Annotated in this window: 99 protein-coding genes and 4 pseudogenes (2 of these 103 cut by a window edge); 55 read left to right on the top strand and 48 right to left on the bottom strand. The window is 71.8% G+C overall.

The genetic code is table 11. The features are described from left to right. On the top strand, positions 1-593 hold the 3' portion of the coding sequence (locus AC4BEG_RS07585) for a LysR family transcriptional regulator (RefSeq protein ID WP_490705134.1). Its footprint begins 325 nt before the window's first position; only the last 593 of its 918 coding nucleotides appear in the window; the start codon falls outside the window, past its left edge; it ends in the stop codon at positions 591-593. 247 nt (positions 594-840) lie between these two features. Here the strand turns inward: AC4BEG_RS07585 and treY are convergent, their stop codons facing one another. Further along, complete coding sequence (gene treY / locus AC4BEG_RS07580) at positions 841-3,420, bottom strand: malto-oligosyltrehalose synthase (RefSeq protein ID WP_490705133.1); 2,580 nt, start codon at positions 3,418-3,420, stop codon at positions 841-843. A 113-nt stretch (positions 3,421-3,533) separates the two neighbouring features. Then, on the bottom strand, positions 3,534-5,672 hold the full coding sequence (gene glgX, locus AC4BEG_RS07575; protein WP_490705132.1) for a glycogen debranching protein GlgX: 2,139 nt from the start codon (positions 5,670-5,672) through the stop codon (positions 3,534-3,536). 245 nt (positions 5,673-5,917) lie between these two features. Between glgX and AC4BEG_RS07570 the strand changes: the two genes are divergently transcribed. From AC4BEG_RS07570 to AC4BEG_RS07550, 5 genes are all read left to right on the top strand, one after another. Beyond that, a complete protein-coding gene (locus AC4BEG_RS07570) occupies positions 5,918-6,712 on the top strand; it encodes a Tat pathway signal sequence domain protein (RefSeq protein WP_490705131.1) in 795 nt (264 codons plus the stop codon). A gap of 55 nt (positions 6,713-6,767) precedes the next feature. Beyond that, positions 6,768-8,093, top strand: a complete 1,326-nt coding sequence (locus tag AC4BEG_RS07565) for a copper amine oxidase (RefSeq protein WP_490705130.1) — start codon at positions 6,768-6,770, stop codon at positions 8,091-8,093. 88 nt (positions 8,094-8,181) lie between these two features. After that, positions 8,182-9,435 (top strand): DUF5919 domain-containing protein, encoded by a 1,254-nt coding sequence (locus AC4BEG_RS07560; protein ID WP_490705129.1) that lies wholly within the window; start codon positions 8,182-8,184, stop codon positions 9,433-9,435. Between the two features lie 231 nt (positions 9,436-9,666). Next, the gene (locus tag AC4BEG_RS07555; RefSeq protein WP_490705128.1) at positions 9,667-10,386 is read left to right on the top strand and encodes a 3'-5' exonuclease; all 720 of its coding nucleotides are present in this window, start codon (positions 9,667-9,669) and stop codon (positions 10,384-10,386) included. A 134-nt stretch (positions 10,387-10,520) separates the two neighbouring features. Further along, a complete protein-coding gene (locus AC4BEG_RS07550) occupies positions 10,521-11,117 on the top strand; it encodes a TIGR03086 family metal-binding protein (RefSeq protein WP_490705127.1) in 597 nt (198 codons plus the stop codon). Positions 11,118-11,141: 24 nt separating this feature from the next. On the opposite strand, the gene AC4BEG_RS07545 is transcribed toward AC4BEG_RS07550, so the two are convergent. After that, positions 11,142-12,083, bottom strand: coding sequence for a phosphotransferase (locus tag AC4BEG_RS07545; RefSeq protein WP_490705126.1), 942 nt, complete (start codon positions 12,081-12,083; stop codon positions 11,142-11,144). A gap of 241 nt (positions 12,084-12,324) precedes the next feature. On the opposite strand from AC4BEG_RS07545, the gene AC4BEG_RS07540 reads away from it, so the two are divergent. The 4 genes and pseudogenes from AC4BEG_RS07540 to AC4BEG_RS07525 form a co-directional block, all read left to right on the top strand. Then, a complete protein-coding gene (locus AC4BEG_RS07540) occupies positions 12,325-13,260 on the top strand; it encodes a carbohydrate ABC transporter permease (protein WP_490705125.1) in 936 nt (311 codons plus the stop codon). Continuing rightward, positions 13,257-14,126, top strand: a complete 870-nt coding sequence (locus AC4BEG_RS07535; RefSeq protein WP_490705124.1) for a carbohydrate ABC transporter permease — start codon at positions 13,257-13,259, stop codon at positions 14,124-14,126. Before AC4BEG_RS07540 ends, AC4BEG_RS07535 begins: the two co-directional genes overlap by 4 nt. Further along, the gene (locus tag AC4BEG_RS07530) at positions 14,126-15,442 is read left to right on the top strand and encodes an ABC transporter substrate-binding protein (RefSeq protein WP_490705123.1); all 1,317 of its coding nucleotides are present in this window, start codon (positions 14,126-14,128) and stop codon (positions 15,440-15,442) included. Before AC4BEG_RS07535 ends, AC4BEG_RS07530 begins: the two co-directional genes overlap by 1 nt. Positions 15,443-15,689: 247 nt before the next feature. After that, a pseudogene (locus AC4BEG_RS07525) lies at positions 15,690-16,700 on the top strand (CDP-alcohol phosphatidyltransferase family protein); the annotation flags it as partial. Here the strand turns inward: AC4BEG_RS07525 and erm are convergent. The 3 genes and pseudogenes from erm to AC4BEG_RS07510 form a co-directional block, all read right to left on the bottom strand. Further along, positions 16,646-17,563, bottom strand: coding sequence for an ErmE/ErmH/ErmO/ErmR family 23S rRNA (adenine(2058)-N(6))-methyltransferase (gene erm, locus AC4BEG_RS07520; RefSeq protein ID WP_490705122.1), 918 nt, complete (start codon positions 17,561-17,563; stop codon positions 16,646-16,648). The pseudogene AC4BEG_RS07525 and the gene erm sit on opposite strands and share 55 nt — an antisense overlap. 300 nt (positions 17,564-17,863) lie before the next feature. Beyond that, positions 17,864-18,025 carry a hypothetical protein gene (locus AC4BEG_RS07515; protein WP_490705121.1) on the bottom strand — a complete coding sequence of 54 codons (162 nt, stop codon included), beginning with the start codon at positions 18,023-18,025 and terminating at the stop codon, positions 17,864-17,866. A gap of 303 nt (positions 18,026-18,328) precedes the next feature. Continuing rightward, positions 18,329-20,618 (bottom strand): annotated as a pseudogene (locus AC4BEG_RS07510) (MMPL family transporter). A gap of 350 nt (positions 20,619-20,968) precedes the next feature. On the opposite strand from AC4BEG_RS07510, the gene AC4BEG_RS07505 reads away from it, so the two are divergent. Continuing rightward, positions 20,969-22,189 (top strand): S8 family peptidase, encoded by a 1,221-nt coding sequence (locus AC4BEG_RS07505; protein WP_490705120.1) that lies wholly within the window; start codon positions 20,969-20,971, stop codon positions 22,187-22,189. 94 nt (positions 22,190-22,283) lie between these two features. On the opposite strand, the gene AC4BEG_RS07500 is transcribed toward AC4BEG_RS07505, so the two are convergent. The 13 genes from AC4BEG_RS07500 to AC4BEG_RS07440 all read right to left on the bottom strand — a co-directional run bounded on the left by AC4BEG_RS07500 (position 22,284) and on the right by AC4BEG_RS07440 (position 33,428). Next, positions 22,284-22,871 (bottom strand): Uma2 family endonuclease, encoded by a 588-nt coding sequence (locus tag AC4BEG_RS07500; RefSeq protein ID WP_490705119.1) that lies wholly within the window; start codon positions 22,869-22,871, stop codon positions 22,284-22,286. Between the two features lie 183 nt (positions 22,872-23,054). After that, on the bottom strand, positions 23,055-23,813 hold the full coding sequence (locus AC4BEG_RS07495) for a sirohydrochlorin chelatase (RefSeq protein ID WP_490705118.1): 759 nt from the start codon (positions 23,811-23,813) through the stop codon (positions 23,055-23,057). Further along, complete coding sequence (locus AC4BEG_RS07490; protein ID WP_490705117.1) at positions 23,813-24,802, bottom strand: ABC transporter permease; 990 nt, start codon at positions 24,800-24,802, stop codon at positions 23,813-23,815. Before AC4BEG_RS07490 ends, AC4BEG_RS07495 begins: the two co-directional genes overlap by 1 nt. Next, positions 24,789-25,598 carry an ABC transporter ATP-binding protein gene (locus AC4BEG_RS07485; RefSeq protein ID WP_490705116.1) on the bottom strand — a complete coding sequence of 270 codons (810 nt, stop codon included), beginning with the start codon at positions 25,596-25,598 and terminating at the stop codon, positions 24,789-24,791. Before AC4BEG_RS07485 ends, AC4BEG_RS07490 begins: the two co-directional genes overlap by 14 nt. A 73-nt stretch (positions 25,599-25,671) precedes the next feature. Beyond that, positions 25,672-26,733: an aliphatic sulfonate ABC transporter substrate-binding protein gene (locus tag AC4BEG_RS07480; protein WP_490707017.1), complete on the bottom strand. Its 1,062-nt coding sequence runs from the start codon at positions 26,731-26,733 to the stop codon at positions 25,672-25,674. A gap of 309 nt (positions 26,734-27,042) precedes the next feature. Then, a complete protein-coding gene (locus tag AC4BEG_RS07475; protein WP_490705115.1) occupies positions 27,043-28,377 on the bottom strand; it encodes a sulfate adenylyltransferase subunit 1 in 1,335 nt (444 codons plus the stop codon). Between the two features lie 2 nt (positions 28,378-28,379). Beyond that, complete coding sequence (gene cysD / locus AC4BEG_RS07470; protein WP_490705114.1) at positions 28,380-29,327, bottom strand: sulfate adenylyltransferase subunit CysD; 948 nt, start codon at positions 29,325-29,327, stop codon at positions 28,380-28,382. Continuing rightward, positions 29,324-29,896 carry an adenylyl-sulfate kinase gene (gene cysC / locus AC4BEG_RS07465; RefSeq protein ID WP_490707016.1) on the bottom strand — a complete coding sequence of 191 codons (573 nt, stop codon included), beginning with the start codon at positions 29,894-29,896 and terminating at the stop codon, positions 29,324-29,326. The genes cysD and cysC overlap by 4 nt, the downstream gene beginning before the upstream one ends. Continuing rightward, complete coding sequence (locus AC4BEG_RS07460) at positions 29,896-30,597, bottom strand: phosphoadenylyl-sulfate reductase (RefSeq protein WP_490705113.1); 702 nt, start codon at positions 30,595-30,597, stop codon at positions 29,896-29,898. Before AC4BEG_RS07460 ends, cysC begins: the two co-directional genes overlap by 1 nt. Next, positions 30,594-30,794: a hypothetical protein gene (locus AC4BEG_RS07455; RefSeq protein ID WP_490705112.1), complete on the bottom strand. Its 201-nt coding sequence runs from the start codon at positions 30,792-30,794 to the stop codon at positions 30,594-30,596. The genes AC4BEG_RS07460 and AC4BEG_RS07455 overlap by 4 nt, the downstream gene beginning before the upstream one ends. Next, a complete protein-coding gene (locus AC4BEG_RS07450; protein ID WP_490707015.1) occupies positions 30,791-32,485 on the bottom strand; it encodes a nitrite/sulfite reductase in 1,695 nt (564 codons plus the stop codon). Before AC4BEG_RS07450 ends, AC4BEG_RS07455 begins: the two co-directional genes overlap by 4 nt. Before the next feature lie 233 nt (positions 32,486-32,718). Next, positions 32,719-32,802, bottom strand: a complete 84-nt coding sequence (locus AC4BEG_RS07445) for a putative leader peptide (protein WP_309471194.1) — start codon at positions 32,800-32,802, stop codon at positions 32,719-32,721. Between the two features lie 92 nt (positions 32,803-32,894). Continuing rightward, positions 32,895-33,428, bottom strand: a complete 534-nt coding sequence (locus AC4BEG_RS07440; RefSeq protein ID WP_490705111.1) for a GNAT family N-acetyltransferase — start codon at positions 33,426-33,428, stop codon at positions 32,895-32,897. A gap of 426 nt (positions 33,429-33,854) precedes the next feature. Here AC4BEG_RS07440 and AC4BEG_RS07435 point away from each other — a divergent pair, with 426 nt between their 5' ends. Together AC4BEG_RS07435 and AC4BEG_RS07430 are read left to right on the top strand one after the other, a co-directional pair. Next, positions 33,855-35,120 (top strand): YhjD/YihY/BrkB family envelope integrity protein, encoded by a 1,266-nt coding sequence (locus AC4BEG_RS07435; RefSeq protein ID WP_490707014.1) that lies wholly within the window; start codon positions 33,855-33,857, stop codon positions 35,118-35,120. 311 nt (positions 35,121-35,431) lie between these two features. Continuing rightward, on the top strand, positions 35,432-36,316 hold the full coding sequence (locus AC4BEG_RS07430; protein WP_490705110.1) for an SDR family oxidoreductase: 885 nt from the start codon (positions 35,432-35,434) through the stop codon (positions 36,314-36,316). A 35-nt stretch (positions 36,317-36,351) separates the two neighbouring features. Here the strand turns inward: AC4BEG_RS07430 and AC4BEG_RS07425 are convergent. Beyond that, positions 36,352-36,459, bottom strand: a pseudogene (locus tag AC4BEG_RS07425) (RNA-guided endonuclease TnpB family protein); the annotation flags it as partial. An 83-nt stretch (positions 36,460-36,542) separates the two neighbouring features. Between AC4BEG_RS07425 and AC4BEG_RS07420 the strand changes: the two are divergent. The 3 genes from AC4BEG_RS07420 to AC4BEG_RS07410 all read left to right on the top strand — a co-directional run bounded on the left by AC4BEG_RS07420 (position 36,543) and on the right by AC4BEG_RS07410 (position 40,429). Then, the gene (locus AC4BEG_RS07420; RefSeq protein WP_490705109.1) at positions 36,543-37,334 is read left to right on the top strand and encodes an alpha/beta fold hydrolase; all 792 of its coding nucleotides are present in this window, start codon (positions 36,543-36,545) and stop codon (positions 37,332-37,334) included. 287 nt (positions 37,335-37,621) lie between these two features. Then, positions 37,622-38,731, top strand: coding sequence for a ribosome small subunit-dependent GTPase A (gene rsgA, locus AC4BEG_RS07415; protein WP_490705108.1), 1,110 nt, complete (start codon positions 37,622-37,624; stop codon positions 38,729-38,731). Between the two features lie 258 nt (positions 38,732-38,989). Continuing rightward, a complete protein-coding gene (locus AC4BEG_RS07410; RefSeq protein ID WP_490705107.1) occupies positions 38,990-40,429 on the top strand; it encodes a dihydrolipoyl dehydrogenase family protein in 1,440 nt (479 codons plus the stop codon). Between the two features lie 178 nt (positions 40,430-40,607). On the opposite strand, the gene AC4BEG_RS07405 is transcribed toward AC4BEG_RS07410, so the two are convergent. Further along, positions 40,608-41,090 (bottom strand): DUF456 domain-containing protein, encoded by a 483-nt coding sequence (locus AC4BEG_RS07405; RefSeq protein WP_490705106.1) that lies wholly within the window; start codon positions 41,088-41,090, stop codon positions 40,608-40,610. 86 nt (positions 41,091-41,176) lie between these two features. On the opposite strand from AC4BEG_RS07405, the gene AC4BEG_RS07400 reads away from it, so the two are divergent. Beyond that, a complete protein-coding gene (locus tag AC4BEG_RS07400; protein WP_490705105.1) occupies positions 41,177-42,721 on the top strand; it encodes a protein phosphatase 2C domain-containing protein in 1,545 nt (514 codons plus the stop codon). 74 nt (positions 42,722-42,795) lie between these two features. Then, positions 42,796-44,538 (top strand): pyruvate dehydrogenase, encoded by a 1,743-nt coding sequence (locus AC4BEG_RS07395; protein WP_490705104.1) that lies wholly within the window; start codon positions 42,796-42,798, stop codon positions 44,536-44,538. Between the two features lie 16 nt (positions 44,539-44,554). Here AC4BEG_RS07395 and AC4BEG_RS07390 read toward each other — a convergent pair whose 3' ends face one another. Beyond that, on the bottom strand, positions 44,555-47,704 hold the full coding sequence (locus tag AC4BEG_RS07390) for an alpha-mannosidase (RefSeq protein WP_490705103.1): 3,150 nt from the start codon (positions 47,702-47,704) through the stop codon (positions 44,555-44,557). 211 nt (positions 47,705-47,915) lie between these two features. Between AC4BEG_RS07390 and AC4BEG_RS07385 the strand changes: the two genes are divergently transcribed. Continuing rightward, positions 47,916-48,353, top strand: a complete 438-nt coding sequence (locus tag AC4BEG_RS07385; protein ID WP_490705102.1) for an ATP-binding protein — start codon at positions 47,916-47,918, stop codon at positions 48,351-48,353. A 117-nt stretch (positions 48,354-48,470) separates the two neighbouring features. Here AC4BEG_RS07385 and AC4BEG_RS07380 read toward each other — a convergent pair whose 3' ends face one another. Next, positions 48,471-49,664 (bottom strand): DUF2637 domain-containing protein, encoded by a 1,194-nt coding sequence (locus AC4BEG_RS07380; RefSeq protein ID WP_490705101.1) that lies wholly within the window; start codon positions 49,662-49,664, stop codon positions 48,471-48,473. Between the two features lie 230 nt (positions 49,665-49,894). After that, positions 49,895-50,309, bottom strand: a pseudogene (locus tag AC4BEG_RS07375) (hypothetical protein); the annotation flags it as partial. A 119-nt stretch (positions 50,310-50,428) separates the two neighbouring features. Between AC4BEG_RS07375 and AC4BEG_RS07370 the strand changes: the two are divergent. Beyond that, positions 50,429-51,118, top strand: a complete 690-nt coding sequence (locus tag AC4BEG_RS07370) for a GntR family transcriptional regulator (protein ID WP_490705100.1) — start codon at positions 50,429-50,431, stop codon at positions 51,116-51,118. An 84-nt stretch (positions 51,119-51,202) separates the two neighbouring features. Here AC4BEG_RS07370 and AC4BEG_RS07365 read toward each other — a convergent pair whose 3' ends face one another. Both AC4BEG_RS07365 and AC4BEG_RS07360 read right to left on the bottom strand, forming a co-directional pair. Further along, the gene (locus AC4BEG_RS07365) at positions 51,203-52,054 is read right to left on the bottom strand and encodes a hypothetical protein (RefSeq protein WP_490705099.1); all 852 of its coding nucleotides are present in this window, start codon (positions 52,052-52,054) and stop codon (positions 51,203-51,205) included. 198 nt (positions 52,055-52,252) lie between these two features. After that, positions 52,253-54,064, bottom strand: coding sequence for a PucR family transcriptional regulator (locus AC4BEG_RS07360; protein ID WP_490707013.1), 1,812 nt, complete (start codon positions 54,062-54,064; stop codon positions 52,253-52,255). A gap of 238 nt (positions 54,065-54,302) precedes the next feature. Here AC4BEG_RS07360 and AC4BEG_RS07355 point away from each other — a divergent pair, with 238 nt between their 5' ends. The 6 genes from AC4BEG_RS07355 to AC4BEG_RS07330 all read left to right on the top strand — a co-directional run bounded on the left by AC4BEG_RS07355 (position 54,303) and on the right by AC4BEG_RS07330 (position 62,834). Then, positions 54,303-55,193, top strand: a complete 891-nt coding sequence (locus tag AC4BEG_RS07355) for an FAD binding domain-containing protein (protein ID WP_490705098.1) — start codon at positions 54,303-54,305, stop codon at positions 55,191-55,193. Continuing rightward, entirely contained in the window at positions 55,184-55,756 is a 573-nt protein-coding gene (locus tag AC4BEG_RS07350) for a (2Fe-2S)-binding protein (protein ID WP_490705097.1), read from the top strand. Before AC4BEG_RS07355 ends, AC4BEG_RS07350 begins: the two co-directional genes overlap by 10 nt. Positions 55,757-55,758: 2 nt before the next feature. Next, positions 55,759-58,149, top strand: coding sequence for a xanthine dehydrogenase subunit D (pucD, locus tag AC4BEG_RS07345; RefSeq protein ID WP_490705096.1), 2,391 nt, complete (start codon positions 55,759-55,761; stop codon positions 58,147-58,149). A gap of 90 nt (positions 58,150-58,239) precedes the next feature. Next, positions 58,240-59,670, top strand: a complete 1,431-nt coding sequence (locus AC4BEG_RS07340) for an NCS2 family permease (RefSeq protein ID WP_490705095.1) — start codon at positions 58,240-58,242, stop codon at positions 59,668-59,670. 24 nt (positions 59,671-59,694) lie between these two features. After that, the gene (locus AC4BEG_RS07335; RefSeq protein WP_490705094.1) at positions 59,695-60,894 is read left to right on the top strand and encodes an XdhC family protein; all 1,200 of its coding nucleotides are present in this window, start codon (positions 59,695-59,697) and stop codon (positions 60,892-60,894) included. A 131-nt stretch (positions 60,895-61,025) separates the two neighbouring features. Further along, positions 61,026-62,834, top strand: coding sequence for a glycoside hydrolase family 6 protein (locus AC4BEG_RS07330; RefSeq protein WP_490705093.1), 1,809 nt, complete (start codon positions 61,026-61,028; stop codon positions 62,832-62,834). 30 nt (positions 62,835-62,864) lie between these two features. On the opposite strand, the gene AC4BEG_RS07325 is transcribed toward AC4BEG_RS07330, so the two are convergent. Continuing rightward, a complete protein-coding gene (locus AC4BEG_RS07325; RefSeq protein WP_490705092.1) occupies positions 62,865-63,749 on the bottom strand; it encodes a phosphatidylinositol-specific phospholipase C in 885 nt (294 codons plus the stop codon). A 157-nt stretch (positions 63,750-63,906) separates the two neighbouring features. On the opposite strand from AC4BEG_RS07325, the gene AC4BEG_RS07320 reads away from it, so the two are divergent. After that, entirely contained in the window at positions 63,907-65,043 is a 1,137-nt protein-coding gene (locus AC4BEG_RS07320; RefSeq protein ID WP_490705091.1) for a winged helix DNA-binding domain-containing protein, read from the top strand. Positions 65,044-65,073: 30 nt separating this feature from the next. Here AC4BEG_RS07320 and AC4BEG_RS07315 read toward each other — a convergent pair whose 3' ends face one another. The 3 genes from AC4BEG_RS07315 to AC4BEG_RS07305 all read right to left on the bottom strand — a co-directional run bounded on the left by AC4BEG_RS07315 (position 65,074) and on the right by AC4BEG_RS07305 (position 69,103). Then, positions 65,074-66,438, bottom strand: coding sequence for a pyridoxal phosphate-dependent decarboxylase family protein (locus AC4BEG_RS07315; RefSeq protein WP_490705090.1), 1,365 nt, complete (start codon positions 66,436-66,438; stop codon positions 65,074-65,076). Between the two features lie 108 nt (positions 66,439-66,546). After that, the gene (locus AC4BEG_RS07310) at positions 66,547-67,734 is read right to left on the bottom strand and encodes a magnesium and cobalt transport protein CorA (RefSeq protein WP_490705089.1); all 1,188 of its coding nucleotides are present in this window, start codon (positions 67,732-67,734) and stop codon (positions 66,547-66,549) included. Positions 67,735-68,299: 565 nt separating this feature from the next. After that, complete coding sequence (locus tag AC4BEG_RS07305; protein ID WP_490707012.1) at positions 68,300-69,103, bottom strand: helix-turn-helix transcriptional regulator; 804 nt, start codon at positions 69,101-69,103, stop codon at positions 68,300-68,302. A gap of 148 nt (positions 69,104-69,251) precedes the next feature. Here AC4BEG_RS07305 and AC4BEG_RS07300 point away from each other — a divergent pair, with 148 nt between their 5' ends. Beyond that, positions 69,252-70,952 carry an AMP-binding protein gene (locus tag AC4BEG_RS07300; RefSeq protein WP_490705088.1) on the top strand — a complete coding sequence of 567 codons (1,701 nt, stop codon included), beginning with the start codon at positions 69,252-69,254 and terminating at the stop codon, positions 70,950-70,952. A 48-nt stretch (positions 70,953-71,000) separates the two neighbouring features. After that, a complete protein-coding gene (locus AC4BEG_RS07295; protein ID WP_490705087.1) occupies positions 71,001-72,695 on the top strand; it encodes an AMP-binding protein in 1,695 nt (564 codons plus the stop codon). Positions 72,696-72,725: 30 nt separating this feature from the next. Here AC4BEG_RS07295 and AC4BEG_RS07290 read toward each other — a convergent pair whose 3' ends face one another. From AC4BEG_RS07290 to AC4BEG_RS07270, 5 genes are all read right to left on the bottom strand, one after another. Continuing rightward, the gene (locus AC4BEG_RS07290) at positions 72,726-73,553 is read right to left on the bottom strand and encodes a neutral zinc metallopeptidase (RefSeq protein WP_490705086.1); all 828 of its coding nucleotides are present in this window, start codon (positions 73,551-73,553) and stop codon (positions 72,726-72,728) included. An 84-nt stretch (positions 73,554-73,637) separates the two neighbouring features. Continuing rightward, entirely contained in the window at positions 73,638-74,594 is a 957-nt protein-coding gene (locus tag AC4BEG_RS07285) for an alpha/beta fold hydrolase (protein WP_490705085.1), read from the bottom strand. 160 nt (positions 74,595-74,754) lie between these two features. Beyond that, a complete protein-coding gene (locus AC4BEG_RS07280; protein ID WP_490705084.1) occupies positions 74,755-75,441 on the bottom strand; it encodes a hypothetical protein in 687 nt (228 codons plus the stop codon). Positions 75,442-75,672: 231 nt separating this feature from the next. Beyond that, complete coding sequence (locus AC4BEG_RS07275) at positions 75,673-76,536, bottom strand: 2-hydroxy-3-oxopropionate reductase (protein WP_490707011.1); 864 nt, start codon at positions 76,534-76,536, stop codon at positions 75,673-75,675. Between the two features lie 83 nt (positions 76,537-76,619). Continuing rightward, positions 76,620-77,465 (bottom strand): TIM barrel protein, encoded by an 846-nt coding sequence (locus tag AC4BEG_RS07270; protein ID WP_490705083.1) that lies wholly within the window; start codon positions 77,463-77,465, stop codon positions 76,620-76,622. Positions 77,466-77,609: 144 nt separating this feature from the next. Here AC4BEG_RS07270 and AC4BEG_RS07265 point away from each other — a divergent pair, with 144 nt between their 5' ends. Both AC4BEG_RS07265 and AC4BEG_RS07260 read left to right on the top strand, forming a co-directional pair. After that, positions 77,610-77,879: a YkoF family thiamine-binding protein gene (locus AC4BEG_RS07265; RefSeq protein WP_201877475.1), complete on the top strand. Its 270-nt coding sequence runs from the start codon at positions 77,610-77,612 to the stop codon at positions 77,877-77,879. After that, positions 77,876-78,274, top strand: a complete 399-nt coding sequence (locus AC4BEG_RS07260) for a helix-turn-helix domain-containing protein (protein ID WP_490705082.1) — start codon at positions 77,876-77,878, stop codon at positions 78,272-78,274. The genes AC4BEG_RS07265 and AC4BEG_RS07260 overlap by 4 nt, the downstream gene beginning before the upstream one ends. Before the next feature lie 37 nt (positions 78,275-78,311). Here AC4BEG_RS07260 and AC4BEG_RS07255 read toward each other — a convergent pair whose 3' ends face one another. Beyond that, complete coding sequence (locus tag AC4BEG_RS07255) at positions 78,312-78,788, bottom strand: NlpC/P60 family protein (protein ID WP_490707010.1); 477 nt, start codon at positions 78,786-78,788, stop codon at positions 78,312-78,314. A 110-nt stretch (positions 78,789-78,898) separates the two neighbouring features. Here AC4BEG_RS07255 and uraD point away from each other — a divergent pair, with 110 nt between their 5' ends. From uraD to AC4BEG_RS07230, 5 genes are all read left to right on the top strand, one after another. Beyond that, a complete protein-coding gene (gene uraD, locus AC4BEG_RS07250) occupies positions 78,899-79,411 on the top strand; it encodes a 2-oxo-4-hydroxy-4-carboxy-5-ureidoimidazoline decarboxylase (RefSeq protein ID WP_490705081.1) in 513 nt (170 codons plus the stop codon). Beyond that, complete coding sequence (uraH, locus tag AC4BEG_RS07245; protein ID WP_490705080.1) at positions 79,411-79,746, top strand: hydroxyisourate hydrolase; 336 nt, start codon at positions 79,411-79,413, stop codon at positions 79,744-79,746. Before uraD ends, uraH begins: the two co-directional genes overlap by 1 nt. Before the next feature lie 5 nt (positions 79,747-79,751). After that, positions 79,752-80,633: a factor-independent urate hydroxylase gene (gene pucL / locus AC4BEG_RS07240; RefSeq protein ID WP_490705079.1), complete on the top strand. Its 882-nt coding sequence runs from the start codon at positions 79,752-79,754 to the stop codon at positions 80,631-80,633. 12 nt (positions 80,634-80,645) lie between these two features. Continuing rightward, positions 80,646-82,016 carry an 8-oxoguanine deaminase gene (locus AC4BEG_RS07235; protein ID WP_490705078.1) on the top strand — a complete coding sequence of 457 codons (1,371 nt, stop codon included), beginning with the start codon at positions 80,646-80,648 and terminating at the stop codon, positions 82,014-82,016. A 441-nt stretch (positions 82,017-82,457) separates the two neighbouring features. Further along, positions 82,458-84,242 (top strand): alpha-L-fucosidase, encoded by a 1,785-nt coding sequence (locus AC4BEG_RS07230; RefSeq protein WP_490707009.1) that lies wholly within the window; start codon positions 82,458-82,460, stop codon positions 84,240-84,242. Between the two features lie 75 nt (positions 84,243-84,317). Here the strand turns inward: AC4BEG_RS07230 and aceB are convergent, their stop codons facing one another. Together aceB and AC4BEG_RS07220 are read right to left on the bottom strand one after the other, a co-directional pair. Continuing rightward, complete coding sequence (gene aceB, locus AC4BEG_RS07225; protein WP_490705077.1) at positions 84,318-85,937, bottom strand: malate synthase A; 1,620 nt, start codon at positions 85,935-85,937, stop codon at positions 84,318-84,320. 205 nt (positions 85,938-86,142) lie between these two features. Beyond that, entirely contained in the window at positions 86,143-86,751 is a 609-nt protein-coding gene (locus tag AC4BEG_RS07220; protein ID WP_490705076.1) for a nucleotidyltransferase family protein, read from the bottom strand. Positions 86,752-87,048: 297 nt separating this feature from the next. Here AC4BEG_RS07220 and AC4BEG_RS07215 point away from each other — a divergent pair, with 297 nt between their 5' ends. Next, the gene (locus AC4BEG_RS07215) at positions 87,049-87,363 is read left to right on the top strand and encodes a DUF5955 family protein (RefSeq protein WP_490705075.1); all 315 of its coding nucleotides are present in this window, start codon (positions 87,049-87,051) and stop codon (positions 87,361-87,363) included. 87 nt (positions 87,364-87,450) lie between these two features. On the opposite strand, the gene AC4BEG_RS07210 is transcribed toward AC4BEG_RS07215, so the two are convergent. Next, positions 87,451-88,236 carry an IclR family transcriptional regulator gene (locus AC4BEG_RS07210; RefSeq protein WP_490705074.1) on the bottom strand — a complete coding sequence of 262 codons (786 nt, stop codon included), beginning with the start codon at positions 88,234-88,236 and terminating at the stop codon, positions 87,451-87,453. A gap of 271 nt (positions 88,237-88,507) precedes the next feature. On the opposite strand from AC4BEG_RS07210, the gene allB reads away from it, so the two are divergent. Together allB and alc are read left to right on the top strand one after the other, a co-directional pair. Next, on the top strand, positions 88,508-89,866 hold the full coding sequence (gene allB, locus AC4BEG_RS07205) for an allantoinase AllB (RefSeq protein ID WP_490705073.1): 1,359 nt from the start codon (positions 88,508-88,510) through the stop codon (positions 89,864-89,866). Continuing rightward, entirely contained in the window at positions 89,863-91,008 is a 1,146-nt protein-coding gene (gene alc, locus AC4BEG_RS07200) for an allantoicase (protein ID WP_490705072.1), read from the top strand. The genes allB and alc overlap by 4 nt, the downstream gene beginning before the upstream one ends. Positions 91,009-91,144: 136 nt before the next feature. Here the strand turns inward: alc and AC4BEG_RS07195 are convergent, their stop codons facing one another. The 7 genes from AC4BEG_RS07195 to AC4BEG_RS07165 all read right to left on the bottom strand — a co-directional run bounded on the left by AC4BEG_RS07195 (position 91,145) and on the right by AC4BEG_RS07165 (position 94,656). Continuing rightward, complete coding sequence (locus AC4BEG_RS07195) at positions 91,145-92,002, bottom strand: SCO6745 family protein (RefSeq protein ID WP_490705071.1); 858 nt, start codon at positions 92,000-92,002, stop codon at positions 91,145-91,147. Positions 92,003-92,031: 29 nt separating this feature from the next. Further along, positions 92,032-92,178 carry a hypothetical protein gene (locus AC4BEG_RS07190; protein WP_490705070.1) on the bottom strand — a complete coding sequence of 49 codons (147 nt, stop codon included), beginning with the start codon at positions 92,176-92,178 and terminating at the stop codon, positions 92,032-92,034. A gap of 223 nt (positions 92,179-92,401) precedes the next feature. Continuing rightward, a complete protein-coding gene (locus AC4BEG_RS07185) occupies positions 92,402-92,869 on the bottom strand; it encodes a hypothetical protein (RefSeq protein ID WP_490705069.1) in 468 nt (155 codons plus the stop codon). Next, complete coding sequence (locus tag AC4BEG_RS07180) at positions 92,856-93,401, bottom strand: RNA polymerase sigma factor (protein ID WP_490705068.1); 546 nt, start codon at positions 93,399-93,401, stop codon at positions 92,856-92,858. Before AC4BEG_RS07180 ends, AC4BEG_RS07185 begins: the two co-directional genes overlap by 14 nt. Then, positions 93,398-93,628 (bottom strand): hypothetical protein, encoded by a 231-nt coding sequence (locus AC4BEG_RS07175; RefSeq protein ID WP_432038029.1) that lies wholly within the window; start codon positions 93,626-93,628, stop codon positions 93,398-93,400. Before AC4BEG_RS07175 ends, AC4BEG_RS07180 begins: the two co-directional genes overlap by 4 nt. 186 nt (positions 93,629-93,814) lie before the next feature. Continuing rightward, the gene (locus AC4BEG_RS07170) at positions 93,815-93,994 is read right to left on the bottom strand and encodes a DUF6126 family protein (RefSeq protein ID WP_490705067.1); all 180 of its coding nucleotides are present in this window, start codon (positions 93,992-93,994) and stop codon (positions 93,815-93,817) included. Further along, positions 93,991-94,656 (bottom strand): helix-turn-helix domain-containing protein, encoded by a 666-nt coding sequence (locus tag AC4BEG_RS07165; protein ID WP_490705066.1) that lies wholly within the window; start codon positions 94,654-94,656, stop codon positions 93,991-93,993. The genes AC4BEG_RS07170 and AC4BEG_RS07165 overlap by 4 nt, the downstream gene beginning before the upstream one ends. A 168-nt stretch (positions 94,657-94,824) precedes the next feature. On the opposite strand from AC4BEG_RS07165, the gene AC4BEG_RS07160 reads away from it, so the two are divergent. The 5 genes from AC4BEG_RS07160 to AC4BEG_RS07140 all read left to right on the top strand — a co-directional run bounded on the left by AC4BEG_RS07160 (position 94,825) and on the right by AC4BEG_RS07140 (position 99,769). After that, positions 94,825-95,247 carry a guanyl-specific ribonuclease gene (locus AC4BEG_RS07160; protein ID WP_490705065.1) on the top strand — a complete coding sequence of 141 codons (423 nt, stop codon included), beginning with the start codon at positions 94,825-94,827 and terminating at the stop codon, positions 95,245-95,247. Between the two features lie 239 nt (positions 95,248-95,486). Next, the gene (locus tag AC4BEG_RS07155; protein WP_490705064.1) at positions 95,487-96,452 is read left to right on the top strand and encodes a sugar kinase; all 966 of its coding nucleotides are present in this window, start codon (positions 95,487-95,489) and stop codon (positions 96,450-96,452) included. Between the two features lie 234 nt (positions 96,453-96,686). After that, the gene (locus tag AC4BEG_RS07150; protein ID WP_490705063.1) at positions 96,687-97,340 is read left to right on the top strand and encodes a bifunctional 4-hydroxy-2-oxoglutarate aldolase/2-dehydro-3-deoxy-phosphogluconate aldolase; all 654 of its coding nucleotides are present in this window, start codon (positions 96,687-96,689) and stop codon (positions 97,338-97,340) included. Positions 97,341-97,540: 200 nt separating this feature from the next. Beyond that, a complete protein-coding gene (locus AC4BEG_RS07145) occupies positions 97,541-98,362 on the top strand; it encodes a transporter substrate-binding domain-containing protein (protein WP_490707008.1) in 822 nt (273 codons plus the stop codon). A gap of 117 nt (positions 98,363-98,479) precedes the next feature. Beyond that, positions 98,480-99,769, top strand: a complete 1,290-nt coding sequence (locus tag AC4BEG_RS07140) for a cytochrome P450 (RefSeq protein ID WP_490705062.1) — start codon at positions 98,480-98,482, stop codon at positions 99,767-99,769. Positions 99,770-99,824: 55 nt separating this feature from the next. On the opposite strand, the gene AC4BEG_RS07135 is transcribed toward AC4BEG_RS07140, so the two are convergent. Continuing rightward, positions 99,825-100,325 carry an FG-GAP repeat domain-containing protein gene (locus AC4BEG_RS07135; protein ID WP_490705061.1) on the bottom strand — a complete coding sequence of 167 codons (501 nt, stop codon included), beginning with the start codon at positions 100,323-100,325 and terminating at the stop codon, positions 99,825-99,827. A gap of 237 nt (positions 100,326-100,562) precedes the next feature. Between AC4BEG_RS07135 and AC4BEG_RS07130 the strand changes: the two genes are divergently transcribed. The 9 genes from AC4BEG_RS07130 to AC4BEG_RS07090 all read left to right on the top strand — a co-directional run bounded on the left by AC4BEG_RS07130 (position 100,563) and on the right by AC4BEG_RS07090 (position 109,424). Continuing rightward, complete coding sequence (locus AC4BEG_RS07130) at positions 100,563-101,327, top strand: GntR family transcriptional regulator (protein ID WP_490707007.1); 765 nt, start codon at positions 100,563-100,565, stop codon at positions 101,325-101,327. 423 nt (positions 101,328-101,750) lie between these two features. Further along, the gene (locus tag AC4BEG_RS07125) at positions 101,751-102,737 is read left to right on the top strand and encodes a sugar ABC transporter substrate-binding protein (protein ID WP_490705060.1); all 987 of its coding nucleotides are present in this window, start codon (positions 101,751-101,753) and stop codon (positions 102,735-102,737) included. Next, the gene (locus tag AC4BEG_RS07120) at positions 102,734-103,810 is read left to right on the top strand and encodes an ABC transporter permease (protein ID WP_490705059.1); all 1,077 of its coding nucleotides are present in this window, start codon (positions 102,734-102,736) and stop codon (positions 103,808-103,810) included. Before AC4BEG_RS07125 ends, AC4BEG_RS07120 begins: the two co-directional genes overlap by 4 nt. Further along, the gene (locus AC4BEG_RS07115; protein ID WP_490705058.1) at positions 103,777-104,607 is read left to right on the top strand and encodes an ATP-binding cassette domain-containing protein; all 831 of its coding nucleotides are present in this window, start codon (positions 103,777-103,779) and stop codon (positions 104,605-104,607) included. The genes AC4BEG_RS07120 and AC4BEG_RS07115 overlap by 34 nt, the downstream gene beginning before the upstream one ends. A 205-nt stretch (positions 104,608-104,812) precedes the next feature. After that, positions 104,813-105,964: an ROK family glucokinase gene (locus AC4BEG_RS07110; RefSeq protein ID WP_490705057.1), complete on the top strand. Its 1,152-nt coding sequence runs from the start codon at positions 104,813-104,815 to the stop codon at positions 105,962-105,964. Then, positions 105,961-106,578, top strand: a complete 618-nt coding sequence (locus tag AC4BEG_RS07105; protein WP_490705056.1) for a hypothetical protein — start codon at positions 105,961-105,963, stop codon at positions 106,576-106,578. The genes AC4BEG_RS07110 and AC4BEG_RS07105 overlap by 4 nt, the downstream gene beginning before the upstream one ends. Before the next feature lie 33 nt (positions 106,579-106,611). Further along, positions 106,612-107,925, top strand: coding sequence for a bifunctional 3-oxoadipate enol-lactonase/4-carboxymuconolactone decarboxylase PcaDC (pcaDC, locus tag AC4BEG_RS07100; protein WP_490705055.1), 1,314 nt, complete (start codon positions 106,612-106,614; stop codon positions 107,923-107,925). A 38-nt stretch (positions 107,926-107,963) separates the two neighbouring features. Next, positions 107,964-108,611, top strand: coding sequence for an MBL fold metallo-hydrolase (locus AC4BEG_RS07095; protein ID WP_490705054.1), 648 nt, complete (start codon positions 107,964-107,966; stop codon positions 108,609-108,611). A gap of 33 nt (positions 108,612-108,644) precedes the next feature. Beyond that, positions 108,645-109,424 carry an exodeoxyribonuclease III gene (locus tag AC4BEG_RS07090; RefSeq protein WP_490705053.1) on the top strand — a complete coding sequence of 260 codons (780 nt, stop codon included), beginning with the start codon at positions 108,645-108,647 and terminating at the stop codon, positions 109,422-109,424. A 37-nt stretch (positions 109,425-109,461) separates the two neighbouring features. Here AC4BEG_RS07090 and AC4BEG_RS07085 read toward each other — a convergent pair whose 3' ends face one another. After that, positions 109,462-111,282 (bottom strand): SGNH/GDSL hydrolase family protein, encoded by a 1,821-nt coding sequence (locus tag AC4BEG_RS07085; protein ID WP_490705052.1) that lies wholly within the window; start codon positions 111,280-111,282, stop codon positions 109,462-109,464. A 154-nt stretch (positions 111,283-111,436) separates the two neighbouring features. On the opposite strand from AC4BEG_RS07085, the gene AC4BEG_RS07080 reads away from it, so the two are divergent. Both AC4BEG_RS07080 and AC4BEG_RS07075 read left to right on the top strand, forming a co-directional pair. Next, positions 111,437-111,877, top strand: coding sequence for a DUF6278 family protein (locus AC4BEG_RS07080; protein WP_490705051.1), 441 nt, complete (start codon positions 111,437-111,439; stop codon positions 111,875-111,877). 109 nt (positions 111,878-111,986) lie between these two features. Beyond that, positions 111,987-113,374, top strand: the 5' portion of a protein-coding gene (locus tag AC4BEG_RS07075; protein WP_490705050.1) for a protein kinase domain-containing protein. The gene runs 979 nt beyond the window's last position; only the first 1,388 of its 2,367 coding nucleotides appear in the window; its start codon is at positions 111,987-111,989; the stop codon falls past the right edge of the window.

The following is a 113,374-nucleotide window of genomic DNA, read 5'->3' as shown; positions in this document are numbered from 1 at the left end:
TCCTCGCCCATTGGCGGCGTGAACACCCGGGTGTGCGCCTGGTGGTGCGCGAGTACGCCACCGGTGATGAGCTGTGCGAGCGGATGGAGCGCGGGGTGGCCGACCTCGCCATCGGCCACCGCCCGAAGGAGTGGCCGGGCCCCGTGGTCCCTCTGGGCCGGGAGGAGATCGTGGTGGTCGTCCCCGACGGAGACCCGCTGGCTGAGCGGGAGTCCATACGTCTGGCGGAGCTGGCGGACCGCGACTGGGTGCGCTGTGCGCTGGAGCCGGTGGTCGAGGGGCGCCGCTTTCTGGATCTGGCCTGTGAGCGGGCGGGGTTCGTGCCGCGCGACGGGGTGCACACCGAGCACTCCTCCACGGCCGTGCGGATGGCGTCCACCGGTGCGGGCATCGTCATCACCCCCGCGCATGTCGCCGCCGGGCACGGCTGCACGGTGGTGCCCCTCGATCCGCCCTGGCACCGCGAACTGACCGCGTTCTCACGGGTGTCCCTGACGGGCGCGTCCGCCGCCTTCGTCGATGTCCTCGGCCGTACGGCACGCCTGGGCCGGGTGGAGGCGGCACAGGGGCAAGGCCGGGACACCGTGGCGTGAGACAGTCCGTCCGCGACGGCTGTTGGACGTCCGACCGGTTGGCCGTGGCCGGTGGTCGGCACGGTCGGTCGTCGGCACGGTTCGGGCGGCCAGCAATGGCACGGTCGGTCGTCGGGGGGCCGGTGGTCGGTGGCCGGGTAGGGGACGGGCGCCACCGGCCGGGCCTGCCGTGTCTGCGGCGGTAGCCGGAACGCGGCCCGATGGTCGCCGCGCGCCGCACCGCGCCCCGGCCTGGCTCACGGCCGTGTCACGCGCGCACTAGGAGGGCTACCGGGAGACGGGCCAGGAGTTCGCCCAGTGGACAGGGCCCCTCGGCCGTGCGGCCGGTCAGCAGGTCTCGCCAGCGGCCCGGCGGCAGCGGCAGCCGGGTGGTGGACCAGCCGCCTCCCGCCGACAGGCGCCGGGACAGCCGGGTGACCACCGTGACCGCCCCACCGGCCTCGGCCCCACCGGTCCCGGCCCCACCGGTTCCAGCCTGGCCGCCCGTGGCCTCGCCGGGTGTCCGGGCGAAGGCCACGCAGTGGGCGGCGGCCGGGCCTTCGGCCCGCAGCGGCAGATAGCCGCTTCCCGCGCCGAACCACTCCGGGTGCGCACGCCGCAGCCGTAGCGCCGCCGAGGTCAGCAGCAGCTTCTCGGCGGACACCCCGTCCGCCTCCTGCCCCGCGTCCAGGGCGACCAGCGCCTCGGGGCGCAGCTCGGGCGGGCGCCGGTTGTCCGGGTCGACCAGGGCGCGGTAGAGGTGCTCGGTGCCCATGTAGAGATCGGGGACACCCGGCATGGTCAGCTGCACCAGCGTGGCGCCGAGCGCGATGACCCGGGCCGGGGCGTCGAGTTGGTCGGCGATCTCCGCCCACACCGGTGCCCCGGGGTCGCCCGGACCCTCGGCCGACTCCACGTAGCCGGCCACCGCCTCCTCGTACGCCGTGTCCCGCTCCGTCCACGTGGTGCGCAGTCCCGCCTCCCGGACGCCCTTGAGCACCGCCGGGACCAGCCGCGCGGGGTCCGCGTGGCCCAGACCGAGCGCGGTCTGCCACACCGTCCACACCGCATGGGCGTCGGGGGCGTCCGCCCCGTCCCGCTCGCCCGCCCGCGCCTCCGTCAGCCGGCCCGCCATCAGCCCGCCCCACCACTCCGGAGCCTCGGTCAGCGCCGCGATCCGCGCCCGGACATCCGCGCTGCGCTTGGTGTCGTGCGTGGACAGCACCGTTCCCGCCGCGGGCCAGTCGCGCAGACGCCGTGCGGCGAAGGTGTGGAACTCCTCGGCCGGGACGGCCGGGCGCCCGGGATCGCCGCCCACCTCCGTCGCCGAGAGCAGCGGGGTGTAGCGGTAGAAGGCGGTGTCCTCGACCGACTTGGCGCGTAGCGCGGCGGCAGTCTGCGCGAAACGCACACAGAAGTCCCGGTGGTGCGGTCCGTCGCCGAGCCTGCCGAGCGCCGCGTCCCGCACGGTGTCCACGGCCCGCGCCTCCTCCGCCACCGCGAAGGCCGTCCTGGCGCCCCGCGCTGCCTCCTCCAGCAGCGCGGCGTCCCCGTCCGGCGCGGGCGCCCCGACGGTCGCGTACGGGCGGTAGACGGGCATCCGCACCAGCAGTTCGCGGACGGCCGTGCGCAGCGCCCAGGGCGCCTGGTCGCGCAGCCGGGGCGAGGCGTCACAGATCCGGGAGGCGGTCCGCACCAGCCGCGCCACCTCGGCCGCCAGCTCGTGCCGCACCACCTCGTGGGCCGCGCGGCGCACGGTGGCGGCCCAGTCGCCGCCCTCGTCCGCCCCGGCCGCCGTGAGGTCCTGGTAGATCATGGCCAGCGCGGCCACCCCGTCCGGGTCGAGAAAGAGCCCGTCGATGTGGTGCAGCGCGTCGTAGCCGGTGGTCCCGGCCACCGGCCAGTCCATGGGCAGCCGTTCGTCCCGGGCGAGGATCTTCTCGACGACGATCCAGCGGCCACCACCCGCCCCGTCACTGCCCGCCCCCTCAGCACCCGCCCCCTCAGCACCCGCCCCCTCAGCACCCGCCCCGTCACCGCCCGCCGCGGCCCGCACCTCCCGGTCCAGCCGCCGCAGATAGCCGCCCGGGTCGGCGAGCCCGTCCGGGTGGTCCACCCGGAGCCCTTCGATCACCCCGTCACGCATCAGCCCCAGCAGCGTGGCATGGGTTGCCGCGAACACCTCCGGGTCCTCCGCCCGCACCGCGATCAGATCCGAGATGGTGAAGAAGCGCCGGTAGTTCAGCTCGGTCCGGGCCAGCCGCCACCAGCCCAGCCGGTACCACTGGGCGTCCAGCAGCTCGGGCAGCGGCAGCCCCGCGGTGCCGGGCCGCAGCGGGACGGTGTGGTCGTGGTAGCGCAGCACGGCGTGGTCCCCCTCGCCCTCCACCGCCAGCCTCTTGAGCTCCTCGCCGAGCGGGCCGCCGAGCACCGGCAGCAGCACCTTCCCGCCGTGCTCCGCCCAGTCGATGTCGAACCAGCGCGCGTACGGCGAGGCGGGCCCCTCCCGCAGCACCTCCCACAGCGGCCGGTTGAGCCGCTCGGGCACGGGCGCGGCCATATGGTTCGGCACGATGTCGACGATCAGCCCGAGGCCGTGGGCCCGCGCCGTACGGGCGAGCGACCGCAAGCCCGGCTCACCGCCCAGCTCGGCCCGGACCGCCGAGTGGTCCACCACGTCATAGCCGTGGGTGGAGCCCGGCTGGGCCTCCAGTACGGGCGACAGATGCAGATGGGAGACGCCGAGCGAGGCCAGATACGGTACGGCCCGCCGCGCCGCCTCGAAGGGGAAACCGGGCTGGAGCTGTAACCGGTAGGTGCTGGTGGGTGCCTTCGGGTCAGCCGTCATAGGAACGTATGTACCCACCTCGCGGGCCTCATGAGATGCCCGCGCACCCATCCGGGTGCCCCGCCCGCCCCTCCAGCCCGGCCCCGGACCCTACGCGGTACCCATAAGGGACCCTACGCGGGGCGCTGGAGCACCATCAGACTGCGATCCACCAGCGTCAGCCGGTCGCCCGCCGCCACCTTCGCGCCACTGCCCGGCTCCACCCCCTCCGGTTCCGCGGTGTCCACGATGACCTGCCACGACTTGCCGTGGTCGACCGGCACCGTGAACTCCAGCGGCTCGTGGTGCGGGTTGAACAGCAGCAGGAAGGAGTCGTCGGTGATGCGCTCACCGCGCACCCCCGGCTCGGAGATCGCGTTCCCGTTGAGGAAGACCGTCAGCGACTTGGCGTGGGCCGCCTGCCAGTCCCGCTGCCGCATCTCCTCGCCCTCATGGGTGAACCAGGCGATGTCCGACAGCTCGTCGTGGGTGCCCTCCACCGGCCGCCCGTGGAAGAAGCGGCGGCGCCGGAAGACCGGGTGGTCGCGGCGCAGCCACACCAGCGACCGGGTGAAGCGCAGCAGCTCCAGCGCCCGGCGGTCCTCCTCGCCGCCGTCCTTGCCGGGGTTCGGCCAGATCACCCAGGACACCTCGTTGTCCTGGCAGTACGCGTTGTTGTTGCCGCCCTGGGTGCGGGCGAACTCATCGCCGTGGCTGAGCATCGGCACGCCCTGGGAGAGCATCAGCGTGGCGATGAAGTTGCGCATCTGGCGCTCGCGCAGCTGCCGTACCTCCGGATCGTCGGTCTCGCCCTCGACCCCGCAGTTCCAGGAGCGGTTGTAGCTCTCGCCGTCCTGGTTGGACTCCCCGTTGGCCTCGTTGTGCTTCTTGTCGTAACTCACCAGGTCGCGCAGGGTGAAGCCGTCGTGGCAGGTGACGAAGTTGACCGAGGCCAGGGGGCGGCGGCCGTCGCCCTGGTAGAGGTCGGAGGAGCCGGTCAGCCGGGAGGCGAACTCCGCCAGGGTCCGCGACTCCCCGCGCCACAGATCGCGCACGGTGTCCCGGAACTTGCCGTTCCATTCGGTCCACAGGGGCGGGAAGTTGCCCACCTGGTAGCCGCCCTCACCGACGTCCCAGGGCTCCGCGATCAGCTTCACCTGGCTGACCACCGGGTCCTGCTGCACCAGGTCGAAGAACGACGACAGCCGGTCCACCTCGTGGAACTGACGGGCCAGGGTGGCCGCCAGATCGAAGCGGAAGCCGTCGACGTGCATCTCGGTCACCCAGTAGCGCAGTGAGTCCATGATCAGCTGAAGGACGTGCGGACTGCGCATCAGGAGGGAGTTCCCGGTGCCGGTGGTGTCCATGTAGTACCGCCGGTCGTCGGTCAGCCGGTAGTACGAGGCGTTGTCCAGCCCCCGGAAGGAGAGCGTCGGACCCAGATGGTTGCCCTCGGCCGTGTGGTTGTAGACCACGTCGAGGATGACCTCGATGCCCGCCTGGTGCAGCGCCCGCACCGCCGACTTGAACTCCAGGACCTGCTGGCCGCGGTCGCCCCAGGAGGCGTAGGCGTTGTGCGGGGCGAAGAAGCCGATGGTGTTGTAGCCCCAGTAGTTGGCGAGCCCCTCGTCGACCAGCCGGTGGTCGTTGACGAACTGGTGCACGGGCATCAGTTCGAGGGTGGTGACACCCAGTTCCGTGAGGTGCTCGATGATCGCCGGGTGGGCCAGCGCCGCGTAGGTGCCCCGCAACTCGTCCGGAAGCCGCGGATGGCGCATGGTCAGCCCCTTGACATGGGCCTCGTAGATGACGGTGCGGTGGTAGTCGGTGCGCGGCGGCCGGTCGTCGCCCCAGTCGAAGTACGGGTTGACCACCACCGAGGCCATGGTGTGCGGGGCGGAGTCGAGGTCATTGCGCTTGTCCGGCCGGTAGAAGTGGTAGCCGTAGACCTCCTCGCCCCAGTCGATCCGCCCGCTGATCGCCTTGGCGTAGGGGTCCAGCAGCAGCTTGGCCGAATTGCAGCGGTGGCCGAGCTCCGGTTCGTACGGGCCGTGGGCCCGGAAGCCGTAGCGCTGCCCCGGCATGATCCCCGGCAGATAGGCATGGCGCACAAACGCGTCGGTCTCGCGCAGTTCGACCGCCGTCTCCGAGCCGTCGTCGTGCAGAAGGCACAGTTCGATCCGAACCGCTGCCTCGGAGTACACCGCGAAGTTGGTTCCGGCGCCGTCGTACGTGGCGCCCAGGGGGTAAGCCTGTCCCGGCCAGACCTGCATGTGTCGACTCTTCCACTTCTCCTCCGGGGGCCGCGAGCACCCGTGGCACCGGACGGAACCGGATCGGAGGGGAATCCTTTCCCAACTGACCGGGCCCGACGGCTCTTTCGGCGGAACTTTCTGAAATTGCAGGCAACCTACGGCCACCGTGGTTCGTCCTACCGGGTGACCTTCGTATACGCGATTTACCGCTATGCAGAGGGATATGTCGACATAGGGAGGGGTTGGGGGAGAATGTGCGCACGATGATCCACCGTCACCTGGGCAAGGTGGTGGCCGGTGCCGCCATGGCGGTCACCGCCGCCGCCGCGCTGATCGCGGTGACACTGCCGGATACCGCGTCCGGTGATGAGGGACCGGGTGGGGGAGGGCCGCAGGGTTCCGCGGCCGAGCAGGGCCAGGCGTCGCCGCGGCCCGGAGTGGTGGAGTCCGCGCCCGAGCAGGGGAAGAAGGGCACCGGCCGGGATCCGCTCACCGACGACGAGATGAAGCGCGCCCAGTCGCTCGCGGTCGGCCGCACCCTGCGCGCCGAGGGCGAGAACGTCAAGGGCAAGACGGGCCCCGAGCACATCTCCACCGATCTCGCCGAGCTGGGGCCGGACGAGGTCGGCGCGGCCGATCCGCCCCGCCGCGCCGAGGTCACGTACTACGACTACAAGGACGACACGTATCTGACCAAGACGGTCGACCTCGACTCGGGCAAGGTCGAGCACACCGACACCCAGCGGGGGGTCCAGCCGCCGCCTGTCCATGACGAGGTCGTGGAGGCCGCCCGGCTGCTGATCAACGACAAGCTGGGCGCGGGTCTGAAGAAGGACTTCAAGGACGCCACCGGCAAGACGCTGATCGGCCCCGGTCAGCTGACCGTGACCGGCTTCGTCTACCGCGGGGGCGAGGACAACACCGGACCGGCCGCCGTTCAGGACTGCGGCAAGCACCGCTGTGTGCGGCTGTTCACCCGGGTCGTCAACGGCCCCTGGATCGACGTCCGCCCGCTGGTGATCGACCTGAGCGACCGCTCCGTCGCCCGGCTGGGCTGACCCGTCCGGACGCTCGTCCACGCCCCTCCACACGTTGAACCAACAGGAGTCCTCCATGCCCGAAAGAAGGCTCCGCCGCGCCCGCCTCAGGGTAGCGGCGGCTGTCGGCGCCACGACGCTGCTCGGTACCGTGGCGGTCGCCGCGGGCCCCGCCCAGGCGGCCCCGAAGGCCCCCGCCAAGGCCCCCGCACCCGCCGCGAACTGTAGCTCCGCCTACCAGGTCGAGCAGAAGCTGGACGGTGGCACCACCTGGCGGATGTGCTGGCACTACGAGAGCAACGCCGGGCTGGTGCTCGACAACGTCTCGTACCAGCCCAAGGGCGAGTCCGCCCCCATCAAGGTGCTGAGCTCGGCCAAACTGGGCCAGATCCATGTGCCGTACGACGATGGCAAGAACGAGTACGACGACCTCACCGGACAGGGCTTCGCCCAGGGCCTGATGCAGCTCGACCCGGCCGAATGCCCCGGCGGCACCATCAAGACCGTCCGGGTGCCGGACGCCTGGAGCCCCGACCGGCAGAAGGTGAAGGGTCTGTGCGCCACCACCCGCGCCCGCGGCCACGCCTACCGCATGGGCGACGCGAGCAACCCGAACAAGGTCTACCAGCGGCAGGGCAAGGACCTGCTGCTCTACACCGTCAACCAGGTCGGCTGGTACGAGTACATCACCGAGTGGCGGTTCTCCGGCGACGGCACCATGTCCATGCAGGTCGGCGCCACCGGCACGCTCTCTCCGATGGACTACGACGCCGGTGACGGCCGCGGCTGGCCGCTCGGCAAGGGCGCCAAGGACTACGCCACCAGCCATGCCCACAACGTCTTCTGGCGGCTGAACTTCGGCCTCGACGGCTCGCCCAAGAGCAAGATCGAGCAGTACGACTCCAAGACCACGGCCACCGGCCGGGGGATCCCCAAGACCAAGACCACTCGCACCCAGATCACCAAGGAGCTCGCCGGGGACGCCGCCGAGGCGCGCTGGTGGCGCGTGGTGAGCACCGCGGGCAAGAACAAGGACGGCCACCCTCGCAGCTACGAGATCGTGCCCGGTCACACCACCAAGTACCAGGGCCGCAGCTACACCAAGCACGACGTGTACTTCACCGACTACAACAAGTGCGAGCAGTTCGCCAGCAACAATCTGCGCAACTGCGGCCGGGGCGCGGGCAAGTCCGTCGACAAATGGGTCAACGGCCAGAGCCTCAAACACCCGGTCGTATGGGTCAACATCGGTTTCCACCACATCGCCCGTGACGAGGACCAGGAGCCGATGCCGGTGCACTGGCAGGGCTTCCAGCTCGCCCCGCGCGATGTCACCGCTATGAATCCGCTCACGCCGCCCGCACTCGCCGGTCACAACGGCCATACAGAAGAGGATCGTTGACCGATAGGTCGATCGAGGATGCTGCACCGCCTCCGCCCGCGCAGTAGTCTGCGTTGATCGTTGGACGGGGGCGGAAGGCGGTGCACAGGTGAGCTCGGGCGGGCTGGAGCTGCCCCCTGGCGACGGAGGTCCCGGGGGTGACGGCTCCACCGAAGCACCTCCCGGCGCGGTGTCCCTGGTGCGGCCGATGGAGATCGGAGCGGAACTGGACTGGGGCGCCGATGCCTGGGCCGAGGTGCGGACACGTGCGCGCCGGGCCGGGCGTGCCTACATCTGGCTGAATCTGGTGGAACAGCGGCTCCGCGCGGTTGTCGGAGCCGTTCTCCGTCCCATCTACGAACCTGTCCACGGCGACGACTGGGTCATCGCCGCGGCCGGACCCGCCGGACAGGAGTGGGTGCAGCGCGCGGTGGCGGTCCGGGAGGTGAGCCGCCGCAAGGGCTATCTGCTCGATCCGGCCGACGACAATGTGCTCAGCTTTCTCACCCTCCCGCAGCTGCGGGAGCTGCTGGTCCAGCACTGGCCGTGCTTCGAGCCCTACCTCGACGACCGGCGCGAGGTGGAACTCGCCCTGGACGAGCTGGAGGTCGCGCGTAACGTCGTCTCCCGCAACCGGGCGCTGTCCGAGACCGTCCTCGCCCAGGCCGAGCGCGCTTCGGCCCGGCTGCTGGAGATACTCGGCAGCGGCACCGGCACCCCCTCGGCCGACCGGCTGCCCATCGACGCCGTCGAGGACCTCGTCGGCGACCGCTACGCCGATGTGGTCGGGGTCCACTCCGACCGGGTGCGGCTCCAGCGGCAGCTGCCCGCCGAGGATCTCTTCGAGGGTGCCCGCCGCCTCGACGCGGTCGGCATCGGGCTGAACCTCCTGGTCCAGAACTACTCCGGCCGCCGCCTGGTGCGGCTGGCCGAATCCGGCTGCCGGGCACGGCTGCTCTTCCTCAACCCCGCGAGCAGCGCGGTACGCCGACGCGAACGCGAACTCGGCCTGAAGAAGGGCGAGTTGAGCCGATCGGTGGAGATGAACATCCTCCATATGCGACGGGTCCGGGCCCGGCTGCGCGACCCGGATGCCTTCGAGATCCATGTCTTCGACGAGACCCCCCGCTTCACCGCATACCTGGTGAACGGCGACGGCACCGACGGCCTCGCGGTCATCCAGAGCTATCTGCGCAAGGCCCGCGGTATGGAGGCCCCGGTCCTGGTACTGCGCGGCGGCGGCCGTGGCCGCGATGTGGTGCGCGCCGGCCAGGACGCCGGTCCCGCGGCCGACGGCGGGCTCTTCGGCACCTACCGGGAGGAATTCGAGAGCGTCTGGGGAGACTCCCGCCCGGTCTCCTGAGCCGTCCTGCCGTCCCCGGTGTTGTCGTACCCCGTCCGTACGCTCCTGACATGCCGAACACGTATACGACCCTGTGGGGCGGCGACGTCTGCCGCCACCTCACCGGGCGTTGTCAGTGGTGCATGCGAAGGTGGTGCACACCAGGAGATAGCCATGGATAACCGGCGATAACCGGGTTGACCGGTGATAACCGGGTGAAACCGGGGGAGTTATGACAAAGGGAGGGCAGCCATGGGCTGGCACCGTGAGCTTCTGATCGGATTCGATCTGGAGACGACGGGCACCGATCCGCACACGGCGCGGATCGTGACGGCGGCCGTGATCGAGGTGAAGGGCGGGGAGCCGATCGCGCGGCGGGAGTGGCTGGCCGATCCGGGGGTTCCCATTCCGGAGGGTGCCGTGGCGGTGCACGGGATCACCGATGAGCGGGCGAAGGCCGAGGGGCGGCCGGCCGCGGAGGTGGTCGACGAGGTGGCGGACGCGCTGGTGGCCCACTGGCGCCGGGGCGCCCCCGTGGTGGCGTACAACGCGGCGTTCGATCTCAGCCTGCTGGCCGCCGAGTTGGGGCGGTACGGGCTGCGGTCGCTGAGCGAGCGGCTGGACGGGGCGGAGACCGGCCCGGTCGTCGATCCGTACACGATAGACCGGGCCGTCGACCGCTACCGCAAGGGCAAGCGGACGCTGGCGGCGGTCTGCGGGGAGTACGGGGTGGTGCACGAGCGGGCCCATGAGGCCGGGGCGGACGCGCTCGCGGCGGTGCGGGTGGCCTGCGCGGTCGCCGAGCGCCATGGCGAAGTGGCCGGGCTGGAGCTGTGGGATCTGCACCGCAAGCAGGTGGGCTGGTACGCCCACTGGGCTGCCGACTTCCAGTCCTGGCTGCGCCGCAAGGGCACCCCGGACGCGGTGGTGGACGGCAGCTGGCCGCTGCGCGAGGTGGGGGCGGCAGCGTAGGACGCGGGGCGGGAGCGCCGTACGGCGGTCGGCCGGACGGGGGCTCCGCGCGCCGATGAGTTTCCCGGCTCCGGCCGGTCCGTACAGGTAGAGGCAGGTAGAGGGATGAACGGACCGGAACGAGGAGGACCGCCGTGACGCACCAGAGCCCGATCGTCGATCTCGGCCCCGCGGCCCAGCGGGTGTCCGCACTGCTCAGCGGAGTCTCGGACGATCAGCTGACGGCGCGCACCCCGTGCGCCGAGTATGCGGTGGGGGATCTGCTGGACCACATGATGGGGCTGGCGCTCGCCTTCCAGGACGCGGCGCACAAGAAGCCGCCGGTGGACACAGAGCGGTCCGCGCCCGGCCGGGGCTCCGCGGCCCGGCTGGAGCCGGGCTGGCGGGAGGAGCTGCCGCGGCGGCTGGACGGCATGGTGGCCGCCTGGCGGGATCCGGCGGCCTGGCAGGGGAACGCGGAGGCCGGGGGCGTCACCCTGCCCGCCGAGGTCATGGGGCTGGTGGCGCTGGACGAGTTGGTGATCCACGGCTGGGATCTGGCCCGCGCCACCGGCCAGCCCTTCGACGTCGACAGCCGCAGCGCCGAGGCCGTCATCGGGCTGCTGTCGCAGTCCGCGCTCGAGGACCGTCCGAAGGAGCTGTTCGGGCCGGTCGTCCCAGTTCCGGAGAGCGCCCCGCCGCTGGACCGCGCGGTCGCCCTCAGCGGACGTGACCCCGCCTGGTCGGCCTGAGCGACGACGACGGCGGCGCGGTCGTCAGAACGCGTACCAGCGCACCGCCGGGTCACCCTCCCGCAGGGAGGCCACCCGGCGGGCGAACTCGGCCCGCGCCGCCGGATTGCCCGGTGCGTGCTGGGCCACCCACGCACAGCTCGCGGTCTCCCGGGCGCCCCGCAGCACCGCGCAGCCGGGCCACTCCCGCACATCCCAGCCGTAGGCCGCCGTGAAGTCGTCGTAGGCGGCCGGGCCGAGGCCGTAGCGGTCCCGGCTCAGGGCCATGACCACGAGGTCGTGCTCGCGCAGATCGTGGGAGAAGGTCTCCAGGTCCACCAGGACCGGGCCGTCGGGGCCGATGTGCACATTGCGCGGCAGGGCGTCCCCGTGGATCGGTCCGGGCGTCAGCCGCGGTGCCAGCTCGGCGGCCGCCGCGGCGAAGTCGTCCCGGCGGGCGCGCAGATACGCCGCGTCCGCCGGGTCGATCGCGTCCCCGGCCAGCCGCAGCCACCGTTCCACCCCACCCAGCAGCTCCCGCCGCGGCAGCTCCAGCGACAGCTGAGCGGGCGGCTCCGGCAGGGCGTGCACCAGATGCAGCAGCGCGGCCAGATCACGTGGTCCGGCGGGCCGGACGGGCTCGGGGAGCTGCTGCCAGTAGGTCACCAGATGACCGGAGAACGGAAGCGGTTGCTCCGAGCCGTACCGCCGATCCGGCCGCACCGCGGGCAGCCCCTCCCGCGCCAGCCAGTCGGCCACCTTCAGCTCCCGGGCCGCCCGGTCCCACATCTCCAGATCCCGGCTGACCCGCACCACCAGGGACAGACTGTCGACCGCGAAGACGGCGTTCTCCCCGAAGGCCAGCAGCCGGGCCTCGGCGTCCCCGGCCCGATAGGGCGGCAACGCCGCGCCGAGCACCGCCCGCGCCCGCTCCTCCGTGAACGCCACGTCCGCCACGCCGTGCGCCTTCCCTCTGCCATGGGCCATAGCTTCATCATGCACCCTCCGCCCGTCCGTTGATCATCACCGGATTCCGCGCATCGCGGGTCGGCCCAACTCCCCTGCGGCGCGCCGCGGATCGTATGCCTTGACTGTGCCCGGCCCCATCCGCACGATGACGTGGGCTTCCCCATCGGGCAGCCGCGTACCGCCGCGTACCGCACCGCACCGCTGCGCTCCGTCCCACCGCACCGCACCGCCCCGCCGCGCCCCGAAGGAGCCCCTGCCCGTGACACCCACGACCGCGACGGCGCGGCCGGAACGGAGACCGGACGCCGGGGCGTCCGGTGGTGGCGCGCCGGGGGTCCGGCGCGGCACGGGCCATGGCGCCTGGTTCCTGGTGCTGCCCGCGCTCATTCCGATCCTGCTGCTGAGCGTCGGCCCGCTGCTGTACGGGGTCGCGCTCGCGTTCACCGACGCGCAGTCGGGCCGTACCGAGCCCACCGAGTGGATCGGGCTGCTCAACTTCCAGGACCTGGCGCGCGACACGCTGTTCTGGGAGTCATTCCGGATCGGGCTGGTCTGGGCCGTCGCCGTGTCGGTGCCGCAGTTCGTGCTGGCGCTCGGGCTGGCGCTGTTACTCAACCAGAACCTCCGCTTCCGCTGGCTGGCACGGGCGTTGGCGATCGTTCCCTGGGCGATGCCGGAGGTGGTGGTCGGCGTCATGTGGCGGCTGGTCTACCACCCGGAGGCGGGCATCCTCGGGGAGACGCTGGGCACCCAGCGGGACTGGCTGGGCAGTCTGGGCACCGCGCTGCCCGCGGTGGTCGTGGTCGGCATCTGGGCGCGGCTGCCGCAGGTGACGGTGGTGCTGCTGGCCGGTCTCGCCAACGTTCCGAAGGAGCTGCACGAGGCCGCGGCGATGGACGGCGCGGGTGCCTGGCGGCGCTTTCGCACCGTCACCTGGCCGGCCATCCGGCCGGTCGCCCTCGCCATCGGCGCGCTCAGCTTCATCTGGAACATCAACTCCTTCGCGCTGGTGTACGTCCTGACCGGCGGCGGCCCCGGCGGACGCACCCGGCTGCCGATGCTCTTCGCGTACGAGGAGGCGTTCCGCTACGGGCAGTTCGGCTATGCGGCGGCGATGGGGTGTGTGCTGGTCGCGGTGGTCTCGGTGCTGCTCGCGGTCCAGCTCGTCGGGCGGCTGAAGGGGGAGGGTCGATGAGCGCCGCCTCGCGTCCCCCTCGCGCCCTCGTCGTCCGGCGCCGTGCGGCCCGCACCGGGCAGTACCTCGCCCTGCTGGGCTATCTGGTCTTCCTCGGCTTCCCGCTGCTGTGGCTGGTGTCCACCGCGTTCAAACCGCCGCGCGAACTGGCCACCCTGCACCCGGGGTGGATTCCGGACCACCCCACGCTCGACAACTTCCGCCAGGCGTTCGACGAGCAGCCGCTGCTGCGGGCCGGGGCCAACAGCCTGCTCGCCGCGGTGGCCGCCGCCGTCATCGCGGTGGTGATCGCGACCCCGATGGCGTATGTCATGGCCCGCCACCACCGCTCCCCGCTGTCCCGGGCGGCCACCGGCTGGGTGGTGGTCAGCCAGGCGTTCCCGTTTGTGCTGGTGATCATCCCGCTGTTCCTGGTCCTCAAGAACCTCCGCCTGGTCAATTCGCTCGGCGGGCTGATCCTGGTGTACGTGGTGTGGTCGCTGCCGTTCGCGCTGTGGATGCTCGCGGGCTACGTCCGGGCCGTGCCGCGCGAACTGGAGGAGGCCGCGGCGGTGGACGGCGCGGGGCGGCTGCGCGCGCTGGTCTCGGTCACCATGCCGCTGCTGGCCCCCGGGATCGTGGCCACCGCCCTGTTCGCCTTCATCAACGCCTGGAACGAGTTCTTCTTCGCCCTCGTCCTGCTCAAGTCCCCCGAGAAACAGACGATGCCGGTCATCCTCACCCACTTCATCGGCGCGGAGGGCGTGGCCGACCTCGGGCCGCTCGCCGCGGCCTCGCTGCTGGCGACGCTTCCCTCGCTCGTCCTCTTCGCCGTCATCCAGCGGCGGATCACCAGCGGCACCCTGGCCGGGGCGGTGAAGCACTGATGCGCCGCCGGGGCTTCCTGGCCGGGGCGCTGGCCGCGCCCGCCGCCACCGCGCTGCTGCCCGGCTGCGCACCCGGGCGGCGCCGTGCCACGGGCGGGAAGGCCAGGCTCCGCTTCCAGTCGCTGGCCTGGCAGAAGGAGTCGGTGGACGCCACCAAGCGGCTGGTGAGGGAGTGGAACGCGGCCCATCCGGACATCGAGGTGGAGTATGTCCAAGGCAGCTGGGACAGCGTCCACGACCAGCTGCTCACCTCCTTCGAGGCCGGTGAGGCACCCGACATCATCCATGACGCGGCAGACGACCTCGCCGACTTCGCGTACGGGGGGTATCTCGCCGACCTCGACGGGCTGCTCACACGGCGGCTGAAGGACGACATCCCGGAGCCCAGTTGGGCGACCGTCAGCTTCGGCGGCGGTCGCTACGGGGTGCCCTTCCTCCAGGAGCCGCGGGTCCTCATCGCCAACCGTACGCTGCTGAAACAGGCGCGGGTACGCGTTCCCACCGTCCAACGGCCCTGGAGCTGGGAGGAGTTCGAGGACGCTGCGAAGGAGCTGACCCGGGGCGGGACGCACGGGGTGGCCTGGCCGCTCAAGGAGCCCGTCTCCGCCACCCTCAACCTCTCGCTGTCCACCGGCGGCAGGGTCTTCCACCGGGGCGCGGACGGAAAGGACGGAAAGGGCGGCAAGGTCACCATCCGCTTCGACGCCGCCGACCAGCGGGTGCCGCGCACCATCCGCGACCAGGTGGTCCGGGACCGCACGGCTTCCAGGACCACTCTCGGCATGGGCGGTTCGGACACCCTGCCGGGCTTCTTCGGCGGGAAGTACGCGATGGTCCCGCTCGGCTTCTCCTACCGCCAGCAGATCGTGCAGCAGGCACCGAAGGGGTTCGAGTGGACCGTTCTGCCGTCCCCGGCCGGACCCGGCGGTGACCGGCGGCAGGGGGTCAGCCCGCAGACGCTGTCCATCGCCGAGGACAGCCCGTACCGGGAGGAGGCCGCGCGCTTCATCGACTTCCTGCTGCGGCCGCCCCATATGGTGCGGCTCGCGCTCGGCGACTGGATGCTGCCGACGGGAAGCCGCGCACTGCGCGATCCGGCGCTGCACACCCGCGGACACGGCTGGGCCACCGGCACCGCGCTGGCCGGGGCGCTGCACCCGGCGCCCGCCCTGTCGGTGCGCGGCTATCCGGAGTGGAAGGACAAGGTCGCCACTCCGGCGCTCCAGGAGTACTACAGCGGGGCGATCGGAATGGACAGCCTGAAGGAGCGGCTGGTGAGCGACGGGAATCTGGTGCTCGCCCGCTATCAGCGGTAGGCGGCGCCCGCCCCCGGGGTGGCCGACCGGTGGGCGGCCGTCCGGGCGCGGATGGCGGGGGGAGGGAGGGACCCGGCAGGCGGCCGATCTGATCGAGGCCCGGCTGTCCACCTGAACCTGCCATCGACCCCGTCCATACAAGAGACCGATACCCCCGGGGAAAGGTTGCGTCTCACCGCTCTTGTCTCTTCTCCCAACGGCTTCTTAGCTTCAAGTAAACGCTTGTCAAACACCAGGAAGCTGAAGAATGACCCGAGACATACCGCCGCTCGCCGAGGTCCGCAGGATCACTGAGAAGAAGCGGGACGCGTGGTGGACCGTCATGCTGGTGGACCCGGTGGCCACACCGCTGGTGCGCTGGACCGCGAAACACACCCGCGCCACCCCCAACCAGCTCACCTGGGCCGCGTTCCTCGTGGGTCTCGGCTCCGCCGCCTGCTTCGCCCAGGGCGACTGGAGATGGCTGCTGCTCGGCGCGCTGCTGTACCACGTGAGCTTCATCTTCGACTGTATGGACGGCAAGTTGGCCCGGCTGACCGGGACCGGATCGGTCTTCGGCGCCTGGCTGGACTTCGTCTTCGACCGGATCCGGGTACTGGTCTGCGCGGTGGCGCTGATGGGCGGCCAGTACGCGCGGACCGGTGAGGTGCTCTACCTCTGGCTCGCGCTGGCCGTGGCCTCGCTGGACGCGCTGCGCTACATCGACTCGCTGGAGATCTTCAAGATCCGGCACGGGATGCGCAAGCAGATCAAGGCGCGGATGCGGGCGGCGCGCAAGGCCGAGAACGCGGCCGAACTCGCCTTCATGGAGGACCTGCTCCGGGAGAACCCCGAGGCCGACATCGAGCAGGACCGGGTCACGGTGGCCGCCCTGGAGGCGGACGGGACGGCGGCCACCGAGCCGGTCGCCCGGGAGGGCCAGGCCGAACCCGCCGCTCCGGACACCGACCCGGTGGACGCTCCGGTGGGCGCCCCGGCGGCGCGCCGCCCCGCCGTCGTCGATCTGCACCAGGAGTTCCGGCGCCGGTTCCCGTGGTGGACCCGGTGCCGGAACGTCCTGCTGCGCCACCGCATCCGCGCTCATCTCATCAGCGGGATCGAGTTCCAGATGGGGGTGTTCATCATCGGCCCCGCCGTCGACGCGGTGGTGGCGACGACCGTCGTCTCGGGTGTGCTGCTGCTCGTCTTCGAGCTGGCCATCATCTACAAACTGCTGCTGTCCACCCGGGACTTCACCCGCACCCTGGACTCCTTCGACGCGGCGGTTCCGCCCGCCCCGGCGCCGATGGCGGCGTCCGCCGCCCCGGCCACTCCGGTCAGCTCCTGAGCCAGGGTGAGCCACTGCGGCGGTGTCACATAGCCGACCACCACCTCCCGCTCCAGCCCCGCCCGCCGGAAGGCGTCGGTCAGCCGCCGGGCGGGACACACCCGGCGCAGTGACGCGTACAGCGATCCCCCGACGCCGGAGAAGCCCAGCTCCACCAGGCCCGTGTAGGCGGTGCGTTGCTCCGCCTCCGGCAGCAGCGGCAGCGGACGGCGGGTGAGTCGCATGATCCCGCCGTCCACCGCGGGCACCGGCCGGAAGGCGGTCCGCGCCACCCGGCCGCACAGCCGCCACTCCACCTCGGGCCAGGTCCGTACGGTCAGCAGGCTCCAGCGGCCGAAGTCACCGGTCCGCTTGCGGGCGTACTCCAGCTGGGTCAGCAGGGTTGCCGAGGTCAGCTGGGGCGCCCGCAGCACCCAGTCGACGATGTCCGAGGTACGGGCGTAGGGCACATTGCCCACCAAGGCGAAGGGCTCGCGCGGCGGATGCGCGGTCAGGAAGTCCCGGTGGACGATGCGCGCCGCCGGGTAGGGGGCGAGCCGCTCGCGCAGCCCCGCGATCAGATGGTTGTCGATCTCATAGCTGATCAGCTCGCGGCAGAGCGGTGCCAGCGCCTCGGTGAGCACCCCCTTGCCCGCGCCGACCTCCACCAGGAGATCGCCGGGGCCGGGGCGGGCGGCGCGGACCACCCGGGCCACGGCGCTCGGATCGGCCAGGAAGTTCTGCGAGAGGGTACGCCGCGCCCGGTCGCGTGCGGTGCGACGGGGCGCGGGGGAATGGTGTCGGTTGCGGGCCACGGCCACGGTCCTTCCGTAAGCCGGACGGGCAGCGGTGGCCGAGGTGACGGCAGCGCCGGACGGGCCCTGCCGCCCGTCCGGAACGAGTGATTCCTGAACTGGCGGGGGCCCTGGCCGAGGGCATACGGAAGCGGCGGATCGGGCGCTCGGAACAACGAGCGCCACACCTGGGGAGACGATCAGAGACGATCAGCGGTGAGAGGGAGAGGGCCGGTCGCTCATGACGAACGACGGGTCGCCTCAGACCATCACTCGCTCACGACAACAGGTCGCTCACGACAACAGGTCGCAACGGGCGGATCACAGACTCGCGGGGAGGCTGGGCGCGTCCGGGCCGGCCAGGGCACCGGGGCCGCGCCGCGGACGGCGGGTGAACAGGGCATAGGCGCACACACACGCCACCCCGGCACAGCCGCGGGTGATGAGGCGGGTGGACACGCCGATGCCGGGACTGCCGCCCATCGGTGTCCTCCTCCCAGTGCGCCCGTGCGGGCCGTGTGCGACGACACGGAACTCCGCCGTGACTCTCGCACCGTACGGACCGGGCGGCGGACGGCGCAACGGGTTTTTCCGGGGCCCGTCCGCCGGGCTCGCCGCGGTCCCGTCCGCCGGGCTCGCCGTCGTCCCTCCGCCGGATTCACCGCGGGTCCGTCGACTCTCCCCGCCCCGGCTTCCGCGGCGTCAGGAACAAGCCAGCACACGAAACCGGCCGCGCGGCCGAAAGGCCACGCGACCGGTTGACGTCGCGGCGGGAAGTCGGGGGCGTCAGACCCTGGCGTGCCGTGGGCGGTCGCTCAGGTCGGGGTCGTATCCGGGCGCCACGCCCGCCGGGGCCGGGGCGGGCGGCTGTGTCAGGCCCGCCTCGTCATGGGTCATATCGGGCAGCCACTCCAGCCACTTGGGCAGATACCAGTTGCGCTCGCCGAGCAGTGTCATCACGGCCGGGAGCAGCACCCCGCGGATCACCGTGGCGTCGATGAGCACCGCGGCCGCGAGCCCGACACCCATCTGCTTCATGCTCTGCATCGACAGCGTTCCGAAGATCGCGAAGACGGCGACCATGATGACGGCGGCGCTGGTGACCACACCCGCGGTGGTGACGACCCCGTGCACCACCGCGTCCTTGGTGGTACGTCCGGCCAGCCGCGCCTCGCGGATCCGGGAGACCACGAAGACGTGGTAGTCCATGCTCAGCCCGAAGAGGATCACGAAGAGGAACAGCGGCAGCCAGGACACGATCGCGCCCACGCCCTCCGCGCCCACCAGGCCGGCGCCCCAGCCGTGCTGGAAGACCGCGGTGAGGATGCCGTACGCGGCGCCCACCGACAGCAGGTTGAGCACGATCGAGGTCACCGCGATGGTCAGCGACCGGAACGACATCAGCATCAGCAGGAAGGCGAAGACCACGACGAAGGCGAAGACCGGGGTCACGGCCGAACCCAGCTTGTCGTTGAAGTCCTTGGAGGAGGCGGTGGAGCCGCCGATCGGGGCCTCCACACCGTCCACCGCGCCGAGGGTCGCCGGGCGCACCTCGTCCCGCAGGACGGTCAGACTCTGCTCGCTCTTCTTCTCGTCCGAGCCGCCGATCAGCGGCACGTTGAGGACGGCCAGGTTCTCCTTGGCGTGGAAGGTCACCTCGACCGGGCCCTTGGAGGCGCCCTTGGCCACCGCGTCGGCACGGAAGCGGCCGATGGCCTCGCGCACCGGAGCGGCGTTGATGTCCTTGGCCTTGACGACCACCTGAGCCGGGTCGGGACCGCCGGGGAACGCCTTGTCGATGTGCTGGTAGGCGGCGACGACCGGCAGCCGGTCGCCGAACTCCTGGTCCATGGTGAGGTTCGCGGTGTTCATGCTCACGGCGGGGACGGCGATGGCGATCAGGGCGCCGCCCGCGACCGCCAGGGACAGCTTGGGCCTGCGCAGCACCGGCCCCAGCACCGCGCGCCAGACGCGGCTCTCACTGTTGCCCTTGCGCTTGGCGCGGGCCAGGAACGGCACCCGCCCCTTCTCGACCCGCTCACCGAGCAGTGAGAGCAGCGCGGGCAGCACCGTCACCGAGCCGACCATCGCCACCGCCACCACCATCAGCGTGGCCAGGCCCATTGCCTTGAACTCGGCGATACCGGTGAAGAGCATGCCCGCCATCGCCACGATGACCGTGACACCCGAGACCAGGATGGCCCGGCCGGAGGTGGCCGCGGCGATACGCAGCGCGGTCTGGGCGTCCCGTCCGGCGGCGCGCTCCTCGCGTTCCCGCCGCAGATAGAACAGGCAGTAGTCGACGCCGACGGCCAGACCCACCAGCAGCATCACGGAGTTGGCGGTGTCGCTCATATGCACCCAGTGGCTGACCACCGCCACCAGACCGGTGGTGGCCAGGAACGCCGTCATCGCCAGCGCCACCGGCAGCAGGGCGGCCACCAGGGCGCCGAAGGCGATCAGCAGAATGCCGAGGGCCACCGGCAGGGCCGAGTACTCGGCCTGCTGGAAGTCGTCACCGAAGGCGTTGTCGAACGCCTTCTGGCCGCTCGCGTCGCCGAACTCCTCGATCCGCAGGTCCGGGTGGGCGTCCTTGGCCTTGTCCACCGCGTCCAGCACCGGCTGGATATGGTCCGACGCCTTCTCCGCGTCACCGCGCATATCGAACTGCACCAGCGCCGAACGCCGGTCGGCGGAAATGGTTTTGGTCTGATACGGGGACTTTACGTCGGTGGCCTCGCCGGTGCCGCGGACCGCACCGATCACCGCGTCGACCGCACGTGCGGAATTCGGGGTCGTTCGCCGTGATCCCCTTGCTCTTGGCCTGGATCAGGATGGTTTCACCAGCGGCTTCGTCAATGCCCGCCTCGTCGAGAATCGCCGAGACCCGTCCGGCTTCGCCGGGAACCTGCTCCTTGTCCGCCACATCGACCCGTCCGGCCATCGACCCGACGGCCAGGGCGAGGATGACCAGCAGCACCCAGCCCCCGACCGCGGTCCACCGGTGCCGGGCGCTCCAACTGCCTGCGCGGGCCGCTATTCCGCGCGGTCTCTCCAAGCGGTCCGTATCCGCCACGACGTCCCCCTTTTCCTGTGGCGGCGACCCCGTGCCGCCACCGCGGAAAACGCTAGGCCGCGGGGGCGCGGCCCCCCATCCTGCTGTCCGGTGAACCCACGGGCAGCTCCCTCCACCCTGCGGAGGGGGGACAGCCCTACCCTTTCGATTCAAGCCCCTTACAGGTAAAGGGATTTGGCTTGATCGCCATGATGGCCGGAGTTGTCTGCGTCACAACTTCCGGGAGATCTTGAATTGACCGTGTCAATCGGTCAGGGTTTCGAGTCAGCCCGGGGCGACCCCACTTCGCTTCCCGGTGCGCGCACTCAGTGCGATTCCCCCCACCACCGCACGAGGAGGATTCCCTCGTAATGGCAGCACACAAGCAGCGCAACGCGCGTCGCATAGGTCTCGCCGTGGCCGCCGCGGCCGCCGTCACGGCCGGTGCCTTCGTGGCCATCCCGGCCGGCGCCGCCACCGACACGCCCGAAGAGGGCAAGGTCTACGGCACGCAGTCCAAGAACGCCGTGGACGGCAGCTACATCGTCATGCTCAAGGGCGGCAAGACCATCAAGGCCGCCTCCGAGGGCAAGGACCTCGCCAAGGAGTACGGCGGCAAGCTGCGCCGCAGCTTCGACTCCGCCATCAACGGCTTCTCCGCCAACCACCTGAGCGAGACCGAGGCCAAGCGCCTCGCCGCCGACCCGTCGGTCGCCAAGGTGATCCAGAACCACCGGTTCACCATCAAGGGCACCCAGGAGAACCCCCCGTCCTGGGGCCTGGACCGGATCGACCAGGAAGACACCCAGGGCGACAAGAAGTACACCTACCCGGACACCGCGGGTGAGGGTGTCACCGCGTATGTCATCGACACCGGTGTGCGCACCTCGCACAAGGACTTCGGCGGCCGCGCCAAGTCCGGCTTCGACGCCATCGACAACGACGACAACGCCGACGACGGCAACGGCCACGGCACCCACGTGGCGGGCACCATCGCCGGTGCCGACCACGGTGTCGCCAAGAAGGCCAAGATCGTCGCCGTGCGCGTCCTGGACAACGAGGGCTCCGGCACCACCGAGCAGGTCGTCGCGGGCATCGACTGGGTGACCGAGCACCACGAGGGTCCGTCCGTGGCCAACATGAGCCTGGGCGGCGGAGTCGACGAGGCGCTCGACGCGGCCGTGAAGAAGGCCATCGACGCGGGTGTCACCTTCGCGGTAGCCGCGGGCAACGAGTCCACCGACGCCAGTCAGAGCTCCCCGGCCCGGGTGAAGGAAGCGATCACCGTCGCCTCCAGCACTGACAAGGACGAGCAGTCGGACTTCTCCAACTTCGGCAAGGCGGTGGACATCTACGCCCCCGGCTCGGACATCACCTCCGACTGGAACAGCGGCGACGACGCCACCAAGACCATCTCCGGCACCTCGATGGCCACCCCGCACGTCGTGGGCGCCGCCGCCGTCTACCTCAGCGGCCACAAGGACGCCAAGCCGGCGGACGTCGCCAAGGCCCTGACCGATGGCGCCACCGCCGACAAGATCACCAACCCGAGCGAGGGCACGCCGAACAAGCTGCTGAAGGTCGTCAAGTAACACCCTTCAGACCCCGGCCGCCGTACCCACCCAGGTGGGTACGGCGGCCCTTCCTTTCCCCGCCCAGGGCTAAGGGCTGTCCCTTGGCCTCGCCTCAGTTGCCCAGACGGCCGCGCAGTGCGGGAACGTCGAGGTCAACAGCGAACTCTCCGGCGACCTCGACGGACTGCCTCCCGGTGACCGTGGCCGCTTCTCGGTAGGTGTCGGTCGCGAGCTCATGTGTCACCACGTGCAGATCGGGCTGGAGCTCCACCCGCCAATAGGCGGGCACCTTCGCCTGGGCGTAGAGGGCGGGCTTGAGGATGCGGTCGGTGGAGCGGTTGAACGGAGAGACGATCTCCACCAGCAGCAGCACGGCCTCAAGAGGCACCATGAGCGTGTCCCATGCGACGGCGGAGGCGTCCACGACCGCGATGTCCGGGATGAACAGTCTGGATTCCGCCGCCACATTCACCGCGTCGGCGGCGATGAAAGGTGCTTCGGACCGCCCCAACGCGCTCTCGATCTGCTTGTGCAGTTCATACGCCACAGTCTGATGGGCCAGGCTGGGAGCGGGGGACATCATGAGGACACCGTCCACGAGTTCATAGCGGGCGCGTGCCGGGTGCTCCGGGAGTGCGAGGACGTCCTCGACCGTCCAGGGGCCTTCGTGATCGTCGACTCGCGTTTCAGCGACGCTCATGACCGCCACCACCGCCTCCTCGTGATCCTTGGCTCCAGCATGGCACGCAGCTCGGACAAACGCCGAGACTTCCAGCTCCAGCCGCGAGCTCGCAGCGGACGATGTGAATATCACCCTTTGGAGTGAGGGAGACACGGCGCGCGCCCGTCAGTGGTGACGCCACGGCAGCGTGAACCGTATGGCTCAGGCGCTCAGCAGGGCCGGAGCGGCGGCGTGGGATTCGTCGTAGCGGTGGAGCAGGAGGCGGGCCAGTTCGGGGGCGGGGCCGAGGACATCGGCGAGGAGGTCGGCGCCCGCCTCGCGGGCGCCGTGGGCGATGCGGTCCGGGAGGCGGCCGGGGGCGATGACGTACGGGGCGACGGCCACGCGCCGGACGCCCTCGGCGCGCAGCGCGCGCACCGCGTCCTCGGTGCGGGGAAGGGAAGCGGAGGCGAACGCGGGTCGCACGGCACACCATCCGGTGCGCCGCCACTCCCGCGCGATTTCAGCGATCACCGCGATCGCCTCCGGGTCGGTGGAGCCCGCCGAGGCCAGGACGACCCCGGTCGAGGGGCGGTCGGCCGGGCGCAGACCGGCCTGGTGCAGCCGGCGTTCCAGCGCGTCGGTGAGCAGCGGGGAGGGGCCCAGCACCTCGGTCTGCCGGACGGTCAGCCGGGGGTGCCGGGCCGTGGCCTCGCGCAGTACGGCGGGGATGTCGGACTTGGCGTGGAAGGCGCGGGTCAGCAGCAGGGGGAGCGCGGCGATGTCCGTCACGCCCTCGGCGGCGAGCCGGGCCAGGACCTGGCTCACCCGGGGCGCGTTGAAGTCCAGGAAGGCCGCCTCCACCCGCAGCCCCGGCCGCAGCGACCGTACCCGCGCGCAGAGCGCGTCGACGGTCGCCGCGTGCCGGGGGTCGCGGCTGCCGTGGGCGATGACCAGCAGGGCCGGGGATGTGGCGGACATCAGCGGGCGCTCGCCAGCAGACCGCGGGTGCGCAGCACGCGGCGCTCGATCGGGGCGAAGACCAGCAGCTCGATGGCGATACCGACGACGAGGATCAGGGTGATGCCGAGCAGCACCCCGGCCATGTCGGAGTTGTTGCGCTGGTTCTCCAGGTACTGGCCGAGTCCGAGCCCGAGTTCGGGGGACTTGGCGATGATCTCGGCGGCCATCAGCGAGCGCCAGGAGAACGCCCAGCCCTGCTTGAGGCCCGCGACATAGCCGGGCAGCGCGGCGGGCAGCAGGATGTGCCGGGCGCTGACCAGACCGCGGGCGCCCAGGGTACGACCGGCCCGCAGGAACAGCGGGGGTACCTGGTCGATCCCGGCGACCAGGCCGTTGGCGATGGAGGGGACCGCGCCGAGCAGGATGACGGTGTACATCATCTGGTCGTTGAGGCCCAGCCAGATCACCGCGGGCGGCACCCAGGCCACCGAGGGCAGTGACTGCAACCCGGACAGGATCGGGCCCAGCGCGGCGCGGACGAACTTCACCCGGGCCACCACCAGGCCCAGTGGGGTGGCGATGGCCAGCGCGATGAGGAAGCCGAACAGCCCGCGCGAGACGCTGGTCCAGATGATGTCCAGCAGCTCGCCCTGGAGCCACAGCTGCCGCAGCGCGTCCCAGACCAGGCCCGGGTCGGGCAGCTTGTAGTCGTCGGTGACCTTGGCCACGACCAGCAGCTTCCAGATGACGACCACCAGGGCGACGGCCACGATCGGCGGCAGCACCTTCTGCACCAGCACCTCGGTCGGCGAGGTGCGCCGGATCTGCACGGTGTCCAGGGCGTCGAGACCGGCCTCCAGGCCCTCCAGGTCCTGTGCGTCCTGGGTGCCCTTCTTCCGGGTCGCGACGGTCGCGGTCGTGCCCGTCGCGGTCGTGCCCGTCGCGGCGATGCCGGTCGCGGTCGTGTCGGTGGCGTCGGTCGCGCCGGTGGTCTCAGGCCCGGCCATGGCGGCGGATCTCCCCACGCAGTTCTTCGGTGATCTCTATGGACAGGTCGGCGACGGCGGCGTCCTCGATCCGGCGCGGCTGCGGAATGTCCACCGCCCAGTCGCGGACGACCCGGCCGGGGCGCGAGGACAGCAGCACCACGCGCTGGGCCAGCCGGACGGCCTCACGGACGTTGTGGGTGACGAACAGGACGGACACCCCCGTCTCGCTCCAGATCCGGGTCAGTTCGTCGTGCAGCACATCGCGGGTGATGGCGTCGAGCGCGGCGAACGGCTCGTCCATCAGCAGCACCCGCGAGTCCTGCGCCAGCGCGCGGGCCATCGCCACGCGCTGCCGCATCCCGCCGGACAGCTCGTGCACCCGCTTGCCGTAGGAGCCGCCGAGCCGCACCAGCTCCAGCAGCCGTTCCGCCTCGGGCCTGCGGTCGGGCCGGGGCACCCCGCGCAGCCGCAGGGCGAGTTCGATGTTCTTGCCCGCGGTCAGCCACGGGAACAGGGCGTGCTCCTGGAACATCAGGGCCGGCCGGCCGCCGGGGACCTCGATGGTCCCGGCGGTCGGCTTGTCCAGATTCGCGATCAGGTTGAGCAGGGTCGACTTGCCGCAGCCCGAGGCGCCCAGGAGGCAGACGAACTCCCCCGGCCGCACCGTGAGGTTGATGTCGTCGAGGACGGGCTGTACGGCGCCGGCCCGGCCGAACGCCTTGTGGACGTGGTCGATCCGTACCGCCGGGTCCGCGGCGATCGTCGCGGCGGCGCCCGCCGGATCGGCCTTCTCGGTGGTCAGTGCCGGGGACATCCGGTCACCTCCTGGTGGGTGCGTAACGGCGTGGGTGCGTAACGGCGTACCGTGCGTACGGGGAGCGGGCGGGCTACTGGGTACCGAGTCCGGCGGCCGACACCGTCGGCTTGCCCTCGGTCTTGAGGACCTTGTTGAGCAGGGTGAGGTCGTAGATGCCCTTGAGGTCCGGCTTCTCCAGCAGCCCCGCCTGGACGGCGTGGTCCGCCTCGGTGTTCAGCGTCCGGGCCAGCGGGTCATCGGTGACCTGGATGCTCTTCCACGCCGGGTCGATCACCTCCGGCGGCAGCGGCTTGCCGGTCTCCGCCCCGAGGGCGGCGTTGGCCGCGTCCTTGGCCTTGCCGGGGTTGGCCTTGATCCACGCGTTGGTCTTCACCGAGCCGCGCAGCACGGCCTCGACGACCTTCGGGTGCTCCTTGAGGAACGACTGCTTGACGATCAGGTTGGTGATCACGAACTTCTTGTCCGGCCACAGCGAGGACTCGTCGAGCAGCACCTTGCCGCCGTCGGCGACCAGCTTGGAGGCGGTCGGCTCGGGCACCCACGCACCGTCGATGGCACCGGACTTGTAGGCGTCGGGGGTCACCTTGTTGTCGGAGCGGACCACCGACACATCGCCCTTGCCGCTCTGGGCGTCGACCTTCCAGCCCTTCTTGGCGATCCAGTTGAGGAACGCCACGTCCTGGGTGTTGCCCAGCTGCGGGGTGGCGATCTTCTTGCCCTTGATGTCGTCCTCGGACCTGATCTTCTTCGGGTTGACGACCAGCTTGACGCCGCCCGAGACCGAGCCCGAGATGATCTTGAGGTTCTCGCCGTGCGACTTCACATAGCCGTTGATGGACGGCGAGGGGCCGATCCAGCCGATGTCGATGGAGCCCGCGTTGAGCGCCTCGATCTCCGAGGGCCCGGCGTTGAAGACGAACGGCTGCGCCTGGGTGCCTCCCAGCGCCTGCTGGATCTGACCGCCCTTGCGCAGCCCCACCAGGGCGGTGGCATGGGTGAGGTTGGCGAAGTAGCCGATCTTCACCTTGTCCAGCCCGTCGACCTTCTTGCCGCCCGCGGCGGGGAGGGCGGAGGCCCCCTGGTCGTCGTCCTTCTTCTGGGACCCGTAGCCGCAGGCGCCGAGCGCGCCCATCAGCAGCGGCAAGACGGCGGCTGCCGCGAGGAGCCGGATGCGGCGGCGCGGGAGTCCGGCTGGTCGGGAGGGGGCAAGGCGGTCGGCGTACGACACGGGAGGTGTTCCTCTCGCAGGGCCGGGTTGCGTCAGAGGACGCCCGGCAGTTCACAAGGTCTTCGGATCCGGTGGCGCGGAGCAGGGGACAGCGGCATGGGGCCACGCATCAGCACGCACATCGCCCGACCCCTCCCTGGCCGCTGCCTCGGGCGCCGCTGCCGACGCGGCCGCCCTCCTTCGCGAAGGTCGAGAACATCTCTTTGGCCATGGTCAGAAATCCCACCCGTCGTCCTCGGACTCGTCCTTGACAGGCTCGGGGGAGGCGAACGACTCGCCGACCATGCCCGCGGTGAGCGTGGTGCCGTCGCTGGGGTCGATGAGGATGAAGGAGCCGGTGCGGCGCGAGTCGGCGTAGGAGTCGACCGGCAGCGGTTCGGCGGTGCGGATCTTCACCCGGCCGATGTCGTTGGCGACGAGCTGTCCCGGGTGCGGGTGCAGGGACAGGTCGGACAGCGTGAGCCGGGACGGGATGTCCTTGACGATCGCCTTGACCGTGCGGGTCCCGTGCTTGAGCAGCACCCGGTGGCCGACGGTCAGGGCCTGGTCGGCGACGTGGCACACGGTCGCCTCGATGTCCTGCGTGGTCGCCGGGGCATCCTTGCTGGGCACGATCAGGTCGCCGCGCGAGATGTCGATGTCGTCCTCCAGCAGGAGGGTCACCGACTGCGTGGTCCAGGCGACGTCGACCGGCTCGCCCAGCAGCTCGATGCCGGAGATCCGCGACGCGCGGCCGGACGGCAGCACCGTCACCGCCTCACCGACGTGGAACGAACCGGCGGCGATCTGGCCCGCGTAGCCCCGGTAGTCCGGGTGCTCGGCGGTCTGCGGCCGGATCACGAACTGCACGGGCAGGCGCGCGTGGCAGTGGCTCAGGTCGTGGCTGACCGGGACCGTCTCCAGGTGCTCCAGGACGGTCGGGCCGCCGTACCAGTCCATGTTGGCGGACGGCTCCACCACGTTGTCGCCGGCGAGCGCGGAGATCGGGATGGCGGTGACCTCGGGGACGCCCAGCTCGGTCGCGTACGCCGTGAACTCCTTGGCGATCGCGGCGAAGACGGGCTCCTTGTAGTCCACCAGATCCATCTTGTTGACGGCCAGCACCACATGCGGCACCCGGAGCAGGGCCGCGATCGCGGCGTGCCGGCGGGTCTGCTCGACGACGCCGTTGCGGGCATCGACGAGGATCACCGTCAGCTCGGCGGTGGAGGCGCCGGTGACCATGTTGCGGGTGTACTGCACATGGCCCGGGGTGTCGGCGAGGATGAACCGCCTGCGCGGGGTGGCGAAGTAGCGGTAGGCCACGTCGATGGTGATGCCCTGCTCGCGTTCGGCGCGCAGGCCGTCCGTCAGCAGCGCGAGGTCCGGGGCCTCCTGACCGCGGTTGCGGGAGGCGTGCTCCACGGCCTCCAACTGGTCGGCGAGGACCGACTTGGAGTCGTGCAGCAGCCGGCCCACCAGGGTCGACTTGCCGTCGTCGACGGAGCCGGCCGTGGCGAACCGCAGCAGGGTGGTGGCCGAGAGCTCCTCGGTCGTGATCGTGCTCATGCTTAGAAGTACCCCTCGCGCTTGCGGTCTTCCATCGCGGCCTCGGAGAGCTTGTCGTCGGCACGCGTGGCGCCGCGCTCGGTCAGCCGAGACGCGGCGATCTCGGTGATGACCTGCTCCAGGGTCACCGCGTCGGAGTCGACGGCGCCGGTGCAGGACATGTCGCCGACGGTGCGGTAGCGCACCTGCCGCTTTTCGACGGTCTCGTCGTCCTTGGGCCCGCCCCACTCGCCGGCCGTCAGCCACATCCCGCCGCGCTTGAACACCTCGCGCTCGTGCGCGAAGTAGATCTCCGGGAGCTCGATGTCCTCACGGGCGATGTACTGCCACACGTCCAGCTCGGTCCAGTTGGAGAGCGGGAAGACACGGACATGCTCGCCGGGTGCGTGTCGGCCGTTGTAGAGGTTCCACAGCTCGGGGCGCTGGCGGCGCGGGTCCCACTGCGAGAACTCGTCACGGAGGCTGAACACCCGCTCCTTCGCGCGGGCCTTCTCCTCGTCGCGCCGTCCGCCGCCGAAGACCGCGTCGAACTTCTCGGCCTGGATCTTCTCGGTCAGCGGCAGCGTCTGAAGCGGGTTGCGGGTGCCGTCCGGGCGCTCCTTGAGCACACCGCGGTCGATGTAGTCCTGCACCGACGCCACATGCAGCCGCAGCCCATGCTCGGCGACGGTGCGGTCCCGGTATTCGATGACCTCGGGGAAGTTGTGCCCGGTGTCCACGTGGAGCAGTGAGAAGGGCACCGGCGCCGGGGCGAACGCCTTGAGCGCCAGATGCAGCATGACGATGGAGTCCTTGCCGCCGGAGAACAGGATCACCGGCCGCTCGAACTCGCCCGCCACCTCGCGGAAGATGTGCACCGCCTCGGACTCCAGCGCGTCCAGGTGCGACAGCGCGTAGAGGTCGCCGCCCCCGGCCGCACCGGTGCCATTGATCGCAGCCACGGTCGTCATGCCAGTCCCCTCTCGCTGAGCAGCGACCGAAGCGCCGCCGCGGATTCCTGTACGCCCTGCTGGTGCGTCTCGATGCGCAAGTCCGGGTCGGCCGGGGCCTCGTACGGGTCGTCGACCCCGGTCAGCCCCGAGATCTCGCCCGCCGCCTGCTTGGCGTAGAGCCCCTTGACGTCCCGCTCAGAGCACACCTCGACCGGGGTGGCCACATGCACCTCCAGATACGGGGTGCCCTCCTTTTGGTGGCGACCGCGCACCGCCTCGCGGCTGTCCGCGTACGGGGCGATCACCGGGACCAGCACCTTCACCCCCTGGGAGGCGAGCAGTTCGGCGACGAAGCCGATCCGCTGGACGTTGGTGTGCCGGTCCTCGCGGGAGAAGCCGAGCCCCGCGGAGAGGAACTCACGGATCTCGTCGCCGTCGAGCACCTCCACCCGGTGGCCCTCACCGCGCAGCCGCTCGGCCAGGGCGTAGGCGATCGTGGTCTTCCCGGCGCTGGGCAGGCCGGTCAGCCATACGGTGGCTCCGGTGTGCAGGGGCGCGCTCATCTCGTTCTCCTGGTCGACAGCCATCAGCCGTGCAGCCCGCATTCGGTCTTGGTGTTCCCGGCCCAGCGGCCGGAACGTGCGTCCTCGCCCTCCTGCACCCGCCGGGTGCAGGGGGCGCAGCCGACCGACGGATAGCCGTCCATCAGCAGGGGGTTGGTGAGCACCCCGTGCTCGGCCACGTACGCGTCCACGTCCGCCTGCGTCCAGCGGGCGATCGGCGAGACCTTGACCTTCTGCCGCTTGGCGTCCCAGCCGACGACCGGGGTGTTCGCCCGGGTCGGGGACTCGTCGCGGCGCAGCCCGGTGGCCCAGGCGTCGTACCCGCGCAGCCCCTCCTCCAGCGGCTTGACCTTGCGCAGCGCGCAGCACAGGTCGGGGTCGCGGTCGTGCAGCTTCGGGCCGTACTCGGCATCCTGCTCGGCCACCGTCCGGCGCGGGGTGAGCGTGATGACGTTGACGTCCATCACGGCGGCCACCGCGTCCCGGGTGCCGATGGTCTCGGGGAAGTGGTAGCCGGTGTCGAGGAAGACCACATCGACACCGGGGAAGGCGCGGGCGGCCAGATGGGCCACCACCGCGTCCTCCATCGAGGAGGTGACGCAGAACCGCGGACCGAAGGTGTCGGCCGCCCAGCGCAGGATGTCCGGCGCCGGGGCGTCCTCCAGTTCGCGGCCCGCCCGCTCCGCGAGCGTCTCGAGATCGTCTGTCTGCTCAATCCGGGTCATATCGCCGTGCCCTCTTCTCCGGCCGGTTCGCGCCGCAGGCCCTTGGCCAGCAGCCCGAGGAACGACAGGCGGAACGCGCGGTTGCACGAGGCGCATTCCCAGGCTGCGCCCTTCCCGTGGGAGGTCCCCTCCTCGGAGGGGCGCAGGTCCTCGTCCCCGCAGTACGGGCAGTAGAACGGCGCCGCACGCTCACTCATGACAGCGCCTCCTCACCGGCCCGCCCGGCCCAGGTGGCGAACCGCTCGCCGTCCTCGCGCTCCTCCTGGAAGCGGCGCAGCACCCGCTCGACGTAGTCGGGCAGTTCATCGGCGGTGACCTTCAGACCGCGCACCTTGCGGCCGAAGCCGGGCTCCAGGCCCAGCGCGCCGCCCAGGTGCACCTGGTAGCCCTCGACCTGGTTGCCGTTCTCGTCCATGACCAGCTGGCCCTTGAGGCCGATGTCCGCGACCTGGATCCGGGCGCAGGCGTTGGGGCAGCCGTTGAGATTGATGGTGATCGGCTGGTCGAACTCGGGCAGCCGCCGCTCGAGTTCGTCGATCAGCGTGGAGCCGCGGCCCTTGGTCTCGACGATGGCCAGCTTGCAGAACTCGATACCGGTGCAGGCCATGGTGCCGCGGCGGAACGGGGACGGCTTGACCTGGAGGTCCAGCGCCTCCAGCCCGGAGACCAGCGACTCCACCTGGTCCTCGGCCACATCGAGCACGATCATCTTCTGCTCGACGGTGGTGGTCAGCCGGCCGGAGCCATGGGCCTCGGCCAGATCGGCGATCTTGGTGAGGGTCGAGCCGTCGACCCGGCCCACGCGCGGGGCGAAGCCGATGTAGAAGCGGCCGTCGCGCTGGCGGTGGACACCGATGTGGTCCCGCCACTGCTGGACGGGCTGCTCGGGTGCGGGCCCGTCGCTCAGCGGACGCTTCAGGTACTCGTCCTCGAGCACCTGGCGGAACTTTTCCGGGCCCCAGTCGGCGACCAGGAACTTCAGCCGGGCGCGGTTGCGCAGCCGCCGGTAGCCGTAGTCGCGGAAGATGGCGATGACACCGGCCCAGACTTCGGGTACGTCCTCCAGCGGGACCCAGGCGCCGAGCCGGACACCGATCTTGGGGTTGGTGGACAGACCGCCGCCGACCCACACGTCGAAGCCGGGGCCGTGCTCGGGGTGGCGCACCCCGACGAACGCCACGTCGTTGATCTCGTGGACGACGTCGAGGACCGGGGAGCCGGAGACCGCGGACTTGAACTTGCGCGGCAGGTTGGAGAACTCCTTGCTGCCGATGTAGCGGCGGTGGATCTCCTCGATGGCGGGGGTGCCGTCGATGATCTCGTCCTCGGCGATCCCGGCGACCGGGGAGCCGATGATCACGCGCGGGGTGTCACCGCAGGCCTCGGTGGTGGACAGCCCCACGGCCTCCAGCCGCTTCCAGATCTCCGGTACGTCCTCGATCCGGATCCAGTGGTACTGGATGTTCTGCCGGTCGGTGATGTCCGCGGTGCCGCGGGCGAACTCCTGCGAGATCTCGCCGATGACGCGCAGCTGCTCGGTGGTCAGCCGTCCGCCGTCCACCCGGACCCGCATCATGAAGTGCGTGTCGTCCAGCTCTTCGGGCTCCAGTACGGCGGTCTTGCCGCCGTCGATCCCGGGCTTGCGCTGGGTGTACAGACCCCACCAGCGCATCCGGCCGCGCAGATCGGCACCGTCGATCGAGTCGAAACCGCGGTGGGCGTAGATCGTCTCAATGCGTGTCCGCACATTGAGACCGTCGTCGTCCTTCTTGGTCTGCTCATTGCCGTTGAGCGGGGTGAAGTGCCCCGCGGCCCACTGGCCTTCGCCGCGGTGGCGTCCGGCCTTGCGGCGGGGTGATGCGCTAGCGCGTTCCGGGGTGGCGGCCATGGCGGTGGTGTCCTTCTGAGCGGCTCTGGTGCGGCGGATGGTGCTCGCGCGCACCCTCTGACCTGCGATTGCGCGCAGGCGGGCACGGCGCTTCGGCGGTACCGGGTGCGGTGGTGCGACGGGGGAGGTCCCGCGGGTGCGCCCGCCCGCGTCGTCGGGGGCGGGGGCCGCGGGTGTGTCGGGATCTGTGAGGGGTGCTGCCCGGGGCCTTCGGGGGCCCTGAGAGATGCGGGTCAGCCCGCCGGACAGATCGCGCTGGACATGCGACCGAGGTCGACGTGGCGTCGACTCACCAAGGCAATTCCAGCGCGAGACATGGGGGAAGCGTGGCACGGTGGTCTCCGGGGAGTCCACCGTTATCCACTATCTGGACGGGAGTGTCTTGTATCGCGAGACGTTGTGGTGTGGGTCACCCCTCCGTCTCGGTCTTGATGTCAAAGACCCGGAAACCGCGCCGCTGGTAGTTGTCCAGTGCGTGCGGCCCGTCCTTGGTGCAGGTGTGCAGCCACACCCGCTTGGTCGGCGGCTGTCCCGGCAGCCGCTCGCCCTGGTCCCAGGCGCGACGGACGCCCCAGGTCAGCAGGTGCCCGCCGATCCGGCGACCGCGGAAGGCGGGCAGCAGCCCGAAGTAGGTGATCTCGACCACGCCCTCGCCCTGGCGCTCCAGCTCGATGTACCCGGCCGGGGTGCCGTGCTCGTACGCCACCCAGGTCTCCACGCCGGGCCGGCCCAGGAACTCCGCCCAGCGCTCACGTGACCACTCCAGCCGATCGGTCCAGGCGACATCGGCGCCGACGGAGGTGTACAGAAAGCGGCTGAACTCCGGGCTCGGCACCTCCGCCCGGACGATCCGCACCCCCGCGTCGGCGGCGGGCTCCCGTGCCGGGCTGAGATCCGCGGGCGAGGTCTGCTCCAAGGACCACGTGGTCACTGTGATGCTCATGGCGGACAGACAACCACGGACCGGCCCACCCCGGGGTGCCGGGGCCGCGGCTGGTCCGGGCCCGCTCGTCCGCCCGGTTGCAACGCGGCGCAACCTTTGCGCCGGTCCGTATCCGGAACGGACAGTGAGCACGGCGGGCGGAGGGCGGTGCCGAGTCGGCGCGGCATCCCCTCCGCCGACGCACGGGCCCGGGATACCGCCTGCCGACGCACGAGCACAGGACACCGCTACCGACGCACGGGTCAGGGACACCGCTGCCGAGGCCCGGCCCGAGCCACCGCTGCCGAGGCACGGACAGGTCGCCGTACGGGCAGGCGGGAAGCCGCCCGATACGGTGAGAAGGTGCAGCCAGCAAAAGAACTGTCCAAGCCATCCGGTCGGCTCCACAAGGCCCGCGCCCTCTACCGCAACGTGTCCAAGCGCAGGATGGTCTGGCTGCTGCTCAAGGACACCGTCCACTCCTGCATGGAGCACCGGGTCACCGGGCTCGCCGCCGAGGCGGCCTTCTTCACCCTGCTGTCCCTGCCTCCGCTGCTGCTGGGTCTGATCGGTCTGCTCGGCTACTTCGACGCCTGGACCGACACCTCCACGGTGGCCACCATCCGGCAGAACATCCTCGACGCCTCCGGGACCGTCCTGTCCGACAAGGGCGTCAAGGAGATCGCCCGGCCCCTGCTGGACGACGTCATCAAGGGCGGCCGCCCCGATGTCATCTCGCTCGGCTTCGGTATCGCCCTGTGGTCCGGCTCGCGCGCGGTGAATGTGTTCGTGGACACCATCACCATCATGTACGGGCTGGAGGGGCGCCGCGGGATCGTCAGGACCCGGCTGCTCGCCTTCCTGCTCTACCTGGTCGCGCTGGTCGTCGGGGCGGTGGCGCTGCCGCTGATGGTCGTCGGCCCGGAGGCGGTGGTGGGCCTCCTCCCGGCCAGCAGCGATCTTGTGCGGGCGCTGTACTGGCCCGTGGTGATCCTGCTGTCCGTCGCCTTCCTCACCACGCTGTACCACGTATCGGTGCCGGTGCGCTCGCCCTGGCGCGAGGACATCCCCGGTGCGCTGGTGGCCCTCACCATGTGGGTGCTCGGCAGCTTCCTGCTGCGTATCTACCTGGTCCACACCGTGGAGGGCCCGACGATCTACGGTTCGCTGGCCGCGCCGGTCGCCGTGCTGCTGTGGATCGGTGTGTCCGCCTTCGCGGTGCTGGTGGGGGCGGCGGTCAATGCCGCGATCGACCGGGTCTGGCCATCGGTGGCCACGGCCGCCGGACGCGCCGAGCAGGCCGCCCGCGTCCGGGAGCAGGGGGCGCGGTCGCGTGCGCGGGAGCAGCGGGCGGCGGACGACGGAGCCGCGGAGATCACCCCGCCGTCGGAGTTCCCGGAACGCTGGGCCCAGTTCCTACCGCACGCCGACATTCGGGCCCGGCTGCACGCCAGGCGGGAGTCGGGGGAGCGGACGGCCGGGAAGGGCGCCGAGCGCGGCGCCGCGAAGTCTGCGGAGCAGACCACCGGGCGGACCGACGAGCAGACCGCCGAGCAGGCCGCCGAGAACGGCGCCGAGCGGACGCGGCGCGCGGAGAAGTCCGAGCGTGCGCCTCGGCAGGGCGCCCGGCGGCCCGAGGCCGACACCGCGGCGGACGGGTCCGCGGAGACCACGGCGGACGGCGGCCGCCGCGCCGGAACGCCACCCCGCTAGGCCCTGTCCTGCCGATCTTCGCGGGCCCGCGACGCCTGGCACCGCGCCTCGCCGCGTTGTCGGGATCTTCCGAGTACGCCCAGTACGAGGACGACCCTCCTGCGATCCTCCCCCAGCTACCGCTGGGAGGTGCCCCCTCACCAGACGCCGCGGGCTGATCCACGAAGATCGACAGGACAGGACCTAGGCCCCACCGTCGACAGACGAGACGATCCGTCTTGTCAGTGCGATCCGCTCCGTGTATGTTCATGACGTCCAAGCGAGACGAGGCGTCTCGTATTGAGGTCGAGAACTCCAGGAGCCGCATCTCCATGACCGCCACCCCCGCCGCAGGCCGCGTCTGGTTCATCACCGGTGCGAGCCGGGGACTGGGCCGGGCCTTCACCGAAGCCGCCCTCGCGGCGGGCGACCGCGTTGTCGCCGTCGCCCGCACCCTCACCACCCTCGAGCCGCTGGCCGCCGAGCACGGCGACCGGCTGCTCGCCCTCCCGCTGGACGTCACCGACCGCGCGGCCGTCCACACCACCGTCGACACGGCCGTCCGTCACTTCGGCCGCCTCGACATCGTCGTGAACAACGCCGGGTTCCTCGCCATGGGAATGATCGAGGAGTTCGGCGAGGCCGAGGCCCGCGCCCAGATGGACACCAACTTCTTCGGTGCCCTGTGGGTCAGCCAGGCCGTCCTGCCCACCCTGCGTGCCCAGGCCAGCGGCCATATCGTCCAGATCTCCAGCATCGGCGCGCTGGGCGGCTACCCGCTCACCGGGCTCTACAGCGCCAGCAAGTTCGCCCTGGAGGGGATGAGCGAGGCGCTGGCGGCGGAGGCCGCCGCCTTCGGCGTCAAGGTCACCCTCGTCGAGCCCGGCGGCTACTGGACCGATCTCTACACCACCGGTCTGGTCGCCACCGAGCCGATGGACCTCTACGCGCCCCTGCGCGCCGAGTTGGAGAAGCAGTTCGCCGAGTCGTCCATCGACAGCCTCCCGCATCTGGCCGCCGAGGCCGTGATGAAGCTCGTGGACAGTGACGACCCGCCGCTGCGGCTGCTGCTCGGCAGCGCCGTCTACGACATGGCCTTCGACATCTCGCGGAAGCGCATGGACACCTGGGCGGCCTGGGAGCAGACCAGCCGCGCCGCCGAACGGGGCGTCGAGGCGCCCGAGGGCTACGGAGCTCCCGCCGCAGACGGAGGGTGACTACTCCCCTCCCTGAAGGGAGGGGATTTCCTGGCTCAGGCTGCCTCCGGGAGCAGCGCTCCCGGAGGTCTTGTGCCCTCGGCGCCAGCCGGGTTCAGACCTGCCCGGTGGAGCATCACGCGGGCGGAGTCTTGTCTCTGGGGGAGGTCTCCTACCGTGGCGTTGGACGGCCGCCCAGCCGATGCGCGGCGGGCTGCCCACCATGTCGCCTCCGAAGGGAACCACCGTGCCGTACGCCAAGGCCTCGGACGGAGTCCGCATCGCCTACCAGGTCCGTGGTGACGGTCCCCCGCTCGTGCTGCTCGCCGGCCAGGCGAACGACCACCACTGGTGGGACGGCGTCCGCGACGACTTCGCCGACTCCCGGAGCACCATCACGATCGACTACCGGGGCACGGGTGAGAGCGACAAGCCTCATCTGCCCTACTCCACCGAGCGGTTCGCCGACGACGTGGTCGCGATCCTCGACGAACTGGCCGTGGACCGGGCGGATGTGTACGGCACGTCCATGGGTGGGCGCGTAGCCCAGTGTCTGGCCGTCCGCCACTCCCGGCGGGTGCGTGCCCTGGTGCTCGGCTGCACCTCGCCCGGCGGTCGGCACGGCATCGACCGCAGCGGCGAAGTCCGCAGATCCCTGATCCGGCCCAATCCGGTCGAGGCGCGACAAGCTCTGCTGGAGCTGATGTACACCCCGGCCTGGCTCGCGACGCACCCGGGCCCGTACCACACGCTCGGCGACCGGAGCATGCCGGCGCATGCCCGGCGCGGGCACCTGGTCGCGAGTGACGGGCACGACGCGTGGGACGCGCTGCCCGGCATCGTCGCCCCGACCCTGGTGCTGCACGGCACCGACGACCTGCTCAATCCCACAGCCAACGCACCGCTGCTGGCAGCCCGCATCCCGGGCTCCCGGCTGGAGCTGATCCAGGGCGCCCGGCACGCCTACTTCGAGGAGCGCCGCGACCTCGCCGGCCCGCTCGTCCTCGAATTCCTCGACCAGAAGATGCCGCCTCGGTGACCTCCTGGAATCGGGGACGTGAGGTCGTGCGCCAGGCCGGTCGGCGCACGTCCGTAATTCAGTGGTGCTCACGAGTGTGCTGCCCTAGCCTGATCACTGCTTCGTGCGGCGACTATCGATCGTCGTTGTCGGCTGTTTGAGGAAGGGGAGGTGTGACCGATGGCTGTCTCCGTGATGGGCGTTGCCCGCAACCAGCAGATCATCCACTCCACCTCCGTGGCCTCCGGCTGACCTTTCGCACTGCGCAGACCTGCGCGGCGCCGGGGCCGCCCTGTGAAGGGTTTCCCTTGAATCTCTCTTCTTCTTCCGCTTCGTCGCACTCTCTCGCCCTGTACGGCTGGGACGAGGACTGGGCTGCTGAGTTCGCCGTCCACGCCGACCAGGGTCTGGTGCCCGGTCGTGTCGTGCGGGTCGATCGCGGCCAGTGCGACGTTGTCACCCCGGACGGCATCGTCCGGGCCGACACAGAGTTCGTCGTTCCTCGTGACCCGATGAAGGTCGTGTGCACAGGGGACTGGGTCGCCGTCGATCCAGAGGATGGCGACCCGAGGTATGTGCGGACCCTGCTGCCGCGCCGTACCGCCTTCGTCCGCTCCACCTCCTCCAAGCGGTCCGAGGGGCAGATCCTCGCCGCCAACGTCGACCACGCGATCGTCGCCGTCTCGCTCGCCGTCGAACTCGACCTCGGTCGCGTCGAACGGTTCCTGGCCCTCGCCTGGGAGAGCGGTGCCCAGCCGGTGGTCGTCCTCACCAAGGCCGACCTGGTGCCCGACCCCGCCACCCTGGCCCATCTCGTCGACGACGCTGCGACGGCCGCGCCCGGGGTCCAGGTGCTGCCCGTCAGCTCCGCCACGGGGGAGGGGGTGGACGTGCTGTCCGCCGTTCTCGCCTCCGGCACCGCCGTGCTGCTCGGCCAGTCGGGCGCGGGCAAGTCCACCCTGGCCAACGCGCTGGTCGGGGAGTCCGTCCAGGACGTCCAGGAGATCCGGGACAGTGACGGCAAGGGCCGCCACACCACGACCACCCGCGATCTGCTGCCCCTGCCCTGGGGCGGTGCGCTCATCGACACTCCGGGGCTGCGCGGGGTGGGGCTGTGGGACGCCGGAAGCGGTGTCGCCCAGGCGTTCGCCGAGATCGAGGCGCTCGCCGAGGAGTGCCGCTTCCACGACTGCGCCCACCGCACGGAGCCCGGGTGCGCGGTGCTCGCCGCCATCGACGACGGCTCGCTGCCGCACCGGCGGCTGGAGAGCTACCGCAAGCTGCTGCGGGAGAACGAACGCCTCGCGGCCCGGACCGACGCCCGGCTGCGGGCCGAGATCCGGCAGGACTGGAAGCAGAAGCAGGCACTCGGCCGCCACATGATGGAACGCAAGCGCGGACCGCTGCCCAAGCCGTAGCGGACGCCACGGCGTTGCCCCGTGTCCCGTATCGCGGCACGGGGCAACGCCGTCGTGCCCCCTCGCCCCGCGGCGGAACGGCCCGGGATGCCGATTCGGGTGGTCTCACGAGGTAACTCGGCACCAGGATGGCCCTGGGGCCCGTCGTCACAGGGCCGCCCTGCTCCCGACGCTCGCGGCCGGACGCCCCCTGTGACGACGGACCCTGGGCTCCACACGGTCGATCACACCGCCGGAATCGGCAGAGAGCGGGTTGCGATGAACGACGCCATGGACGAATACGACGTCGTGGTCCTGGGCGCGGGCCCGGTGGGTGAGAACCTGGCCGACCGAACCCGCGCCGCGGGGCTCTCCACGGCCATCGTGGAGAGCGAGCTGGTCGGCGGCGAATGCTCGTACTGGGCCTGTATCCCCAGCAAGGCGCTGTTGCGCCCGGTCATCGCCCGCGCCGAGGCGCGCCGCACCTCCGGGCTGCGTCAGGCGGTGGGCGGCCCGCTGGACAACGCTGCCGTATTCACCCACCGTGACTCCTTCGTCTCGGACTGGAAGGACGACGGTCAGGTCGGCTGGCTGGACTCGGTCGGTATCGATCTGGTCCGCGGCAAGGGGCGGCTGACCGCACCGCGTCAGGTCACCGTCACCGGCCCGGACGGACAACAGCGCGTGCTCACCGCCCGGCACGCCGTGGGCATCTGCACCGGCAGCCGGGCCGCGCTGCCGGATCTGCCCGGACTCGCCGAGGCCCGCCCCTGGACCAGCCGTGAGGCGACCAGCTCGGGCACGGTGCCGCGGCGGCTGGCCGTGGTGGGCGGCGGGGTGGTCGCCGTCGAGATGGCCACGGCGTGGAACGCCTTCGGCTCCGAGGTGACCATGCTGATCCGCGGCTCGGGGCTGCTGGAGCGGATGGAACAGTTCGCGGGCGAGCTGGTCGCCGAGGCGCTGACCGAGGCCGGAGTGAAGATCCGCTTCGATACGTCGGTGACGGACGTACGGCGGGACGGCACGGACGGAACCGTCACCCTCACCCTCGAGGGCGGGGAGGCCGTCGAGGCGGACGAGGTCCTCTTCGCCACCGGCCGGGCGCCGCGCACCGACGATGTGGGCCTGGAGACGATCGGGTTGCGGCCCGGCAGCTGGCTGGATGTGGACGACACCCTGCGGGTGCGCGATGTGCCCGGTGGCTGGCTGTACGCCGTGGGCGATGTCAACCACCGCGCGCTCCTCACCCACCAGGGCAAGTACCAGGCCAGGATCGCGGGCGCGGCGATCGGCGCGCGGGCGCAGGGCGTTCCGCTGCTGGAGACCGACCGCTGGGGGGCGCACGCGGCGACCGCGGACACCGCCGCCGTACCGCAGGTGGTCTTCACCGACCCGGAGGTCGGTGCGGTCGGGCTGACCGCGGCCCAGGCCGAGGCCCAGGGGCGCAGTATCCGGGTGGTCGACTACGACATCGGCCAGGTCTCGGGCGCGGCGCTCTACGCGGACGGCTACCGGGGCCGGGCGCGGATGATCGTCGACCTGGACCGGGGCCATCTGATCGGGGTCACCTTCGTGGGCCCCGGGGTGGGGGAACTCTTGCACGCGGCCACGGTGGCGGTGGCGGGCGAGGTGCCGGTGGAACGGCTGTGGCACGCCACTCCGTCGTTCCCGACGATCAGCGAGATCTGGCTCCGGCTGCTGGAGGCGTATCGCGGCTGAGCGCTCCGCGGGACGTGCCCCGTGGGTGGCGGGTGACGGAGTCCGGCCGTGTGGCGGGGGCTCCGGGCTCCCGCCGCACCGGGGTGCGCGCTGGGGCGCCCTCGTTCACTGCCGTACGCCCCCGGTCCGTTCCTGAGGGGACCCATGAGGCCCATGGCGGCCCAGTGCAGGGGGCCGCTCAGTGCAGGACAACCGCCGCGAGCCAGCCGCCCGCGACCAGCAGACAGGCGAACAGCTCGACCAGCACACTCGTGCCGATCGCCCGCATCACCGTCCGCGTGGACAGCCAGGCGTCCCCGTGCCCGCCCAGCCGGTGCCGCTCCGCGCCGTAGATCCCGGCCACGAAGCCGACGGGCGCGCCGATCACCGGGATGACGAAGAAGCCGACGATGCCCGCGATCCCTGCCAGCAGAAACGTCCGGCGGGTGATGCCCGCACCGCGCATCCGGCGGGCGGGCAGCAGCCATTTCACGGCCTGATCGAGCAGCAGCAGCGCGGTCGCCCCGACCAGCAGGGCCCAGGCCGGACCGGTCTTCTCGGTCAGCGACCACCACAGCACCGCGGCCCACACGATGACCGGGCCCGGCAGGCCGGGTACGACCACGCCGACCAGGCCCAGCAGCATGACCAGGCCGCACAGGACCAGCTGCCATGTCGCCATGTCCCCAGGCTGCCGGAAGCGGCGGCCGGACGGCCATCGACCGTGGCGTGGTGTTGCCGTGAAGCCTCCCTGTGGACAATGTGGGGATGAGCCAGCAGGGGGACAATCCCGGTCACGAGGACGACTGGTGGCGCGAGTTGTACGACCCGTGCCGGGCCGACGCAGGGCCCGCCGCGGCGACGGACACCGTGGACGACCGGTTCGACTCGGCCGCCCGCACGCTCGGCTGCCGCCCCGGCGGCGACACCGGGCGGCGGCCCGCCGCGGGGGCTCCGTGGCGGCCGCGGGAGGAGCCGGGCGGTGCCGCACCGGGCCCGGACGCCGCGGAGGGAGATGGCCCGCAGGGGTGGCGATCTCCCGGCGGCGGTGAAGGGCCCGGCGCCGCACCGCCCTCTCCCGCCCCTGCCGCGCCGTCTGCCTTCCCGCGTACCGGATCCGCTCGTACCGCATCCGCCCCTACCGGACCGGCCTCCGGACCGGCCTCCGGAACGGACTCCCCTGGAACGGGCTCCCCTGGAACGGGCTCCCTCGGAACGCGTCCCTCGGCCGCATCGCCCCCGATCCCCTCGCCCGCCAGACCCACCGCCCCGGACTCGTCCCCGTCCGGCACGCCCCCCGCCCCCGCCGACCCCGCCCGGCCCTGGCGGACCGCCGCGGCCGGATTCGTCGGGAGCGGACCGCCCACCTACGAGGCCGAGCCGACCACCCTGCCCGTCGCCGACCCCGAGGAACTCGGCGAGCTGGTGCCCGACACCGTGCTGGACGGCGCCCGCTACGGCACCTTCACCCTCCGGGCCGTCTCGCTGCGCGGCGACTCCGCCCGCTACCGCGGGGATCCCCGGCGGGACGCGCTGCTGACGGCACGGTTCGGGACCGGTGACGGCGCCCTGGTCCTGGCGGTCGTGGCCGGTGGCGTACGGGCGTCCCCCAGGGCGCAGCAGGCCGCGCGCGAGATGTGCGACTGGATCGGCGCGGCGGTCGGCCGCAGCCGCGTCCGGCTGGCCGACGATCTGCACACCGCCGACCGCGGCGCCCTCAAGTCCGGGCTGCACCGGCTGACCGCCCGCGGCTACGGCAGACTGCGCGCCCGTGCCACCGTGCTCGGTCTGGACCCGGCCGAGTACACCGTCTCGGTGCGGTGTCTGCTGCTGCCCGCCCATCCGGCCTGCCGCACCCGGGTGTTCTTCGGCGCGGGCGGGGGCGGGTTGTTCCGGCTGCGCGAGGGCGGCTGGCAGGACCTGGAACCGACGCCGGGGGAGGGGGACACCGTGGGCGGGCCGGTCCCCGGCTACGCCGACGGGCGTCCGCCCGCGGGCGCGCCGTCCCGGGATGCGGACGGCCCGCCCGCGTCCGCGGCGGACCCGGCTCCAGCGCCTGACACCCCGCCGGACGCCCCGGCCGGCGGACCGTTCCTCTTCCGTACCTCCGTCGCCCGTCCGGGCGACACCCTGCTGCTCTGCGGTGAGGGCCTCGCCGACCCGCTGCGCGGCGAGGCCGCGCTCGCCGACCACTTGGCCGAACGCTGGGCCACGGCCGAGCCGCCGGGGCTCGCCGCGTACCTCGCCGACACCCAGACCCGGGTGAAGGGTTACGCCGACGACCGTACGGCGGTGGCCGTCTGGGAGGCGTGAGCGCGCCGTCCATGGGTTGATGAACAGGGGCCGACGAACCCCGGCAACCCGGGGCGGAAGGGACGAGGCGCGCGATGGGCAAGCAGACGGTGGCGGAGCAATGCGTGGACATCCTGGTGCGCGCCGGGGTGCGACGGCTGTACGGGGTGGTCGGCGACAGCCTCAACCCCGTGGTGGACGCGGTCCGCCGCAACGCCGCCATCGAGTGGATCCAGGTCCGGCACGAGGAGACCGCCGCCTTCGCCGCGGGCGCCGAGGCCCAGCTGACCGGCACCCTCGCCGCCTGCGCGGGCTCCTGCGGCCCGGGTAATCTCCACCTCATCAACGGGCTCTACGACGCCCATCGCTCGATGGCTCCGGTCCTGGCCCTCGCCTCGCACATCCCCAGCAGCGAGATCGGCACCGGCTACTTCCAGGAGACCCACCCCGACCAGCTGTTCCGCGAGTGCAGCCACTACTGCGAACTGATCTCCAACCCCCAGCAGATGCCGCGGGTCCTCCAGACCGCCGTCCAGCACGCGATCGGCCGCGGCGGGGTCAGCGTGGTCACCCTGCCCGGCGATATCGCCGCCCGCCCGGCCCCCGAGCGCGCCGAGGAACACGCGCTGGTGACCTCCCGGCCCACCGTGCGCCCGGGAGACGCGGAGATCGACGAGCTGGCGCGCATGGTGGACGCGGCGGACCGGATCACGCTCTTCTGCGGCAGCGGCACCGCCGGGGCGCACGACGAGGTGATGGAGTTCGCCGAGCGGGTGAAGGCACCGGTGGGCCACGCCCTGCGCGGCAAGGAGTGGATCCAGTACAACAACCCCTTTGATGTGGGGATGAGCGGACTGCTCGGCTACGGCGCGGCGTACGAGGCCACCCATGAGTGCGATCTGCTGATGCTGCTGGGCACCGACTTCCCCTACGGCGCCTTCCTCCCGGACGATGTGACCACCGTGCAGGTCGACGTACGTCCCGAACACCTGGGCCGCCGCTCCAAACTGGACCTCGCGGTGTGGGGCGACGTCCGCGAGACCCTGCGCTGTCTGACGCCGAAGGTGCGCCCCAAGACCGACCGCCGCTTCCTGGACCGGATGCTGAAGAAGCACGCGGAGGCGCTGGAGGGCGTGGTCCGGGCATACACCCGCAGGGTCGAGAAACATGTCCCGATCCACCCCGAGTACGTGGCCTCGATCCTGGACGAGGAGGCCGCGGACGACGCGGTCTTCGCCGTCGACACCGGGATGTGCAACGTCTGGGCGGCCCGCTATCTGACCCCCAACGGCCGCCGCCGGGTGATCGGTTCGTTCACCCACGGCTCGATGGCCAACGCGCTGCCGCAGGCGATCGGCGCCCAGTTCCTGGACCGCCGCCGCCAGGTGGTGTCGATGTCCGGCGACGGCGGATTCACCATGCTGATGGGCGACTTCCTCACCCTGGTCCAGTACGACCTGCCGGTGAAGGTGATCCTGTTCAACAACTCCTCGCTCGGCATGGTCGAGCTGGAGATGCTGGTGTCGGGGCTGCCCGCGTACGGCACCACCAACCACAACCCAAACTTCGCGGCCCTCGCCGACGCGGCCGGGGTCTACGGCGTCCGGGTGGAGAAGCCCAAACATCTGCGATCGGTGCTGCGGGACGCGCTGCGCCGCAAGGGGCCCGCGCTGGTGGACATCGTCACGGACCCCAACGCACTGTCCATCCCGCCCAAGATCAAGGCGGAGATGGTGACCGGATTCGCGCTGTCGGCCAGCAAGATGGTGCTGGACGGGGGCGTCGGCAGGATGGTGCAGATGGCCCGTTCCAATCTGCGCAACCTGCCGCGCCCCTGATCCGGCCCCGGCCCGCTCAGCCGCGCACGGGTGTCAGCCGCAGGGTGAGGATCTGGTGCGGTCGCAGGGCCAGGCTCAGCCCGGCCGCGCCGGTCGCCGCCGACCGCAGCGGACGCTCCAGCAGATCGGTCACCTCGGCCCGGGTCACCGGGAAGCCGGTCACCAGCGTGCCCACCGCCCGGCCGCCGTGCGATTCGTACAGCCGCACCACCACATCGCCGCTGCGGTCCTCGGCCGGTTTGACCGACTCCACGGTGATCGCCGGATTGTCCACCGACACCAGCGGGGCCAGGGCCGGGGGACCGGAAGGCAGCGCGCGCAGCGGCAGGTTGAGCGCAAGCCCCTCGGCCACCGCGTCCCCCACGTCAGCGCCCGGCAGCAGGGCGTAGCGGAAGCGGTGGGTGCCGAGGTCGGTCTCCGGGTCCGGGCTGTGCGGGGCGCGCAGCAGCGTCAGCCGTACGGTCGTGCCCAGCACCTCCCGCCCTTCACCGTCCCCGTCCGGGACCTGGTGCGCGGCGCGGGTCACATCGTGGCCGTAGGTGGAGTCGTTGAGCAGCGCGGCCCCGTACCCGGGCTCGGCCACCCGCAGCCAGCGGTGGGCGCAGATCTCGAACCGGGCCGCGTCCCAGCCGGTGTTGGTGTGGGTGGCGCGGTCCACATGGCCGAACTGGATCTCCGCGGTGGACACCCGGGCGTGCACATCCAGCGGGAACGCCGCCTTGAGGACTTTCTCCGACTCCTGCCAGTCCACCTCGGTGGCGATGTCGAGACGGCGGCTGCCCGCGGCCAGGGTGAGGTCCTGGACCACCCGTGAGGCGCCGAAGGAGCGCACCACCCGCACCGTGGCGCGCAGCGGTCCGGACTCGGTCAGTTCGACATGCTCCGCGTCGGTGAGATCGGTGCGGGTGCGGCGGTAGTGCCGGTCGATGTCCCAGGCGTCCCACTGATTGGGGTGGTCGGGGTGGAGCTGGAGCAGATTGCCGCGGGCGCCGGGCGCCAGCACCTCGCGGCCCGCGTCCAGGTCCAGCACCGAGGCGAGCAGCCCGTCCGCGTCGATGGTCACCCGCAGCCGGTCGTTGTCGAGCACGATGCGGTGGCCGTCGCTCAGCGCGGTCACCCCCGGTTCGCCCCGGGTGGCGGCGGCCGGAAGCGCCGCGGCGCCCAGCCCGGCCACCCGCACCGGCACCGCCGTCAGCCCGCCGCCCAGCGCCTGGGAGGGGGTCTCCGGCGGGAGGGCGGCGGCGGTCTCCGCGTCCACCACGGCCACCTCCTCGCGTTCGTACGGCGAGGCGTTGAGCACCGCGGGACCGCCGCCGTCCAGCGCCGCCACCGCCGCCGCGACGATCCCCTCCAGCTCCGCGAACACCCGCTCATAGGTCTCTCGCGCCTCGCGGTGCACCCAGGCGATCGACGAGCCGGGCAGAATGTCATGGAACTGGTGCAGCAGCACCGTCTTCCAGATCCGGTCCAGGTCGTCGTACGGGTAGGCGTAGCCGGGCGCGTGCAGCGCGGCCGCGGTGGCCCACAACTCCGCCTCCCGCAGCAGGTGTTCACTCCGCCGGTTGCCCTGCTTGGTCTTGGCCTGGGTGGTGTACGTGGCCCGGTGCAGTTCGAGGTACAGCTCGCCCGACCACACCGGGGCCTTGGCGCCGTACTCCCGCTCGGCCTCGGTGAAGAACACCGACGGCTTGTGGATCTCCACCCGGGGTGCCCCCTCCAGCGAGCCCAGCCGCCGCGCCTTCTCCAGCATCTCGCGGGTGGGGCCGCCCCCGCCGTCGCCCCAGCCGAAGGGCACCAGCGAGCGGGTGGCGAGGCCCTTGTCGGCGAAGTTGCGCTCCGCGTGGGCCAGTTCGCTCGCGTGGAACTGCGCGTTGTAGGTGTCCACCGGAGGGAAGTGGGTGAACACCCGGGTGCCGTCGATTCCCTCCCACCAGAAGGTGTGGTGCGGCATCTTGTTGGTCTGGTTCCACGACAGCTTCTGGGTGAGGAACCACCGCACCCCCGCGAGCTTCGCCAGCTGCGGGAAGGCGGCCGTGTAGCCGAAGGAGTCCGGCAGCCAGATCTCCTCGGTGTCCACCCCCAGCTCCTCCAGGAAGAACCGCTTGCCGTGCACGATCTGCCGGGCCAGCGCCTCCCCGCCGGGCATATTGGCGTCCGACTCCACCCACATCGAGCCGACCGGTGCCCAGTTGCCGTCCGACACCGCCTTCTTGATGCGCTCCCAGATGTGCGGCTGGTGTTCCTTGACCCATGCATACTGCTGCGCCTGGGAGCAGGCGAAGACCAGCTCGGGGTAGTCGCCCGCGAGCGCGGTGACATTGGCGAAGGTGCGGGACGCCTTGCGCACGGTCTCACGCAGCGGCCACAGCCACGCCGAGTCGATATGGGCGTGCCCGGCCGCCGAGACCCGGTGGGCGCTGGCGTGCGCGGGACGGCTGAGCGCGTCGGTCAGTTCGGCGCGGGCGGCGGCCGCGGTGCCCGGTACGTCGTGCAGATCGAGCGCGTCGAGAGCGTTCTCCAGGGCGCGCAGGATCTCATGGCGGCGCGGCCGGTCCGTGGGCAGTTCGCGCATCAGCTCCGACAGCACCTCGAGGTCCAGCACCAGATGCCAGACGGTCTCGTCGAGGACGGCCAGATCCGCGGAGGCGAACCGGTACAGCGGGCGGTCTCCTGCGGTCAGGACGTCGCCCAGCCGCGTCGGCACGAATCCGTCGCGCAGCACGGCCGGGTTGGCGGCAGCCTCCAGCAGCAGCCGCACCGGTTCGCCGCCCTCCGCCGGGGCCGCGACGGGGATGTGGCGGTTGCGTGGATGGATGCCCTTCAGCGGCACCCCGTGGGCGTCGTACACCAGCCCCTCGGCCTGGAACCCGGGCCCGTCACCGGTGAAGCCGGGGTCGATCACGGCCTCGACCCGGCGCCCGGCCCACTCTGCCGGGACCGCGCCCTCCAGCCGGAACCACCAGGTCGACCAGGGGCTGCCCCAGTCGGTGCCGGTCTCGAACCGCTCGTACGCGGCCTCCAGCGCCTCGCCGACCGGTACCGGTTCACCGGGCGCCCGCCAGGCGAACAGCGCCAGTGGCACCCGCTCCGGGTACTGGGCGGGCCGGATGAACTGGTTCAGCGCCCGGTCCAGGCGTCCTTCCACCAACAGTCGGTCGTCGTGCATCACGGCTCCTCGGGCTCGGCGCTGAGCGGATCACTCCTGACAGTTCCCTCGGTGTGTGGGCGGCAACACGCGGGCATGCATCCCGTGACCGTGTTCGACGGCATTCAACGCTGGACGCCCGTCAGGGCGGCCGGGGCGGGGGAGGATGAAGCGTCAGTGTGTACGGCCGGGCAGGCTGCCGGTCGGCCGGCCGGAGCCGGGGACGAAGGCTGTGGAGGCTGTCCAGGGGGAGCGTCGTGGCCCGGTCCTCGAGCGAAGATTGGCGCGGGACGAGCTGGCCGCGGTGGCGGAGGTCCGGGCGGAGCTGCGGCAGTTGCTGCGGCAGTGGGGCGGACCGGGCCGGGCGGATCTCGCCGAGCTGCTCATCAGCGAGCTGGTGACCAACGCGCTGGTGCACACCGGCCGCGGGGCCCAGGTCACGGCGGCCCTGGGGGACGGGGCCGCCGCGCCGGTCGCGGGCCGATTACGGGTGGAGGTCCGGGACTTCGACTCCCGCCATCCGAGGCTGCGGGCCCGCCCGCCGGAGGACGCCACCTCCGGGCGCGGGCTGCTGCTGGTGCACTCGCTCGCGGACGCCTGGGGCGTACGGACCCACGGGGTGGGCAAGGCCCTGTGGTTCGAGCTGGAGGCCGACGGCATCGTGGAGTGACGCACGGCGGCGGGCGGACGACGGCGGAGAAGTGCCCCGCCGACGCCGTCGCCCGCCCGCTTTGCCGCTCAGTGCTCAGTGATCAGCGCTCGCCGCTCGGCGCTCGGTGCTCGGCGCTCAGCCGAAGGCGCGCTCGATCTGCGCCAGCTTCTCCTCCAGGGAGTCCAGCCGGGGAATGGTGAGGGTGTCGTCCTCGGCGGTGAGGTCGATGGTGCGGGGACGGTCGGCTTCGGCGTCCTTGTCCTTCTCCTTGTCCAAGGCCCCGTCCTGGTCACCGAAGCCGAAGCTGAAATCCCGGTCGCGGTTCCAGTCCCCGCTGTCGGTGTCAGCGGCGGTCGCGGTCGCCGTCGCGGTCGTGGACTGGAGGGCGGGACGGGTGGAGGACGAGGACAGCCGCGTCTGCTCGGCGGTTCCCGCCGGCTCTAGGACCTTCTCCCCTATGGCAGGCTCCGAACTCAGGCTCGCGGGCCGGTCGGTGGCGATGGAGACGTCCACCTGACGGCCGCCGCGGCGCCCCCACGCCCGGTGCTGCCGGTTGATCGCGCGGATCCGGGCCCGGTCCAGCTTCTCCTGCTCGCGCTGGCGCTTGCGGTTGTTCTCCTTCTCGCGGCGGTCCTCACGGACCTCCTCGACCGCCTCGTCCAGCGTGCGCACACCCTCCAGCAGCATCAGCGACCAGGCGGCGAAGGTCTCACGGGGGGCGCGCAGCCAGCGGACGATACGGATCTGCGGCAACGGCCGTGGCACCAGGCCCTGTTCACGCAGTGCCGAGCGGCGGGTCTGCTTGAGCGCGCGGTCGAAGAGGACCGCGGCCGACAGCGACATGCCCGCGAAGAACTGCGGGGCGCCCGCGTGGCCCATCCCGCGCGGCGCGTGCACCCAGTTGAACCAGGCCGCGGCGCCCGCGAACATCCACACCAGCAGACGGGAACCCAGCGCCGCGTCACCGTGGCTGGCCTCGCGCACCGCGAGCACCGAGCAGAACATGGCGGCGCCGTCGAGACCGAACGGGACCAGGTACTCCCAGCCGTTCGTGAGCGCCAGGTTCTCCCGGCCGAAGCCGACAAGTCCCTGGAACGAGAGCGCGGCGGCCACCCCGGCGCAGCAGAACAGCAGCACATACGAGGCCATCCCGTAGATGGCCTCCTTGCGCCGACGGCGCTCCTCGCTGCGCTCCCAGGAATCCGTGGGGGCGGCGTCCGCCTTCTTCTCGTTACGGCCGCGGGCGAGGATCACCACGGCCCCCACGACACCGAGCAGTGCCACGAGGACGGGCAGGGCCCAGCCCAGCGATATGTCGGTCAGTCTCATCCGGTGCCCCTTGCCTCGCTTCCGTGAAGTTCTGGCCGCAGTGCGGCCTACACGCGCGACATCCTGGCGGAATCCGGCCCGGCCTCGAGCGGTTTCCGGACAAGAGGCCACCAAGTGGGGCGGGGGGCACGCGGATAGGTGCGTTACGGTTCGAACGCTCGCTCTGTGCAAGCGGCTTGATTCTATTCACGGAAGCCGATCACGGGTAATCCGTACCTCAGTTCGTGCCGTGACCGGTGGTACGACACCTGGTGGACCGTCAGCCGCGGTACGCGGCGGTGCAGAAACCACGGCACGGTGAACAGCAGACAGATGTGCCAGGCGTAGCGGTGCAGCCCGAACCCGGCGATCACATCGGGCCGGGCCCGCTGTCCGTAGTCGCGCTCCACCTGGGCCTCGTCCCAGGCGAGTGGCGTCGAGCGCGGGTCCGCCCGCGGCGAGGTCCGCCGCGTGCACCCAGCCGCCGCCGGTGGGCGGCACCGCGCGGGTGCTCACCGTGACCGTGCAGGAGGGCAGCACCTCCGCCAGCCGCTCGTACGCGCGGAGCAGAGCGTGGGTGCCGAGGGGTTCGGTGCCGACGCCGGTGCCGACGGGCTCGGTGCTGACGGGCTCGGTATGGAACGGTCGGAGGGCGGGCACGGACATGCGGGACCACCGATTCGCGGACGCGGGGCGAGGTTAGCCTAACCTCACTTGGTGTGATTCGGGCTTTGACCTCACGCGGCAGCCGCATATCGTTTCGATGGCATGTCAGGAGGGCCCGAGTGGAGCAGGACAAAGCGGAGGCGGCAAGGGAGCCGCAGCCCCCGTCCGGTGTGCCCGCGGCACGCCGGTCCCTCCGGCGTCACTCCGTCCGCGGGCAGATCCTGGATGCCCTGCGGGACGCGCTGGTCGGCGGTGAGCTGACCCCGGGCGAGGTCTACTCCGCCCCGGCCCTCGCCGAGCGCTTCGGCGTCTCGCCCACCCCGGTGCGGGAGGCCATGCAGCAGCTCGCGGGCGAGGGCGCTGTCGAGGTGGTGCCCAACCGCGGCTTCCGGGTCGCCCGGCGCAGCGCGCGCGAGCTGGCCGAGCTGGCCGAGGTCCGCGCCCTGCTGGAGGTCCCCGTGATGCTCGGCCTGGCCCAGGCCGTCGCACCCGAGCGCTGGGCCCTGCTGCGGCCCTTCGCCGAGGCGACGGCGGCTGCCGCCGCCAAGGGCGACCGGGCCGCCTATCTGGAGTCGGACCGCACCTTCCACCAGAGCGTGCTGAGCCTGTCCGGAAACGAGCAGCTGGTGATCGTCGCCGACGAACTCCACCGCCGCACCCAGTGGCCCTTGGCCTGCGGCCGCCCGGTCCGCACCGCCGACCTGGTGGCGGACGCCGCCGAACACATGGCTCTCCTGGACGCCCTCGTCGCCCGCGACCTGGACGTCGTCGAATCCCTGGTCCGCGAACACTTCACCACCGGCGCGTAACCGGCCTGCGGCCGGGGTGTTACGTGGGGGTGCCGGGCGGCCCCCCACGGATCGCCCGGCACCCGGGCCGCCGACCCCGTGGTGTCAGGGTTGGTGGCCGTCGAGGGGTGGTTCGGTGTGGCCTAACTGCTCGGCCAGCCACACCGGGACACCGCCGAGCAGTCGCACCAGGCGGCCCGCCTCCGTGCGCATCCGTTCGGCCTCCTCCGGGTCCGGCTCCACGTCGGCCAGGGCCGCCAGGGCCGGGGCGATGCCGACCAGGTAGCCCAGCTCCTCGCGGATGCGGAGCGATTCGGCGAAGCCGCGCCGGGCCTCGGGGAGATTGCCCTCCTCCTCCGCCATGGCGGCCAGGTGGCGCCAGGTGGACGAGGTCAGCAGGTCGTCACCGTGGGCGGTCGCGCCCGCGTGGGCGCGCTGGAAGGCTGCTTGGGCGCCGGTCGGGTTGTGGGCGAGGTGCTGGGAGATCAGCCCGCGGCGGAGGTCCAGCAGCGGGCGGGTCGGGGAGCCGGGGGCCAGCAGCGCCGCCGCGCGGCCGAGCGCGGTGCGCGCCTCGTCGGCCCGGTCGCGGACGCTCAGCAGGGTGGAGGCGTACGCGAGATAGCCACGCTCGCACGCCGTGGCGCCCCGCTCGGCGTCGGTGTGGGCCAGGGCCTCCGCGGAGCGCAGCGCGTCCTCGGCCGCGTCCCACCCCGCGGAGGTGTACATGCACCGTTCGGTCAGGATGGCGCTGCGCTTGAGCGCGGCCGAGGCGTCGTCCTCGGCGTAGGGCGTGAGCAGTTCGGCGGCGTCCTTCCAAAGGCCGCGCGAACGCAGCCGCCAGACCGCCGTGTCGAGTGGGGCGTCGCCCCGCCCCGCCGGAGCACCCGCCGGAGCGTGGGAACGTGCCTCGGAATCGGAATTTGACGATCCAGGTGGTGACATGGCGGTGTCCGCCACATTGCCCTCCCCAAGCGCGCCATCGAGCCGGAAGCCGTGATGCGAATCTCAGCATGAATGCGCTGGCGCGGCCAAGGGGTTGGTGTGAACGAATTCACAAACCCCTGACCAGGGCGGTGGCTCCTAGGCGCATCGGTGGGGCGCGGGGGTGCGCATGGGGCTTGTGGGAGCTCGTCGGCTCACTCCGGAACCCAGGCTTCAGCTCATGCGCAGCGCGAGGAAGAAGTCCAGTTTGTCCTCGAGCCGGGACAGTTCGCGCCCGGTCAGCTGCTCTATCCGACCGACCCGGTAGCGCAGGGTGTTGACATGGAGGTGCAGCCGTGCCGCACACCGCGTCCACGACCCGTCGCATTCGAGGAACGCCTCGAGGGTGGGGATCAGTTCGGCGCGATGACGGCGGTCGTACTCGCGCAGCGGATCGAGCAGCCGCGCGGTGAACGCGCGGCGGACGTCGTCCGGGACGAAGGGGAGCAGCAGGACGTGCGAGGCCAGCTCCTGGTGACCGGCGGCGCAGACCCGGCCGGAGCGGGCGGCCGCGACGCGGCGGGCGTGCCGGGCCTCCTCCAGGGCGCCGCGCAGCCCGTCGGCGGAGGGAACGGCGGCGCTCACCCCGAGGGTCAGCCGGCCGTCGTCGTCCAGACCGCGCGAGAGCGGCCCGCGGACGGCGGCGAGCAGTGTGTCCGCGTGCAGCCCGGCGTCCAGGGCGGGGCCGGACGGGGAGGCACCGGAGGGGGAGGTGCCGGACGCGGACGTACCGTCGACGTCCGCCGTCTCCGACGCCTCCGGAGGTGACACGTCCGGATGCGCCGGAAGCGGTACGAGCGCTACCGCCTCCCCACCGGTGTGCGCCACCGCGATCCGGTCCGAGGGCTCCGGCCCGGTCGCCCCCGGATCGACCAGGATCTCCTCCAGCAGCGCCTGGGCGACCGGCCCGCCGGGGACACCGCCGTCCGCGGCGCCGCCAGCGGCGGCCTCCTGCCCGTGCTGGCCGTTCTCCCCGTTCGGCCCGGTGAACCCCCACTCCACCCGGGCCACCACCACCTGCCAGTGCGGCGCCGAGCCGAGTCCGGGGAGCAGAACGGGGGCGGCCACTCGCAGCCGGGCCGCGATCTCGGCGGGCGGGGCGCCCGTCTGGACCAGCTCCAGCACCTCCTGGGCCAGCCGCCGCCGCACCGTACGGGCCGCGTCGCGCCGGTCGCGTTCGACCGCGATCAGCTGGGTGACCCCGTGCAGCAGATCGAGCCGCTCGTCCGGCCAGTCGCCCGCGTCCGCGGCGACCGCCAGCAGCCAGTCGGACAGCACGGTGTCGCGTATGTCCGCGGACTCACCGCTGCGGATGGGGAAGAGGGAGTACAGGGCGCCGTTCGCGGCGGTGACCCGGTGCGGGCCGCGCCGCCCGGCGCGCCGTGCCGCGAGGAGTTCGCCCGCCAGCTCGGACCGGATCTCCGGCGGCAGCTCGGGGGAGGGGCCGGGGGCGCTCGGACCGGCGATCCGGCGGCCGGTGGAGGACAGCACCCAGGCGGGCAGATCGAGATCGGAGCCCAGCAGATCCAGGACCACTTCGGGGCCGCCGCCCGCGGGCCCGGACGTCATCAGCCGCCGGTGCCGCTCCACCACCGCCGCGAGGTCCCCGGCCCGCTCACCGGAGACCTGGCGCACCACATGCTCGGTGATCGACGCGAACGAGACGTCCTCGACCACCGAGAACAGCGGCAACCGGTGCTGTGCGCAGGCGATCACCAGATCCTCGGGCACCGCGCCGAGCTCCGCCTCGCCTGCCGCGAGACCGGCCACCCCGGCGGCGGTCAGGATCCGTACGAACCGGTCGGAGTCGCCCGGCGCACGCCGCCAGGCCAGACCGGTGAGCACCAGTTCGCCGCCGGACAGATAGCGGCTGGGGTCCCGCAGATCGGTGGTCATCACGCCGCGGACGGTGCGGTCCAGCTCGTCCTCACCGCCGAGCAGGCGCAGGCCCAGCGCGTCGATCTCCAGCAGTGCGCGCAGCCGCATGGTGGTGCCAGCCGATCTTGTTGTTGTCACCGGTCGAATACCGCGAGGATTCCGCTCCCCGCTCTTCGTTCGAATCTACAAGACCAGCCCGCTGGCCAGCCAACTGCTTCATGCCTTCGGTGACTGCACCATGTGGCCCACAGCTCGGTCTACTGGCGGTACGCCGCGTGCAGAGTTCTTGGGGGAAGCCGGGTCGCCGTCCTCCCGCCCCCGCCCGCCGAACCGAGAAGAGTGACCGATGGACTTTCTGCGTCCCGCCGGCTGGCGGGAGGCGCTCGCCGCGAAGGCGGAGCACCCCACGGCCGTGCCCATCGCGGGCGGCACCGATGTGATGGTCGAGATCAACTTCGACCACCGCCGTCCCGACGTCCTGCTGGATCTGAACCGTATCGGCGAGCTGGCCGAGTGGGAGGTCGGCGAGCGTACGGTCCGGCTGGGCGCCGGGGTCCCCTACACCCGGATCATCGAGGAGCTGCGGACCGAGCTGCCCGCTCTCGCGCTCGCCTCGCACACCGTCGGCTCCCCGCAGATCCGCAACCGCGGCACGGTCGGCGGCAACCTCGGGGCCGCCTCGCCCGCCGGGGACGCCCACCCGGCGCTGCTGGCGGCCGGTGCCGAGGTCGAGGTGGAGTCGGTGCGCGGCACCCGGATGATCCCGGTCGAGGAGTTCTACACCGGGGTCAAGCGCAACGCCCTGGAGCCCGATGAGCTGATCCGGGCGGTGCATATCGAGAAGGCCGACGGACCGCAGCAGTTCTCCAAGGTCGGTACGCGCAACGCCATGGTCATCGCGGTGTGCGCGTTCTCCGTGGCGCTGCATCCGGGCACCCGCACCGTCCGTACCGGTATCGGCTCGGCCGCGCCCACGCCGATCAGGGCGCGGGAGGCGGAGGAGTTCCTGAACGCCGCGCTGGCCGACGGCGGGTTCTGGGACAGCGGCGCCGTCATCACCCCGTCGATCGCCCGGCAGTTCGCCGAGCTGTGCTCCGGTGCCTGCAATCCGATCGACGATGTCCGCGGCAGCGCGGCCTACCGCCGCCACGCGGTGTCGGTGATGGCCCGCCGCACGCTGGGCTGGACCTGGCAGGCGTACCGCGAGGGGAACGGGAGGACCGTACAGTGCGCGTGAATTTCACGGTCAACGGGCGGCAGCAGCAGGCCGACGACGTCTGGGAGGGCGAGTCCCTGCTGTACGTGCTGCGTGAGCGGATGGGGCTCCCGGGCTCCAAGAACGCCTGTGAGCAGGGCGAATGCGGCTCCTGCACGGTCCGTCTGGACGGTGTCCCGGTCTGTGCGTGCCTGGTCGCGGCCGGTCAGGCCGAGGGGCGCGAGGTGGTCACCGTCGAGGGCCTGGCGGAGTTCGCCGAGCGGCGCGACGCCACCGCCTCCGGCGCTGCCGAGCGGAGCACCGGCACCGGTCTCGACGAGGCCCGGCGCTGGCAGCCCGGCCCCGGTGGCGCCACCCCGCTGGCACCCGTACAGCAGGCGTTCATCGACGCCGGGGCTGTCCAGTGCGGCTTCTGCACCCCCGGACTCCTCGTCGCCGCCGACGAGTTGCTGGAGCGCAACCCCGACCCGTCCGACGCCGATATCCGCGAGGCCCTGTCCGGCAATCTGTGCCGGTGCACCGGCTACGAGAAGATCCTCGACGCGGTCCGCCTGGCGGCCGCCCGCACCGGGGAGGAGGGCTGACCATGGGAGCCGGTCCCACCCCCGGAAGGATCACCCAGACCAGCAGCGCGACCAGGGGCGCCATCGGTGAGTCCACCCTGCGCCCCGACGGCACCCTGAAGGTCACCGGGGAGTTCGCGTACTCCTCGGACCTGTGGCACGAGGACATGCTGTGGGGCTTCACCCTGCGCAGTCCGTACGCCCACGCCGAGATCCGCTCCATCGACACCGCCGAGGCGCTGGCCGTGCCCGGGGTCCATGCCGTGATGACGCATGACGACCTCCCGGCCGCCACCCACTACGGGCTGGAGATCCGCGATCAGCCCGTGCTCGCCAAGGACCGCGTCCGTTACCACGGCGAGGCCGTGGCCATCGTGGCCGCCGACCACCCCGAGACCGCCCGCCGCGCCGCCGCCAAGATCAAGGTGGGGTACGCGGAGCTGCCGCCGGTCGTGGACGAGGCCACCGCCATCGCCCCCGACGCCCCGGTGCTCCACCCGGACCGTGATGACCGCTCCGATCACTATGCCGCCCACGTACCGCACCCCAACATCGTGCACCGGCAGCCCGTCCGGCGCGGCGATGTCGGCGCCGCCCGCGCCCGTGCCGATGTGGTGGTGCGCCGCGACTACGAGGTCGGGATGCAGGACCAGGCGTTCCTGGGGCCGGAGTCGGGGCTCGCGGTACCGGCCGAGGACGGCGGGGTCGACCTGTACATCGCCACCCAGTGGCTGCATGTCGACCGCGACCAGCTGGCGCCGGTCCTGGGGCTGCCCGCCGACAAGGTGCGGCTGACGCTGTCCGGCGTGGGCGGGGCGTTCGGCGCGCGTGAGGACCTGTCCATGCAGGCGCACGCCTGTCTGCTGGCGCTGCGCACCGGCCGCCCGGTGAAGATCGTCTACAACCGCTACGAGTCGTTCTTCGGCCATGTCCACCGGCACCCCGCAAAACTCACCTATGAGCACGGTGCCACCCACGACGGACAGTTGCTCTACGTGCAGTGCCGCATCGTCCTGGACGGCGGGGCGTACGCCTCCTCCTCCCCGGCGGTGGTCGGCAATGCCGCCTCCCTGGCGATCGGCCCCTACGTCGTCCCCAACGTCGACGTCGAGGCCCTCGCCCTCTACAGCAACAACCCGCCCTGCGGTGCCATGCGCGGCTTCGGTGCCGTCCAGGCGTGCTTCGCCTACGAGGCGCAGATGGACGCCGTGGCGGCGGAACTCGGCCTGGACCCGGTGGAGTTCCGGCAGCGCAACGCCATGTCCCAGGGCGCGGAGATGCCCACCGGACAGATCGTGGACTCCCCGGCGCCGGTGGCCGAACTGCTGCGCCGCGTCAAGGCGATGCCGATGCCGCCCGAGCGCCAGTGGCTGGCCGCCGACGCGTCCACCGATGTCCGGGAGCTGCCCGGCGGGCTGTCCAACACCACCCACGGCGAAGGGGTGGTGCGCGGGGTCGGCTATGCGGTCGGCATCAAGAACGTCGGCTTCTCCGAGGGGTTCGACGACTACTCCACCGCCCGGATCCGGCTTGAGGTGATCAACGGCGAACCGGTGGCCCTGGTGCACACCGCGATGGCCGAGGTCGGCCAGGGCGGTGTCACCGTGCACGCCCAGATCGCCCGTACCGAACTGGGCGTCAGCCAGGTCACCATCCACCCCGCCGACACCCGGGTGGGCTCGGCCGGTTCCACCTCCGCCTCCCGCCAGACGTATATGACCGGCGGTGCCATCAAGCACACCTGCGAGGCGGTGCGGGAGGAGGTGCTGCGGCGCGGTCGGGAGCGGCTCGGCTCCTATCACCCCGCGTGGGCCACCGCCGAACTGCTGCTGGAGGGCGGCAAGGTGGTCACCGACGGCGGTGAGGTGATCGGCGATCTCGCCGAGATCGTCGGCGATGAACCGATCGACCTGGAGCTGGAGTTCCGGCACCGCCCCACCGAGCCGTTCGACCTGGAGACCGGCCAGGGCTTCGGCCATGTCCAGTACTCCTTCTGTGCCCATCGCGCGGTGGTCGAGGTCGACACCGAACTGGGCCTGGTCAAGGTGATCGAGCTGGCCGCCGCCCAGGACGTCGGCAAGGCGCTCAATCCGCTCTCCGTCGTGGGCCAGATCCAGGGCGGCTCCACCCAGGGCCTCGGCCTCGCCGTCATGGAGGAGATCGTGGTCTCCGACGGCGCCCGGGTCCGCAACCCCTCCTTCACCGACTATCTGATCCCCACCATCCTCGACACCCCGACCATCCCCGTGGATGTCCTCGAACTGGCCGACGACAACGCCCCGTACGGGCTGCGCGGGGTAGGCGAGGCACCCACTCTCTCCTCCACCCCGGCCGTCGTGGCCGCCGTCCGCGCGGCGACCGGCCTCCCCCTGAAGCGGGTACCGGTCCGGCCGGAGCATCTGACCGGTACCTGACCCCCTCATCACCACCGACCGGGCCGTCCCCCGGGTCGTGGATGCCGACGCACCATCCCAACCCCCTATGACACTTGGGAGTGGCACCGCATGACCCAGCACGCCATCAAGCCACCGACCACCCCGGAGGGAACGGCCCGCCGGTCCGGTCTCGACCGGTACTTCCACATATCCGACCGCGGATCCACTCTCGCCAGGGAGATCCGCGGCGGCGTCACCACCTTCATGGCGATGGCGTACATCCTGCTGCTCAATCCGCTGCTGCTGTCCGGTGAGGACGTCCAGCACCACCACCTCGCCCAGAGCGCGCTGATCACCGCCACCGCGTTCGCCGCCGCCGTCTCCACCCTCCTCATGGGCTTCATCGGCAAGGTGCCGCTCGCGCTCGCCGCCGGGCTCAGCGTCTCCGCCGTCCTCACCGGCCAGGTCGTGCCCCATATGAGCTGGCCGCAGGCGATGGGGATGTGTGTGCTGTACGGGACGGTGATCGTGCTACTGGTGGTCACCGGACTCCGCGAAGTGATCATGAACGCGATCCCGCTCGCCCTCAAACACGGGATCACCATCGGCATCGGCATGTTCATCGCCCTGATCGGACTGGTCAACGCCGGGTTCGTGGGCAAGGGCGCGCCACTGACGCTCGGCGTGGAGGGAAAGCTCGCGGGCTGGCCCGTACTGATCTTCTGCGTCACCCTGCTGCTGATCTTCATGCTCCAGGCCCGTGAGGTGCCGGGCGCGATCCTCATCGGCATCGTGGCCGGCACCGTTCTCGCCGTTGTCGTCAACGCGGTGGCCGGGCTCAGCCCCAAGGCGTGGGGCGGGCGCGCCCCCGAACTGCCCGCCCACGCGGTCTCCACCCCGGACTTCAGTCTCTTCGGACAGGTCGAGTTCGGCGGCTGGGACAAGATCGGCGGAATGACGGTCGGCATGATCGTCTTCACCCTGGTGCTGGCCGGGTTCTTCGACGCCATGGCGACGATCATCGGCGTCGGCACCGAAGCGAAGCTGGCCGACGAACGGGGCCGGATGCCGGGGCTGAGCAGGGCGCTGTTCGTGGACGGCGCGGGCGGCGCCATCGGCGGGGTGGCCGGGGCCAGCGGCCAGACCGTGTTCATCGAGTCCGCCACGGGCGTCGGCGAAGGGGCCAGAACCGGGCTGTCCAGCGTGGTCACCGGGCTGCTCTTCGCCTGCGGGCTGTTCTTCACCCCGCTCGCCCAGATCGTGCCCGGCCAGGTCGCGGCCGCCGCCCTGGTGGTCATCGGCGCGATGATGATGCAGAACGCCCGCCATGTGGACTGGGCCGACCGCTCGGTGGCCGTCCCGGTCTTCCTGACCGTCGCCCTGATGCCCTTCACGTACTCCATCACCGCCGGGGTCGGCGCGGGCGTGATCGCCTACACCGCGATCAAGGCCGCGCAGGGCAGATTTCGGGAGCCCGGGTTGTTCATGTGGATATTGACGGCCGTGTTTGTCATCTACTTCGCTCTGAACCCGATCGAGACCTGGCTCGGGGTCCGATAGCGGCCGTACAAGGAGCTGATCACCATGCTGGACATCGCTGCCGAACTGCATCGCTGGTGCGAGGACGGACGGGACTTCGCCGTCGCCACCGTGGTGGCCGTCAGCGGCAGCGCACCCCGGCAGCCGGGCGCGGCTCTCGCCGTCGACGCCGACGGCACGGCCATCGGCAGCGTGTCCGGCGGCTGTGTGGAGGGCGCGGTCTACGAGCTGTGCCAGGAGGCGCTGAGCACCGGCGAACCGGTCCGGACCCGCTTCGGCTACTCCGACGAGGACGCCTTCGCGGTGGGTCTGACCTGCGGTGGGGTCATCGACGTCCTGGTCACACCGGTCCCGGCGGCGGACACCGTGCTGCGCCCCGTCCTCGCCGCCGCGGTCCGCTCGGCCGCGGCGGGAGGCGAGGCCGCGGCCGGCGGCGAGGCGGTGGCGCTCGCGCGGATCGTGGACGGCCCGGACGGACTGCTGGGCCGCGCCCTGCTGGTCCGCCCGGACGGGACGTACGAGGGCACCCTCGGCGGACCCGAGGGCGCCTCCGCGGCCGACCGGGCGGCGCTGGACCGCACCGCGGCGGGGGAGGCGCGCGCCCTGCTGGACGCCGGGCGGACCGCGAGCGTGGTCATCGGTGCCGAGGGCAGCCGCTGCGGCAGCCCGGTCACCCTGCTCGTCGAGTCCAGCGTGGCCCCGCCCCGCATGATCGTCTTCGGGGCGATCGACTTCGCGAGTGCCCTGGTGCGGATCGGGAAGTTCCTCGGCTACCACGTGACGGTCTGCGACGCCCGTCCGGTCTTCGCGGCGGCCCACCGCTTCCCGGAGGCCGACGAGGTGGTCGTCGACTGGCCGCACCGCTATCTCGAGACGGCCGAGGTGGACGCCCGGACCGTGCTCTGCGTCCTCACCCACGACGCGAAGTTCGACGTCCCGCTGCTGGAGCGGGCGCTGCGGATGCCCGTCGGCTACGTCGGGGCGATGGGCTCCCGTCGCACCCACCTCGACCGGCTGCGACGGCTGCGCGAGGTGGGCCTGGGCGATGGGGAGCTGGCCCGGCTGCGCTCCCCGATCGGGCTCGACCTCGGCGCCCACACCCCCGAGGAGACGGCACTGTCCATCGCGGGCGAGATCGTCGCCGCCCGCCGGGGCGGCAGCGGAGTGCCGCTGACCGGGGCGCACACCCCCATCCACCACGACGCCGGACGGGCCCCCACGGACCGGATCGGGTCGGCCGTCTGACGTTCATCCGATCTAAGGCCACTCCTGGGCGGGAAAGCGGTGCCGCCACCTGGCGTACAGCCGCGTTGCCGGGTCCGATCTTCTGAGTGAGAGTCAGATCTGACCCGTCCGCAGCCCTCTGGAGTGCGCCCGTGCGTAGCAAGCGGAAAAACCTCGCCGCCCCGATGGCCGTTCTGGCCGCCACCGCCCTTCCCCTGATGACCAGTTCGACCGTGCACGCGGCCACGCCCCAGGGCGTCGGGGACGCCCTGCGCGGCAGCCGTTTCTACGCCCCGCCACCCGAACGGGACCCCTACAGCCAGGTGACCCGGCTCGCCTGGCGGGGCGAGAGCCGTGAGGCCAGGGGGCTCCTCTCCATGGTGCGCACTCCCCACGCCCTCTGGTACGGGGACGAGAGCCCCGAGGAGGTGGAGCGGATGGTCCGGACGACCACCCGCAGCGCCGAGGCGCACGGCACGGTGCCGGTCCTGACGCTGTACGACGTCCCGGGCCGGGACTGCGGCAGCTACTCGGCCGGTGGCGCGCGGAGCACCGCCGAGTACCAGGCGTGGATCGACGCCGTCGCCGAGGGCATCGGAGCGCGCAAGGCGCTGATTGTCCTGGAACCCGACTCCCTGGCGCTGCTGCCGTCCGACTGCGAGCAGAACGCGACCGGCGGAGACGGGGACAACGCGGCCGACGACGGGCCGGGGGAGGCGGAGGCGAGCACCCTGCCTGCCGAGGCCGATCCGGCCGCCCCCGTGGACGATCAGGCCGCGGGCGCGGGCGCCAGTGCGAGTGCCGGTACCGGGGGCACGGATACGGGCGAGGGCGAGCTGCCCCCGCTGCCCGACCCGGGTACGGGGTCCACCCCCGCCACGGGGGCCCAGCCCAGCACGTCACCCGCGGTGGAGAAGCCTGCTGCCGAGAAGCCCGCGGCGGAGAAGCCCGCCGCCGAGAAGCCCGCGGCCCAGACCCCGGCAGCCGAGAAGCCCGCCGCTCAGACGCCGTCGTCGCCGAAGCCCTCCGCGACCCAGTCCCCGGCGGCCCAGGCTCCCGCGGCCCAGACCCCGGCTCCCGAGCCCTCCGTCTCGAACGGGGCGTCCGCTTCGAACGGGGCCTCCGCCTCCAACCAACCCTCCGCTTCGGAGTCGCCCAGCGTCCTGCCCAGCCCCGAACCCTCCGCCTCCGGAACGGCCGCCGCCGATCCCGCCCTCCCCGACACCGGCAACCCGGAGGTCGTCGGCGATCTCGACGACCCGAACGACCCCGAGGGCCTCGACCAGCTCATCGACGAGGAGGACCCGCAGACCGCCGCCCGCTATTCCGAGATCAACTACGCGGTCGACGTCCTCACCGCACTCGGCGAGACCGCGGTCTATCTGGACGCGGGCCACGCCGGCTGGCATTCCGTCAGCAGCATCGTGCCCCGCCTCCTCAAGGCCGGGATCGACCGTGCCACCGGCTTCGCGCTCAATGTCTCGCACTACCAGACCGACGCGGCCAACACCTGGTACGGACGGCTGATCTCCTCCTGTCTGGCCTACGCCGACGAGGGCGGGGACCCCGCGGACTGCGCCGACCGCAACTGGTCCCACCGGCGTGCCCAGGCTTGGGTCCAGGAGCACGCCCCCGACGAGGCGCAGCTGAAGCACTTCGTCACCGACACCAGCCGCAACGGCCAGGGCCCGTGGACCCCGGAGGGCAGTGACCACAGCGATCCCCAGCCGTGGTGCAACCCGCCCGACCGGGGTCTGGGCGTGCGCCCGACCACCAACACCGGCGATCCGCTCCAGGACGCGGCGCTGTGGGTGAAGACGCCGGGTGAGTCCGACGGACGGTGTCTGCGCGGCACGAGCGGGCCCGAGGACCCGGAGCGCGGCACGGTCGACCCCGAGGCGGGGAAGTGGTTCCCCGACCAGGCCCTGGAGCTCGTACGGTTCGCCCGGCCGTCGCTCTGATCCGCCCCTATACGTCCCCCGGTACGTCCGTCAGACGGGGTTCTTCTTGATGAGGGCGTCGACCAGGCCGGAGGCGGTGTTCGGAAAGTCCATCGGGACAATGCCGAGCCCCGTCCAACCCTGGGTTCCGGCGCCCTCCAGGAAGCTCCTGACCTGGGGGTTGAGCCGGTCCGCATTGGAGCGGGGCGGCAGCAGCGCGGCGGTGCTGACGTAGTTCATGAACAGCTTGCCGGGCTGCTCGACCGCCTTGCGGAACTGCGCCTCGATCTTCGGGTACTTCCCGAACGGCTCGGCCATGTAGTCGTCCTGGATGTCGAAGAGCTGGGCGTCGCCGTACCGGATGCCCGGCATCGCGCCGGAGTCGCCGAGCAGCACCACCCTGCCCCGGGCCTCGCCCAGGGTGGGGAGGGTGCTGTCCAGGCGGAACAGCGAACGCCAGCCCTTGTCGAGGTAGCTGTCGAAGATCCGGCGGAACTCCTCGGCGCTCTCCTCCGAGTACTCCTGTTTGACCCGCATCAGCACGGTCTCCGTCGGATGGGCGGAGAGGAAGGAGCGGCAGGCGCCCAGCACATCGTCGAAGTTGACGTGCTGGTAGAAGGGGCCGTGATGGATCGGGAAGGCGTTCTCGAAGGCCCGGCAGCGGATGTCCAGGAAGCGGATGCCGCTGGTGAGCTGGTCGCCGATGGCGGCGTTCTGGCACTCGGTCCACGGACCGCCGTGGCGGGAGCCGGAGTCATGGGTGCCGGGCAGGGTCAGCCGTTGGACGGGGGTGGCGTCGGCCACGGCGGAGAGCCAGTCCTGAGGGGCGAGCCGCCGGGGTGGCGCGGCGGTGGCCGTCGCCGTACCGCCCGCGGTGGATATCAGTCCCGCGGCGGAGATCGCGGCCGCGCCCTTGAGGAACCCTCGCCGGTCCATACGCACACTCCCGTCGTTTGTTACTCGCCCGTTCGTCCGGTGCCGCTGGGCATCGAAGCACAAGTCGCCCCGAAAAGCCGCACGTTGGGCCGGAGTGTCAGAAGTGGCGGGGGATGGAGGACAGCAACTGTCCGCAAGGGCCCGTACCGTCCGGGGTATGACACACCCCGTGCTCGGCCCCCGCGCGCTCAACCGGGCGCTGCTGGAGCGACAGCTGCTGCTGAACCCGTCGGCGTCCCTGACCGCCCTCGAGACGATCGAGTGGCTGGTCGGTATGCAGTCCCAGGCGCCGGGTGCGCCGTACCTCGGGCTGTGGACCCGGCTCGACGGCTTCGCCTTCACCGAGCTGGAAAAGCTGATGACGGAGCGGCAGGTGGTGCGGATGGTGCTGATGCGCGGCACCGTGCACCTGGTGAGCGCCGAGGACGCGCTGCGGCTGCGTCCGCTGGTGCAGCCGATGCTGGACCGGTCGTTCCGGCAGACGCCCTTCGCGCGCGGGGTGCGCGGTGTGGAGCAGGAGGAGCTGGTGGCGCTGGCGCGGGAACTGCTGGGTCCGGACGCGCTGGGTCCCGCGGAGCTGCGGCGGGAGCTGGGCGCGCGCTGGCCGGAGGCGGACCCGGGCGCGCTGGTGAACGCGCTGCGGCTGTGGGCGCCGCTGGTCCAGGTGCCGCCGCGCGGTCTGTGGAGCCGCGGCGGCGGGCCCCGCTACACCAGCGTGGAGGACTGGCTCGGCCGGCCGATGGAGACCGGCTCCCCGGCCGCCGCCCTGGAGGCGGTGGTGCTGCGCTATCTCGCCGCCTTCGGGCCCGCGACCGTCGCCGACGTCCAGAAGTGGTGCGGGCTGACCGGGCTGCGTGAGGTGCTGGACCGGCTGCGTCCGGGCCTGCGCACCTTCAGGGACGAGGGCGGGCGCGAGCTGTACGACATACCGGACGCGCCGCTTCCGGACCCGGGGACGCCGGTTGCGGCGCGGCTGGTGGCCGACTTCGACAATTTGCTGCTCTCGCACGCCGACCGCGCCCGGGTGATGGACGACGCCTACCGGACGCGGGTGATGGGCGTCAACGCCGTGGTGCGCGGCACGATCCTGGTGGACGGCTTCGTCGGCGGCATCTGGGGCATCGACCGCACCGGCAAGGGCGACAGCGCCACGGCGACGCTGACGGTCTCCCCGTTCGTCCCCCTGACCGCCGACGATCAGGAGGCCCTGGAGGGGCAGGCGGCACGGCTGCTCGACGCGACCGATCCCACGGCCGCCACCCACGCGGTGCGGATCGAGCGCCCGGCGCCCTGAAACCCCGCCGCCGTCGAACCCCCGCCGCCGTCACGCCCGCCGGGCCAGCTCCTCGACCCGGCCGTGCAGTTCGGTCACATAGTCCTCGGACTCCGGCTTCATCAGCACACTCCGCAGGATCCGCGCGCCCTCCGCGTCGGCGGTCAGCTTGGGGTGGCGGCCGGTGAACGCGCGGGCGTCGGCCCGGAGCGTGGAGAGGAAGACGGGGTGCTCGCCGGTCATGCCCTCCTGGAGGATCCGGGCCGAGGCACGGTCGATCGCGGAGAGCGCGGCCGGTTCGGTCACCGGGAAGTAGCTGACGATGTCCAGCTCCGGCGGCTGGTACAGATCGAGCAGCTCGGAGCCCTCGATCAGCTCCGACCAGGTGAGCGCGGCCCGGCGCCCGGCCGCGAGCACCTGGCCAAGACCCTCCGGGGTGGGCGGCAGCAGCTGGAAGGTGAGCCACAGCGCGGCCGCCGAGGCCCCGGCGCGTGAGCACTCCAGGCTGATCTCGCCGAGGTGCAGCTCCTCGGAGGTGAAGTAGGTGTAGGGGGAGTCATGGAGATAGAAGCGGCCGACCTCCGGATCCGCGAACAGCACCGCCCCGCAGCCGTAGGGCTGGAGCCCGTGCTTGTGCGGGTCGACGACGACCGAGTCGCACCGCGCGATGGCCCGCCAGGGCGCCTCGGCCAGCCCGGCCGGGCCCTCGGCTCCGGCCAGCAGGGTGAAGAAGCCCCCGTAGGCGGCGTCCACATGGATCCGTACGCCGTAGCGCTCGCGCAGCGCCAGGGCCCGGTCGATGGGGTCGATCGCGCCGAGGCCGGTGGTGCCCGCGGTGAGCACGACGGTGCCCACCCGGCCCGTGGCCAGCAGCTCCTCCAGCGCGTCGAGGTCGATCCGGCCCCGGCCGTCGGTGGGCACCGCATGCCCCTCGACGCCCAGCACACCGCACATCCGGCCGTGGGTGTAGTGCGCCTCGGCGCTGTAGGCGACGCCCCGGCCGGGGTGGAGTTCACGGGCGACGAAGAGCGCCTCGAGGTTGGCGACGGTGCCGCTGGTGGTGAGGTGGCCGAGATGGGTGTCGTAGCCGAACATCGTGGCCAGCTGCTCCACCACCTCCCGCTCCATCCGCGCGGTGGCCGGTCCGCCGTCCAGCGCGTGGTTGTTGGGGTTGATCTGCATGGCGGTGAGATAGCCGACCATGGCGGCGGGGTGCGGGGGCTTGAGCATCTGCCCGGCGTAGCGGGGGTGGAAGAACGGGTAGTTCTCCTTCAGCCGCTCGGTGAAGGTGCCGAACACCTCGGCGAACCGCTCATCGTCGATCTCCAGCGACGGATGGGAGCGGAAGGGGCCGTACACTTCCGCCCACGCGCGGTTCGCCTCCACGGCCCGGCCGAGCCAGTGTCCCAGGTCCATGCGGTGTCCGGCCTTCCCTCGCGCCCAATGGGATGTTTGGGGCCAAACGTATGTGCTGGCGAATCCCGTGGCAACCGTCCGATCGCCGGGGGCGATGAGCCGGACGGCTCAGAGCCAGCCCCGCCGCTTGAAGACGAGATACAGGCCGGTGCAGACGATGGCCATCAGGACGATCGCGAAGGGGTAACCGAACGCCCAGTGCAGCTCCGGCATGCTCTGGAAGTTCATGCCGTAGATCGTCCCGACCAGGGTCGGCGCGAAGAGGATGGCCGCCCACGCGGAGATCTTCTTGACCTCCTCGTTCTGCTCGAACCCGGCCTCCGCGAGCGCCCGCATCTCGGCGTTCTGCTGCTGGGTCACCAGCGTGGCGTTGACCGCCAGGATGTCGGTGAGCGCCGAGCGGAAGCCGTCCACCCGCTCGCTGGTGTGGGTGACGTGGTCGGCGACGTCCCGCAGATAGCGCTGGAGCTCCTCGTCGGTGCCGTACTTGTCGAACCCGGCCATCAGCCCCCGCAACATCCCCACCAGGGGGCGGGTCGCGCGCTGGAACTCGACCATCTCACGGGAGAGTTCGTAGATCCGGCGGGACGCATCCGGGTCGCCCCGGAACACCTCGGTCTCGATCTCGTCGATGTCGTTCTGCACCCCCGCGACGACCGGGGCGTAGCCGTCCACCACCGCGTCCAGGATCGCGTAGAGCACCGCCTCCGGGCCCAGCGCCAGCAGCTCGGGCGCCGATTCCATCCGGGTGCGCACCGCGGACAGATCGGGGGCGGCGCCGTGCCGGACGGTGATCACGAAGTCCGGGCCCACGAAGATGTGCAGCTCGCCGAAGTCGACCTCCTCCGGCGCGTCCAGATAGCGGGCGGCGCGCAGCACCACGAACAGCGTCTCGCCGTAGCGCTCCAGCTTGGGCCGCTGATGCGCCTCCATCGCGTCCTCGATGGACAGCTTGTGCAGATCGAACTCCTCGGCCAGCGACAGCAGCTCCTCCTCCGACGGCCGGTACAGCCCGATCCACGCCATCGCGCCCGGCTCCTCGCGCAGCCGGCGGTAGGTGGCGGCCAGGGTCCCGGGGGTGCCCACCCGGCGGCCCCCGCGGTAGACCGCGGCGTCCACCACGCTGCGGTCCTCGGCGGGCGCGCCGTCGGACGCCACCGGCAGGGGTTCACCGCGCGGCGGGCCCGGCCGCCCGGGGGAGGGCCGCGGAGCGGAGTTCGCCTCACGGGCGGCGGTGGGGCGCAGCCAGGGGTACCGCCTCGAGGACCGCGGGGTGCGGGAGGAGCGCTCGGACATGGCGGGTCCTTTACGGGTAGCGGGCGCGGAAGCGGAGTGTGGGGAACACCGCCGGGCACCGCCACCGGACCGGGCTGGGAATCGCGCTCGCCTGGCGCTCAGAACAGCCGGGCCGGGGTGGCGCCTCGCGGCGTACGACTGGGAGGTTCACCGTGCATCGCGGACCTCACCTCCTCGCCGTGGGCGCGCGGGCGCAGAGCACTGACCACGAGCAGGATATCCCTCCCCGCGCCCACCCGCGCGGTGCGGCCGCGCGACTCCGCGCGGCCGCACTACCTGGGACGCCCCTGAGCCCGGCCGCGTCCGCCTGCGCGGGCTCGGCCCCGCTGGGACCGTGGCGCCGCGGCCCGCGCTTGCGGGTGCGCTTCGGATGTGGCGCTGGGCCTTTGGCCGCGCGCGGCCCAGGGCGCCTCCTGGGCTCGGCCGCCATGCGGCCGCAGTCCGCCCCCGCCGACGTCGGCGGGGGCCAGGAGCCGCGCGGCGCGCACGGCATCCGCCAAGCGCCCCGCGGCGGAAGGCCGCCTCACACACCCCGCCGTCGGTCGGCGGCATGCACCGGGTTCGGTTACGGGAGGAGGCCCGCTCGGCGGGCCTCTACTACCGCGTGGAGGCGGGTGTGTGCCCCCAGCTTCCGCATGGACGAGCGCAGATAGCTCTTCACGGTCTCCGGGCGCAGCCCCAGCCGGTCCGCCGCGGAGGAGTTGGTGGCGCCGGAGGCCACGCACGCCAGTACGTCCACCTCGCGCGGCGACAGCTCCACCGGCTTGCGGCCGGGCGGCACCCGGGTGCCGCCAGAGGAGGCCCGCGCCAGCCGTCCGCATGCGCTGAGGAGTTCCCGCCGCAGCTGCGGATCGGCCACCCGGTGCGCCAGGGCCCGCAGATCGCCATGGGCTTCGCGCACCTCCTCCCACAGCGCCGGATCCGCCTCCGCGGCCGACGGCCGCTGCTGCGCCACGTCCATCAGCCGCTCCGCCTCGTCCCGCACCGCGAGCGACTGTTCCAGTTCGCGTGCCGCCTCCACCGCCGCGCTCAGCGCCCGGTCGCCGAGCACCAGCGGCTGGCGCAGCGCGCCGTAGAGCACCCCGCGCAACCGGCCGCGGACCACCACCGGAACCGCCAGCATCGAGCGCAGCCCCTCGGCGCCCACCGACGCGTCGTATTCGTGGCTGATCGCCCGCGAGGCGGGGTAGTCGGCCACGGAGAGCGGCCGGGACATGGTGAGCACCTTGCCGCCCAGGCCGTTCCCGGGAGCGATGGCAAGCCCGCGCAGGGAGTTGGTGGTGGTGCCGGTCAGTTCGGAGATGCGGAACTGCCGTAAGCCCGCGCACAGCCCGCCGAACGCCACGGGCAGTCCACCGCTCCGGCGCATCCGCAGCAGTGTCGTCCGTACGTCGACGGTCCGGTCCGAATCCGCCACGGCCACCTCCCCGAAATACCGCCACCCCCGTCCGGGGGTGGTGAGACTCAGATCACCCGTCGCACGATGCTAGCGAGCGGTACGGCAATCAGGAGGACATGTGGCAGCAAACAAGGCGTCTCACGACTTCCGCGTGGCACGGGACTTCCTGCTCGAGCACCGGGAGGACTACCCGGCGGCGTACGAGGGGTTCGGCTGGCCGCGCCCGGAACGCTTCAACTGGGCGCTGGACTGGTTCGACCGCATCGCCGAGGGCAATGACCGCACCGCTTTGCACATCGTCGAGGAAGACCGCACCGAGACCCGAGTGAGCTTCGAGGAGATGCGCCGGCGCTCGGACCGGGCGGCGGGCTGGCTGCGCGACCTCGGTGTCGAGGCGGGCGACCGCATCGTGGTGATGCTCGGCAATCAGCGCGAGCTGTGGGAGACCGCGCTCGCCGCGATGAAGCTGCGCGCCGTGGTCATCCCCGCCACCCCGCTGCTCGGCCCGGTCGACCTCGTCGACCGCGTCGAGCGCGGCCGGGCGAAGCACGTCATCGTCCGGGCCGAGGACACCGGCAAGTTCGACGGGGTGCCGGGCGACTACACCCGGATCTCGGTCGGTGGTCTGCGGGAAGGGTGGCTCGCCTACGAGGACGCGGGGACGGCCGGGCTCACGGCGGGGGACGCGCCGGACGAGCCGTTCGTGCCCGACGGACCGACCCTCGCCGACGACCCCCTGATGCTGTACTTCACCTCCGGGACCACCGCCCGCCCCAAACTCGTCCAGCACACCCATATCTCGTATCCCATCGGCCATCTGGCGACGATGTACTGGATCGGGCTGCGGCCGGGCGATGTCCACCTCAACATCTCCTCCCCGGGCTGGGCCAAGCACGCCTGGTCCAACCTCTTCGCGCCGTGGAACGCCGAGGCGACCGTCTTCGTCCACAACTACACCCGGTTCGACGCCGCCCGGCTGATGGCCGAGATGGACCGCTGCGCCGTCACCACCTTCTGCGCCCCGCCCACCGTCTGGCGAATGCTCATCCAGGCCGATCTGACCCAGCTGCGGCGCCCCCCGCGCGAGGCCGTGGCCGCGGGCGAACCGCTCAACCCCGAGGTCATCGAGCATGTCCGGGGCGCCTGGGGCGTCACCATCCGGGACGGCTTCGGCCAGACCGAGACCGCCGTCCAGGTGGCCAACACCCCCGGTCAGCCGCTGAAGACCGGTTCGATGGGACGGCCCACCCCCGGCTTCTCCGTCGTCCTGCTCGACCCGGTCACCGGGCAGCCCGCCGACGAGGGCGAGATCTGCCTGGACCTCACCGGACCCGGTGGCCGTCCGGTCGGCCTGATGGCGGGGTACGAGGGCGACGAGGAGCGCACCGCGGAGGCCACCGCGGACGGCTACTACCGCACCGGCGACATCGGTTCGCGCGACGCCGACGGCTACATCACCTACATCGGCCGCGCCGACGATGTGTTCAAGGCGTCCGACTACAAGATCTCGCCGTTCGAGCTGGAGAGCGCGCTGCTGGAGCACGAGGCGGTGGCCGAGGCCGCGGTGGTGCCCGCCCCCGATCCGGTGCGGCTGGCGGTGCCGAAGGCGTACATCGTGCTGGCCGACGGCTGGGAGCCCGGCCCCGACACCGCCAAGGCGCTGTTCGCCCACTCCCGGGCGGTGCTGGCCCCCTACAAGCGGGTCCGTCGCCTGGAGTTCGCCGAACTGCCCAAGACCGTCTCCGGAAAGATCCGCCGCATCGAACTGCGGGAAGCCACCGCGCGTGGCGACGGCATCGAATTCCATGAGGAGGCTTGAGCCCTCATGACCACCTCCCCCCCACGCATCCCCGTACGAGGAGACACCATGACCGCCCTGTCGTACGCCAGCGGCGTAAGCGAACTTCCGCTGCTGGGCGACACCATCGGCGCCGATCTGGCCCGTACCGTCGAGCGGTTCGGCGACCGTGAGGCGCTGGTCGACATCGCCTCCGGCCGCCGCTGGACCTACGCCCAGTTCGGCCGGGCGGTCGAGGAGGTCGCGCTCGGGCTGATGGCCAAGGGCGTCGGCAAGGGCGACCGGGTCGGTATCTGGGCCATCAACTGCCCCGAATGGGTCCTGGTGCAGTACGCCACCGCCCGTATCGGCGCCATCATGGTCAATATCAACCCCGCCTACCGTGTCCATGAACTGCGGTATGTGCTGCGGCAGGCCGGGATCTCCGTGCTGGTCTCCGCCATCGAGCACAAGACCAGCGACTACCGCCGCATGGTCGAGCAGGTGCGCTCCGACTGCCCCGCCCTGCGCGATGTGGTCTACATCGGCGACCGCACCTGGGACGGGCTGGTGCGCGCGGGCTCCGAGGTGCCGCCTTCGAGGCTGGCCGAGCGGGAGGCCCGGCTCTCCTGCGACGACCCGGTCAATATCCAGTACACCTCCGGCACCACCGGCTTCCCCAAGGGCGCCACCCTCTCCCACCACAACATCCTCAACAACGGCTACTTCGTGGGGGAGACGGTCGGTTACACCCACCAGGACCGGATCTGTCTGCCAGTGCCCTTCTACCACTGCTTCGGCATGGTCATGGGCAACCTGGCGGCCACCAGCCACGGCGCCTGCATCGTCCTCCCCGCCCCGGCCTTCGACCCCGCGGCCACCCTCGCGGCCGTCGAGCGGGAGCGCTGCACCTCGCTGTACGGCGTGCCCACGATGTTCATCGCCGAGCTGGGCCTGCCGGACTTCGCCACGTTCGACCTCTCCTCGCTGCGCACCGGGATCATGGCGGGGTCGACCTGTCCGGTGGAGGTGATGCGGCGGGTGGTGTCGCAGATGCATATGGCCGAGGTGTCCATCTGCTACGGCATGACCGAGACCTCACCGGTGTCCACCCAGACCCGGCGCGACGACGACCTGGAGCGCCGCACCGAGACCGTCGGCCGGGTGCTGCCGCATGTCGAGGTGAAGGTGGTCGACCCGGCCACCGGCGTGACCGTCCCCCGCGGCACCCGCGGTGAACTGTGCACCCGTGGCTATTCGGTGATGCTCGGCTACTGGCAGGAGCCCGAGCTGACCGCCGAGGCCATCGACAGCGCCCGCTGGATGCACACCGGCGACCTCGCGGTGATGGGCGAGGACGGCTATGTCCAGATCGTCGGCCGGATCAAGGACATGATCATCCGCGGTGGGGAGAACGTCTATCCGCGGGAGATCGAGGAGTTTCTGCACACCCATCCCAAGATCGCCGATGTGCAGGTGGTGGGCGTGCCCGACGAGAAGTACGGCGAGGAGATCATGGCCTGCGTCATCCTGGCGGACGGCGCGAAGCCCCTCACCCGTGATGAACTCGCACGCTTCTGCCGGGGACGCCTCGCGCACTACAAGGTGCCGCGCCATCTGCGGCTGATGGACGCCTTCCCGATGACGGTCAGCGGCAAGGTCCGGAAGGTGGAGCTGCGCGAGAGCGGCGCCCGTGAGGTGGCGCCGCTCCCGGAGTCCCGTACCGACCCCGACCTGACCGACCGCGGTGATGCCGAGCGGACGGCGCGGTCGGCGCCGCTCTGACGGCGGCGGTCACCTCAGGTCGGCCGTGGCTCACTGCCCCGCGTTCGGCAGACAGCCCTTCACCCCGGACTGCGCGCCCTGGTTGAAGGCCGACACCCGCTGGGTCGCGTCGCCGTGGTCGGAGGTGCTGGTCCAGGGCGTCTTGTCGGCGAGGACGGTCAGGGCGTCGGACAGTTCCTCGGTGTCGCCCTCCTCGAAGGTGAGGGTGTGGTCGCGGGCGGCGCCGAAGAGCACCGCCCCGGCCAGACAGTCGGCCTGGAGCTCACGGGCCAGGTCGACCAGGCCCGCGTCCAGCCGGTTCTGGACGGCATGGCCCCACTCGTGGGCGATGACCAGGTACACCCAGGCATCGCCCCGCTGGTGGCCGCCGCGCATCAGGTCCATGTCCCACGCTATGAAGTCCCCGGCGGGGCAGTAGACGGCGTTGTCGTCGGGCAGCGGTTCGGAACCGCAGGCGGGCGCGTCCGAGGCGGCACCGTCGTACGCGCCCTGCACCCGCGGGGCGTTGTAGGTGCCCGTGAAGAACTCGGACCAGTGGCTGGACCAGTAGGTGGTGGTGACGGACACCGCCGCGTCGATGTCCCCCTCCACGGTCTCCGAGCCGCCCCCGCCGCCGCTCGCAGAGCTCTCGCCCACCGGCCCCGGGGAGGTGCCGGGCGGAGTACCGGCCGGGGTGGTGGCCGGAGTACCGCCGGACGTACCGCCCGGAGTAGCGCCCAGGGTGGTCGTGGTGGGCGCGGGGGAGCTGCCGGAGGGACGCGGCGGCGGGCTGTCGCCGCCCCCGCAGCCGGTGGCCGTCAGCAGGGTCGTAGTGGTGAGCAGGGCGGCGGATAATCTGAGGTACCACGGAGCAGCCATCGTTCGCCTCCGGCCGGTCGTGCGGATGGGTCGGGTGAGCCAGTGAACGGTGGAGGGTGGTCTCTCAACGGAAGCGTTCGCCGGTCAGTTGCGCAAGTCCAGGTGATGGACGAAGGCACGGATCTCCTCCGCCAGTACGCGCGGGCGCTCGAGCAGCATCGCGTGGGTCGCGTCGACCGTGCGCACCGTGAGGGAGGGCCGCTCGGCGGCGAGCGCCGTGAGCTCCCGGTCCAGCCCCTTGACGTAGGCCGCCATCAGCTCGTCGTACCAGGCCAATTGGTCACCCTGGTCCGCGAGCCGTCCGGCGCGCACCACCAGCAGCGGACGGGTCGTCCGGCGGTAGAGGGCCACCATGTCCAGCTCGTCCATCGCGTCGAGCATCTCCACGGCGCGCTCGCGCTCGGGCCGCAGCACCAGCCGCCCGTCGCCGGTCTCGGCCAGGGAGCGCCGGAGCCCCTCCTCCAGCAGCTCGGGCGCGAACCCCAGCTGGTCCGCCATGGCCCGGTGATAGCCGCGGACGGCCTCCAGACCTTCGGGCGGGAGGACTCGGCCCGCGCCTGCCCGGCTGACCTCATGGGCGCGGGCCAGCCGTTCGCGCACCGTCTCCGGATCCAGGCCGACGTACTGCTCGGGCCGCCCCTGGCCGATGCCGTCGAGGTTGACCGCGCCGGGGGTGTGCGGATGGGCGTCGGCGTGGAGCGCGGCCACCATGCCGCCGAGCGAATGGCCCACGGGCACCGCGTCCGGGATGCCGCACGCGTCCAGTACGGCGTCGACATCGCCGAGCACGGCCGGGATCGTCCACGGCCCGGACCCCGCGGAGGAGTGGCCGTGGGCGCGCAGATCCATGGCGACGACGCGGTGGTCGGCGGTCAGCTCGGCCGCGGCGCCCGACCAGTCGGCGAGCGTACGGCCGGCGCCGTGGAGCAGCAGCAGCGCGGGTCCTGTGCCGCCGTGGTCACGGACGGCCAGTTCGGCATCGCCGTGCCGCACGGTGCGGTCGGACGGGACGGAACCGGCGGGCGGGGCGGAAGAAGGCATGACGAGGCGCTCCCTCAAGGGTCGCGGACAAGGGTGGGAAGTCGATCCGGCGCGGGATCGGTCACCACGCTAGGGCGTGCGGAACGCCCGAAGATCATCCGCGAAGAGGAGGAGAAACGGCCCTCCGCGGGCCCACAATGAACAAGGGGCACAGCGGAGTTCAGCGCTCCGGCGGCCCCGTCCGGATCAGCACGTCGGCCGGGTCGTTCACCGGCTGCGGAGTGCCGGTCAGATCCATGATGAACAGCGGGATGCCCAGGGCGTCGCCGCGTGCCCGCGCCTCCCGGGCGTAACCGGCCAGCGAGAAGAAGACGCTCAGGGCCGACCGCTGGAGTCCGTGCAGCCACAGGCATTCGACGTCCCGCAGCTCCGCGGGGCGGGTGGACGGATCGACCCGGGCCACCAGACCCCCGCCGTACAGATCCACCCCGGCCTCCGGGTCCTCCGGCTGCCGCGGATCCGTGAAGCCCAGCCACTTCAGATACTCGGCGGCGGCCATGACCGCGTCCCGGGCGGTGCGGATGGTCACCGGCCGGAAGGCCGGGCGCGGTACCGCGGGACCGGACGGCGGGGCCGTGACGGGCGACGGGGGTGTGACCGGGACCCGGACCAGACGTCCGCAGCCGCAGCCGAACTCCGGCTGCGGCCAGTGGCCCCGGCGGCCGCACGACGGACAGTCGACCACCACCCAGATGTTCTGCCAGGTGCGGCGCTCGATCTCCTCGGGCGCGCCGTCGCGCAGCACCGGGAGGGTGAGCGGGGCGCCGCAGGAGCAGGGGAAGGTTGGCGGGGTGAAGGACTGCTCGCGACGGCACGCGGGGCAGCGCACCGGCACGCTGTCTGTCATCTCGGGGCTCCGGGAGGTCCATGGGGACGGGCGGGGGCGTATCAGGCCCTGATGCCCATGCTCCACGAAGCGGGCGCCCGGCGGGCGGAGTTGGGGGTTTTGTGCCGCCGCCGCAGGGCAGGCGTGGAGGAGCCCGGCCGGGTGCGTTGCGGTTCCCGGGCGGCGGTACCGGCGGGCGCGACTGGGACAGTCACCGGTCACCGCCGCCCGGGGGCTTGGGGTGCGGGGCGGTCAGCGGCCGGTGGCCACCGCCCCGGAGAGCCGTTCGACACCGCGCAGCAGGGCGGAGTGGTCGAGGCCGCCGTCGCCCTGGGCACGCAGCGCCGCGACGAGCTGGGCCACCACGGCGCCCACCGGCAGCGCGGCGCCGACGTCGCGGGCCGCGGCGGTGACGATGCCCATGTCCTTGTGGTGCAGATCGATCCGGAAGCCGGGGGCGAAGTCGCGGCGGAGGAAGTTGTCCTTCTTGCGCTGGAGGACGGTGGATCCGGCGAGTCCGCCCGCGAGGACGTCGAGTGCGGCCCCGAGGTCCACCCCGGACTTCTCCAGGAACACCACGGCCTCGGCGCACGCCTGGATGTTGGCCGCCACGATCAGCTGGTTGGCGGCCTTCACGGTCTGACCGGCGCCGTGCGGTCCGCACCGGACAACCGTCTTCCCGAGGGCGGCGAAGATCGGCCGGGCCCGTTCGAAGTCCTCCGGCTCGCCGCCGACCATGATGGACAGCACGGCCTCCACCGCCCCGGCCTCGCCGCCGGAGACCGGTGCGTCCAGCACCCGGATGCCCTTGCCGCCCTCGGCGGCGGCCCGCGCCACGGCCTGGGAGGTCTGCGGGGTGATGGAGGACATGTCGATCAGCAGACTGCCGGGGCGGGCATGGGCCAGTACGCCGTCCTCGCCCAGCACGACCGCCTCGACCTGAGGCGAGGCGGGCACCATGGTGATCACGACATCGGCGTTCCGGACGGCGTCGGCGACGGAGCCGGCGGGGGTGCCACCGGCCGCGGCCAGCCGGTCCAGCTTCCGCTGTTCCAGGGTGAATCCGGTGACGTCGTAGCCCGCCTTGATCAGGTTCTCGGACATGGGGGAGCCCATGATGCCGAGTCCGATCCAGGCGATGGCGGGAAGGGTTTCGCTCACGGTCCGGCCTTTCTCGTGTCGTTCCGTCATGGGTCGGTTCAGTGCCGGTCGGCCGGGTCCCGGGCCAGCCAGCCGAAGGACTCGGCGCTCGGCCCGTCCGGCTTGTACTCCAGCCCGATCCAGCCGTCGTAACCGGCCGCGCGCAGCCGGTCCAGGAGTGCGGGGATGTCGAGTGCGCCGGTGCCGGGCGCGCCACGGCCGGGGACATCCGCGATCTGCACATGGCCGGTGCGGTCCGCGTAGGTCTCGATGACCCGCGGCAGGTCCTCGCCGTTCCTGGCCAGGTGGTACAGGTCCATCAGGAAGGCGGCGTTGTCCAGGCCGGTGGCCTTGTTGACCCGCTCCGCCACCTCGACTGCCGCGGCCGCGCTCACCAGTGGGTAGTGCGGGGACTCCGCGGCGCCCAGCGCCTCGATCAGCAGGGTCGCGCCCACCCGGTCGGCGGCGCGGGCGGCCAGTGTCAGGTTCTCCAGCGCCAGGGTGTCCTGGGCCTCGGGGTCCACGCCCTCGATCCGGTTCCCGTACAGCGCGTTGAGCGCGGTGCAGCCGACGGACCGGGCGAAGTCGGCGGCGACCTCGACATTGGCGCGGAAGCGGTCGGACTCCTCGCCGGGTACGGACAGCGCCCCGCGGTCGGGGCCGGGCAGCTCGCCCGCGTAGAAGTTGAGCCCCACCAGCCGGGTCCCGGCGCTCTCCAACGCGGCGCGGAGCGCGTCGAGTTCGGCCCGGCCGGGGGTGGGGTCCCGGGGCCAGGGCCACCACAGCTCGACCGCGGTGAAGCCCGCGGCGGCCGCGGCCGCCGGGCGCTGAAGGAGGGGGAGCTCGGTGAAGAGGATCGACAGATTGACGTCGAAGCGTTCGAAGCGCCGGTCCGGACGGTCCATGGGCCCTCGGCTCCTTCCGATCAGAGATATCGGTGATTTCGTATAGCGGAAGTTGCTTTCTGGATTACGGAAGCATGCGGCGGTGTTCGCGGAGCTGTCAAGAGGGGCTGCCCGAGGCGCCCCCGGGCGCAGTAGGTTGGCGGCGTGAGATTGAGGGTTGAGTTCACCACCGAGCCGTTCGACCTCGACGAGGTACCGCCGCATGCCGTGGTCGCCCGGGAGACCGTGCAGTCCGCCGCGCTGGACGCCGTGGACGTCGGCCCGTTCGGCAACACCGCCGAGGGCCGCGCGGACGCCGTGCTCGCCGCCGTGGACCAGTTGCTGCGCAAGTCCCTGGAGGCGGGCGCCACCCGGGTCTCGCTCCAGGTCAATGTGATCGGCGAGGCCGACGGGGGCCGGGAGGGCGAGGCGTGAGCGCGCCGGAGGACCACCCCTTCGTCTCGGCGGTCAAACCCCTCGTCGACGCCATGGGCGGCGAGATGATCGCCCCGGAGCGGGCGCGCGGCGACGATGTGGTGCTCTCCTGGGAGGGCCGCGAGGTGGTGGCCGTCCGGCTGCCGCATCTGTCCGACTCGCTCGACCACATCCTGGCCGATCTGCAACGCCGCCACGGTGTTCCGCTCGCCGACCTGGACCGCAGGACCAAGCAGTCGGTGGTCCGCCTCCTGGAGCAGCGCGGCGCCTTCTCGGTGCGCCACGGGGTGGAGACGGTGGCGAGCGCGTTGGGGGTCAGCCGCTTCACCGTCTACAACTACCTCAACCGGGAGACCGCCGAGCGGAACGCCAAGCCGCGGGCCGATGACTCATGATTCCCGGCCGGCGGGGGTGGGCGGTCGCCGTACGCTTTCAGTTCGATCGGGGAGTGTTCGGCGCGTCCCGCACCACCCGCTTGATCCCCACCAGGGTCCGGTAGCGGGGGCGCGCGTCGAAGGCCGCCAGGGGCCAGACGGCGGGCCGCCCCACCTCGGCGCACAGATGCAGGACCGCGTCCGGGCCCGCGAAGACGCCCACATGTGCGCCGAAGGCGTCGTCGGTGGCGTTGAAGAGCAGCAGGTCGAGCGGGAGCGCGGCGGTCACGCGCACGGTGGACTCCGTGTCGGCCCACAGCTCGCTCGACCGCAGCGCCGGGGGCCGCAGCCCGAAGTGGCGCAGCACCGCGTAGGCGAACAGCTGGCAGTTGGCGCCCTCGGCGAGGCCCGGCCGCTCCGCCACGTGCCGAGAGCCGGGATGGCGCGCGCCGTTGTACGGCACCGACCACAGCTCCGCGGGCACCTTGGTGAGCAGCGGCGCGGCCGCCGGTGCGCCGCCCTCCGGTCCGTTCATCGCCGCCGTCTCCCCCTCGGTCGCGCCGGTGGCCCGTGCGGTCGATGATGCCACCGAAAGTTTTCAACAAAGTGTTGACGTTCGAGCCCGGGGGCTCCTAGCTTGCCGATGTGACTACCAGCGCACCGCCGGGCCTGGCCCGGTTCAACTCCGCGGCCGAGAGCGAGGCCACCGGGCTGCTGCACGAGGTGTGCACCGGCCGGGCGTGGGCCCGTGCGGTGGCCGCCGGGCGGCCGTACGCCACCGTCGAGGCGCTGCTCGCCGCCTCCGACGCGGCCATGGCCCGGCTGACCGCCGACGAGCTCGCCGAGGCGATGGCCGGACATCCGCCCATCGGCAGACCCACCCCGGGCGACGCCACCTCGGCCCGCGAGCAGAGCGGGGTGCGCGACGAGCTCCGCGCCGAACTGCTCGAACTCAACCTGGCCTACCAGGAGCGCCACGGCCATGTCTTTCTGATCTGCGCCACCGGACGCACCGGCGAGGAGATGCTCGCTGCGCTGAGCGAGCGGATCGGGAATGACGCGGCCGCCGAGCGCGAGATCGTCCGTGCCGAGCTGGGAAAGATCAATCGCATCCGGCTCATCCGCCTCCTGGAGGCCGCAGCGGAAGGAGAACGGTGATGGCGACCGCCACCTCCGTGTCCACCCACATCCTGGACACCAGCGTCGGCCGCCCGGCCGCGGACGTGGACGTGGAGCTGTCCGTACGGGCCGCGAGCGGCGCGGACTGGACCCCGCACACCACCTCCGCCACCGACGCCGACGGCCGCTGCAAGGATCTGCCCGCCCTCCCCGAGGGCACCACCGAGGTACGGCTGCGCTTCGCCACCGGGCCGTATCTGCCGCACGCCTTCTTCCCCGAAGTGGCAGTCGTCTTCGCCGTCGAGCCGGGTGAGCACTACCACGTACCGCTGCTGCTCACCCCGTTCGGCTACTCCGTATACCGAGGGAGCTAGCACTGATGCCCGAGCTCGGCCAGAACCAGTACGGCAAAGCGGAATGCCGTGTCGTCCGCGTGGTGCGCGACGGCGCCGTCCATCACCTCAAGGACCTGAACGTCTCGGTGGCGCTCTCCGGCGACATGGACGAGGTCCACCTCTCCGGCAGCAACGCCCATGTGCTGCCCACCGACACCACCAAGAACACCGTGTACGCCTTCGCCAAGGAGCACGGCATCGCCTCCGCCGAGCAGTTCGGCATCCACCTGGCCCGCCACTTCGTCGGCAGCCAGGAGCCGATCCGCTCCGCCCGCATCCGGATCGAGGAGTACGCCTGGGACCGGATCGAGACCTCCGGCGAGGCCCGGCACTCCTTCGTACGCTCCGGCCGGGAGACCCGCACCGCCCAGATCTCCTACGACGGGACGCGCTGGGAAGTGCTCTCCGGGCTGAAGGACCTCACCGTCCTGAACTCCACCGACTCCGAGTTCTGGGGCTACGTCAAGGACAAGTACACCACCCTGCCCGAGGCCCGCGACCGCATCCTCGCCACCGAGGTGCACGCCCGCTGGCGCTCCGGCTGGAGCGATGACACCCTGCCCATGCCGGACTGGGAGCGGGCTTACGCCGAGACGCGCGGCCATCTGCTGACCGCCTTCGCCGAGACCTATTCGCTCTCGCTCCAGCAGACGCTGTACCAGATGGGCGCCCGGGTCATCGAGCAGCGGCCGGACATCGACGAGATAAGGCTCTCCCTCCCCAACAAGCACCACTTCCTGGTGGATCTGGAGCCCTTCGGCCTCAAGAACGACAACGAGGTGTACTTCGCCGCCGACCGGCCCTACGGACTGATCGAGGCCACCGTGCTGCGCGACGGTGCCACGCCCCGGATCCCCACCGACTGAAGGGCGCCGCGGATGAACCGCATCGTCATCGAGAACTGCGCCGTCGCGACCGTGGACGCCGACGACACCGAGTACGCCTCCGGGCATCTGGTCGTCGCGGGCAACCGCATCGAGTCGGTGGGCGCCGGACCCGCGCCCCGGGACCTGGCGGATGTGGTCCGCCGGATCGACGGCACCGGCCATCTGGCCACCCCGGGCCTGGTCAACACCCATCACCACTTCTACCAGTGGCTCACCCGCGGTCTCGCCCAGGACTGCAACCTCTTCGACTGGCTGGTCGCGCTCTATCCGACGTGGGCGCGGATCGACGAGGAGATGGTCCACGCGGCGGCCCGCGGCTCGCTCGCGATGATGGCGCGCGGCGGGGTCACCACCGCCATGGACCACCACTACGTGTTTCCGCACGGCACCGGCGATCTGCTCGGCGCCGAGATCCGCGCGGCGCGCGAGCTGGGGGTGCGGTTCACCGCCGCGCGCGGCTCCATGGACCGCGGGGCCTCCGACGGCGGGCTGCCGCCGGACTTCGCCGTGGAGACCACCGAGGGCGCGCTGACCGCCACCGAGGAGGCGATCGACACCCACCACGACGGCTCCTTCGACTCGATGCTCCAGATCGCGGTCGCGCCCTGCTCACCCTTCTCCGTCTCCACCGCACTGCTCCGCGAGGGCGCGGCGCTGGCCCGCCGCAAGGGCGTACGGCTGCACACCCACGGCTCGGAGACGGTGGAGGAGGAGAAGTTCTGCCACGAGCTGTTCGGCATGGGGCCCACCGACTACTTCGAGTCCACCGGCTGGCTGGGCGAGGACGTGTGGATGGCCCACTGCGTCCATATGAACGACGCCGACATCGCCGCCTTCGCCCGGACCGGCACCGGGGTGGCCCACTGCCCCTCCTCCAACGCCCGGCTCGGCGCGGGCATCGCACGGGTGCCGGACCTGCTCGCGGCACGGGTGCCGGTCGGTCTCGGAGTGGACGGCACCGCCTCCAACGAGTCCGGTGAACTCCACACCGAGCTGCGCAACGCCCTGCTGGTCAACCGGCTCGGCGGCCACCGCGAGAAGGCGCTGACCGTACGGCAGGCACTGCGTCTCGGCACCTACGGCGGCGCCCAGGTGCTGGGGCGGCAGGACCAGATCGGATCCCTGGAGCCGGGCAAACTGGCCGACCTGGTGCTGTGGAAGCTGGACGGCATCGGCCACTCGACCATCGCCGACCCGGTCGCCGCCCTCGTCCTCGGAGCGGCGGCCCCGGTCACCCTGTCGCTGGTGAACGGCGAACCGGTGGTGGAGGGCGGGCGGTTGCTCACCGCCGACGAGGACGAGATCGCGCGTACCGCGCGCGACGAGGCGCACCGGCTGGCCCGTATCGCGGCCGACGGGTGACCCAGGGCTCCGGCCGGGAGGGACGGCTCCCGGCCGGACACGGGCCCGGCATACGCACCGGGTCCGTGGCGGCGACCGCACCCGGCGACCGTGGGGCTCCAGCCCGCGGCCGCCGGGTGCGGTCCTTTTGTCCCGGGGTCCCTCTGGTGAACGGGCTCCTTCTGTCGAAGCTCCGATGATTCATCGGAGGGGTTGACCTGGGGAGGCAGGCTTCGGGCGGGCGATGGCCCAAATCCGGGCGGTACGCGGCCCGTTGACACCCCACCTTTGCGGCTCTAGGTTCCGGTACGCGGCTGGCCAGCCCTCCTGTCCGACCCCCGTACGAGCACAGGAGCCGCCATGCGTATGCCCGGACGTCCCCCCGGATTCCTCCGATCCTTCCGATCCCGACCGCCCAGACCGAGGCGCGGGCTGAGCGTGCTGCTTGGTCTTGCGCTCGCGATGATCCTCACCGGCCCCGGCCTCACCCCGGCCGCCGCCGCGTCCGCTCTCCGGACGGCTTCCCCGGCCGCCGGTCCCGGGACCGACTACGCCACCGACGACCCCTTCACCGCCGACCGCACCACCTGGTGGCGGCAGGGCCGCTTCGGGATGTTCATCCACTTCGGCGCCTACTCCCAGCTGGAGGGCGAGTACACCCGGCCCGACGGCACGGTCTGCCGTGACGCCGAGTGGATCAAACGGAGTTGTGCCATCCCGACGCGCCAGTACGAAGACATCACCCAGGGCTTCAACCCGTCGGCCTTCGACGCGAAGGCGATCGTCAAGGCCGCCAAGGACGCCGGACAGCGCTACATCGTCATCACCGCCAAGCACCACGACGGCTATGCGATGTGGCCGACCCGGCAGAACGGATGGAATCTGCGCGACCACTCCTCCTTCGACCGGCGCCGGGACATCCTGGCCGAGTTGAAGTCCGCGGCCGACGACGCCGGGATCAAACTGGGCTTCTACTACTCGATCTGGGACTGGCACGACCCCGACTTCGCCGACCCCGCCACCTTCCCGGCGTACGAGAAGCGGATGTACGCGCAGCTCAAGGAGCTGATCGACGGCTATCACCCGGATCTGCTGTGGTTCGACGGCGAATGGGACACCGACAACCCTGTCAACCGCTGGTCGTCGCGGGACGGTGAGCGTCTCGAGGCGTATCTGCGCGGACTCGACCCCGGCCTCGTCATCAACAACCGGGTCGGCAAGCGGCGTGTGGTGGACGGCGACTACGGAACCCCCGAGCAGGAGATCCCCGGTGCCCCGGTGGACGGCCAGCTCTGGGAGAGCTGTATGACCCTCAACGGCCACTGGGGGTACGCCCGGTACGACCAGAACTGGAAGTCCCCGGCCACCCTCACCCGCAATCTGCTGGACATCGCGGGACGCGGGGGCAACTACCTGCTCAACGTCGGCCCCGACCGGCTCGGCCGGGTGCCCCAGCCCTCGATCGACCGGCTGCGCGCCATCGGCTCCTGGCTGCGGACGGCCGGTCAGGGCCGGGCGGTGTACGGGGCGGGTGCCGCCGGGCTGGTCGCCGAGCCCTCCTGGGGCGCGGTCAGCCGACGGGGCGACACCCTCTATGCGTCCGTCCGTTCCTGGCCCGCCGCCGGGCAGTCCCTCCACCTCCGCGCGACGACACCGTTCCGCGTGACCGGCGCCCGGGTGCTGGGCAGCGGGCAGCGGATCACGGTCACCGAGGCCGGGGACGGTTTCGACCTCACCCCGTCCGGTGCCGCGCCGGACCCCACCGCCTCGGTGATCGCGCTGACGGTGAAGCCCCCGGCGTCCGCCCCGCCGGGCGACGGCACGGGGCTGAAGGCGGAGATCTTCGCCAATGACACCTTCACCGGGCCGCCCGCCGTCACCCGGACCGACCCCACCGTCAACCACGCCTGGAGGTACGCCGGTTCACCTGATCCGGCGGTGCCCGCGGATCACTTCGGGGTCCGCTGGACGGGCTCTCTGGAGCCCCGCCACAGCGAGACCTACACCCTCACCACCGTCTCCGATGACACGGTCCGGGTGTGGATCGACGGACGGCTGGTCATCGACTCCGCCACCCCGCACGAGCCCCGTGTCGACAAGGCGACCGTCGCGCTGCGCGCCGGACACCGCCACTCCATCCGGATCGACTACACCGAGCGGACCGGCGAGGCCCATATCAAGCTGCTGTGGTCCAGCCCGAGTCAGACCCAGCGGATCGTGCCGCGTTCCCAGCTGTCCCCTTCGTGACACCTGTCGTGAGCGCACCGCGGGGCCCCGGACCACCGACCGGTCCGGGGCCCCGTCGCATGCCGTCCGTACGGCTCAGTCCAGCAGCTCGTAGGCGGGCAGGGTGAGGAACTCCGCGTAGTCCTCGTCGAGCGCGACCTTCAGCAGCAGATCGTGCGCCTGGTTCCACTTTCCGGCTCCGTAGCCCTCCGGGCCGGTCTCCTCACGGATCGCCGCGAGCTCCTCGGCGGCGACCCGGCGCACCAGGTCGGCCGTGGCTTTCTCGCCGTTCTCGAACACCACACCCGCGTTGATCCACTGCCAGATCTGGGAGCGGGAGATCTCGGCGGTGGCGGCGTCCTCCATCAGGTTGAAGATGGCGACGGCGCCCAGTCCGCGCAGCCATGCCTCGATGTAGCGGATCCCGACCTGGACGGCGTTGCGCAGCCCGTCGTAGGTGGGCTCGGCGGCCGCCGAGGAGATGTCGATCAGCTCGGCCGCGGTGACGGTCACCTCCTCGCGCAGCCGGTCCTTCTGGTGCGGCCGGTCGCCGAGGACCGCGTCGAAGCAGGCGCGGGCGACCGGGACCAGATCGGGGTGGGCGACCCAGGAGCCGTCGAAACCGTCGCCCGCCTCACGGTCCTTGTCGGCCCGGACCTTTTCCAGGGCGACCGCGTTGACCTCCGGATCGCGGCGGCTGGGGATGAACGCGGCCATCCCGCCGATCGCGTGGGCGCCGCGCTTGTGGCAGGTGCGCACCAGGAGTTCGGTGTAGGCGCGCATGAACGGAGTGGTCATGGTGACCGCGTTGCGGTCGGGGAGGACGAACGCGGGGCCGCCGTCACGGAAGTTCTTGACGATGGAGAAGAGGTAGTCCCAGCGGCCCGCGTTGAGCCCGGAGGCATGGTCGCGCAGCTCGTAGAGGATCTCCTCCATCTCGTAGGCGGCGGTGATTGTCTCGATCAGGACGGTGGCGCGGATGGTCCCTTGCGGAATGCCCACGTAGTCCTGAGCGAAGACGAAGATGTCGTTCCAGAGGCGGGCCTCCAGATGCGATTCCGTCTTCGGGAGGTAGAAGTACGGGCCTTTGCCGCGCTCGAGCAGCCGCTGTGCGTTGTGGAAGAAGTAGAGCCCGAAGTCGACCAGCGCGCCGGGCACCGCGCGGCCGTCGGAGTCCCGCAGATGGCGCTCGTCGAGATGCCAGCCGCGCGGCCGGGTGACCACGGTGGCCAGCTCCTCGTCCGGGCGCAGGGCGTAGCGCTTGCCCTCGGGGGAGGTGAAGTCGATCCTGCGCTCATAGGCGTCGATCAGATTGAGCTGACCGCCGATCACGTTCGCCCAGGTGGGAGCGGAGGCGTCCTCGAAGTCGGCGAGCCAGACCCGGGCCCCGGAGTTGAGGGCGTTGATGGTCATCTTGCGGTCGGTGGGGCCGGTGATCTCCACCCGGCGGTCCTGGAGGGCGGGTGGCGCCGGGGCGACCCGCCAGTCCGGGTCCTCGCGGACGGCGGCGGTCTCGGGGAGGAAGTCCAGGCTGCTGGTGCGGGCGAGCTCGGCGCGGCGCTCCGCGCGGCGGGTGAGCAGGGCGTCGCGGCGCGGGGTGAAGCGGTCGTGCAGCGCGGCGAGGAAGGCCAGGGCCGCGGCGGTCAGCACTTCGCCCTGGCGGTCCAGAGGTTCGGTGCCGACAACGGCCAGCGGGGACGGCGCTGGTGCTGGCATGGGCGGACTCTCCTTAGGAGGCGATGCGTGGCACGGGGTGCCGGGGGTGGGGGGAAGGGCGGTGTGACGCGTACGGGCATGGGCGTCCCACAGACCTTCTGGCCTGTGGATAGTAATTTCCTTATGGTGGAACTTCAATCTTTTGTTGAAGGATGAGCTCCCCATCACCCCATCGGTTCCCCATGGCCCTCGGTGCCACCCCGGCTCACTCCAGCAGCGTCAAGTCCTCGGTGGTGTCGATGTCATCCGGTCGAGCGATGTCCGAGCAGTCCACGAGCGTCAGCGCCCCCCGGTGCGCCCGCAGATAGCCGCGCGCCCCGCGGTCGCCCATCGCGTCCGCCGCCACATCGGCCCACCGGTCCGCCCCGAACAGCACGGGATGGCCCCGCACCCCCTCGTACTCCGCGGCCGCCAGGCTGTCCGGCGAGCGGTACGCGGCCAGCAGCCGGGCCACCGCCTCGGCGCCGACCCCCGGCTGGTCCACCAGCGTGACCAGCGCCGCCCGCGCCCCGGTCCCGGCGAGCGAGGCCAGCCCGGCCCGCAGCGAGGAGCCCATCCCGCCCTCCCAGTCCGGGTTGTCGACCAGGACGCAGCCCGGCAGTTCGGCCCGCGCCCGTACCTCCTCGGCGGCGGCGCCCAGCACGATGTGCACCGGGGCGCATCCGCCCTCCCGCAGGGCGCGCGCCGCGTGCTCCACCAGCGGCCGCCCCCGGTGCCTCAACAGAGCCTTCGGCCGTCCGCCCAGCCGCCGTCCGCCGCCCGCCGCCAGCAGCACTCCGGCGACCTGCGCATTGTCACGTGAGGTGCGATCCATGGGCCCTGCTTACCGCACCGAACGCCGCTGCGGACCATCCATCCCAGCCGGTCTGATTTTCGCTCTCCGTATGGCGCGGCGTGCGCACCGTGGCGTTAACTGAGCCGCGGCCCCTTGTGTCCGGCCTTGTGTCCGGTGCAGTGTCCGGTCACGGCATCTGGCGGCCGTAGTTGGGAGAGAGGGAGAGGGGGCAGGCTCGTGCACCAGTGTGCGAGGGGGCGAAGGGCAGTGTTGTCCGACGATGGCGCGAGGCTCTGGGACGCACCCGATGCCTCGTCAGTGGAGGACGCCGCGGTCATGGAAGCCAGCCGAGTGTCCAGCACCGACGAAGACCCGAGAGCGGCCGAGCTGCGCCTCGCCGTCGCCCGGCTCAGGCGTGACCTGGCGGCCCACCCGGCCGAATTACCCGACCGCGCGATCGCGGACGACGAACTGGCCGCGCTGGACGCCATGGCCCGCACCGGTGCTCCCGAGCTGCCCCGGCTGCGCCGCTCCCTGCTGCTCATCGCGGGCGCTCTCGGCTCGGTCAGCGCGCTCGGCCCGGCGCTGACCGGTGTACGGGTCGCGATCGACCTCTTCGGCAGCGTGCCGCAGGGCCGCGGAAGGGAGTGACCTCAGGGCCCGCCGTGTCGGCGGGGCCCGGTCCGTTCGTCCGGGGTGGACCGGGTCCCGCCGTCGGCGCCGTGGGCCGCCGGGCCGTCAGGCGGATCCGGTGCTCGCCAGCGCGCCCGACAGCTCGGCCGCGACCTCCTTGAGGATCGGCACGATGTCGTCGGTGGCCTCCTCGGTCACCCGGCCCGCCGGGCCCGAGATCGAGATGGCCGCCGCGGTCGGGGAGTCGGGCACCGGCACCGCGAGGCAGCGCACGCCCATCTCCTGCTCGTTGTCGTCCATCGCGTAGCCCGTCTCGCGCACCCGGCGCAGTGCGTCGAGGAACTCCTCCGGCGAGGTGATCGTCCGGGGGGTCACCGGCGGCATCCCGGTACGCGCCAGCAGGGCGCGCACCTCGTCCGGGGGAGCGGTGGCCAGCAGCGCCTTGCCGACACCGGTGGTGTGCGGCAGCACCCGCCGGCCGACCTCGGTGAACATCCGCATCGAGTGGCGGGACGGCACCTGGGCGACGTACACCACCTCGTCGCCGTCGAGGAGGGCCATATTGGCGGTCTCGCCGGTCTCCTCCACCAGCCGCGCCAGATACGGCCTCGCCCAGGTCCCCAGCAGCCGGGCGGAGCTCTCCCCGAGCCGGATCAGCCGCGGCCCGAGGGCATAGCGCCGGTTGGGCTGCTGACGTACATAGCCGCAGGCCACCAGCGTGCGCATCAGCCGGTGGATGGTGGGCAGCGGCAGCCCGCTCGCGGTGGAGAGTTCGCTCAGACCCACCTCGCCCCCGGCGTCCGCCATCCGCTCCAGCAGATCGAAGGCGCGCTCGAGGGACTGGACGCCACCGGAGCTGGCGGCGGCGGTCTTGGGCTCGGCGGACGGCACGTCGGCGTTTCCTCTCACAGCGGCGGGTACCGGACCGTGCGCGGCGACGATCCGCAGCCGGCCGGCCACGGGCAGCCTACCGGGCCGCAACCGTGCCCACAGCGCCTTTGGAAGGCTGTTGGCGCCGGTCACGGCCCCGGCGGGAGGCGCTGTGCCTGACGGGGTCTTGACCGGGCCGGTGGCGGGGTGAAAACTCGAGCTTCAACAGAATGTTGATTTCTGGAGTGGATTTCTGACATCCGGGAGAACCTGGAAGCCGAGGAGGATGCGGGTGGCCGATCCGGAACCCGAGCTGGTGCTGCGCTCGACACACGTCGTCACCCCGGAGGGCCCGCGTGCGGCGTCCGTCGCCGTGTCCCTGGCCACGGGGACGATCGCCGCCGTCCTGCCGTACGACGCCCCGCTCCCGCCCCGAGCCCGGATCGAGGAGCTCGGGGACGACGTCCTGCTGCCCGGCCTCGTCGACACCCACGTCCATGTCAACGACCCCGGCCGCACCGAGTGGGAGGGGTTCGGCTCCGCCACCCGCGCGGCCGCCGCGGGCGGGATCACCACCCTGGTCGACATGCCGCTCAACAGCATCCCCCCGACCACCACCGTCGAGGCCCTGGAGATCAAGCGGGCCGTCGCCCGCCGGGCGGCCCATGTCGACGTCGGCTTCTGGGGCGGGGCCGTGCCCGGCAACGCGGCGGATCTGAAACCGCTGCACGACGCGGGCGTCCTGGGCTTCAAATGCTTTCTGCTGCCCTCGGGCGTGGACGAGTTCCCGCAGCTGACCCCGGCCGGACTGCACAGCGCCCTCCGCGAGATCGCGGGCTTCGGCGGACTGCTCATCGTGCACGCCGAGGACCCGCACCTCATCGAGGGCGCCCCGGCGCCGAGCGGCCCGGCCTACGCCGGCTTCCTCGCCTCGCGTCCGCGTGACGCCGAGAACCGGGCGATCGAGGGGCTGGTGGAGCTGGCGCGGGAGCTGGACGCCCGCGTCCACATCCTCCATCTCTCCTCCGCCGAGGCCCTGCCGCTCCTCGCCGCCGCGCGGCGCGACGGCGTCCGCGTGACCGTCGAGACCTGTCCGCACTTCCTGACCCTCACCGCCGAGGAAGTCCCGGACGGCGCCACCGAGTTCAAATGCTGTCCGCCCATCCGCGAGGCCGCCAACCAGGACGCGCTGTGGCAGGGGCTGGCCGACGGCACCATCGACTGCGTCGTCTCCGACCACTCGCCGTGCACCGCCGACCTCAAGACCGGCGACTTCGGCGGCGCCTGGGGCGGCATCTCCTCCCTCCAGCTCGGCCTGTCCGCGGTCTGGAGCGAGGCCCGGCGCCGCGGTCACACCCTCCACGACGTGGTGCGCTGGATGTCCGCCGGGCCCGCCGCCCTCGTCGGCCTCGATCGCCTCAAGGGCGCCGTCGCCGCGGGCCACGACGCCGACTTCGCGGTGCTCGCGCCCGACGAGACCTTCACCGTCGACCCCACCGCGCTCCACCACCGCAACCAGGTCACCGCCTACGCGGGCAGAACCCTCCACGGCGTCGTACGGTCCACCTGGCTGCGCGGACGGAAGATCGCCGATCACGGCACCCCGACCGAACCCACCGGCCGACTCCTGGAAAGGCAGCCCCGCGCATGACCGCGCCCACACCCCGCTTCACCGGTGACGCCGAACCGTACGGCGGCGGCGACCCCTACGCCGACTACCGCTCAGCCGACTTCCCCTTCACCCACCTCACCGACCTGGCCGACCGGCGGCTGGGCGGCAGCGTCATCGCGGCCAACGACGAGTTCTTCGCCGAGCGCGAGAATCTGCTCAAGCCCCATGCCCCGCGCTTCGAACCCGAGTCCTACGGCCACAAGGGCAAGGTCATGGACGGCTGGGAGACCCGGCGGCGGCGCGGCGCCTCGGCCGGCACCCCGCACCCCGCCGCCACCGACCACGACTGGGCCCTGATCCGCCTGGGCGCGCCCGGGGTCGTCCACGGCATCGTCGTCGACACCGCCCACTTCCGCGGCAACTACCCGCAGGCGGTGGGTGTGGAGGCGGCCTGTGTCCCCGGCGCGCCGTCCCCGGAGGACCTGCTCGCCGACGATGTGGCGTGGACCGAACTCGTCCCGCGCACCCCGGTGGCGGGCCACGCGGCCAATGGCTTCGAGGTCTCCGTACCGCGCCGCTTCACCCACCTGAGGCTCGCGCAGTACCCCGACGGCGGGATCGCCCGGCTCCGGGTCCACGGCGAGGTGGCCCCGGACCCGGAGTGGCTCACCGCCCTCTCCACCTTCGACCTGGCCGCCCTGGAGAACGGCGGAGTGGCCGAGGACGCCTCGGACCGCTTCTTCTCCCCGCCCGCCAACTCCATCCGGCCGGGCCGCTCCCAGCGGATGGACGAGGGCTGGGAGACCCGCCGCCGCCGCGACACCGGCCACGACTGGGTCCGCTACCGGCTCACCGGCCACTCCCGGATCCGGGCCGTGGAGATCGACACCGGCTGCTACAAGGGCAACGCGGCGGGCTGGGCCACGCTGTACGGCCTCGACGCCACGACCGGCGCCGACCCCTCGGACCACTCGGCCCCCGGCTGGACCGAACTCCTGCCCCGCACCCGGCTCCAGCCCGACACCGTCCACCGGCTGCCGCTGGACGACGCCCCGCCGGTGACCCATGTGCGGCTCGATATCCACCCCGACGGCGGGGTGGCCCGACTGCGGCTCCACGGGACCCTTACGGAGGAGGGAGTCAAGCGACTGGCCGAGCGCCATACGGAGCTGGGCGGCTGACGGCGGGGAGCGGACGCGGGAGATCCCCAACTCCGGGGATCTCCCGGCCACATGTGGGCGGAATGGTACGCCACCGGATCGAGTGGCACCCCACGCCCGCGCCGGGGGGAGGACCGTGTCTCCCCGGGCCGACCGGTCACCGCACCGGCTTCGGCACCCCGATCGGATTGGGGAAGCGCAGCACCGTCGAGCAGGTGGTGGCCAGCGGCTTCAGCAGGCCCGCCAGGGCCGAGGTCTGCTCGGCGTCCAGCGGCCGCCAGGGGCGTTCGGCCGCGCGGTCGGTGGCGGACTCCACCGCGCGCAGCAGCTCGCGCCCGTTCTCGGTCGCGGCGCCGCCCGGTTTCAGCAGTCCGCGGTCGGTCAGCCGGGTGCCGGCCGCCTCCCACTCCTGGTCGGTCCAGCCGCGGTAGGGCTGGAGTTCGGTGCGGGGCAGATCGTCGCCCGCGCGGAGGACCAGCGCTTCGCAGCCGTCCAGGCCCGCGGCGACCAGGGCCGCCACATGGCCGTCGCCGCGGTGCTCGCGCAGCAGGGTGGCGGCGTGCCACAGCCGCTCCACGGGCTTGTCGGGGAAGTCCAGTGCGGCATTGGCCGCGGTCAGCGCGCGGCCCGCGCTGTCCAGACCGGCGGAGCGGGGCACCAGGGCCTCGGCGGCGCGTTCCACCGCGGCCTCCTGCCCGGCCAGCAGCCGCCGCAGGGCCGCCACGGCCCCGGTACGCCGGATCTCCAGCACCCGCTCGGGCGGGGCCACCGCCCAGACGTCCGGCAGGGCGCGCGCCACCATCGCGGGGGCGAAGTTGAAGAACGCCGCGACAACGGGCTCCGGGCCGACCGGACCCAGGGGCGCGGCCCGCCCCGCGAAGTAGCCGCGCCAGAAGCCGCGCAGCCCCGCGTCCTGGTAGGCGGTCAGGGCCTCCGGCGCGAAGTAGGTGACCGCGTGGATCGGCTCGAACAGGGCCCACAGGGCGCGGGCCCGAGCCGGGGCGGTGGCGACCATCGTCCTTGCTCCTTTCCCGGCCGGGCCGGTCACCAGCCGTGTTCCCGGCGTACGTGCTCCCAGCCCAGCCTGACCAGTGAGGCGATCGTCGCACCGAACGCGACACGGATTCCCTTCTTCGCGTAAGTCCGGCTCGCCGTCCAGTGCCTGCGCCGGTTCTCGCGGGTCTTCTTCACTGCGCTGCCTCCTCAAGGTGGTTCCACCCAGGAGACGCAGCCGGGGCCGGAATTCTGTCATGGTGCCGCACATATCGAAAGGCCCGGTCTCGGATATCCCCCTTGGATCCAAGACCGGGCCCCACTCGTTCAACGCTTACGCGTTATCCCGATCGTAAGCGTTCTCCCGCGCGTATCCGCGACCCCGTGTTCGCAGCCTTCGCACGGGCCATCACTGCTTGTGTCATCCCCTCCCCCATGGGGGGATGGCCGAGCAGTTGTCCAGGAAAACGCTGGGCCGTTCTCCCGGGTAGTGCTGTTCGATCGCGAGATCCTCGACGACCGCGAGCGCTACCGCGTCGCCGGCCTGCGCCGCGTGGCGCCACCACGCACAGGCCGCTTCCTCGCCGTCCAGAAGCTCCACGATTTCCGCAATGCGTCGGAGTCGGCTTCCGTCCTTTCCGCCGTCGCTGTCACGGCTGATTTCCCGGAGCTCGTCCAGGAGACCCTCCCGGGACTCCTGGACGGCGCCGTCCTCGGATACGGCCTGCCCGGGGCCGACCGCAAGGCGGTCGGCCCCCATGGCAGAGGCCGGTGGGGAGGCAGCCCCCAGCTCCGGGAAGACCCGGGTGAGGAATGCCTCCGTGTCGGGCCGAACCGAATCCGGGGAAGGGTGCTGGGATGCCAGGGCGAGACGTTCAACCACGTCCATCTCGCCCTCCTTTCTCTCCCCATGCCCGTTCGGCTTGTGCGAGGGCATTGAGCGCCCCCTTGTCGTATCGGCGGGCGGTCGATTCCGAGATGCCCATGATGGCGGCTATCTCGGCGAACGACTTTCCCTGTCGGTACCGGAGTTCAATCACGGAACGCCAGGTGGGTTCGAGCTGTTCCAGCATCGGCGGTAAGCTCAGCTTCCACTCGATGTCCGAGTACAGGTCCTGGGTTTCCGGTACCGGCTCACCGGAGCTGTATTTCCTGAGACGCTCACGTTCCGCGGCTTCGCTGCGCTCCGTGGAGCGCCAGGCATTGATGACGCAACGCTGGGCGTATCCAGGTGTGTTCTTGACCTTCTCGCGGAATTCCGCGTTGCCCCACTTCTTCCAGAAGCTCTCCAATACGGTCTGTACGGTGTCGTCCGCGGCCTGGTGATCGCGAGCGTGCCTGCGCGCGGTCAGACGGAGTGGACCGGTGCCGGCGTACAGCCAGGTCCGGAAGTCCTCCCGGGCGTCGAACTCCTCGCTCATACGGCCCTCCCGGTGACATACGGCACACCGGCTGCGCGCGTTGTCGTCGGGGCGGCTGACGGATGGCCCGGCAGCGGGAGACCGACGCCGTGGCGCGGCGTCGGGTGCGTGCCGGGGGTGAACTCGCGGGCGGTGGTGCGGACGTCGGGCAGGACCTGGGTGGCCCTGTGCTCCGGCCGGGGGCGCGTCGCGAGGTCGCGCGGGAAGGCGTCGTCGACTGCGGGCATCGACGGCTCCCCCTCTCGGTGTATCGATCGCCTCGGACCCCGGTCCCAGTGGGGCCGAGTCCGATGGCCGCCGGAGAAGTACGGCGACCATCCTGTAGACGCCGCCGAGCGGGCGGATCCGTCACCGGGCGCCGAAAAACCTGAAACCCCGAAACCCCGAAACCCCGAAAGACCTTCCCCGAAGGGCTACTTGGCGCCCGCCAGATAGAAGAGCAGGAAGAGGAAGGCGGCGATGAAGTGCACGCCGACCAGGTAGATGAAGACCCGGACGGTGAACGTCATCGGCGCCCGGTCCTCCTCGTTGGCGCTCTTGGCCGGGCGCGCGCCCATGGCCCCGGACGTGTTCTGGGCGGTCGTCTCGTTCATGGCGTACCGGGCCTTCCTCCGCGGGCGGCGTCGCCGAGGCACAGCTCGGCCGCGCCGCTCTGGAGCAGTGTGTGGACGAAGAGCAGATCCGTGCCGCCGGGCGAGGCGGCGGCGATGCGGTGCGGGGTGAGGGAGTCGAAATGGGCGGAGTCGCCCTCGGCGAGTACGTGGACCGTCTCGCCGAGCGTCAGCCGCAGCCGTCCCCGGGTGACGTACAGCCACTCCTCGCCGGGGTGGACCCGCACCAGGGTGTCCTGGGTGCCGGACCGCTCCGGGACGTGCACCCGCAGCGCCTGCATGGCCCGGCCCGAGCCCCCGGCCCGCCAGTACGTCCAGCCGCCCGCCTCCTGGGGCTCCATCCGGTCCGCCCGGACGATCGGGTCCCGCTCCGGCGGGGCCTCGCCGAGCAGGTCGGATACCGTGGTGCCGTAGGTACGGGCCAAGGCCAGCAGCATGGGCAGCGACGGCTGGCGCCGGCCCGTCTCCAGCCGCGACAGATGGGCGGGGGAGAGGCCGACCCGCCGGGCGGCGGTTTCCAGCGTCAGACCGCTGCGCCGCCGCAGCTCACGCAGGCGCGGAGCGACGACGGGCAGTTCGGTCGGCGGTCCGTCGCCGGGTCCGTCGAGGGGCCGGTCATGGGGCCCGCCGGGGAACGGAGTCATATCTCCGGTATAGCCAGTGCTTCGCCTGAGAGGCAAAAGTTTTGCCTAAGAGGCAAAAGTCACCTTTTCCTCACCGGTCCGGTATTTCGCGGAGGTCTTGTGAACTCCTCGGTAACAAAGGGTAGTTGGCATTGACATGCCATCCTCTACGCGCGTCATGCTAGTCCCATGAAAATCCCCCCACGGATTGCCCGCATCGGTGCCCTGGGCGCCCTTGCCTCGACGCTGCTGATCGGTGGAACGGCCGTCACGGCCACCGCCGCCCCGGCGCCCCACAGCGTCGTCTCGGTCCAGGCCACCGCTGATGTCGGCAAGATCTGCTACTCGAACCTCCCCGACCAGGCCCATGACACCCTCGACCTGATCGAGAAGGGCGGCCCCTACCCGTACCCGCAGGACGGCACCGTCTTCGACAACCGCGAAGGCATCCTCCCGGACCAGTCCTCCGGCTACTACCACGAGTTCACGGTCAAGACCCCCGGCTCACCGGATCGCGGCGCCCGCCGCGTCGTCACCGGCGAGCAGGAGAACGAGGACTACTACACGGCCGACCACTACAAGTCCTTCGACCTGGTGGACCGCGGCTGCTGAACCGGACCACCGCACCGAGAACCGCCACCCCCCACGATCGCGGCCGCTGCCCTGGTTCCAGGGCAGCGGCCGCGCGGCGTGCCCCCGGGGGATGGCGCCCGCCGTGTGCCCCGGTGGAAGCGCCGGGCGGCGCCGTGGACGGCATACGATCCGGCGGCCCCAGGCCTAAACCCCGCGCAGCCTCTTGTCAGCGGCTGCCGCTACCGTTTCGGTGGAAACGGACGTGTGGGGAGGCACCGGTGGCGAACGGCCCGGACGTGGTCACATGCGGCGAGGCGATGCTGCTTCTGCTGGCAGAGCCCGGAGTTCCGCTGGACCGTGCCGTGCACTTCCGCCGCTCGGTGGCGGGGGCGGAGTCCAATGTGGCCGTGGGTCTGGCCCGGCTCGGCCACGGAGTGCGCTGGCTCGGCCGCGTCGGCGCCGATCCGGCGGGCGAGGCCGTGCTGCGCGAACTGCGCGCGGACTGTGTGGACGTCGGCCATGCCATCGTGGACGACCACGCCCCCACCGGGCTGCTGATGCGCGACAGCCATCCGCACCGCGCCATCGATGTGCAGTACTACCGTATGGGGTCGGCCGCCTCGAGGCTCACCCCCGAGCAGATACGTCCCGAATCCGTCGAGGGCGCCCGGCTGTTGCACCTCTCCGGGATCACCCCGATGCTCTCGCCGACCGCCGCGGCGGCCAGTCGGCGGCTGGTGGAGCTGGCCCGCGTGGCCGGGGCCCAGGTGTCCTTCGATCCGAACGTCCGGCACAAGCTGGGCGGAGCCGCCCAATGGGCCCAGACGGCGGGCCCGTTGATGCGCGAGGCGGACATCGTCCTCGCCGGGGAGGACGAGTTGGAGCTGCTGACCGCCCAGCCCGCCGACGAGGCCGCGGAGGAGCTGCTGCGCGGCGCCGCCCAGGAGGTCGTGATCAAGCACCCCGACCACTCCGCCACCGTGCGGACCACGGAGGGCAGTTGGCACCAGACGCCCCATGCGGTGCCCGTCGTCGATCCCATAGGCGCCGGTGACGCCTTCGCGGCGGGCTATCTCTCGGCCCGGCTGCGGAGCTTGCGCGAGCACCGCGCGCTCGCCGAGGCCGCCTGTGTGGCCGCACTCGCCATGCAGGCCGCCACCGACACCGACGGACTGCCCACCGCCGCCGCCCGGGACCGTGCGCTCGCCCAGGTCGCCGGGGGTGGGGACGGGGTCCACCGGTGACCCGGCCGCCGGGTCCGTAGGCTCGTTCCAGCACACCCGCACCGAACCCGCACCGAACCCGCACCGAACCCGCCGTACCCCGACGGAAAGTCCGCTCCTCCGCTTTCCCCGCCACTCGAGCCCACCGCAGCACCGCACATCGTCAACCGCACACCGCAAGTGCCGCATATCCCCCGGGCAATCCGGCGCGGCACCACCCAGTCAACACCTCGGAGAGGAAAGGCGGCGACTGCCGTGTACCGCTGGGAGACCACCCGGGCCGCGCTCGCGCAGCGCGTCCTGGCGATCGTACGCAGCGACAGCTACGACCGTGCCACGGCCACCGCGGACAGCCTGCTCTCCGCCGGTATAGCCGGCCTGGAGATCTCACTGACCACCCCCTTCGCGCTGGAGGCGGTCACCACGCTGATCCGGGAGGTCGGCAATGACGCGGTGATCGGCGCGGGCACGGTGCTCGACGCCACCTCCGCCCGGATGGCCGCCGACGCGGGCGCCCGCTTCCTGGTGTCCCCGAGCCTGGACGCCGAGGTGATCCGCACCGGCCACCGCTACGGGCTACCCGTCTTCCCCGGTGTGGCCACCCCCACCGAGGCGGTGCGCGCCCTGGAGCTGGGCGCGGACGCCCTCAAGCTGTTCCCCGCCTCGGCCTACGGCCCCGGCTGGGTCAGGGACGTACGGGCCGCGCTGCCCCAGGCGGCCGTGATCCCCACGGGCGGGGTGAGTGTGGCCGAGGCCCCGGAGTGGATCGCCGCGGGCGCGGTGGCCTGCGGGATGGGCGCGTCGCTGGCCGAGGGCGACCGGGACACCGTGGCCAAGCGGGTCGCCGAGCTGCTGGCCCGGCTCGCCGACGTGGGCCCGTCGCTCGACCCCGATCCCGAGCCGTACTGACGGCGCTCGTCCGGGCGTTGACGACGGGCCCTCGAGCCCCGGCGTTCCGGCTGATGGTCAACGGGTTCACCTGAGCGGCCACTTCTGCGACTCTGGGCACGCTGTGATCATGCGCCCCGGGCTTCTCCGGCTGCTGTCCAGGAGATCCCGTGGCTGACCGGTCCCGTGCCCAGGAGATCACCAGGAGATCAGGAGTCGCCGTGAGCCGCACCGTCGCCCTGTCCGCCGTCGCCGCCCTGCTCGCCGCCACCGCCGCGGGCTCGGCCCTGGCCGCCGGGTCCGCGGCACCGACCGCCGACGGCCGTACCCACCAAGGAACACTGCTCGACACGGTGCCCCGGCGCGGAGTGCTGCGGGTGTGCACCACGGGCGACTACCGCCCCTTCACCCATCGCGATCCCAAAACCGGCGCGTACTCCGGTATCGACATCAAGATGGCCGCCGACCTGGCCAAGAGCCTTGACGCCACACCGAAGTACATTGCCACCACCTGGGCCGACCTGGTCGGCGATCTGGCGGCCGGGCGCTGTGACATCGGGATGGGCGGGGTGTCGGTGACCCTCGCCCGCGCCCGTACGGTGTCCTTCAGCGAGCCGTACCTCACCGACGGCAAGACGCCGATCGTGCGCTGCCCGGACGAGCGGAAGTACACCACGCTGGAGGACATCGACCGGCCGGGGGTGCGGGTGGTGGTCAACCCCGGTGGCACCAACGAGCAGTTCGCCCGCGCGCACATCACGAAGGCCACCCTCACCGTCCACCCGGACAACACCACGATCTTCGACGAGATCATCGAGGGCCGGGCCGATGTGATGATGACGGACGCCAGTGAGACCCGCTATCAGTCCACCATCCACCCCGAACTGTGTGCGGTCCACCCCGACAAGCCGTTCTCGTTCTCCGAGAAGGCGTACGCCCTGCCGCGCGGGGACACGCAGTTCAAGGACTACGTCGATCAGTGGGTCCAGCTGGCCACGCATGACGGCACGTATCGGAAATACGAAGATGAGTGGTTGAAGTAGCGGCCAGGCCGAGTGGTTGAAGTTCTGACCAAGCTTGCGTCCGAGACTCCCCACGCTGCGTCGACTGACCTATATTGACCCGGGTTTACATCACTCATGTGTCATAGGGACTGATCGATGACAGCGCACCTCGAACGCTCCGGGAGCGCCGCGACCACGTCCGGCACCACCGCCCCGCCGTCCGGCTGCCCCGCCCGCTCCGGCGCCCGGCCGCTCAGCGGGCCGGGGTTCCAGACCGACCCGGCGCGGATGTACGCCGATATGCGACGCGAACACGGGGCGGTGGCCCCGGTGCTGCTCGAGGGCGGCATACCCGCCTGGCTGGTGATGGGCTATCGCGAGCTGCGCCAACTGACCAGCGACCCAGCGCTGTTCACCCGCGATTCCAGCGGCTGGAACGCCTGGGACGACATACCCGACGACTGGCCCCTGCTGCCCATGATCGGCCGCGGTGACACGGCCATGGTCTACACCGACGGCGAGGTGCACCGTAAGCGTTCGCTGACCATCAACAACGCGCTGGAGGCCGTCGACCCCTACGAACTGCGCGACCTGGCCGAGAAGTACGCGGACCTGTTGGTGGACGCGTTCTGCGGGCGCGGTGAGAGCGATCTGGTCGCGGAGTACGCGGTGCTGCTCCCGGCGCTGGTCATCGCCCGTGTCTTCGGCTTCCCCGACACCATGGGACCGCGGCTGCTGCGCTCGCTCAACGAGGTGGTGGACGGCAGCAGGAAGGCCCTGAAGGGGCAGAAGGCGCTGCGCGCCGGAATGATGGAACTGCTGGCCGCCAAGCGCCAGTTCCCGGGGCCGGATGTGGCCTCCCGGATGATCGTCTCCACGGACTCCTCCCGTGACGAGGAGACCATCCAGGATCTGATGGTGATGTTCGGGGCGGGCCACCAGTCGACGGCCGACTGGATCGGCAACACCCTGCGGCTGATGCTCACCGACGAGCGGTTCGCCCTCTCGCTCTCCGGCGGCCGCCACAGCGTGGGCCGGGCGATGAACGAGGTGCTGTGGGAGGACACCCCCACCCAGAACATCGCGGGCCGCTGGGCCACCCGGGACACCGTCCTGGGCGACCAGCGGATCCACGCCGGTGATCTGCTGCTGCTCGGCTTCGCCGCCGCCAACGCCGATCCGGACGTGCGCCCGGACCGGCGCGTCTCCACCGAGGGCAACAGCGCGTTCCTCTCCTTCGGCCACGGCTCGCACCGCTGCCCCTGCCCGGCCCAGGAGATCGCCGAGGTCATCGCCCGGACCGGGGTCGAGGTGCTGCTGGACCGGTTGCCGGATCTGCGGCTCGCGGTGTCGCCGAAGGCGCTCGTCTGGCGGCCGTCCCCCTGGATGCGCGGACTGTCCGCCCTGCCGGTGGAGTTCAGCCCGGCCCCGGGCGGCGTCCGCTGAAACGGTCCGGCTGCCGCCAGGAGACGACAGCCGGACCATGGAGCCCGCCCGGTGGCTACCGGCCGAGCTCCGCGCCGTACTCGACCGCGCCGCTCAGCCCCAGCTTCGCCGGGGTCGTCGAGGTGACCGGGGGCTGCTCGCCCTCCTCGCGCGAGGCGTCGAACCACACACCGCCGCTGCGGGCGTTCTCGCCCGGCGCGTCGGCCGCGATATCGGGGTAGCCGTCGCCGTTGTAGTCACCGGTGGCGACATCCCCGCCGAAGAGGTCGCCCGCCTCGGCCGTCCCCGGCACCCCGGCGGTGGACTGGCTGATCCGGACGGATCCGGTGCGGCCCAGGCCCTGCGGCCCGCCCCACACCACAGTGACGTAGCCCGCCGCGGTGCTGCCGCCGACGGTCGCCTTGGGCATGCCGACGGCGAGATCGGCGTACCCGTCCCCGTTGAAGTCACCCTTCAGGCCCGACGGTGCGGCGGACGCGGGGACCGCGGTCAGACCCGATACGCCGAGCACCGCGGTCGAGCAGAGGATCGCGGCCGACAGGGGCTTGGTACGCAATGTGTCTCCCGCGATGTGTGGATGGTGGCGGACATCGGGAGGGGCGCGATGCCCCGCTCCATGACCGGCGGGTCGAACAGATGGTTGCCCTCGTGTGGACCACGGATGAAGGGCGTGCCGCCGGTCACCGAGGCGGCGCCGCCCGTCTCTCTGCGTAGCTGCCGAGCCGTTTGTCCGGACAACAGAACTTCACGACTTCCCGTCATGTGCTCATCCGGCTACGCTCGCCCCGTGGCAATGCAGGGAGAAGACTCTTCTGGCGCGGCGGAGCTCCAGTTCAGCGTGGACCGCAGCAGTCCGGTCCCGCTGTACTTCCAGCTGTCCCAGCAACTGGAGGCGGCGATCGAGCAGGGCCGGCTGGCGCCCGGGAGCCTGCTCGGCAATGAGATCGATCTGGCCGGGCGGCTCGGGCTGTCCCGCCCCACCGTCCGTCAGGCCATCCAGTCGCTGGTCGACAAGGGGCTGCTGGTGCGGCGCCGGGGTGTGGGTACCCAGGTGGTGCACAGCCAGGTCAAGCGCCCGCTGGAGCTGAGCAGCCTCTATGACGACCTCGAGGCCGCGGGCCAGCGCCCCGCCACCCGGGTGCTGCGGAACACCACCGAGCCCGCCACCGCCGAGGTCGCGGCCGCCCTCGGGATCGCGGAGGGCACCGAGGTGGTGGTGATCGAGCGGCTGCGGCTGGCCCACGGCGAGCCCATGGCCCATCTGTGCAACCGCCTCCCCGCCGGGCTGCTCACCCTGGACAGCGCGGAGTTGGAGGGCACCGGTCTGTACCGGCTGATGCGTGCGGCCGGGATCACCCTGCACAGCGCCCGCCAGGCGGTCGGCGCCCGCGCGGCCACCGCCGAGGAGGGGGAGCAGCTCGGTGAGCCGGAGGGCGCGCCGCTGCTGACGATGGAGCGTACGACCTTCGACGACACCGGCCGGGCCGTGGAGTTCGGCTCGCACACCTACCGGGCCTCGCGCTACGCCTTCGAATTCCAGCTGCTGGTCCGCCCCTGACCGGTGTCCCTGATGGGGCCCTTGACGGCCTGATGGCCCGGCCCGCCCTCAACTGGCCCCGGAGCGCGCCGCCTTGACGTGATCCGCGTCCGCCGCTACAAGTCCTCCAGTTGTGACGGGGCGGCCGGGAGGGGAAGGCGGATCCAGTATGAGGCGGCTGCGCAACGGCAACGCTCGTACGGCTCGCACCGCTCGCACACGGCGGCGGTCCTCGGTGTCGCAGCGGCACCCGCTGAGCCCCCCGGAGCCCCGGTGGCCGCCGGTGACGGATACTTGGCGGCGGCCGGAGCCCGGATCACCAGGTGCCCGGCCGCGATCATGACCGCGGACAGACCGGGATATCCGGGACAAGGCTGGATCAGAAGGCGAGAGGGGCGACGCTACGTGGCGAGCGCGGCGAGGGTTCGGACAGGGGTGCGCGCGATGACCGCCGCCCTGGTGGCGACGGCACTGGGCGTGAGCCTGGCCGGGTGCAGCAGTACCGGTGGCAAGCGCGCCGAGGAGCGGGCCGCCCAGGCGGCGGCCGAGGGCCGGGCGGCGGTCAACACCCCGAAGTGGACCTTCGCCATGGTCACCCACTCCGGCGACGGCGACACCTTCTGGGACATCGTGCAGAGCGGCGCCAAACAGGCCGCCGTCAAGGACAACATCAAGTTCCTCTACGCCCACAACGAGGAGGGCAAGGAACAGGCCCAGCTGGTCCAGTCCTATATCGACCAGAAGGTCGACGGGCTGATCGTCACCCTCGCCAAGCCCGACGCCATGCGGTCCGTGGTCAAGCGGGCCCAGAAGGCCGGGATACCGGTGATCACCGTCAACTCCGGCTCCGGTGAGTCCAAGAAGTTCGGCGCCCTCACCCATGTCGGCCAGGACGAGACCATCGCGGGCGAGGCCGTCGGCGGGGAGCTCAACAAGCGCGGCCGCAAGAAGGCCCTGTGCGTACTGCACGAACAGGGCAACGTCGGCCATGAGCAGCGCTGTGACGGCGCGGCCGACACGTTCAAGGGAAAGATGGAGAAGATCTACGTCGAGGGCACCAATATGCCCGATGTGGAGTCCTCCATCGAGGCCAAGCTCCAGTCCGACAAGGACATCGACAGCGTGGTCACGCTCGGCGCGCCCTTCGCGGACACCGCCGCCAAGGCCGCCGACCGCGCGGGCAGCGACGCGGAGATCGACACCTTCGACCTCAACGCGAAGGTGGCCGCCGCGCTCCAGGACGGCACGCTCGGCTTCGCCGTCGACCAGCAGCCCTATCTCCAGGGTTACGAGGCGGTGGACCTGCTCTGGCTCCACCGTTACAACGCCGATGTCCTCGGTGGCGGCAAGCCGGTGCTCACCGGTCCGCAGATCGTCACCAAGGGCGATGCCGCCGAGCTCGCGGCGTACACCAAGCGGGGGACCCGATGAGCACGGACGCACCGCCCCTGAACACACCCGGCAAGCCCGGGGGACCGCCGCGCCCGGACGACGGGCGGACGGTCCGCGCCTCGCTGCCGCGCCGTCTGGTCAGCCGTCCGGAGCTCGGCGCGGTGGTGGGCGCCGTCGCCGTCTTCGTCTTCTTCTCCGTCGTCGCCGACGCGTTCCTCCAGTGGTCCAGCTTCAGCACGGTGCTGTACGCCTCGTCGACCATCGGGATCATGGCCGTACCGGTGGCGCTGCTGATGATCGGCGGGGAGTTCGATCTGTCGACCGGGGTCCTGGTGACCTCCTCGGCGCTGATCTCCTCGATGTTCTCGTACCAGATGACGGCGAACGTCTGGGTGGGGGTCGGGGTGTCCCTCCTGGCCACCCTCGCCATCGGCTTCTTCAACGGCTATCTGCTGGTACGCACCAATCTGCCGAGCTTCATCATCACCCTGGCCACCTTCCTGATCCTCCAGGGCTGCAACCTCGGCTTCACCAAGCTGATCAGCGACACCGTCTCCACCAAGACCATCGCCGACATGGAGGGCTTCCCCTCCGCTCACAAGGTCTTCGCCTCGCAGCTGACCATCGGGGACGTCGAGGTTCAGATCACCGTCCTGTGGTGGTTCGCCCTGATCGCGCTGGCCACCTGGATCCTGCTGCGCACCCGCGCCGGGAACTGGATCTTCGCGGTGGGCGGTGCCAAGGAGGCGGCCCGCGCGGTCGGCGTACCGGTGAACCGCACCAAGATCGGGCTCTATATGGGTGTGGCGTTCGCCGCCTGGATCTCCGGTCAGCATCTGCTGTTCAACTACGACGTCGTCCAGTCCGGCGAGGGCGTCGGCAATGAGCTGCTGTACATCATCGCGGCCGTCATCGGCGGCTGTCTGCTGACCGGCGGCTACGGCTCCGCGGTGGGCGCCGCCGTCGGCGCGTTCATCTTCGGCATGACCAACAAGGGCATCGTCTACGCGCAGTGGGGCGCGGACTGGTTCAAGTTCTTCCTCGGGGCGATGCTGCTGCTCGCCACCCTGCTCAACTGGTGGGTCCGCAAGCGGGCGGAGGCGAGCAAGTGACCACATCACCGCTGATCGAACTGACCGGCGTCAGCAAGTCCTACGGCAACGTCAAGGCGCTGGAGGGCGTCTCGCTCGAGGTGCGCGCCGGGGAGATCACCTGTGTCCTCGGCGACAACGGCGCGGGCAAGTCCACCCTCATCAAGATCATCGCCGGACTGCACCGGCACGACGGCGGCAGCTTCGCCATCGAGGGCGAGGAGACCCGGCTCGGCTCCCCGCGGGAGGCTCTGGACCGCGGGATCGCCACGGTCTACCAGGACCTCGCCGTCGTCCCGCTGATGCCGGTGTGGCGCAACTTCTTCCTCGGCTCCGAGCTGCGCAAGGGCTACGGGCCGATCCGGCGGCTCGACGTGGACCGGATGCGTGCCACCACCCGAAGCGAGCTGCTGCGCATGGGCATCGACCTGCGCGATGTCGACCAGCCCATCGGCACCCTCTCCGGCGGTGAGCGCCAGTGCGTGGCCATCGCCCGCGCCGTCCACTTCGGCGCCAGGGTGCTGGTGCTGGACGAGCCGACGGCGGCGCTGGGCGTCAAGCAGTCCGGGGTGGTGCTCAAGTACGTCGCCGCCGCCCGGGACGCGGGCCTGGGGGTGGTGTTGATCACCCACAATCCGCACCACGCCTATCTGGTCGGCGACCGTTTCGTCCTCCTCAAGCGGGGTGCGATGGCGGGCAGCCACACCAAGGACAACATCGCCCTGGACGAGCTCACCCGCCAGATGGCGGGCGGCAGCGAGCTGGAACAGCTCAGCCATGAGCTGGCGCGGCTGGAGTCCGGCCCGGCCGGGAGCTGATCGACGGACGTCCCGGGGCGCGCGGCCCCGGGACTCCGCCATGCGGTGCGAGCCTTGAGTGAGGCACAATCGCACGGCGGGCCCCACCCGCCACGGACCACGCACTCGAGGCCCCGGCCTCCCGAGACCCCCGCAGGGACGACGAACTCTTGCGAGCACGCACCCGCAGCGACCGCACCCCCCGCACCGGTGAAGGGGGCGGCCGATGAGCATCTACCGCGAAAGAGTGCACCGGGGCTCGGCGCGTGCCACCGTGCTGCGGACCGTCGGCACCCGTGAGCGCCGCTCGCACCTGTCCGCCCCCCGGGTGCCCACCGTCGGCATCGACATCGGCGGCACCAAGGTGATGGCCGGGGTCGTCGACGCCGACGGCGTCATCCTCGAGAAGCTGCGCACCGAGACGCCCGACAAGTCCAAGAGCCCCAAGGTCGTCGAGGACACCATCACCGAACTGGTCCTGGACCTCTCCGACCGGCACGATGTGCACGCGGTGGGCATCGGCGCCGCGGGCTGGGTGGACGCCGACCGCAACCGCGTCCTGTTCGCCCCCCATCTGTCCTGGCGCAATGAACCGCTGCGCGACCGGCTCGCCGAGCGGCTCGCGGTCCCGGTCATGGTCGACAACGACGCCAACGCGGCCGCGTGGGCCGAGTGGCGGTTCGGCGCCGGACGCGGTGAGGACCATCTCGTCATGATCACCCTCGGCACCGGTATCGGCGGCGCCATCCTGGAGGACGGCCAGGTCAAGCGGGGCAAGTACGGCGTCGCGGGCGAGTTCGGCCATATGCAGGTCGTCCCCGCCGGACACCGCTGCCCGTGCGGCAACCGCGGCTGCTGGGAGCAGTACAGCTCCGGGAACGCGCTGGTGCGCGAGGCCCGTGAGCTGGCCGCCGCCGAGTCCCCGGTGGCGTACGGCATCAACGACCGCGTCGGCGGCAACATCCAGGAGATCACCGGACCGCTCATCACCGAGCTCGCCCGCGAGGGCGACGCGATGTGCATCGAGCTGCTCCAGGACATCGGCCAGTGGCTCGGCGTGGGCATCGCCAATCTGGCCGCCGCGCTCGACCCCTCCTGCTTTGTCATCGGCGGCGGCGTCAGCGCCGCCGACGACCTGCTGATCGGGCCCGCCCGGGACGCCTTCCGGCGCACCCTCACCGGCCGCGGCTACCGGCCGGAGGCCCGTATCGTCAAGGCCCAGCTGGGCCCCGAGGCCGGGATGGTGGGCGCCGCCGACCTCGCCCGGCTGGTCGCCCGCCGCTTCCGCCGCGCCAACCGCCGCCGGGTCGAGCGCTATGAACGCGCCGGTTCCTCCCCGCTGCGGATCGCGCCCCGAGGACAGGCGGGCCGCGGATGACCGCCGCCGACCAGCGCCCCGCGCAGGGCAGCCCCGGCGCGATTCCGCCGGGCCGCGGCAGCGGCGCCCCCGAGCGCCCCGGCACCCCCGGCGGCGACGACGGCCGTCCGCGCCGCCGCTGGCTCAAGGCCCTGATCATCTTCTTGCTGATCGCGATCCCGGCGGGCTACGGAGTGATCTCCGCCATCCAGAGCCGCGAGGGCGGTGAGAACAAGGAGGAGAGCGCCCAGGCCACCGGGCTCACCGATGACTGGCCCACCCGGGTGCAGCGGCGCATATACGACGTACCGATCCCGCCCTACTCCGCGGACGTCGCCTTCTACGAGACCAACTCCTGGGACGAGAGCAAGCTCTACGTGCAGTTCATCACCTCGCGCGAGGGCCTGAAGCGCTTTCTGACCCGGGCGGGCACCCACCCGTCCGCCCTGGAGAAGGGCGAGGTGACCATCAGCGCCAAGGAGGCCAAAACGGTTGGCTGGCAGCTGGGTTCGGGCAAGGACTGGTCAGGAACGGTGTTCGAACAGAAGGACCCGCAGCCCAAGCTGGAGATCACCGTCAACCGTGACAATCCCCGTCACCCGAAGGTCTACGTAGTCTCCACCGTCACGCCGTAAAGGGCGGCCATCTCGTTCGGATACCGTTTCCGGGTGAGTGAGATCAAGACACTTCAGTACCGGATCGACGGCCCCGAGGACGGGCCCGTGCTCGTCCTCGGACCGTCGCTGGGCACCACCTGGCACATGTGGGACCGCCAGATACCCGAGCTGTCCCGCCACTGGCGGGTCCTCCGCTTCGACCTGCCCGGCCACGGTGGAGCACCGGCCCACCCCGCCTCTTCCGTCGCCGAGCTCGGCGACCGGCTGCTGGCCACCCTGGACGAGCTGAACATCGACCGGTTCGGCTACGCGGGCTGCTCGCTCGGCGGGGCCATCGGCGCCGAACTGGCCCTGCGACATCCGCTCAGATTGGGCTCACTCGCCCTCGTCTCCGCCTCCCCGCGCTTCGGCACCGCCGACTCCTTCCGCCAGCGCGGTGTGGTGGTCCGCACCAACGGCCTGGACCCGATGGCCCGCGCCACCCCGGAGCGCTGGTTCACCCCCGCGTTCGCCGGTGCCCAGCCCGCCATCGTCGACTGGGCCGTCCAGATGGTCCGCACCACCGACCCCGGCTGCTACATCGCCAGTTGCGAGGCGCTCGCCGCCTTCGACATCCGCGCCGAGCTCGGCCGGATCAGCGCCCCCACCCTGGTCCTGGTCGGCGCCGACGACGAGGTGACCCCGCCCGCCGACGCCCGTGTGCTGGTCGCCGGAATCCCCGACGCCCGGCTCGCGATGGTCCCCGGCACGTCCCATCTCGCGCCGGTCGAGCAGCCGGCGGCCGTCACCGATCTGCTGGTCCGCCACTTCTCCGGCACCTGGCAGAGCCCGGACCACCCCAGCGGGATGACCGCGATCCCGGCGCCGCCGGTCAAGCCCGTGCTCGCCCCCGGGCCCACCGCCACCCCCGTCGCCGCTCCGACGCCCGGTCCGGCCGCCGAGATCGGCTGGGCCGCCGCGCCCGAACCGGTGCCGGACGCTCGCACCGACGCCTACGAGCGCGGCATCAAGGTGCGCCGCGAGGTGCTGGGCGACGCGCACGTGGACCGCGCGGAGTCGCGGACCGACGAGTTCACCGGCGACTTCCAGGACTTCATCACCCGCTATGCCTGGGGCGAGGTGTGGACCCGGCCCGGCATCGACCGGCGCACCCGCTCCGTGATCACCCTCACCGCCCTGGTCGCCCGCGGCCACCTGGATGAACTGGCCTTCCACACCCGCGCCGCGCTGCGCAACGGACTCACCCCCACCGAGATCAAGGAAGTCCTGCTCCAGACCGCGGTCTACTGCGGAGTGCCCGCCGCGAACGCAGCCTTCGCCGTGGCCCAGCGCGTCATCCGCGAGGAGACCAGCCCGGAGGAGTAACCCGTTTACGGGGGCGGGCCGGTAGCAGAATGATCCCCATGAAGCTCACCAAGAAGGGCCACGCCTGCGTCCGGCTGGAGAAGGACGGGCAGACGCTCGTCATCGACCCCGGGGCCTTCAGCGAACACGACGCGGCGGCCGAAGCGGACGCGATCCTGGTCACCCACGAGCACGTCGACCACTTCAACGAGGCACGGCTGCGGGTGGCGCTCGAGGCCAACCCCGACGCCCAGGTGTGGACCCTGGCCAGTGTGGCCGGGCAGATCTCGGCGGCGTTCCCCGGCCGGGTGCACACGGTGGGCGAGGGCGACACCTTCACCGCGGCGGGCTTCGAGATCGAGGTCCACGGTCAGCTGCACGCCGTCATCCACCCCGACATCCCCCGGATCACCAACGTCGGCTATGTGGTGGACAACACCGTCTTCCACCCCGGCGACGCGCTCACCGTGCCCCACGGCCGTCGGCTGGACACCCTGCTGCTGCCGGTGCACGCCCCGTGGAACAAGCTCAGCGAGGTCATCGACTATATCCGGGCCGTGGCTCCGCGCCGCGCGGTCGACATCCACGACGCCCTGCTGTCCGACCTGGCGCCGCAGCTCTACGGCCGGATGCTGGGCCCGGAGGGTCCGGGCATCGGCGGCGCCGAGCATCTGCGGCTGGCGCCGGGGGAGACCCTGAGCCTGTGAGCGCTGTCGGACCCGCCGTGTAGGTTGACCTCCATGCGCATCGCGACCTGGAACGTCAATTCGATCACCGCCCGGCTGCCGCGGCTGCTCGCCTGGCTGGAGAGCAGCGGCACCGATGTGCTGTGCGTCCAGGAGACGAAGTGCGCCGAGTCCGCCTTCCCCTACGAGCCGCTGCGCGAGCTGGGCTACGAGGCCGCGGTCAACGCCACCGGCAGGTGGAACGGGGTGGCGCTGCTCTCCCGGGTGGGGCTCGAGGAGATCACCGTCGGCCTGCCCGGCGGCCCGGACTACGACGGCGGGCAGGAGCCGCGTGCCATAGCGGCGACCTGCGGCGGTGTCCGTGTCTGGTCGGTCTATGTGCCCAACGGCCGGGAGATCGGCCACCCGCACTACGACTACAAGCTGGCCTGGCTGGAGGCGCTGCGCAGCACGGTCGCCGAGGACGCGGCAGGGGAGCGACCCTTCGCCGTCCTCGGCGACTTCAATGTGGCCCCCACCGACGAGGACGTCTGGGACCGGGCCGCCTTCGACGGCCTCACCCACGTCACCGACCTGGAGCGGGACGCCCTGGCCGCGCTGCGCGAGACCGGTCTGTCCGATGTGGTGCCGCGCCCGCTGAAGTACGACCGCCCCTTCACCTACTGGGACTACCGCGAGCTGGGCTTCCCCAAGAACCGGGGCATGCGGATCGACCTGGTCTACGGCAACCAGCCGTTCGCCAAGGCCGTGGGCGACGCGTATGTGGACCGCGAGGAGCGCAAGGGCAAGGGCGCCTCCGACCACGCCCCGGTCGTGCTCGACCTGGAGGTCTGAGACCGCGGGACCGGGTCGGCGGGCGCCCTCGCCCGGCTCACCCCGTGAGGGTGCGCAGATCGATCGACTCGGCCAGCGCCCGCAACCCGGCGTCCCCGGGGTGCAGATGGTCACCGCTGTCGTACGCGGGGAGGATCCGCGCCGGGTGCTGCGGATCCCGCACCACCGCGTCGAAGTCCAGCACCGCGTCGAACACCCCGCCGCTGTCCCGCAGGAACGCGTTGACCTCCCGGCGGCGCGCATCGGCGTCCGCCGTGCACCGCGCCTCGCCCTCGCACGGCGCGATCGTCGCCCCGACCACCCGCAGCCCGCGCGCGTGGGCGCGGGCCGTGACGGCCCGCAGCCCCGCGATGACGTCCCTAGCAGAGGTGCCCCAGCGCAGATCGTTGATGCCCTGGAAGACCACGACCGTACGGGCCCCGCTCCGGGCGAGTACATCCCGCTCCAGTCGGCTCAGCGCGCTCACCCCGCTGGTCACCGTGGAGACCCCGTCGCCGGTGTAGACATCGGTGACCACGCGGTTCGCGGAGATCCCGCTGTTGACCACCCCGTACGCGGGCACCTCGGACTGCGCCCGCAGCCGCCGGGCCAGGACGTCCGGCCACCGGCGGTTGGCGTCCGCCGTCGAGTTGGTGCCGTCGGTGATCGAATCGCCCAGCGCCACCACCGAGCCCGGACCGCCCCGTACATCGACGCCGGTGAGGAACGGCCAGGTGGTCAGGGTGCCGGTGTAGGCGTCCGCACCGGAGTCACCGGTGCGGTCCCCGCTGCCCGGCGCGCTTGAGTACGAGCGCTGGGTGGCCTGGGTGTGCACCGGCGCCGCACTGACCGGCCCCGGCAGATGCACACTGACCAGCAGATTGGTGTCCGCCGGTACGCGGAAGTCCACCGGATCGCTGACCAGTTGGGCCCCCGCCGGGATCGAGGTGCCCCGCCGTCCGCCGAAGGTCAGCGGCACCGGCGCACCGTGCGCCGCCGCTCCCTCCTCCTGGACGGCCACGGTGGCGCGGCCGACCTCCACGGGCGCCGCGCTGAAGGTGTTCGCCAGCCGGATCCTGGCCCGCGGACCGCCCGCGCTGGTGTGCACCACCAGCCGCAGCGTCTGGTCCGTCCACGGCCCGACCTTGGTGTACCCGGCGGTGCTCGCCGCCCAACTGCCGGTCCAGCCCGGCGCGGGCTGCCGCAGCGTCGCGGCGAACACATGCAGATCGCCGACCGGACCCGGATCCTCCGGCAGTACCACCGACGCGATCTCCCGGCCTCGCGCCACCGGAACCGTCACCGCGTACAGCCGCGCCGCCTCCAGCCGCTGCCCCGACGCGCTGTTGACATGGGGGAGGCCGAACGCCTTGGTGGCCGTGGAGCCCGCGCGCCAGTCCGGCGCGGTCAGCGTGTACGTCCCGCTGGACCCGTCCCGGTAGCGCACCGTCCCGGTGCCGCTCACCGCGCCGCCGGGCCCGTCCGGCGCACTGCCCGCGACCAGGAAGGTGACCGCCTCGCCCCGGCCGCGCAGCCGTACCGCCTGCCCGTCGGCGACCACGTTGTCCGGCCCTGTCCCGGCACTCCGCGGCCAGGTCAGCCGCGCCGCGTCCAGATCGACCACCCGCCCCGGCGTCCAGCCGGCGGCTCTCAGGTCCTGCGCGGACAGCGAGTTCCCCGAACCGTCGAAGTCCGCGTCCCCCGGCCGGGTGTCCTCACCGACCGCCCGGTTGTCGAAAAGCCGCTCCAGAGGGAGCGGCTTCAGTGATGCTGCCTGTGCGGACGGCCCGGCGAGCGTCGGCAGGACCGATACCGGAAGGGCGAAGGCGACACCTCCGGCGACAAGTCCGGCCGCTGTCCCCCGTCTCCGTAAGCGCATACGAGTCCCCTCTTGCAACCAACCCGACCGCTGATCCGACAGGTGCGGGAAGAACGTAGAGAGGCGGAGGGGCGTCGTCAAGGCAATCATCGGGTCACGAGGCATACCGCGCGCCCTGTGGTGCGCCCGTGCGCGGGATGCGACGCTGAGTGGTATGAACATCCCCTTCTTGGACAACTGGCGCAAGCGGCGCGGCCCCGCTTCCGGTACGGCGCTGATGGGTGCCCAGGAAGAGGATCCTCAGGGTGTCGCACAGCTGCTCTCCGAATGCGAACTCCTGCGTGCCCGCGCCGCCACCGCCGGTATCGGACTCGACGACTCCGCCGCCTCGTTGGAAGAGCTCGACCAGCTCCTCCCACGCTGGCGCGACGACCCGGACGAGCTGCCCTGGCTCGGCAACGACGCCGGTCTCTACCTCGGCACCGTCATCATCCGCACCGTCCCCGGCGCCGCCTGGCAGGTCTGGCCCAGCGGCCGCCCCGTCGTCAGACTCGGCTCCGGCCGCGAGGTCGACGTGGTCCAGGCCGGCCACCGATGGGCCGCCGACGGCGCCCCGGAGCTCTCCCAGCTGTACGCGGAGGCCGCCGAGACCTAGGGCCGGACCCCAGCGGCCTGCGGCTGTCATCGCTCACACCGGGCCCGCGAGCGGCCCGAAGACACCAACGGGTAACCTCTGAGCGCACGGTGACGGAGGGGGACAGGACGTGCTCGGAGCAGCGTCGCAGCCTTCTCTCCGGGCCATCGGGCCCTACCGGCTCCTCGCCCGTCTCGGCGCGGGCGGGATGGGCGAGGTGTTCCTCGGTGCCGACGCGGCGGGCCGTCCGGCCGCGGTGAAGACGATCCGGCCCGACCTCGTCGTGGAGGGCGAGGCCGACCCCGACCGCGGCTTCCGCGCGCGCTTCCGCCGTGAGATCGCCGCGGCCCAGGCCGTGAACGGCCGCTACACCGCACAGTTGCTGGGTGGCGACGCCGAGGCCTCGACACCGTGGATGGCCACCGAGTACGTACCGGGGCCGACCCTCGACCAGGCGGTGCGCGCGGCGGGCCCCCTGCCGCCCCGTGCCGTACGGGACCTCGGACTGGACCTCGTCCGCGCCCTGCGGAGCATCCATCACGCCCGGATCCTGCACCGGGATCTGAAGCCGGGAAACGTGCTGCTGGCGGACGGTGGGCCGAAGGTCATCGACTTCGGTATCGCCCGTGCCTTCGGTGCGGGCACCATGACCGTCACCGGGGCCATGGTCGGCTCACCGGGCTTCATGTCACCCGAGCATGTCAAGGGCAGCCGCCATGTGGTCGCCGCATCGGACGTCTTCTGCCTGGCGTCGCTGCTGTGTTACGCCGCCACGGGCGAGGGCCTGTTCGGCGACGGGCCAGTGGCCGCGGTGTTGTACCGCATTGCCGAGGCCGAGGCCGATCTCTCCCGGGTACCGGGCTGGTTGCGCGAACCGCTCGCCGACTGTCTGCACCCGGACCCCTCGGCGCGGCCGGACACCGCCGAGCTGGAGCGGCGGTTCGCCGGAGGCGCGCCGACGGGCGTCACCGCGCGGGCTCCCTGGCCCGAGCCGGTCCGGGCGCTGATCGCCGAGCGGGAACGTGAACTGCGCCGAGTGCTCGAACGCGCCGCCAGGGAGCCCGGGTTGGGCCCCTCCGCCCTGCCAGGCGTTTCCGCCGTGCACAGCGCGCCGACGGTGACCGGCACCCCGCAGCCATCGCCGCGGCCCGGCGCGCGCGGTGTACCGCGTCGGCGGCTGGTGCTGTCGGGCGCGGCGGTGTTCGCCGCCACGGCGCTGGCCGTCTTCGGGCTGCGCACCCTCGGTTCGGGCTCGGACGGGGATACGGAGCAGCGGACGCGGACGGACGGCGCGGGAACCGGCACCACCTCGGTCTCGGTGGACCAGTACGGCGGCCCGGACCGCAATCGGACCTTCTCCGGGAGCGGCGCCGGGCGACCGGAAGGGTGGCGGACGTGGTCGGCGGCGCTGGCGGACACACCGGTGGACTGCGCGCTGGACCCCCGGCTGCTGGTGTGCCGCCTCGCGGACGGCACCCTCCAGGCGGTCGACGCCGCCACGGGTGCGCGCAGCTGGCA

It is taken from the genome of Streptomyces sp. JLBJ103 (assembly GCF_058215575.1).
This window is presented reverse-complemented; position numbering and strand designations above follow the sequence as displayed.

Excerpts from the sequence above, each read along its gene's own strand:
- treY (WP_490705133.1), bottom strand. The coding sequence starts at position 3,420 with ATGACGGCTGACCCGAAGGCACCCACCAGCACCTACCGGTTACAGCTC.
- glgX (WP_490705132.1), bottom strand. The coding sequence starts at position 5,672 with ATGCAGGTCTGGCCGGGACAGGCTTACCCCCTGGGCGCCACGTACGAC.
- AC4BEG_RS07570 (WP_490705131.1), top strand. The coding sequence starts at position 5,918 with ATGATCCACCGTCACCTGGGCAAGGTGGTGGCCGGTGCCGCCATGGCG.
- AC4BEG_RS07565 (WP_490705130.1), top strand. The coding sequence starts at position 6,768 with ATGCCCGAAAGAAGGCTCCGCCGCGCCCGCCTCAGGGTAGCGGCGGCT.
- AC4BEG_RS07555 (WP_490705128.1), top strand. The coding sequence starts at position 9,667 with ATGGGCTGGCACCGTGAGCTTCTGATCGGATTCGATCTGGAGACGACG.
- AC4BEG_RS07545 (WP_490705126.1), bottom strand. The coding sequence starts at position 12,083 with ATGGCCCATGGCAGAGGGAAGGCGCACGGCGTGGCGGACGTGGCGTTC.
- AC4BEG_RS07535 (WP_490705124.1), top strand. The coding sequence starts at position 13,257 with ATGAGCGCCGCCTCGCGTCCCCCTCGCGCCCTCGTCGTCCGGCGCCGT.
- AC4BEG_RS07530 (WP_490705123.1), top strand. The coding sequence starts at position 14,126 with ATGCGCCGCCGGGGCTTCCTGGCCGGGGCGCTGGCCGCGCCCGCCGCC.
- AC4BEG_RS07515 (WP_490705121.1), bottom strand. The coding sequence starts at position 18,025 with ATGGGCGGCAGTCCCGGCATCGGCGTGTCCACCCGCCTCATCACCCGC.
- AC4BEG_RS07505 (WP_490705120.1), top strand. The coding sequence starts at position 20,969 with ATGGCAGCACACAAGCAGCGCAACGCGCGTCGCATAGGTCTCGCCGTG.
- AC4BEG_RS07500 (WP_490705119.1), bottom strand. The coding sequence starts at position 22,871 with ATGAGCGTCGCTGAAACGCGAGTCGACGATCACGAAGGCCCCTGGACG.
- AC4BEG_RS07495 (WP_490705118.1), bottom strand. The coding sequence starts at position 23,813 with ATGTCCGCCACATCCCCGGCCCTGCTGGTCATCGCCCACGGCAGCCGC.
- AC4BEG_RS07490 (WP_490705117.1), bottom strand. The coding sequence starts at position 24,802 with ATGGCCGGGCCTGAGACCACCGGCGCGACCGACGCCACCGACACGACC.
- AC4BEG_RS07485 (WP_490705116.1), bottom strand. The coding sequence starts at position 25,598 with ATGTCCCCGGCACTGACCACCGAGAAGGCCGATCCGGCGGGCGCCGCC.
- AC4BEG_RS07480 (WP_490707017.1), bottom strand. The coding sequence starts at position 26,733 with ATGGGCGCGCTCGGCGCCTGCGGCTACGGGTCCCAGAAGAAGGACGAC.
- AC4BEG_RS07475 (WP_490705115.1), bottom strand. The coding sequence starts at position 28,377 with ATGAGCACGATCACGACCGAGGAGCTCTCGGCCACCACCCTGCTGCGG.
- cysD (WP_490705114.1), bottom strand. The coding sequence starts at position 29,327 with ATGACGACCGTGGCTGCGATCAATGGCACCGGTGCGGCCGGGGGCGGC.
- cysC (WP_490707016.1), bottom strand. The coding sequence starts at position 29,896 with ATGGCTGTCGACCAGGAGAACGAGATGAGCGCGCCCCTGCACACCGGA.
- AC4BEG_RS07460 (WP_490705113.1), bottom strand. The coding sequence starts at position 30,597 with ATGACCCGGATTGAGCAGACAGACGATCTCGAGACGCTCGCGGAGCGG.
- AC4BEG_RS07455 (WP_490705112.1), bottom strand. The coding sequence starts at position 30,794 with ATGAGTGAGCGTGCGGCGCCGTTCTACTGCCCGTACTGCGGGGACGAG.
- AC4BEG_RS07450 (WP_490707015.1), bottom strand. The coding sequence starts at position 32,485 with ATGGCCGCCACCCCGGAACGCGCTAGCGCATCACCCCGCCGCAAGGCC.
- AC4BEG_RS07445 (WP_309471194.1), bottom strand. The coding sequence starts at position 32,802 with ATGTCTCGCGCTGGAATTGCCTTGGTGAGTCGACGCCACGTCGACCTC.
- AC4BEG_RS07440 (WP_490705111.1), bottom strand. The coding sequence starts at position 33,428 with ATGAGCATCACAGTGACCACGTGGTCCTTGGAGCAGACCTCGCCCGCG.
- AC4BEG_RS07435 (WP_490707014.1), top strand. The coding sequence starts at position 33,855 with ATGGTCTGGCTGCTGCTCAAGGACACCGTCCACTCCTGCATGGAGCAC.
- AC4BEG_RS07430 (WP_490705110.1), top strand. The coding sequence starts at position 35,432 with ATGACCGCCACCCCCGCCGCAGGCCGCGTCTGGTTCATCACCGGTGCG.
- AC4BEG_RS07410 (WP_490705107.1), top strand. The coding sequence starts at position 38,990 with ATGAACGACGCCATGGACGAATACGACGTCGTGGTCCTGGGCGCGGGC.
- AC4BEG_RS07405 (WP_490705106.1), bottom strand. The coding sequence starts at position 41,090 with ATGGCGACATGGCAGCTGGTCCTGTGCGGCCTGGTCATGCTGCTGGGC.
- AC4BEG_RS07400 (WP_490705105.1), top strand. The coding sequence starts at position 41,177 with ATGAGCCAGCAGGGGGACAATCCCGGTCACGAGGACGACTGGTGGCGC.
- AC4BEG_RS07395 (WP_490705104.1), top strand. The coding sequence starts at position 42,796 with ATGGGCAAGCAGACGGTGGCGGAGCAATGCGTGGACATCCTGGTGCGC.
- AC4BEG_RS07390 (WP_490705103.1), bottom strand. The coding sequence starts at position 47,704 with ATGCACGACGACCGACTGTTGGTGGAAGGACGCCTGGACCGGGCGCTG.
- AC4BEG_RS07380 (WP_490705101.1), bottom strand. The coding sequence starts at position 49,664 with ATGAGACTGACCGACATATCGCTGGGCTGGGCCCTGCCCGTCCTCGTG.
- AC4BEG_RS07360 (WP_490707013.1), bottom strand. The coding sequence starts at position 54,064 with ATGCGGCTGCGCGCACTGCTGGAGATCGACGCGCTGGGCCTGCGCCTG.
- AC4BEG_RS07355 (WP_490705098.1), top strand. The coding sequence starts at position 54,303 with ATGGACTTTCTGCGTCCCGCCGGCTGGCGGGAGGCGCTCGCCGCGAAG.
- pucD (WP_490705096.1), top strand. The coding sequence starts at position 55,759 with ATGGGAGCCGGTCCCACCCCCGGAAGGATCACCCAGACCAGCAGCGCG.
- AC4BEG_RS07340 (WP_490705095.1), top strand. The coding sequence starts at position 58,240 with ATGACCCAGCACGCCATCAAGCCACCGACCACCCCGGAGGGAACGGCC.
- AC4BEG_RS07335 (WP_490705094.1), top strand. The coding sequence starts at position 59,695 with ATGCTGGACATCGCTGCCGAACTGCATCGCTGGTGCGAGGACGGACGG.
- AC4BEG_RS07325 (WP_490705092.1), bottom strand. The coding sequence starts at position 63,749 with ATGGACCGGCGAGGGTTCCTCAAGGGCGCGGCCGCGATCTCCGCCGCG.
- AC4BEG_RS07320 (WP_490705091.1), top strand. The coding sequence starts at position 63,907 with ATGACACACCCCGTGCTCGGCCCCCGCGCGCTCAACCGGGCGCTGCTG.
- AC4BEG_RS07315 (WP_490705090.1), bottom strand. The coding sequence starts at position 66,438 with ATGGACCTGGGACACTGGCTCGGCCGGGCCGTGGAGGCGAACCGCGCG.
- AC4BEG_RS07310 (WP_490705089.1), bottom strand. The coding sequence starts at position 67,734 with ATGTCCGAGCGCTCCTCCCGCACCCCGCGGTCCTCGAGGCGGTACCCC.
- AC4BEG_RS07305 (WP_490707012.1), bottom strand. The coding sequence starts at position 69,103 with ATGCGCCGGAGCGGTGGACTGCCCGTGGCGTTCGGCGGGCTGTGCGCG.
- AC4BEG_RS07295 (WP_490705087.1), top strand. The coding sequence starts at position 71,001 with ATGACCGCCCTGTCGTACGCCAGCGGCGTAAGCGAACTTCCGCTGCTG.
- AC4BEG_RS07290 (WP_490705086.1), bottom strand. The coding sequence starts at position 73,553 with ATGGCTGCTCCGTGGTACCTCAGATTATCCGCCGCCCTGCTCACCACT.
- AC4BEG_RS07285 (WP_490705085.1), bottom strand. The coding sequence starts at position 74,594 with ATGCCTTCTTCCGCCCCGCCCGCCGGTTCCGTCCCGTCCGACCGCACC.
- AC4BEG_RS07280 (WP_490705084.1), bottom strand. The coding sequence starts at position 75,441 with ATGACAGACAGCGTGCCGGTGCGCTGCCCCGCGTGCCGTCGCGAGCAG.
- AC4BEG_RS07275 (WP_490707011.1), bottom strand. The coding sequence starts at position 76,536 with ATGGGCTCCCCCATGTCCGAGAACCTGATCAAGGCGGGCTACGACGTC.
- AC4BEG_RS07270 (WP_490705083.1), bottom strand. The coding sequence starts at position 77,465 with ATGGACCGTCCGGACCGGCGCTTCGAACGCTTCGACGTCAATCTGTCG.
- AC4BEG_RS07255 (WP_490707010.1), bottom strand. The coding sequence starts at position 78,788 with ATGAACGGACCGGAGGGCGGCGCACCGGCGGCCGCGCCGCTGCTCACC.
- uraH (WP_490705080.1), top strand. The coding sequence starts at position 79,411 with ATGGCGACCGCCACCTCCGTGTCCACCCACATCCTGGACACCAGCGTC.
- pucL (WP_490705079.1), top strand. The coding sequence starts at position 79,752 with ATGCCCGAGCTCGGCCAGAACCAGTACGGCAAAGCGGAATGCCGTGTC.
- AC4BEG_RS07235 (WP_490705078.1), top strand. The coding sequence starts at position 80,646 with ATGAACCGCATCGTCATCGAGAACTGCGCCGTCGCGACCGTGGACGCC.
- AC4BEG_RS07230 (WP_490707009.1), top strand. The coding sequence starts at position 82,458 with ATGATCCTCACCGGCCCCGGCCTCACCCCGGCCGCCGCCGCGTCCGCT.
- aceB (WP_490705077.1), bottom strand. The coding sequence starts at position 85,937 with ATGCCAGCACCAGCGCCGTCCCCGCTGGCCGTTGTCGGCACCGAACCT.
- AC4BEG_RS07220 (WP_490705076.1), bottom strand. The coding sequence starts at position 86,751 with ATGGATCGCACCTCACGTGACAATGCGCAGGTCGCCGGAGTGCTGCTG.
- AC4BEG_RS07215 (WP_490705075.1), top strand. The coding sequence starts at position 87,049 with ATGGAAGCCAGCCGAGTGTCCAGCACCGACGAAGACCCGAGAGCGGCC.
- alc (WP_490705072.1), top strand. The coding sequence starts at position 89,863 with ATGACCGCGCCCACACCCCGCTTCACCGGTGACGCCGAACCGTACGGC.
- AC4BEG_RS07195 (WP_490705071.1), bottom strand. The coding sequence starts at position 92,002 with ATGGTCGCCACCGCCCCGGCTCGGGCCCGCGCCCTGTGGGCCCTGTTC.
- AC4BEG_RS07185 (WP_490705069.1), bottom strand. The coding sequence starts at position 92,869 with ATGGACGTGGTTGAACGTCTCGCCCTGGCATCCCAGCACCCTTCCCCG.
- AC4BEG_RS07180 (WP_490705068.1), bottom strand. The coding sequence starts at position 93,401 with ATGAGCGAGGAGTTCGACGCCCGGGAGGACTTCCGGACCTGGCTGTAC.
- AC4BEG_RS07175 (WP_432038029.1), bottom strand. The coding sequence starts at position 93,628 with ATGCCCGCAGTCGACGACGCCTTCCCGCGCGACCTCGCGACGCGCCCC.
- AC4BEG_RS07170 (WP_490705067.1), bottom strand. The coding sequence starts at position 93,994 with ATGAACGAGACGACCGCCCAGAACACGTCCGGGGCCATGGGCGCGCGC.
- AC4BEG_RS07165 (WP_490705066.1), bottom strand. The coding sequence starts at position 94,656 with ATGACTCCGTTCCCCGGCGGGCCCCATGACCGGCCCCTCGACGGACCC.
- AC4BEG_RS07160 (WP_490705065.1), top strand. The coding sequence starts at position 94,825 with ATGAAAATCCCCCCACGGATTGCCCGCATCGGTGCCCTGGGCGCCCTT.
- AC4BEG_RS07140 (WP_490705062.1), top strand. The coding sequence starts at position 98,480 with ATGACAGCGCACCTCGAACGCTCCGGGAGCGCCGCGACCACGTCCGGC.
- AC4BEG_RS07130 (WP_490707007.1), top strand. The coding sequence starts at position 100,563 with ATGCAGGGAGAAGACTCTTCTGGCGCGGCGGAGCTCCAGTTCAGCGTG.
- AC4BEG_RS07125 (WP_490705060.1), top strand. The coding sequence starts at position 101,751 with ATGACCGCCGCCCTGGTGGCGACGGCACTGGGCGTGAGCCTGGCCGGG.
- AC4BEG_RS07120 (WP_490705059.1), top strand. The coding sequence starts at position 102,734 with ATGAGCACGGACGCACCGCCCCTGAACACACCCGGCAAGCCCGGGGGA.
- AC4BEG_RS07110 (WP_490705057.1), top strand. The coding sequence starts at position 104,813 with ATGAGCATCTACCGCGAAAGAGTGCACCGGGGCTCGGCGCGTGCCACC.
- AC4BEG_RS07105 (WP_490705056.1), top strand. The coding sequence starts at position 105,961 with ATGACCGCCGCCGACCAGCGCCCCGCGCAGGGCAGCCCCGGCGCGATT.
- AC4BEG_RS07095 (WP_490705054.1), top strand. The coding sequence starts at position 107,964 with ATGAAGCTCACCAAGAAGGGCCACGCCTGCGTCCGGCTGGAGAAGGAC.
- AC4BEG_RS07090 (WP_490705053.1), top strand. The coding sequence starts at position 108,645 with ATGCGCATCGCGACCTGGAACGTCAATTCGATCACCGCCCGGCTGCCG.
- AC4BEG_RS07085 (WP_490705052.1), bottom strand. The coding sequence starts at position 111,282 with ATGCGCTTACGGAGACGGGGGACAGCGGCCGGACTTGTCGCCGGAGGT.
- AC4BEG_RS07080 (WP_490705051.1), top strand. The coding sequence starts at position 111,437 with ATGAACATCCCCTTCTTGGACAACTGGCGCAAGCGGCGCGGCCCCGCT.